Source organism: Prevotella sp. P6B1, assembly GCF_000702825.1.
Lineage (GTDB): Bacteria > Bacteroidota > Bacteroidia > Bacteroidales > Bacteroidaceae > Prevotella.
Genome location: NZ_JNKF01000011.1, coordinates 537,401 through 634,422, shown reverse-complemented (window position 1 = coordinate 634,422; position 97,022 = coordinate 537,401). Strand labels below are relative to the sequence as shown.

Annotated in this window: 96 protein-coding genes and 3 tRNA genes; 52 read left to right on the top strand and 47 right to left on the bottom strand. The window is 48.9% G+C overall.

Going from position 1 to position 97,022, the window contains the following annotated elements; genetic code table 11:
• Together T495_RS0106870 and T495_RS15150 are read left to right on the top strand one after the other, a co-directional pair.
• Positions 1-1,803, top strand: a 1,803-nt coding sequence (locus T495_RS0106870) for a hypothetical protein (RefSeq protein ID WP_081832045.1), incomplete at its 5' end; no start/stop codon positions are given.
• 41 nt (positions 1,804-1,844) lie between these two features.
• A complete protein-coding gene (locus T495_RS15150) occupies positions 1,845-2,321 on the top strand; it encodes a D-Ala-D-Ala carboxypeptidase family metallohydrolase (RefSeq protein WP_051651892.1) in 477 nt (158 codons plus the stop codon).
• A gap of 12 nt (positions 2,322-2,333) precedes the next feature.
• On the opposite strand, the gene T495_RS0106860 is transcribed toward T495_RS15150, so the two are convergent.
• Together T495_RS0106860 and T495_RS0106855 are read right to left on the bottom strand one after the other, a co-directional pair.
• Positions 2,334-3,623, bottom strand: coding sequence for a histidine-type phosphatase (locus T495_RS0106860; protein WP_033148039.1), 1,290 nt, complete (start codon positions 3,621-3,623; stop codon positions 2,334-2,336).
• Complete coding sequence (locus tag T495_RS0106855; RefSeq protein WP_033148038.1) at positions 3,620-4,939, bottom strand: hypothetical protein; 1,320 nt, start codon at positions 4,937-4,939, stop codon at positions 3,620-3,622. Before T495_RS0106855 ends, T495_RS0106860 begins: the two co-directional genes overlap by 4 nt.
• Before the next feature lie 84 nt (positions 4,940-5,023).
• On the opposite strand from T495_RS0106855, the gene T495_RS0106850 reads away from it, so the two are divergent.
• Positions 5,024-5,746 (top strand): YjjG family noncanonical pyrimidine nucleotidase, encoded by a 723-nt coding sequence (locus tag T495_RS0106850; protein ID WP_033148037.1) that lies wholly within the window; start codon positions 5,024-5,026, stop codon positions 5,744-5,746.
• A gap of 6 nt (positions 5,747-5,752) precedes the next feature.
• Here the strand turns inward: T495_RS0106850 and rny are convergent, their stop codons facing one another.
• The 4 genes from rny to T495_RS0106830 all read right to left on the bottom strand — a co-directional run bounded on the left by rny (position 5,753) and on the right by T495_RS0106830 (position 8,650).
• Entirely contained in the window at positions 5,753-7,294 is a 1,542-nt protein-coding gene (gene rny, locus T495_RS0106845) for a ribonuclease Y (RefSeq protein WP_033148036.1), read from the bottom strand.
• A gap of 30 nt (positions 7,295-7,324) precedes the next feature.
• Positions 7,325-7,624 carry a cell division protein ZapA gene (locus T495_RS0106840; RefSeq protein ID WP_028904611.1) on the bottom strand — a complete coding sequence of 100 codons (300 nt, stop codon included), beginning with the start codon at positions 7,622-7,624 and terminating at the stop codon, positions 7,325-7,327.
• A gap of 12 nt (positions 7,625-7,636) precedes the next feature.
• A complete protein-coding gene (locus T495_RS0106835; RefSeq protein WP_028904610.1) occupies positions 7,637-7,939 on the bottom strand; it encodes a hypothetical protein in 303 nt (100 codons plus the stop codon).
• Between the two features lie 93 nt (positions 7,940-8,032).
• The gene (locus T495_RS0106830) at positions 8,033-8,650 is read right to left on the bottom strand and encodes a hypothetical protein (protein ID WP_028904609.1); all 618 of its coding nucleotides are present in this window, start codon (positions 8,648-8,650) and stop codon (positions 8,033-8,035) included.
• Between the two features lie 117 nt (positions 8,651-8,767).
• On the opposite strand from T495_RS0106830, the gene rfbA reads away from it, so the two are divergent.
• A complete protein-coding gene (rfbA, locus tag T495_RS0106825; RefSeq protein WP_028904608.1) occupies positions 8,768-9,640 on the top strand; it encodes a glucose-1-phosphate thymidylyltransferase RfbA in 873 nt (290 codons plus the stop codon).
• Positions 9,641-9,678: 38 nt separating this feature from the next.
• On the opposite strand, the gene T495_RS0106820 is transcribed toward rfbA, so the two are convergent.
• Positions 9,679-11,613 carry a sugar phosphate nucleotidyltransferase gene (locus T495_RS0106820; RefSeq protein WP_033148035.1) on the bottom strand — a complete coding sequence of 645 codons (1,935 nt, stop codon included), beginning with the start codon at positions 11,611-11,613 and terminating at the stop codon, positions 9,679-9,681.
• A gap of 180 nt (positions 11,614-11,793) precedes the next feature.
• Here T495_RS0106820 and T495_RS0106815 point away from each other — a divergent pair, with 180 nt between their 5' ends.
• On the top strand, positions 11,794-12,390 hold the full coding sequence (locus T495_RS0106815; protein ID WP_028904141.1) for an RNA polymerase sigma factor: 597 nt from the start codon (positions 11,794-11,796) through the stop codon (positions 12,388-12,390).
• Here T495_RS0106815 and rpe read toward each other — a convergent pair.
• From rpe to T495_RS0106775, 9 genes are read right to left on the bottom strand one after another with little or no spacing between them, the layout of a single operon-like run.
• Complete coding sequence (gene rpe / locus T495_RS0106810) at positions 12,382-13,032, bottom strand: ribulose-phosphate 3-epimerase (protein WP_155993478.1); 651 nt, start codon at positions 13,030-13,032, stop codon at positions 12,382-12,384. The two genes, T495_RS0106815 and rpe, sit on opposite strands and share 9 nt — an antisense overlap.
• A gap of 6 nt (positions 13,033-13,038) precedes the next feature.
• On the bottom strand, positions 13,039-13,173 hold the full coding sequence (locus tag T495_RS16285) for a hypothetical protein (RefSeq protein WP_255327034.1): 135 nt from the start codon (positions 13,171-13,173) through the stop codon (positions 13,039-13,041).
• 49 nt (positions 13,174-13,222) lie between these two features.
• Complete coding sequence (gene fmt, locus T495_RS0106805; protein ID WP_033148033.1) at positions 13,223-14,197, bottom strand: methionyl-tRNA formyltransferase; 975 nt, start codon at positions 14,195-14,197, stop codon at positions 13,223-13,225.
• 43 nt (positions 14,198-14,240) lie between these two features.
• Positions 14,241-16,046 (bottom strand): chloride channel protein, encoded by a 1,806-nt coding sequence (locus T495_RS0106800; RefSeq protein WP_028904144.1) that lies wholly within the window; start codon positions 16,044-16,046, stop codon positions 14,241-14,243.
• Positions 16,047-16,631 carry an L-threonylcarbamoyladenylate synthase gene (locus T495_RS0106795; RefSeq protein WP_028904145.1) on the bottom strand — a complete coding sequence of 195 codons (585 nt, stop codon included), beginning with the start codon at positions 16,629-16,631 and terminating at the stop codon, positions 16,047-16,049.
• 2 nt (positions 16,632-16,633) lie between these two features.
• On the bottom strand, positions 16,634-18,223 hold the full coding sequence (locus T495_RS0106790) for a peptide chain release factor 3 (protein ID WP_033148032.1): 1,590 nt from the start codon (positions 18,221-18,223) through the stop codon (positions 16,634-16,636).
• 9 nt (positions 18,224-18,232) lie between these two features.
• Positions 18,233-19,126: a dTDP-4-dehydrorhamnose reductase gene (rfbD, locus tag T495_RS0106785; RefSeq protein ID WP_033148031.1), complete on the bottom strand. Its 894-nt coding sequence runs from the start codon at positions 19,124-19,126 to the stop codon at positions 18,233-18,235.
• Positions 19,127-19,672: a DUF4924 family protein gene (locus T495_RS0106780; protein WP_028904148.1), complete on the bottom strand. Its 546-nt coding sequence runs from the start codon at positions 19,670-19,672 to the stop codon at positions 19,127-19,129. It lies immediately after the preceding gene.
• A 29-nt stretch (positions 19,673-19,701) separates the two neighbouring features.
• Positions 19,702-20,367: a LysE family translocator gene (locus T495_RS0106775; protein ID WP_033148030.1), complete on the bottom strand. Its 666-nt coding sequence runs from the start codon at positions 20,365-20,367 to the stop codon at positions 19,702-19,704.
• A 167-nt stretch (positions 20,368-20,534) separates the two neighbouring features.
• On the opposite strand from T495_RS0106775, the gene T495_RS0106770 reads away from it, so the two are divergent.
• Positions 20,535-21,521 carry an ROK family protein gene (locus T495_RS0106770; RefSeq protein WP_033148125.1) on the top strand — a complete coding sequence of 329 codons (987 nt, stop codon included), beginning with the start codon at positions 20,535-20,537 and terminating at the stop codon, positions 21,519-21,521.
• Positions 21,522-21,563: 42 nt separating this feature from the next.
• Here T495_RS0106770 and T495_RS15145 read toward each other — a convergent pair whose 3' ends face one another.
• Entirely contained in the window at positions 21,564-22,202 is a 639-nt protein-coding gene (locus T495_RS15145) for a flavodoxin family protein (protein WP_051651891.1), read from the bottom strand.
• A 191-nt stretch (positions 22,203-22,393) separates the two neighbouring features.
• Between T495_RS15145 and pepT the strand changes: the two genes are divergently transcribed.
• Positions 22,394-23,617: a peptidase T gene (gene pepT, locus T495_RS0106760; RefSeq protein WP_033148029.1), complete on the top strand. Its 1,224-nt coding sequence runs from the start codon at positions 22,394-22,396 to the stop codon at positions 23,615-23,617.
• On the opposite strand, the gene T495_RS0106755 is transcribed toward pepT, so the two are convergent.
• The 10 genes from T495_RS0106755 to T495_RS0106710 form a co-directional block, all read right to left on the bottom strand.
• A complete protein-coding gene (locus tag T495_RS0106755; protein WP_033148028.1) occupies positions 23,607-25,865 on the bottom strand; it encodes a cation:proton antiporter in 2,259 nt (752 codons plus the stop codon). The two genes, pepT and T495_RS0106755, sit on opposite strands and share 11 nt — an antisense overlap.
• 12 nt (positions 25,866-25,877) lie before the next feature.
• Positions 25,878-28,742: a putative LPS assembly protein LptD gene (locus T495_RS0106750; protein ID WP_033148027.1), complete on the bottom strand. Its 2,865-nt coding sequence runs from the start codon at positions 28,740-28,742 to the stop codon at positions 25,878-25,880.
• A gap of 70 nt (positions 28,743-28,812) precedes the next feature.
• On the bottom strand, positions 28,813-29,352 hold the full coding sequence (locus T495_RS0106745; protein WP_033148026.1) for an HD domain-containing protein: 540 nt from the start codon (positions 29,350-29,352) through the stop codon (positions 28,813-28,815).
• Complete coding sequence (locus T495_RS0106740; protein WP_033148025.1) at positions 29,352-31,133, bottom strand: oxaloacetate decarboxylase; 1,782 nt, start codon at positions 31,131-31,133, stop codon at positions 29,352-29,354. Before T495_RS0106740 ends, T495_RS0106745 begins: the two co-directional genes overlap by 1 nt.
• Positions 31,134-31,238: 105 nt before the next feature.
• The gene (gene queF / locus T495_RS0106735; RefSeq protein WP_028904156.1) at positions 31,239-31,697 is read right to left on the bottom strand and encodes a preQ(1) synthase; all 459 of its coding nucleotides are present in this window, start codon (positions 31,695-31,697) and stop codon (positions 31,239-31,241) included.
• Entirely contained in the window at positions 31,694-32,389 is a 696-nt protein-coding gene (locus T495_RS0106730; RefSeq protein ID WP_028904157.1) for a queuosine precursor transporter, read from the bottom strand. The genes queF and T495_RS0106730 overlap by 4 nt, the downstream gene beginning before the upstream one ends.
• 46 nt (positions 32,390-32,435) lie before the next feature.
• Positions 32,436-33,428, bottom strand: coding sequence for a calcium/sodium antiporter (locus T495_RS0106725; protein ID WP_033148024.1), 993 nt, complete (start codon positions 33,426-33,428; stop codon positions 32,436-32,438).
• A gap of 15 nt (positions 33,429-33,443) precedes the next feature.
• Positions 33,444-33,824 (bottom strand): RNA-binding S4 domain-containing protein, encoded by a 381-nt coding sequence (locus T495_RS0106720; protein ID WP_028904159.1) that lies wholly within the window; start codon positions 33,822-33,824, stop codon positions 33,444-33,446.
• 3 nt (positions 33,825-33,827) lie between these two features.
• Positions 33,828-34,400, bottom strand: coding sequence for an aminoacyl-tRNA hydrolase (pth, locus tag T495_RS0106715; RefSeq protein WP_028904160.1), 573 nt, complete (start codon positions 34,398-34,400; stop codon positions 33,828-33,830).
• 20 nt (positions 34,401-34,420) lie between these two features.
• A complete protein-coding gene (locus T495_RS0106710; protein ID WP_028904161.1) occupies positions 34,421-35,017 on the bottom strand; it encodes a 50S ribosomal protein L25/general stress protein Ctc in 597 nt (198 codons plus the stop codon).
• A 253-nt stretch (positions 35,018-35,270) separates the two neighbouring features.
• Between T495_RS0106710 and nusB the strand changes: the two genes are divergently transcribed.
• Genes nusB through T495_RS0106685 form a run of 5 tightly spaced genes read left to right on the top strand, consistent with a single transcriptional unit; the run spans position 35,271 to position 38,508 of the window.
• Entirely contained in the window at positions 35,271-36,233 is a 963-nt protein-coding gene (gene nusB, locus T495_RS0106705) for a transcription antitermination factor NusB (protein ID WP_033148023.1), read from the top strand.
• A 9-nt stretch (positions 36,234-36,242) separates the two neighbouring features.
• Complete coding sequence (gene yajC, locus T495_RS0106700; protein ID WP_028904162.1) at positions 36,243-36,557, top strand: preprotein translocase subunit YajC; 315 nt, start codon at positions 36,243-36,245, stop codon at positions 36,555-36,557.
• A gap of 3 nt (positions 36,558-36,560) precedes the next feature.
• Complete coding sequence (locus T495_RS0106695) at positions 36,561-37,544, top strand: hypothetical protein (protein WP_033148022.1); 984 nt, start codon at positions 36,561-36,563, stop codon at positions 37,542-37,544.
• Positions 37,541-38,107 (top strand): dephospho-CoA kinase, encoded by a 567-nt coding sequence (coaE, locus tag T495_RS0106690; RefSeq protein ID WP_028904164.1) that lies wholly within the window; start codon positions 37,541-37,543, stop codon positions 38,105-38,107. The genes T495_RS0106695 and coaE overlap by 4 nt, the downstream gene beginning before the upstream one ends.
• Complete coding sequence (locus tag T495_RS0106685) at positions 38,089-38,508, top strand: DUF5606 domain-containing protein (protein ID WP_028904165.1); 420 nt, start codon at positions 38,089-38,091, stop codon at positions 38,506-38,508. The genes coaE and T495_RS0106685 overlap by 19 nt, the downstream gene beginning before the upstream one ends.
• Positions 38,509-38,540: 32 nt before the next feature.
• Here T495_RS0106685 and T495_RS0106680 read toward each other — a convergent pair whose 3' ends face one another.
• On the bottom strand, positions 38,541-40,079 hold the full coding sequence (locus T495_RS0106680; RefSeq protein WP_033148021.1) for an RNase adapter RapZ: 1,539 nt from the start codon (positions 40,077-40,079) through the stop codon (positions 38,541-38,543).
• A gap of 151 nt (positions 40,080-40,230) precedes the next feature.
• Between T495_RS0106680 and T495_RS0106675 the strand changes: the two genes are divergently transcribed.
• The 3 genes from T495_RS0106675 to fldA all read left to right on the top strand — a co-directional run bounded on the left by T495_RS0106675 (position 40,231) and on the right by fldA (position 43,276).
• Positions 40,231-42,183 carry a heavy metal translocating P-type ATPase gene (locus T495_RS0106675; RefSeq protein WP_081832039.1) on the top strand — a complete coding sequence of 651 codons (1,953 nt, stop codon included), beginning with the start codon at positions 40,231-40,233 and terminating at the stop codon, positions 42,181-42,183.
• A gap of 199 nt (positions 42,184-42,382) precedes the next feature.
• On the top strand, positions 42,383-42,760 hold the full coding sequence (locus T495_RS0106670; RefSeq protein ID WP_033148122.1) for a DUF2023 family protein: 378 nt from the start codon (positions 42,383-42,385) through the stop codon (positions 42,758-42,760).
• Positions 42,761-42,781: 21 nt separating this feature from the next.
• Positions 42,782-43,276, top strand: coding sequence for a flavodoxin FldA (gene fldA, locus T495_RS0106665; protein WP_028904169.1), 495 nt, complete (start codon positions 42,782-42,784; stop codon positions 43,274-43,276).
• 94 nt (positions 43,277-43,370) lie between these two features.
• On the opposite strand, the gene T495_RS0106660 is transcribed toward fldA, so the two are convergent.
• Positions 43,371-43,442 (bottom strand) — tRNA-Arg (locus T495_RS0106660).
• Positions 43,443-43,571: 129 nt separating this feature from the next.
• Between T495_RS0106660 and T495_RS0106655 the strand changes: the two genes are divergently transcribed.
• The 9 genes from T495_RS0106655 (at position 43,572) to rodA (ending at position 52,435) form a co-directional block, all read left to right on the top strand.
• Positions 43,572-44,135: a hypothetical protein gene (locus T495_RS0106655; protein ID WP_155993476.1), complete on the top strand. Its 564-nt coding sequence runs from the start codon at positions 43,572-43,574 to the stop codon at positions 44,133-44,135.
• A 119-nt stretch (positions 44,136-44,254) separates the two neighbouring features.
• The gene (gene asnA / locus T495_RS0106650; protein ID WP_028904171.1) at positions 44,255-45,292 is read left to right on the top strand and encodes an aspartate--ammonia ligase; all 1,038 of its coding nucleotides are present in this window, start codon (positions 44,255-44,257) and stop codon (positions 45,290-45,292) included.
• Between the two features lie 32 nt (positions 45,293-45,324).
• Positions 45,325-45,840: a hypothetical protein gene (locus T495_RS0106645; protein ID WP_155950130.1), complete on the top strand. Its 516-nt coding sequence runs from the start codon at positions 45,325-45,327 to the stop codon at positions 45,838-45,840.
• Between the two features lie 146 nt (positions 45,841-45,986).
• Complete coding sequence (locus tag T495_RS0106640; protein WP_028904173.1) at positions 45,987-46,583, top strand: IMP cyclohydrolase; 597 nt, start codon at positions 45,987-45,989, stop codon at positions 46,581-46,583.
• Positions 46,584-46,689: 106 nt separating this feature from the next.
• The gene (locus tag T495_RS0106635; RefSeq protein WP_028904174.1) at positions 46,690-47,712 is read left to right on the top strand and encodes a rod shape-determining protein; all 1,023 of its coding nucleotides are present in this window, start codon (positions 46,690-46,692) and stop codon (positions 47,710-47,712) included.
• 39 nt (positions 47,713-47,751) lie between these two features.
• Positions 47,752-48,618: a rod shape-determining protein MreC gene (gene mreC / locus T495_RS0106630; protein WP_028904175.1), complete on the top strand. Its 867-nt coding sequence runs from the start codon at positions 47,752-47,754 to the stop codon at positions 48,616-48,618.
• Positions 48,619-48,622: 4 nt separating this feature from the next.
• The gene (gene mreD / locus T495_RS0106625) at positions 48,623-49,123 is read left to right on the top strand and encodes a rod shape-determining protein MreD (protein ID WP_028904176.1); all 501 of its coding nucleotides are present in this window, start codon (positions 48,623-48,625) and stop codon (positions 49,121-49,123) included.
• A complete protein-coding gene (mrdA, locus tag T495_RS0106620; RefSeq protein ID WP_033148019.1) occupies positions 49,120-50,979 on the top strand; it encodes a penicillin-binding protein 2 in 1,860 nt (619 codons plus the stop codon). The genes mreD and mrdA overlap by 4 nt, the downstream gene beginning before the upstream one ends.
• Entirely contained in the window at positions 50,960-52,435 is a 1,476-nt protein-coding gene (rodA, locus tag T495_RS0106615; RefSeq protein WP_028904178.1) for a rod shape-determining protein RodA, read from the top strand. Before mrdA ends, rodA begins: the two co-directional genes overlap by 20 nt.
• Here the strand turns inward: rodA and T495_RS0106610 are convergent.
• Genes T495_RS0106610 through metF form a run of 4 tightly spaced genes read right to left on the bottom strand, consistent with a single transcriptional unit; the run spans position 52,421 to position 56,171 of the window.
• On the bottom strand, positions 52,421-52,870 hold the full coding sequence (locus tag T495_RS0106610) for a gliding motility lipoprotein GldH (protein WP_197018874.1): 450 nt from the start codon (positions 52,868-52,870) through the stop codon (positions 52,421-52,423). The two genes, rodA and T495_RS0106610, sit on opposite strands and share 15 nt — an antisense overlap.
• A 1-nt stretch (position 52,871) precedes the next feature.
• Positions 52,872-54,029, bottom strand: coding sequence for a regulatory iron-sulfur-containing complex subunit RicT (locus T495_RS0106605; RefSeq protein ID WP_033148017.1), 1,158 nt, complete (start codon positions 54,027-54,029; stop codon positions 52,872-52,874).
• Between the two features lie 49 nt (positions 54,030-54,078).
• Positions 54,079-55,191 carry an AAA family ATPase gene (locus T495_RS0106600; RefSeq protein ID WP_028904180.1) on the bottom strand — a complete coding sequence of 371 codons (1,113 nt, stop codon included), beginning with the start codon at positions 55,189-55,191 and terminating at the stop codon, positions 54,079-54,081.
• Between the two features lie 23 nt (positions 55,192-55,214).
• Positions 55,215-56,171 carry a methylenetetrahydrofolate reductase [NAD(P)H] gene (gene metF / locus T495_RS0106595; RefSeq protein WP_028904181.1) on the bottom strand — a complete coding sequence of 319 codons (957 nt, stop codon included), beginning with the start codon at positions 56,169-56,171 and terminating at the stop codon, positions 55,215-55,217.
• A gap of 59 nt (positions 56,172-56,230) precedes the next feature.
• Here metF and T495_RS0106590 point away from each other — a divergent pair, with 59 nt between their 5' ends.
• Together T495_RS0106590 and T495_RS0106585 are read left to right on the top strand one after the other, a co-directional pair.
• Positions 56,231-57,184: a hypothetical protein gene (locus T495_RS0106590; RefSeq protein ID WP_028904182.1), complete on the top strand. Its 954-nt coding sequence runs from the start codon at positions 56,231-56,233 to the stop codon at positions 57,182-57,184.
• Between the two features lie 379 nt (positions 57,185-57,563).
• Positions 57,564-57,848 carry a hypothetical protein gene (locus tag T495_RS0106585; protein ID WP_028904183.1) on the top strand — a complete coding sequence of 95 codons (285 nt, stop codon included), beginning with the start codon at positions 57,564-57,566 and terminating at the stop codon, positions 57,846-57,848.
• Positions 57,849-57,899: 51 nt separating this feature from the next.
• On the opposite strand, the gene T495_RS0106580 is transcribed toward T495_RS0106585, so the two are convergent.
• Positions 57,900-59,909 (bottom strand): alpha-L-arabinofuranosidase C-terminal domain-containing protein, encoded by a 2,010-nt coding sequence (locus T495_RS0106580; RefSeq protein WP_033148016.1) that lies wholly within the window; start codon positions 59,907-59,909, stop codon positions 57,900-57,902.
• Positions 59,910-60,069: 160 nt separating this feature from the next.
• Between T495_RS0106580 and T495_RS0106575 the strand changes: the two genes are divergently transcribed.
• Genes T495_RS0106575 through T495_RS0106565 form a run of 3 tightly spaced genes read left to right on the top strand, consistent with a single transcriptional unit; the run spans position 60,070 to position 63,760 of the window.
• On the top strand, positions 60,070-61,905 hold the full coding sequence (locus tag T495_RS0106575; RefSeq protein ID WP_028904185.1) for a HAMP domain-containing sensor histidine kinase: 1,836 nt from the start codon (positions 60,070-60,072) through the stop codon (positions 61,903-61,905).
• 2 nt (positions 61,906-61,907) lie between these two features.
• Entirely contained in the window at positions 61,908-63,392 is a 1,485-nt protein-coding gene (gene xylE, locus T495_RS0106570; protein WP_033148015.1) for a D-xylose transporter XylE, read from the top strand.
• Positions 63,393-63,403: 11 nt separating this feature from the next.
• Positions 63,404-63,760 (top strand): response regulator, encoded by a 357-nt coding sequence (locus T495_RS0106565; RefSeq protein ID WP_028904187.1) that lies wholly within the window; start codon positions 63,404-63,406, stop codon positions 63,758-63,760.
• Positions 63,761-63,794: 34 nt separating this feature from the next.
• Here the strand turns inward: T495_RS0106565 and T495_RS0106560 are convergent, their stop codons facing one another.
• Entirely contained in the window at positions 63,795-65,588 is a 1,794-nt protein-coding gene (locus T495_RS0106560; protein ID WP_028904188.1) for a DNA polymerase III subunit gamma/tau, read from the bottom strand.
• Between the two features lie 100 nt (positions 65,589-65,688).
• Here T495_RS0106560 and T495_RS0106555 point away from each other — a divergent pair, with 100 nt between their 5' ends.
• The 5 genes from T495_RS0106555 to T495_RS0106535 all read left to right on the top strand — a co-directional run bounded on the left by T495_RS0106555 (position 65,689) and on the right by T495_RS0106535 (position 69,394).
• Positions 65,689-66,048: a septum formation initiator family protein gene (locus T495_RS0106555; protein ID WP_051523150.1), complete on the top strand. Its 360-nt coding sequence runs from the start codon at positions 65,689-65,691 to the stop codon at positions 66,046-66,048.
• A complete protein-coding gene (locus T495_RS0106550) occupies positions 66,032-66,430 on the top strand; it encodes a hypothetical protein (RefSeq protein ID WP_028904190.1) in 399 nt (132 codons plus the stop codon). Before T495_RS0106555 ends, T495_RS0106550 begins: the two co-directional genes overlap by 17 nt.
• 90 nt (positions 66,431-66,520) lie before the next feature.
• On the top strand, positions 66,521-67,300 hold the full coding sequence (locus T495_RS0106545) for a DUF4369 domain-containing protein (RefSeq protein WP_033148014.1): 780 nt from the start codon (positions 66,521-66,523) through the stop codon (positions 67,298-67,300).
• Positions 67,266-68,582 carry a dihydroorotase gene (locus T495_RS0106540; protein ID WP_033148013.1) on the top strand — a complete coding sequence of 439 codons (1,317 nt, stop codon included), beginning with the start codon at positions 67,266-67,268 and terminating at the stop codon, positions 68,580-68,582. The genes T495_RS0106545 and T495_RS0106540 overlap by 35 nt, the downstream gene beginning before the upstream one ends.
• Complete coding sequence (locus T495_RS0106535; protein ID WP_033148012.1) at positions 68,579-69,394, top strand: vitamin B12 dependent-methionine synthase activation domain-containing protein; 816 nt, start codon at positions 68,579-68,581, stop codon at positions 69,392-69,394. The genes T495_RS0106540 and T495_RS0106535 overlap by 4 nt, the downstream gene beginning before the upstream one ends.
• Positions 69,395-69,405: 11 nt before the next feature.
• On the opposite strand, the gene T495_RS0106530 is transcribed toward T495_RS0106535, so the two are convergent.
• The 3 genes from T495_RS0106530 to T495_RS0106520 are packed head-to-tail and all read right to left on the bottom strand — an operon-like array spanning position 69,406 to position 72,130.
• Positions 69,406-70,596, bottom strand: a complete 1,191-nt coding sequence (locus T495_RS0106530) for a metallophosphoesterase (protein WP_033148011.1) — start codon at positions 70,594-70,596, stop codon at positions 69,406-69,408.
• Positions 70,593-71,351, bottom strand: a complete 759-nt coding sequence (locus T495_RS0106525; protein ID WP_155993496.1) for a 1-acyl-sn-glycerol-3-phosphate acyltransferase — start codon at positions 71,349-71,351, stop codon at positions 70,593-70,595. The genes T495_RS0106530 and T495_RS0106525 overlap by 4 nt, the downstream gene beginning before the upstream one ends.
• 29 nt (positions 71,352-71,380) lie before the next feature.
• Positions 71,381-72,130, bottom strand: a complete 750-nt coding sequence (locus T495_RS0106520) for a polyprenol monophosphomannose synthase (RefSeq protein WP_033148009.1) — start codon at positions 72,128-72,130, stop codon at positions 71,381-71,383.
• Positions 72,131-72,478: 348 nt separating this feature from the next.
• Here T495_RS0106520 and T495_RS16280 point away from each other — a divergent pair, with 348 nt between their 5' ends.
• Together T495_RS16280 and T495_RS0106515 are read left to right on the top strand one after the other, a co-directional pair.
• Positions 72,479-72,610: a hypothetical protein gene (locus T495_RS16280; RefSeq protein WP_255347592.1), complete on the top strand. Its 132-nt coding sequence runs from the start codon at positions 72,479-72,481 to the stop codon at positions 72,608-72,610.
• 41 nt (positions 72,611-72,651) lie between these two features.
• Positions 72,652-72,990 carry a BT4734/BF3469 family protein gene (locus T495_RS0106515; protein WP_197020352.1) on the top strand — a complete coding sequence of 113 codons (339 nt, stop codon included), beginning with the start codon at positions 72,652-72,654 and terminating at the stop codon, positions 72,988-72,990.
• Between the two features lie 82 nt (positions 72,991-73,072).
• On the opposite strand, the gene T495_RS0106510 is transcribed toward T495_RS0106515, so the two are convergent.
• The 5 genes from T495_RS0106510 to T495_RS0106490 form a co-directional block, all read right to left on the bottom strand.
• Positions 73,073-73,145: transfer RNA gene (locus T495_RS0106510), tRNA-Lys, on the bottom strand.
• Between the two features lie 43 nt (positions 73,146-73,188).
• Positions 73,189-73,261: transfer RNA gene (locus T495_RS0106505), tRNA-Lys, on the bottom strand.
• Between the two features lie 104 nt (positions 73,262-73,365).
• Positions 73,366-74,856 carry a DUF5687 family protein gene (locus tag T495_RS0106500; RefSeq protein WP_033148007.1) on the bottom strand — a complete coding sequence of 497 codons (1,491 nt, stop codon included), beginning with the start codon at positions 74,854-74,856 and terminating at the stop codon, positions 73,366-73,368.
• A 13-nt stretch (positions 74,857-74,869) separates the two neighbouring features.
• Complete coding sequence (locus T495_RS0106495) at positions 74,870-75,487, bottom strand: LolA-like putative outer membrane lipoprotein chaperone (protein WP_051651890.1); 618 nt, start codon at positions 75,485-75,487, stop codon at positions 74,870-74,872.
• Positions 75,487-77,928, bottom strand: coding sequence for a DNA translocase FtsK (locus tag T495_RS0106490; RefSeq protein WP_033148005.1), 2,442 nt, complete (start codon positions 77,926-77,928; stop codon positions 75,487-75,489). Before T495_RS0106490 ends, T495_RS0106495 begins: the two co-directional genes overlap by 1 nt.
• Before the next feature lie 90 nt (positions 77,929-78,018).
• On the opposite strand from T495_RS0106490, the gene T495_RS0106485 reads away from it, so the two are divergent.
• From T495_RS0106485 to T495_RS0106460, 6 genes are read left to right on the top strand one after another with little or no spacing between them, the layout of a single operon-like run.
• Positions 78,019-78,672, top strand: a complete 654-nt coding sequence (locus T495_RS0106485) for a 3'-5' exonuclease (RefSeq protein ID WP_033148004.1) — start codon at positions 78,019-78,021, stop codon at positions 78,670-78,672.
• The gene (locus T495_RS0106480) at positions 78,650-79,825 is read left to right on the top strand and encodes a class I SAM-dependent rRNA methyltransferase (RefSeq protein WP_028904271.1); all 1,176 of its coding nucleotides are present in this window, start codon (positions 78,650-78,652) and stop codon (positions 79,823-79,825) included. The genes T495_RS0106485 and T495_RS0106480 overlap by 23 nt, the downstream gene beginning before the upstream one ends.
• 9 nt (positions 79,826-79,834) lie before the next feature.
• Complete coding sequence (gene tilS / locus T495_RS0106475) at positions 79,835-81,151, top strand: tRNA lysidine(34) synthetase TilS (protein ID WP_033148003.1); 1,317 nt, start codon at positions 79,835-79,837, stop codon at positions 81,149-81,151.
• Positions 81,152-81,529 carry a hypothetical protein gene (locus T495_RS0106470; RefSeq protein ID WP_028904273.1) on the top strand — a complete coding sequence of 126 codons (378 nt, stop codon included), beginning with the start codon at positions 81,152-81,154 and terminating at the stop codon, positions 81,527-81,529.
• A 35-nt stretch (positions 81,530-81,564) separates the two neighbouring features.
• Entirely contained in the window at positions 81,565-82,128 is a 564-nt protein-coding gene (locus T495_RS0106465) for a hypothetical protein (RefSeq protein ID WP_155993474.1), read from the top strand.
• 21 nt (positions 82,129-82,149) lie between these two features.
• Entirely contained in the window at positions 82,150-84,186 is a 2,037-nt protein-coding gene (locus tag T495_RS0106460; protein WP_033148001.1) for a HAMP domain-containing sensor histidine kinase, read from the top strand.
• Positions 84,187-84,214: 28 nt separating this feature from the next.
• On the opposite strand, the gene T495_RS0106455 is transcribed toward T495_RS0106460, so the two are convergent.
• The gene (locus T495_RS0106455; RefSeq protein WP_155950139.1) at positions 84,215-84,982 is read right to left on the bottom strand and encodes a hypothetical protein; all 768 of its coding nucleotides are present in this window, start codon (positions 84,980-84,982) and stop codon (positions 84,215-84,217) included.
• Between the two features lie 673 nt (positions 84,983-85,655).
• Here T495_RS0106455 and T495_RS0106450 point away from each other — a divergent pair.
• From T495_RS0106450 to T495_RS0106440, 3 genes are all read left to right on the top strand, one after another.
• On the top strand, positions 85,656-86,003 hold the full coding sequence (locus T495_RS0106450; protein ID WP_033147999.1) for a hypothetical protein: 348 nt from the start codon (positions 85,656-85,658) through the stop codon (positions 86,001-86,003).
• A gap of 57 nt (positions 86,004-86,060) precedes the next feature.
• Positions 86,061-86,648, top strand: a complete 588-nt coding sequence (locus T495_RS0106445) for a hypothetical protein (protein WP_155993472.1) — start codon at positions 86,061-86,063, stop codon at positions 86,646-86,648.
• Positions 86,649-86,902: 254 nt separating this feature from the next.
• A complete protein-coding gene (locus T495_RS0106440; protein ID WP_028904283.1) occupies positions 86,903-87,247 on the top strand; it encodes a hypothetical protein in 345 nt (114 codons plus the stop codon).
• Positions 87,248-87,308: 61 nt separating this feature from the next.
• On the opposite strand, the gene T495_RS0106435 is transcribed toward T495_RS0106440, so the two are convergent.
• The 3 genes from T495_RS0106435 to T495_RS0106425 are packed head-to-tail and all read right to left on the bottom strand — an operon-like array spanning position 87,309 to position 90,967.
• Positions 87,309-88,838 carry a DUF4268 domain-containing protein gene (locus T495_RS0106435; RefSeq protein WP_033147997.1) on the bottom strand — a complete coding sequence of 510 codons (1,530 nt, stop codon included), beginning with the start codon at positions 88,836-88,838 and terminating at the stop codon, positions 87,309-87,311.
• A 14-nt stretch (positions 88,839-88,852) separates the two neighbouring features.
• Positions 88,853-89,962, bottom strand: a complete 1,110-nt coding sequence (locus tag T495_RS0106430) for a DUF262 domain-containing protein (RefSeq protein ID WP_033147996.1) — start codon at positions 89,960-89,962, stop codon at positions 88,853-88,855.
• Positions 89,963-89,968: 6 nt separating this feature from the next.
• Complete coding sequence (locus T495_RS0106425) at positions 89,969-90,967, bottom strand: adenine-specific methyltransferase EcoRI family protein (RefSeq protein WP_033148121.1); 999 nt, start codon at positions 90,965-90,967, stop codon at positions 89,969-89,971.
• A gap of 679 nt (positions 90,968-91,646) precedes the next feature.
• Between T495_RS0106425 and T495_RS0106420 the strand changes: the two genes are divergently transcribed.
• From T495_RS0106420 to T495_RS0106395, 7 genes are all read left to right on the top strand, one after another.
• Positions 91,647-92,087 carry a hypothetical protein gene (locus T495_RS0106420; protein WP_033147995.1) on the top strand — a complete coding sequence of 147 codons (441 nt, stop codon included), beginning with the start codon at positions 91,647-91,649 and terminating at the stop codon, positions 92,085-92,087.
• Positions 92,029-93,822: a VapE domain-containing protein gene (locus tag T495_RS0106415; RefSeq protein WP_081832038.1), complete on the top strand. Its 1,794-nt coding sequence runs from the start codon at positions 92,029-92,031 to the stop codon at positions 93,820-93,822. Before T495_RS0106420 ends, T495_RS0106415 begins: the two co-directional genes overlap by 59 nt.
• Positions 93,823-94,050: 228 nt before the next feature.
• Positions 94,051-94,221: a hypothetical protein gene (locus T495_RS15850; protein ID WP_155993470.1), complete on the top strand. Its 171-nt coding sequence runs from the start codon at positions 94,051-94,053 to the stop codon at positions 94,219-94,221.
• Positions 94,222-94,355: 134 nt separating this feature from the next.
• Positions 94,356-94,919, top strand: a complete 564-nt coding sequence (locus tag T495_RS0106410) for a DNA-binding protein (protein WP_033147994.1) — start codon at positions 94,356-94,358, stop codon at positions 94,917-94,919.
• 120 nt (positions 94,920-95,039) lie between these two features.
• Positions 95,040-95,465 (top strand): N-acetylmuramoyl-L-alanine amidase, encoded by a 426-nt coding sequence (locus tag T495_RS0106405; protein ID WP_033147993.1) that lies wholly within the window; start codon positions 95,040-95,042, stop codon positions 95,463-95,465.
• Between the two features lie 181 nt (positions 95,466-95,646).
• Positions 95,647-96,666, top strand: coding sequence for an RHS repeat-associated core domain-containing protein (locus T495_RS15140; protein WP_051651889.1), 1,020 nt, complete (start codon positions 95,647-95,649; stop codon positions 96,664-96,666).
• A 6-nt stretch (positions 96,667-96,672) separates the two neighbouring features.
• Entirely contained in the window at positions 96,673-97,017 is a 345-nt protein-coding gene (locus T495_RS0106395; protein ID WP_033147992.1) for a hypothetical protein, read from the top strand.
• The last annotated feature ends 5 nt before the right edge of the window (positions 97,018-97,022 follow it).

Genomic DNA, 97,022 nt, shown 5'->3' with positions numbered 1-97,022 from the left:
AGGAAAGTGGATGATAAAAACGTGGGCATAAAATGGCGAGGGTATGATATACAGCGTATTATTGATGAGCGCTATCGTGCAAAGCTGCCCTGTGCAGACGATAGTAACAGACACAACGAGAGTCTTAAACTGGCAAGCGACCTGCTGGTGCTGTTTGATGGCGACCGAAAGCTGGTGCAGCGGATACTTGAACGTCAACCCTGGGTGCAGGAGATTATCGAAGAGCGCGACGAGAACGTGGCACAGACGGTGGCGTCGGCTGCAGAACGCATGTCGGAGCGCGAAAAGAAGTACCTTACCCAGTGCCCTTCAAAGGCTATGCAGGAGTCAATTTGCCAAGCGTGCGGCCTGTCATGGAAACAGATCACGCGGGGCGAAGAGGCAGACGCCGCCACCATAGGCGAGGAGGAGATAGACCGCTGGCTGCAGGACTGGGGCGAGAAGATTGAGGCGCTGTTTCCTTATTATCCTGCGCTGCAGGATGCCTGCAAGGGATTGAAGCGCAGTCAGTATCCTGCTGCCCTGATAGTGTCGGGAGCCCTGATGATGACGCTGATGACACGCTGCACGTATCGCTTCTACCATCGCCCCTCGAAGTTGCGCCGCCTGAATGCCTCGGCTCTGATTATCGGCGATCCTGCCAGCGGTAAGAGTTTCGCCACCCGCCTGTATGAGTTCTTAGCAGCGCCCATTGTGGCAGCTGATAAGGTTGGTAAGGACACCATCAATCGCTATCGTGAGGAGATGAAGACCAAAGGTGCCAACAAGGAGAAGCCCAAGAAGCCTAAGGTAGTGGTGCGTGTGCACCCTTCACGAACTTGTAACGCGCAGTTTATTCAGGATATGGTGAACGCCGTGGAGAACGTGGATGGGCGCGACATGCAGCTACACATGCTCACCTTCGATACCGAGCTCGACAACACCCTCGCCGTGCAGAAGGGTGGAAGCTGGATAGACAAGCAGAACCTGGAACTGAAGGCCTTCCACAACGAGGAGGACGGACAGGCTTATTCGAACATGGACTCGATTATGCAGGACTTTAACGTGACGTGGAACTACGTGTATACCGGCACGCCCATCGCCCTGAAGAAGAAGGTGAACGAGCAGAACTTTGGAAGCGGTCTTGCTACACGATTGACCTGCATCCCCTTGCCCACCACGCATTTTGAGATGATGGATCTCGACGAGGAGGTGGATGAGGACAGCGACAACCGTCTGCTGGAGTGGGCCAAGAAACTGGACAAGACCAAAGGCGAACTATCCATCAAGCGCATTGTGCACACGATGTACGACTGGACAGCACGTCGTATGGCCGACGCCAAGGACAACGAGAGCAAGGCCGACGAGATGCTGCTGAAGCGCTGCGCCTACCACGGCATTAACTACTCGGCACCTTTTATCGTGATGCGCCACTGGGGCGAGCTCCATCAGGAGGGCGACTACTGGTGCGGTGAGTTTGAAACGGATGAGATCGACGACCAGTTGGCCGAGTTGATTGTGAACATCCAGTTTGCCTGTCAGCGCCACTACTTCGGCGCCCTGGCCGAGAAGTACTTCGACGACAAGTTGCGTGATGCCGCCACCAATCGTCGTCATCATCAGCGAACCATCGACGAGTATAATAAGCTACCTAAGGAGTTCTCTATTGATGATGTGGCCAGACTTTTTCAGATAAGCATCTACACAGCTCGCACGAGGGTTAGGCGCCTGATGGAAGACAATGCCATTGAGAAGTGTGGTGAATATGTTGAGAATGGAACGTGTAAGCATCGTTACAAGAAAATAGCTAATCTTGTATGCTGACAATGATTCATTAATTCATTAATTCAAATTGCATTATAATTATGGAACAGAAAGTACAATTGAATAGTAAAGCAAAACTCTCCCAACATTTCGTGTTGGGAGAGATGTGTAAGACGAGTGTGAAAACTCCTGATGGGAATATCCCTTCGCACGTACATATTGAGAACCTGAAGCGCCTCTGCGGCTGGTTGGAGATGCTGCGTAGCGAGTGGAACTGCCGCTATGGCGAGGGTAACGACCCGATTATCATCAACAGCGCCTTTCGCTCGCCCCAGGTGAACAAAGCGGTGGGTGGCGTCGCCACCAGCAATCACCTCACAGGGTGTGCGGCTGATATCAAGGTGAAGGATATCTGTCAGCTCATCCGCTACGCCACCATCCTGCTCGACATTGCAGACGAGAGCCAGGAGGACTTCGACGAGCTGCTGATAGAACGAAACGCCAGCGGCGCCATCTGGCTGCACTTCGCGGTGCGACCTAAGGATAATCGTAGAAAGGTGAGGCTTATACAAGCGTAGTAAAACAAGCCATCATGGCTTGTAGGCGGCCAGCTTGTCGAGGCAATACTGGCGGAAGTCGGTCCAATGGTAGTAGGGGGCACAGTCTGTCTTGATGGGCAGCGTGGCCTCTACTTCGTTGAGCAGCACCTTGAAGAGCACGTCCTTGTCCTTGGGACTGCTGCGGTAGAAGATGAACTGCAGGTTGCAGCCCATGGGGAAGATACTACTGCTCCACCAGCCGCGTGCCTCGAGGTCGTCGAGATTGTCGGTCGCGAGGTCGTAGCCGTTAACACCTATCAGGCATACCAGTGGCAGCAGCACCGTTTCGTGGCCGAAACGCAGCTGGGCACCGGGATCGGGCAGCTTGATGCAGCTGTCGGCATCAGCTATCATCTGGCGCAACAGGTGGCGCTGCGTGTAGGGCTGGCGGCCGCCGTTGAGCTTGCAGGCACCATGCTGGATATACCACAGCACATTGTCGATCTGCCACATGCGGTAGATATCGTCGGTATTAAACAGGCCGATCAGGTTGGTGTTGCGGTTATAGTTGGTGTTGAGCTGAAACAGGCTCATCTTCATCAGGTAATAGTTGAAGTACTCTTCATCGACAAACTCCTTGACGATGTCGGGGTTCTTGAAGATGAGCTCCATCAAGCGGGTGTTGCCCATGCGGGTGGCGATATAGGCATTGTAGGCCTTCTGCGCCTCGGGGGTCATATAGTTGTGGCGCAGCTTGCGGTCTTGGTAGTTCATGTACCACTGGGTGCGCTGCGATGCCTGCATGCTGACCTTTAGCTTGGGGCACACCTGCAGCATCTCCATGCATGCCGAGCCCATGGACTCGATACAACGGGGCACAACGGTGCTGATGGCTGTGACGTGGGCGCCTGGGTGGAACACCTCGGGAAAACGTTGTGCCATGCGGCGGCCGATCTCCTGCATCTGGCGCTTGCCATAGCCGGTAAGCTCGCCCCAGCGGTCCTCGGTGTCGCGCATGATCGAGTTCATCTCGTGGAGCACGCGGCGGCCTTCGACAGTGAGCTCGTCGAGGCTGTCGGCATGTAGCATCATGATGTAGGGCGTGTCGTAGCCGTTGCGGTTGCTGATATAGCGCGAGCCGTGGCGACCGTAATGGGATATGTAGAAGGGCTTCTTGCCAGCGGGGGCTGGTGTGAGCGTGGTCTGGATAGAGTCGGGGTAGGTGTCGTAGTTGCACGAGGCATACGATGGGCGCTGCCTGATGATTTCTTTCACCGACTGTGCAGGGGCTGCCAGCAGTGAACAATACAGGGCGAACAGGATGGTTATCAGGTGTCTCATCTTCCTCGGGTCTTAAAGTTAAACCTACGGTTCTCGTAGCGATACAGCTTGCGCAGATAGTAGCGCTTCACGTCCTGCCAGTGGTAGTAGGGGGCGCAGTCGGTTTCAATGGGCAGCGTGGCCTCCTGGCCGTTGAGCAGCACCTTGACCAGCACATCGGGGTCGTCGTGATCGGCGCGGTAGTGTATCATCTCGATGGTGCCGCCTAAGGGGGCGATGCGGTAGTTGACCCAGCCGTAGGCCTCGAGCGAGTCGAGATTCTCGGTGTGCAGGTTACAGCCGTTGAGGTCCATCAGGCAGGCCAGACTCATCACCACATTGGCATGGGTGTAGCGCAGGTGCATGAGTGGGGTGTAGCGTTTCAGCACGCTGTCGCCCATGTGTATCATATTGCGGAGCACGGAACGCTGCAGATAGGGCTGATAGCCGCCGTTGAGCGTGCAGCCGCCATAGTTGATATAGTGCCAGGCGTTCTGCTTGCGCCAGTGCTGGTGTATCTCTTCAGGCGTGAAGATGTCCCACAGGGTCATGGTGCCTGCCAGCTCGCTGTTCTGCACATTGCCTGCCAGGAGGAACAGCTGGCGGCTGAGTTTGGCGGCATCTATATGGTTCAGCACGTAGCTCTGATCGTTGAAGAGCGACGTCATGAGGCGGCCGTCGTTCGAATTCAGGGTGTAGAAGCGGTCGTAGTTTATGCGGGTGAGCGAATCGACGCGCTGTGCTATCAGCTCCTTGTCGGTGGGATTCATAAACCGCACCTCCTGCATCGAGGCTTTGCTGCGCGCTACGATGGGCTGCTTCATGGCCGAGAGCTGCAGCAAGCCCTCCTCCATGGTCATGATGCAACGGTTCTCAACGATGCTCCGCACGCTGAAGTAGCCTTGGGGAATGAAGATGTCGGGGAACCGCTGGACCATCTGTTTCACCAGGTCGCGACTCTGCTGGGCGCCGCGGGCCGTAAGCTCGCCGCTACGGTGGTAGGCATCGGCTTTCAGCAGAGCTATCCTGCGCAGCACATCCTGCCCCAGCTTGGTGAGCTTGCCTAAGCTGTCGGCCTTGGCCAGCGTGGCGTAGGTGTCGGTGTAATACTCGTTCTTGTCGAGATAGTACGAGCCCGGACAACCATAGTGGTTGATGTAGAAGGGCTTCTTACCGCCTGGGGCGGGGGTGTCCTTCGGCATCTTGCCTGCCTGACGGGCATAGAACATGCCTGCTGCACGGTTCACATCTTCCTGCAGTTCCTTGACTACCGACTGCGCCTGTGCGCTACCTGTAGCCATCGTTAACAATGCGATGATGATGAGTTTAGGCTTCATCCTGATGAATCGGTTTGATTTTTGCTTGCAAAAATACGTTTTTTTCGTGAAACAACCAAATTTTTTATTAACTTTGCGCCCGTTATGGAAAAGAAAAAAGTATATCATGACTTGTTTGTAGATTTCGACGATACGCTATACGATACCCATGGCAATGCCGTGATAGCTCTCGGCGAGACGTTTGAGGCTTTTGGATTGGGGCGCTTCTTCAGCGACCCGCAATTGTTTTACGATACCTACTGGGAGGCGAATATCGACCTGTGGAGCCGCTACTCGAAGGGGGAGATTACGCGCGACTATCTGATAGTGGAGCGATTCCGCCGACCGCTGAGTGTGGGGCTGGGACTGGAGGTGACAGAGCAGTTGTGCCTGGAGATGAGCGACCGTTTTCTCGACTTCTGCAGCTCGAAGCCAGGCACCGTTGAGGGCGCACACCGCCTGATGGACTATCTGCGACAGCAGGGCTACCGCATGCATATGACCAGCAACGGATTCCACGAGGTGCAGTATAAAAAACTGGCTGCCTGCGGACTGCGCGACTATTTTGATACCATTGTGCTGAGCGAGGATGCGGGTGCCAACAAGCCCTCGCAGGCGTTCTTCGATTACGCCTTCGCACAGACGGGCGCCAACCCCGAGACCACGCTGATGATAGGCGACAATATGGCTACCGACATACAGGGCGCTATGGCGGCTGGCATCGACACGCTGCTCTTCAACCGCTGGCAGTACGACATAAAAAGTGGAGACCCGCAGGCCCCCACTTATCTGGTTTCCAGTCTGCTTGACATCAAGCAGATACTCTAATCATGCTTATTTAGCGTAAGCTACCGAACGGGTCTCACGGATCACCGTGATCTTCACCTGACCAGGATAGGTCATCTCGTTCTGAATCTTGGTAGCGATATCGGTGCTGAGAGCCTCGCTCTCGGCATCGTTCATCTTATCGGCACCTACAATCACACGGAGCTCGCGACCTGCCTGGATGGCGTAGGTCTTGGTAACGCCGGGATAGCTCATGGCGATGGCCTCAAGGTCGTTCAGACGCTTGATGTAGGCCTCTACAATCTCGCGGCGGGCACCTGGACGGGCGCCTGAGATGGCGTCGCACACCTGTACGATAGGAGCCAGCAGGGTCTGCATCTCTATCTCGTCGTGGTGAGCACCGATGGCATTGCAGATATCGGGCTTCTCCTTGTACTTCTCGGCAATCTTGGCACCGTAGATAGCGTGTGGCAACTCGCTCTCCTCATCGGGCACCTTACCAATATCGTGCAGCAGTCCGGCACGCTTGGCCTTCTTGGGGTTCAAGCCCAGCTCGCTGGCCATAACGGCACAGAGGTTGGCTGTTTCGCGGGCATGCTGCAGCAGGTTCTGTCCGTATGAAGAGCGGTACTTCATCTTACCGATGATGCGGATGAGCTCGGGGTGCAGACCGTGTACACCCAGGTCGATAGCAGTGCGCTTACCTGTCTCGATGATCTCGTTGTCGAGCTGCTTCTTCACCTTGGCTACCACTTCCTCGATACGGGCTGGGTGGATACGACCATCGCTTACCAGCTGGTGGAGTGCCAGGCGGCAAACCTCACGGCGTACGGGATCGAAACCTGAGATAACGATAGCCTCGGGGGTATCATCAACTACGATTTCAACACCTGCAGCGGCCTCAAGAGCGCGGATGTTACGACCCTCGCGGCCGATGATGCGACCCTTTACCTCGTCGTTCTCAATGTGGAACACACTCACAGAGTTTTCGATAGCGGTCTCTGTAGCTACGCGCTGGATGGTCTGGATGACTATCTTCTTGGCCTGGGCATTGGCGTTGAGCTTAGCCTCGTCCATAATCTCGTTGATGTAGCTGGCAGCGGCAGTCTTAGCCTCGTCCTTCATCGACTCTACCAGGCGGTTCTTAGCTTCTTCGGCGCTCAGACCTGATACTTCCTCAAGCTTCTCGCGCTCCTTGAGCTGCATCTTCTCGAGCTCCTCGGCCTTGACAGAGAGCAGTTTCTTCTCATTGTCGATGCGCTGCTGCATGTTGTCGAGCTCGTTCTTACGGCGACCCAGTTCTTCCTGGCGCTGGTTGAGCGAAATCTCGCGCTGCTTCAGTTTGTTCTCACTCTGCTGGATGTGCTGGTTGCGCTGCTGCACTTCCTTCTCCAACTCGCTCTTCTTATTGATGAATTTCTCCTTCACCTCGAGCAGTTTCTTCTCTTTGATGACATCGGCCTGCTTGGTGGCTGTGTCAATCATTTCATTGTATTTTCCCTTCAGAACGTAGCGGAAAACAAGATATCCACAGACTCCTCCAAGTGCGAGGGCGCCTGCGGCGATCAGTAGTACAAAAATGATATCCATATAAAATCTATGTTATTAAAAATGATATTCTCACTTAAGTGCCTCCTCTATTTCAGAAGTCAACTTAGTGAGAATAGTATTGTAGGGATCAGTGTCGTTCTTGCCGCGCTCACGCTGGTACATCAAGGCAATGTCGATGAGCGTCATGAGCGCTATCGTATGCTCGCCTTTCTTGCCTTTATAAGCCTGAGAATAGGCGTTATAACGGTCGGTAATGAGCTTGGCTGCCTTACGATAATACTCCTCGTCGGAACGCTTGATGGTTACCTCGATTTCTTCATCGTAAACGTGCAACCTGATATGTAGTCTCTCGCTATTCACTTCTGTCATGGGGCACCTGTTTTATTTTTCTTGTTCGTCGCTTAGAATGGCTATGCACTTGTTGACGTTCTTGATCATCTTTTGAACGCGGGCTTTCGCGCTCTCGAGATCGCCGTCGGTAATCTGCATCATCTTGGCCATCTTCAGCGAATTATAATCATTGTCTGCCTGAGTCAGTTTGGCCTGCAGGGCTTCGATGTCCTGCTTTCCCTGCTCAATCTGCGCAAGCAATGCCTGATTCTCCGCCTTCAGTTCCTTGAAGTGGTAAATCATCTGTCGTACGCGCGTCTCGAACGCCACTATGGTCTCTTCGTTTGCAGTCATGATATAACTATTTGGTGTACAAAGTTATATAATTTATCTCTTAAAGAATAGACTTATCTCTGTCTTTTAAGAAACTTTAATCTTTTCACCCCTTTATTTCTCTTCTGCGGGCTTGGGCTCCTTCTTGGCCAGCATCACCACTTTGTAAACAAAGTCGGTAATCCACTTCTGAGAGAATCCTAAACGGCGGTTGTACTCACGAACGGCTACCACGCTCTTCAGTACTGAGGGGTCGCTGAAGTCGTTCTTGTTGAAAATGTCGTTCACGGTCTTCTCGGTCATGGTGTAGAGAGCCTTCTTCATGAAGCCGGGCAGGCGGAGCTTGAACTTCATCAGGTTGCCTGTAAGCATCATGATGTCCTGAGTAAAGCCCTGGAACTGAAGCAGATAGGTCTGCGCATCCTGTATTTTCTTGCAACGCTTGCGCAGGCTCGCGTCAATCTCCTTGAAGAAATCGTCGTCCATGCCATACATCTCCTTGAGCATCTTTTTACAACGTGTGCGCTCGCCGACACCTAACTTATTATTAACGGTAGCTACCTTGAGTGTGGTCTTAAACACACGCAGGTCGGGCAGGGCGGCCAGGTTGGTAATGCCAAGGTCGGCTGCCATGGCTGCCTGGAAGTAAACGCGGATCAGGGTCATGAAATCCTCCATGCCGCCTACCTTCTGTTCGTCCTTATTTCCAAATAATTTATTCCAAAATCCCATAAAATCTTGTTTTATAATCAAAAATCGTCTGCAAAGGTAATGATTTTTTTGATAATTATGGCAATTCGTGCATAAAAATCCTTATCTTTGCACCAAAATTATAAATAATTGCGAATTATGAAAGGAATTGTTTTGGCAGGCGGTTCAGGCACTCGCCTTTACCCCATCACTAAAGGAATCAGTAAACAATTGATACCTATTTTCGACAAACCGATGATCTATTATCCTATTTCGGCGCTGATGCTGGCTGGCATCCGTGAGATACTGATCATATCAACGCCCCACGATCTGTCAGGATTCAAAAGACTGCTGGGTGACGGATCGGATTATGGCGTGCGTTTTGAGTATGCTGAGCAGCCATCGCCCGACGGACTGGCCCAGGCCTTCATCATCGGCGAGAAGTTTATAGGCGACGATTGCGCTTGTCTGGTTCTGGGCGACAACATCTTCTACGGATCGGGATTCACCGGACTGCTGAAGGAGAGTGTGGAGAATGCCGAGAAGCGCGGACAGGCTACCGTGTTCGGCTATTATGTAAACGATCCTGAGCGCTATGGTGTGGCTGAGTTTGATGCCGAGGGTAACTGCCTGAGCATTGAGGAGAAACCCGCCAACCCCAAGTCGAACTATGCGGTGGTAGGCTTGTATTTCTACCCCAACAGCGTGGTGGATATTGCCAAGCATATCAAACCGTCGGCTCGTGGCGAACTGGAGATTACCACGGTTAATCAGGAATATCTGGCAGCCAAGAAGCTGAAGGTGCAGACCCTGCAGCGCGGCTTTGCATGGCTTGACACTGGTACGCACGACTCGCTGTCGGAGGCTTCGACCTTTATTGAGGTGATTGAGAAGCGTCAGGGACTGAAGGTGGCGTGCTTAGAGGAAATAGCCTTTAAGCGCGGTTGGATCAGTAAAGAAAAGCTGGAAGAAGTGGCTAAGCCGATGGCCAAGAACGAATATGGCAAATATCTGCTGAGTCTCGTGAAATAAGAAAAAAAGAATCCCGCAAGTAATTGCGGGATTTCTTATTACGGTGCAGCAAACTCGGTGATAGCCTTTGTGAAGGCGGCGGGATTGCCCATGTCGAACATGTTACCACGCAATCTTACACCTACCATGCCGCTACGCTTGCGAACAGCCTCGAGTGCTGAGGTAAGCTCAATCTCGGTCTGGTGGTCGCCTTCAATCTCCTTCTGCATGATGTCCTCGTGCAGCTGTGAGAAGACCTCGGGCGTGAGAATATATTGGCCGAATACACTGTAGTATTCCTTTACACCTTTCTTATTACGTACGGCAAGGTACTCCTCGGCATAGCTGGCCTTGGGCTTTTCCTGCATGTCGGACACGTTCAGCACGGTCTGGTCCTTATCCTCCCATACACCATGCAGGATGCCATAGCGGCTCACCTCGGCCAATGGTATCGGGTGAATACTGACCATCAGGCGGTTGTAGTGCTCGTAATCCTCAATCATCTGCAGGGCACAGGGCTTGTTGGATTGGCTGCGATAGAGGGTGTCGCCCAGCAACAGCAGGACGGGCTCGTTGCCGGCAAACTGAGCGGCCTGATAAACGGCATGGCCGAATCCGCGCTTCTCGTGCTGATAGACATAGTGCAGCTTCTTGCCGATATCCAATATGTGGTTCTCGTATTCCTGGGCTTCGGGATTCAGCTTGCGCAGATGCTCATCGGGCAGCGGGTGCTCGAAGAAGTCGGCATACTGCTGGCGCTCCTCTTCAGAGCCTAATACCAGACAAATCTCCTCGATACCGCTTTGTACCAGCTCTTCGAGCAGTATCAGAATGACTGGACGTACCATGCCGTCGGGACAGGGAATAGGGAAGAAATCCTTTTTGATGACACGAGTTGACGGATAAAGGCGGGTGCCGAAACCTGCCACAGGAATAATGGCGCGACGCACGGTGTGGACGGGTTTCAAGGTGAGCGTGTAGGCCTTCATGCCATGTGCGTTCAGATAGTCGGTCAGCGCCAGCTGTGACTGCTCATCGCGTGCCAGGAACTGCACAGAGCCGTCGCCATGCGAACCAACACCCTTGCCGCCCCATATCCATGCTTGGATGTTGGGGTCTTCTAAAACACTATGCAGTTTAGGCGCCCAAAGGGCTGACGACATGGGGGCTACCTTGGCATCGAACAACGCCTCGGCCTCGGTCATCAGCTTGCCTAAGCTCTCGGCATCGCCTGCGGCCATATATTTGATGGCACGTTCTACAATCTCTAAATTCTGTTCGCCCAGTGCCTCGTGCTCTGCCCGTTCAGCATCGCTGTTGGGGAAAGGGTAGGCCTTGTTCAGGTCTGACAGAATTTTAATGGTGTTCTTCTCGGCGCACAGGTCGGCAAACACCCAATAGAGCGGCTTCTTCACGTTCAGCGAGCGTACTTCGATCTCGTCGCCGTCAAAGGTCATCAGGTTGGGTTTTACGCCGAATGCACATGCTTGGTCCAGACGTCCGCAACGGCTACTGGTACGGAGCTCGCCCAGATAGGCGATGTTCATCTCGCCCAAGGTGTTGAGGTTGAGATTATACAACTGATTGAACGCACGCGCTACCAGTACGCAGATGGCGGCTGACGACGACAGACCGCTCTTCATGGGGAGGGTCATGTCGGTAATGCGGATGCGGACACCGCCTACCTTGTACCACTCCAGCATGTACGAGGCTACACCAGCACAGTAGCAGAAGAACGAACCGCTCTTGGCGATGCGTTTCAGCTCGATTTCGTCCATGCGGCAACTGAAATCCTGCCAAATATCCTTAATCTCGCCTGCAGAACTGTAGAGTTCAAAAGTACTAGATTTTTCAACTTCGGCATAGATGCCCTGTTCGATTCCTGTTACAATGGCTGCGCCGGGCTTGATGTCGGCATTCATTGTTCGGTAGTGTCCTGCCCAGTCGGTATGTTCGCCAAATAGACACAGGCGACCTGGTACAAATAGTTTCATATTCTTCCTTTTTAGCTGATAAATATCTGCAAAATTAGGAAAATTTTCGTAGAATGTTAAGATTTTGGTGATTTTTTTTGGTGATTTGGCGAAAAATATCTATTTTTGCCACAGATTATTAACATTTTAAAACTTTATTGCCTATCGAAACAGCTTCTACTCAATTTTAAATTTTGAGAAATGAGTACAATCAAAAGTATGACCGACGAAGAGTTGGCACTTGCTTACATTGATGGCAATAACAGAGCATTCGACGAGTTACTTTCGCGTAATCAGGACAAGATCTTCACGTACATTATGTATAACGTGAAGAACGAGGACGTGGCCAACGACTTGTTTCAGGAAACCTTCCTGAAGGTAATCCACAAATTACAGAATCGCCAGTACAATGATAGTGGCAAGTTTATCTGTTGGGTTAACCGCATCGCTCACAATGTGGTGATTGACTACTATCGATCGCAGAAAAACGATAAGGTGGTCGACGCTTCGAAGGACAACGACCTGAGCTTGATTAAAAGCGCCTCGTTGATGGGGGATAGTCGGGAAAACGAACTGACCAATAATCAGACACTGAAGGATATCGTGTCGCTGATGAACATGCTGCCTGCTGCCCAGCGTGAAGTCGTGTATATGCGCTATTTCCAGAATCTCTCGTTCAAGGAGATTGCTGAGGAGACTCAGGTAAGCATCAACACATCATTAGGACGCATGAGATACGCCCTATTGAATATGCGCAAATTATTGCGCGAGCACGAAATCAATTTGAGTTTAGAGTGATTTCAGATCGCGGATAACGCTTTCAGGATCCTTTGCTCCGAATACGTAACTGCCGCTTACCAGCACATCAACGCCTGCCGCTACTAGTCGGGGGGCTGTTTCGCCCTGTACGCCGCCATCCACTTCGATCAGTGTTTGGCATCCTTTCTCGTTAATCATCTGGCGCAGACGCTTCACCTTGTCGATGGTGTTCTCGATGAACTTCTGTCCGCCAAAGCCTGGGTTTACGCTCATCAGCAGTACCATATCCACATCGCCGATAATATCCTCTAACACGCTAACGGGTGTGGCTGGATTCAGTGTTACACCGGCTTTCATGCCAGCCTGATGAATCTCCTGAATGGTGCGATGCAGGTGCAGGCACGCTTCGTAGTGTACGTTCATCATCATAGCACCCAACTTGGCTGTCTGGGCGATATAACGCTCGGGGTGCTCTATCATATAATGTACATCGAGGGGTTTGGTGCAAGCTTTTGCAACGGCCTCGAGTACGGGGAAGCCGAATGAAATGTTGGGGACGAAAGAGCCGTCCATCACGTCGAGGTGGAGCCAATCGGCCTCACTGCGATTAATCATGTTGATGTCGCGATCGAGATGCAAGAAGTCGGCGGCGAGTAAGGATGGTGATACTAATGCCATAATAATTTGTTAGTTCAGATTCGATGTTTCGTTGCTGTTACTACGATAGGTGTAGGCAACAAGACGAATGAGGTCGAGCGTTTGCTTGCGTGGCTTGAATGTCTTCTCGCTGAACATGTTGTCTTCTGGAGTAAAAATCTTCATAGGCAATACATTATTTCTATTAGTCCTATTATAGTAACGCATTTACACCTTATTTTATTATATAGTTTTCGAAATTTTTAATGCCGTTCAGGAAATCGCGACCGCTCATGCGCTTTTTGCCTGCCAACTGAAGTTCCTCAATCATCAGCAACTCGTCGGTAGCCTTGATGCAGGGCTTGCGGTCGACCACTGCGGTGGAGCGGGGCTGACCAGTAGTCTTGTCTGTGCGACTGGTCTTGAAGATTTTCAGAACGGTTTCCTTGCCTTCGGGCGATACCAAAGTGCACCAGGCACCAGGATAGGGACTGAGGCCGCGGATAAAGTCATAGACCTTCTTGGCGGGCTGATTCCAGTTGATTTCGCAGGTCTCCTTGAAGATTTTCGGCGCAGCGTGCAATTCGCTACCTACGGCAATCATCTCTTCCTGCGGAATGCTTTCAGGATGTCCATCGGCAGCGATGATGCGGTTGAGGGTCTCTAAACAGATCTCGGCACCCAGGTGCATCAATCCGTCGTACACGTATTCCACATCGGCTGTCTCGGGGATGTCGAAAGGCTTCTGCATGATGATGCGCCCTGTGTCGATGTCGTGGTCGAGGAAGAAGGTTGTGACGCCTGTCTGTGTCTCTCCGTGAATCACTGCCCAGTTGATGGGGGCTGCTCCACGATACTGTGGCAGTAAGGCGGCGTGTACGTTGAAGGTGCCATATTCGGGCATGTCCCATACCACCTCGGGCAGCATGCGGAAAGCTACTACCACCTGCAGGTTGGCCTGATAGCTGCGCAGCTGTTCTACAAACTCTGGATCCTTCATCTTGACGGGTTGCAGTACGGGCAGGTTATGCTCCAGGGCGTATTTCTTAACCTCCGATGGCTGCATCTCAGTCTGATGGCGACCTACGGGTTTATCAGGCTGGGTAACCACGGCCACCACATTATAATCATTCTCTACCAGTGCTTTCAGTGTCTCCACTGCAAACTCTGGTGTTCCCATAAATACAATTCGTAAATCCTTCTTCTCCATTCTTCTTAACTGTCAATTATCAATTGTCAATTATCAACTAATATTAGTCCTCACTCATGTCGGCCACCATCTTACGGTACATGGTGTAGATACGCTGGCGCGAGATGTAACCCTTCAGGTGGTTGCCGGCATCGAGTACGGGCAGCCAGTTGGCGCCTGTACGGTCGAATGTGCGCATCACTTGTCGCATGGGCATGCCATCTGTCAGCAGCGCCTTGGGATCGGTCATCAGCTGAGAGGCTTTGAAGTGATGATAGAGTTCTATTCTGAATACTACATTTCTTATTTTCATGATGTCGATCTCGCCCAACAACTTGCCGCCTGCATCAAGTACGGGCAGTACGGTAGAGTGGCTGCGACTGATTTTCTGTACAATCTCGTTCAGCTCCATATCGGGCTCAACACCCAGGTAGTCGCGCTCAATGACAGAGTCGAGATTCATCAGCGTGAGTACGGCGTGGTCGGTGTGGTGAGTAAGTAATTTGCCTTGTTTAGCCAAACGTGAGCCATAGATGCTGTGAGGCTCGAAAATGCTGATGGTGATATAGGCACACACGCTTACAATCATCAGTGGCATAAACATCGAATAGCCGCCTGTCAACTCGGCAATCAGGAAGATACCGGTAAGGGGGGCATGCATGACTCCCGACATGACACCTGCCATACCGAGCAACGCAAAATTCTTTTCAGGTACATATACGCCTATCTGGTTGATATTCCATAGGCGCGAGAACAGGAAGCCTGTAAAGCATCCGATGAACAGTGAGGGTGCAAATGTACCACCGCAACCGCCACCACCGTTGGTGGCTGATGTGGCCACCACTTTGGTGAACAGTACCAAGGCGATATAGACAATCAAAAGTGAACCTTGACCAGAAAAGAGCGAGTTGTTCAGTATCTTGTTCCAGTCGTCGGGATTCTGCCCGTTCAACAGCAGATTGATGCTGCTATATCCCTCGCCATACAGGGAGGGGAAAAGGAAGATGAGCAAGCTCAGGGTAGTGCCGCCGATGGCTAATTTTATGTAGGGCTTATCCTTGAACTTGGAAAACACGTCTTCGCATACACCCATCATGCGGATAAAGTAGAGTGATACCAGTCCGCAGGCGATACCCAAACCTATGCAGGCTGGAATACGCTCAACACTCCATTCGCTGTCGAGATGGAAGGTGAAGAGCGATGAGTCGCCGCTGAAGATATAGGTAAATACAGTTGCGGTAACGCACGATACCAAAATTGGCAGGAGTGCCGACATGGTCATATCAATCATGAGCACCTCGAGCGTAAACACCAGTCCGGCTATCGGGGCCTTAAAGATACCTGCAATAGCACCTGCAGCACCGCAGCCTACGAGTGTCATCAGCATCTTACGATCCAGATGGAACAGCTGACCAAGGTTTGAGCCGATGGCTGAACCTGTAAGCACGATAGGAGCCTCGGCTCCCACCGAACCTCCGAAGCCGATGGTGATGGCAGAAGCTATCACAGACGACCAGCAGTTATGCGACTTGAGGCGCGACTTATTGGTCGAGATGGCATAGAGGATACGGGTGATTCCGTGTGAGATATTGTCCTTGACGATGTAGCGCACAAACAACGATGTGAGATAGATACCGACCACAGGATAGACCAGATAAAGCCAGTTGGCCCGACTCTGTTCGAACGAGCTGGTAAGTAGCATCACTATCTGGTTGATAATCCAGTGCAGCACAAAGGCAGCTACGGCAGCAAAGAAGCCCACAAGCAGGGCGAGGATAATCATAAACATCCTCTCGCTTACGTGCTCTACGCGCCAGTCGTGTAGGCGTTTCAGCCACTCAGGTCTTCTATCTATAACTGTTGCTTCCACTTATTTCCGAATAACTGTTACTTCGCCGTTTTCTTTCAGTTTGATGATGCTTGAGGGTGTGTGGGGCTTATGCTCCTGGCGACGGCTCCAGCACACGTAATCTACAGCCTCAAGGATGCGTGGGTCGATGTCGCAGTAGTTCTGTGCGGCAGGTTCGCCACTGATATTGGCCGATGTGGATACAATGGCCTTCTGGAATCGGAAGCAGAGTTCCTTCGAGAAAGGCTCATTGGTGATACGGATGCCTAAGCTACCATCCTCGGCAATCAGATTGGGTGCCAGGTTGATAGCGCCATCCAGAATCAGTGTGGTAGGCTTGGCATCGGTAGCCTCTTTCAAGCTGTCGATGAGCTGCCAGGCCACATCGGGCACATTGCGGAAGTAGCGCTGCATGCGGGCATCACTATCCACCAAGCAGATAAGTGCTTTCGAATCCTCGCGCTGCTTAATCTCGTAAACACGCTTCACGGCCTCGGCGTTGGTAGCATCGCAACCAATACCCCAAACGGTGTCGGTAGGGTAGAGTATCACGCCACCCTTACGCATCGTTTCAACGGCCTGTCTTATATCGTCTTCTTGTTTCATAATTAAAACTCACTGGTAAAGTGGAACTTAATGTTTTCGAAGTCCTGCTGGGCCATGCTCAGCACGTAGGCGCTATCGGCCAGGAACACGTCGCGACCGTCCTTGTCCTTGGCCATGTACTGGTACTTACGCTTCTTGAAGTTCTCCAGCTCCTGTGGATCGTCGCTCTCAATCCAGCAGGCCTTATACAGATGTACGGGCTCCCAGCGGCATTTGGCGTTGTACTCGTTCTCCAGACGATACTGGATAACCTCGAACTGCAGTTGACCTACGGTTCCGATAATCTTGCGGTTGTTAAACTGGTTAACAAACAACTGTGCCACACCCTCGTCCATCAGCTGGTCGATACCCTTTTGTAGCTGCTTGGCCTTCATGGGGTCGTCGTTCTCGATATACTTGAACAACTCAGGCGAGAACGACGGCAGTCCGCGGAAGTGCAGTTTCTCGCCCTCGGTCAGGGTGTCGCCAATCTTAAACATGCCGCCTGTATCGGGCAGACCTACGATATCGCCTGGCCAAGCCTCGTCGATGGTGCTCTTACGCTGCGCCATAAACTGTGTGGGGCTTGAGAAACGCATTGTTTTACCCTGGCGTACGTGCAGGTAAGGCTGGTTGCGCTGGAACTTACCAGAGCATACCTTACAGAATGCGATACACGAGCGGTGGTTGGGGTCGATATTAGCAGTAATCTTAAAGATAAAGCCTGTAAACTTCTGCTCCTCTGGCTGTACGTCGCGCTCCTCGGCCTTGGTGGGTCGGGGCGATGGTGCAATTTCAACAAAGCAGTTAAGCAGCTCCTGCACACCAAAGTTGTTCAGGGCCGATCCGAAGAATACGGGGGCCACTTCGGCCTCGCGATAAGTCTCTACGTCGAACTCGGGGTAAACACCATCCACCAGTTCCAGATCCTCGCGCAGCTTGGCGGCGTTCTCCTCGCCTACACGCTGATCCAGCTCCTCGCTGCCGATGTCAACCTCTACCTTATCTGTTACACGCTGCTTGTCGGGGGTAAACAGGTCGAGCTTCTGTTCGTAGATATTGTAAACGCCCTTGAACTTGGCACCCTGATTGATAGGCCAAGAGAGTGGGCGTACTTTGATTTCGAGTTCCTGCTCCAGTTCGTCGAGCAAGTCGAACGGATCGCGACCTTCGCGGTCCATCTTATTGATAAAGATGATAACGGGTGTTTTGCGCATGCGGCACACCGTCATCAGTTTACGGGTCTGCGTCTCAACACCTTTGGCACCATCCACTACGATAATCGCAGAATCTACAGCGGTGAGTGTGCGGAAGGTATCCTCGGCAAAGTCCTGGTGACCTGGGGTGTCCAGAATGTTCACCTTGTATTCGATATCCTTGCCATCGGGGGTGTAATCGAACTCCATCACAGAGGTCGATACAGAGATACCACGCTGCTTCTCGATATCCATCCAGTCGCTGGTGGCAGTTTTCTTAATCTTGTTGCTTTTTACAGCTCCTGCCACCTGTATCTGTCCACCGAACAGCAGAAACTTCTCTGTCAGCGTAGTCTTACCCGCATCTGGGTGCGAAATGATGGCAAATGTACGTCTTCTTTCTATTTCCTGATTCATATAATCTTCTTATCTTTCTCTTTCTAAATTCTCAATACACTCGGCCAGCGAGGTCTCCCAATATGGGATGTCGAGGTTGTAGGTCTGTTTGATCTTTGTTTTGTCGAGCACAGAGTAGTGTGGGCGTGCAGCAGGCGTGGGATACTCCGAAGTATGGAGTGGACGCACATGGCAGGTATTGATACCGGCGATACGATGGATGGCTTTGGTAAAGTCATACCAAGAGATGACACCTTCGTTGCTGAAGTGATATACGCCTGGCACAATGCCCTGATTGATGGCGGCAAAGATGGCTACTGCCAAATCGCGCGCATAAGTAGGTGTTCCAATTTGGTCAAAGATAACGCCAAGTTCTGACTTCTCGTTCCCGAGGCGTATCATCGTCTTCACGAAGTTGTTGCCAAAGGTAGAGTAGAGCCATGCCGTGCGGATAATCATGCTTTTGGCGCAGTTTGCCAAAACGGCTTGCTCGCCAGCTAACTTGGTTCGGCCGTATGTGCTGTTTGGACACACAGGATCAGTCTCTACGTAGGGACGGTGGTTTGTGCCGTCGAACACGTAGTCGGTCGATATCTGTATCATCCATCCTCCTCGTCGCTCAATAGCTTGGGCCAAATAGAATGGAGCTATTGCATTCAACTTGTTGCAAAGTTCTTGGTTATCTTCGGCCTTGTCGACAGCTGTATATGCAGCGCAGTTCACGATGCCGTCAATCTGTTTCTCATCAACAAAACGGTTGATGGCCGCTTCGTCGGTGATGTCAAGTTCTTGCTGAGGCAAGCGACCTTGAAGGTCGAGCGCGGCTACATCCGTATTATAATAGGTATGCTGGAGATTTTCTTCCTCCAGCAATTGCATTTCGTTTCCCAGCTGCCCGTTGCAGCCTGTAATTAAAATATTCATTTATTCAAATTTCAATCCTTCTTCTTTATCCTTCTTGTAATAATCAGAGAGCATACCTATGAAGGTGGTTATTTCTTTCACGGCATGTGCAGTATCGGGTGAAATCTGTTTCTTCTGTAATCTGAGCAACATCACGCCGTAGAGTGAGTTAAAACAGGTCTCAATTTCATTTTCTTCCTTGTTGGCACCACGGTTGCGTAATTCAACAATAAAGGGTAGTACCTTGTAATAAGCTGTGTTGTAGAAAGGAAACTTGCTGGACTGTAACAATTGGCTGTGTAGCTCAATCAGCATCTGCATAGTAACCTTGTTAATCTGTAAATGTCCTTGTGCGCGACAGCCTTCTTGGTTCATCATGCGAATCAGATTGCCAAACCAGTCAGTCTCTTCTTCCTTTTGCTCGTCAGTATAGTCGAAACGTGCGATGTATTCGTTCTTGATACGTGAGAGCGAGCAGTCGAATGCACGCACAGTGTCTTCCATCTGCCACATATAGAGCAGATACTCGGCAATGTTGGTCTTTCTCAGTTCGTTTGCTATAAACATATCTGTATCCTAAAATAATCTTACCTGTGCTAAAAAAATCTGAGTAGGTTGGTGGTGAGGCCAAGTAGCATGATGATGCTACCAACAATGACTGCAACACCTATAACCTTGTTGATAATCTTAATGCCATTAGTATCAAATTTCGTACGAATCTGATCTACCAGCCATGTCAGTCCCCACCACCAAAGTAAAGCGCCACCCACGATGCTGGCAAAACCAACTATCATTTCAAATGGATGGTTGGGTAGCACGAATGCAAACTGGGCATACATGGCCAGAAAGAGAAAAATGATGAGAGGATTGGAGAAGGTAACCAAAAAGGCTGTCCATGAATTGTACCAGAGGGTTCCCTGTTGCTTGCCGCTTTGGTGCATCTTTCTGGTTGGGTCGGTATGATAGGTGTACCAGCCAAAGCAGAGCAACATGATACTACCTGCTATTTGCAGGTAAAAACGGTTTTGATCGTTGGTTATAAAATCCATGACGAAAGCCATGCCGTAGCCAGCGAATGCTGCATAGATAATATCACTGGCGGCTGCGCCGAGTCCAGTGGCAAAACCGAACCATCTTCCCTTGTTCAGTGTGCGTTGAACACATAAGATACCAACAGGCCCCATAGGCGCGCTGGCTATTACTCCGATCAACATCCCTTTGAAGATGAAATCTAATATATTTATGGGTATATGAATTGGCATAACGGGCGCAAAGTTACGAATTTTTTTCCTCATTCTGTTGATTTTGGTCATTCTTTTATGAAATAATGGTTAATTTCCGTAAAAAGTCAAGCGTTCTGCTGGTTTTTTACTAATTTTGTGCCTTGAAATTGAAATTATTCAAAACGGCTAATAAACTTATTATAATTATGAACGAACAAAACGCAGAAATTAAGCCCTACGTAATTGGCTTGGACTTAGGTGGAACCAACTCTGTTTTCGGTATTGTAGATGCACGTGGTGATATTAAAGCTACTACAGCTATTAAGACCGGTAATTACCAGAAGGCAGAAGATTATGTTGATGCCTGTGTGGAGGCTCTTCAGGTAATTATCGATCAGGTGGGCGGTATCGAGAAGATTAAGGCAATGGGTGTAGGTGCTCCTAACGGCAATTACTATAATGGTACAATCGAATTTGCTCCCAATCTTCCTTGGGCCCATGATGGCGTAGTGCCTTTGGCTAAGATGTTTAGTGAGCGTTTGAATGGTATCCCTGTAGCCCTCACTAATGACGCTAATGCAGCTGCGATTGGCGAGATGGTCTATGGAGTGGCTCGTGGTATGAAGAACTTTATCGTCATTACGCTAGGTACCGGTGTTGGTTCGGGTATTGTAGTTAATGGTCAGTTGTTGTATGGTCACGATGGTTTTGCCGGCGAATTAGGTCACGTAACAATGGTTCGTGGTGTTGAAGGTCGTAGTTGTGGTTGTGGTCGTACAGGCTGTCTTGAGGCTTATTGCTCGGCTACAGGTGTAGCTCGTACCGCTCGTGAACTGTTGGCAACTACCGACCGTCCTTCGGTATTGCGTGAACTGAATCCAGAGGATATTACTTCGCTTGATGTTTCGATCGCAGCAGGTAAAGGAGACGAACTGGCAAAGGAAATCTACGAGTTTACTGGAAAAATGCTGGGAGAGGCTTGTGCCGATTTTGCCGCATTCTCATCTCCTGAGGCATTCATCTTCTTTGGTGGTATGGTCAAGGCTGGCGAGTTGATTATGAAACCTATTCGCGAGGCTTATGAAGCTCATGTCCTTAAGATATTCAAAGGAAAAGCAAAGTTCTTGGTTAGTGGTTTGGATGGTGCCAGTGCGGCTGTACTCGGTGCTTCTGCCATCGGCTGGGAAGTTTGATAACACAATATCAGGGTGCCAATTGGCACCCTGATTGCTTTATTATAGGTGGGAGGCCATGCGGAGACCGGCATCGTAGGCTGTTTGCATGTCCTGTTCCCAATGTTCATTTCGCCATAGAAGTTTATCTTCGGCCGTGTCGGGCATAAAATCGTAGGGAGCGTAGTTGGTAACCCACATGGTATTGTAGATAAATATGTGGTTGACATCGCAACCAGCCGACTCTAATACTCCCTCAAAAACCTGCATATTCTTACGTACATTACGTCCATCCTCAGGCATGCCGTTCATGGTATAGATGATGGTGATGGGGAATTTCTTTGGGGCATCGAAATACCCTTTAGTATAACTGAGCCATGGGAATGTTAGACGCTCGAAAAAAGCACGGAGTTGAGCACTTACTTCTCCGAAATAGATAGGGGATCCCAAAGCCACTCCGTCTGCCGAAGCACATTCGGCAAGAATATCTGTTATGCCATCTGGAAACTGGCATGATGCTGTGGGTTGGTTCTTTAGTTTACATGACATACATGAACGGCAGCCCTTGTAGTCGATGTCGTACAAGCGTACAATCTTTACATCGGCACCAGCAGCGCGGGCGCCCTCGGCAAACTTCTCACACATGGTAGCGGTATTCATGTTTTTACGTGGACCACCATCAATAACCATTATTTTCTTCATACTCAGTTTCAGTTTTAATTATGGATTTCAATATTCAGTACTTATACGATGTTGCAAATATAAGGAATTTTGTTGAAAGTTCCAAATTTTTCGAAGTGTTTTAGTGACAAAATGACGAAAAACGTGTTGATGTTTGGTTAACTCGATTTTTATTAGTAATTTCGCACCCGCAACAATCAAAACGTTACACAATGGATATAACAGAAAGATTTTTGAATTATACACAGTTTGATACCCAATCAGCCGAGGATAGTGAAACTGTTCCTAGTACTTCGAAGCAATTGGCGTTTGCAGAATATTTGAAGAAAGAACTCGAACATGAGGGCCTTTCAGATGTTGAGATGGATGAGAAAGGTTACATCTATGCTACATTAAAGGCTAACACCAAGGAAGATATTCCAACCATAGGATTCATATCGCACTATGATACTAGCCCTGATTGTTCAGGTGCAGACATCCATCCTCACATTGTAAAACAGTACGATGGAAGTGATATCCTGCTCTCTGATGGTATTATAAGCAGTCCCAAACGATTCCCAGAGTTGCTTCAGCACATTGGCGAGGACCTGATAGTAACTGATGGTACCACACTCTTAGGTGCTGATGACAAAGCTGGTATAGCTGAAATTGTGGAGGCAATGTGTTATTTGCGTGACCACAAGGAGATTCGCCATGGTGATATCCGGATTGCTTTTAATCCCGATGAGGAGATTGGTATGGGCGCCCATCATTTTGATGTGGAAAAATTCGGCTGTGAATGGGCTTATACGATGGATGGTGGTGATGTGGGTGAGTTGGAGTTTGAAAACTTCAATGCAGCCAGCGCACGCGTACATATAAAAGGTGTGAGTGTACACCCTGGTTACGCGAAGGATAAGATGGTGAATGCAAATCTTCTGGCTATGGAATTTGTCACGCTCCTGCCTGCTGATGAACGTCCTGAGACTACGGAAGGTTATCAGGGATTCTATCATCTGTTGGGTGTAGAGGGATCGGTGGAAAAGGCACAGATGCATTTTATTATCCGTGATCATGATCGCGAGCGATTCGAAGAGCGTAAGCGCACTATTATGAATGTGGCCGATACAATGAACCTGCATTACGGTGATGGTACCGTAGTGGTTGAGGTAAAGGATCAGTATTACAATATGAAGGAAATGATTGACCCGCAGATGCACGTTGTTGATTTGGTGCTTCACGCTATGCAGGACTGTGGAGTAGCTCCCAAGGTAAAGCCCATCCGTGGAGGTACTGATGGTGCACAATTATCGTTCCGTGGTCTGCCATGCCCCAATATCTTTGCAGGTGGCGTCAATTTCCACGGCCCATATGAATTCGTAAGTATCCAGTCAATGGAAAAGGCTAAGAATGTGATTGTCAAGATCTGTGAATTGACAGCTGATTTTAACTGTTAAACAGTGCGTCGAGCGATTCTTGTTCGCCGACTACCCAGATGATATCGCCTTTGCGGAAACGACGATTTGGATTGTAGGGGGAAAGGCTTTCCTTTCCCTCTTCAAGTCCCACTACCATGCAGCTATACAAGTCGCGAATGCGACTTTCTATCAGCGTTTGTCCAACAAACTTACTATCGGATCCGATAATAAGCTGACGCAACTTCATCTCTCTCTTCTCTAACTCGACATCAGGCCCAATCAGTTCATTTTCGATTGCTTCTCTAAATAAGGTAAACTGTTGGTCACTACCTATCACCTGTAGTACATCTCCAGGAAAAAGTATGTTATAGCCATCAGGAATATTAATGCGTCGACCACCACGCAAAATACTACTAATATGAACACCGTATTTTTTTCCAAGGTTCAGCTGTGCCAATGATTGCCCCATCCAATTGGAATTGTTGGGTAAGGTGAACTCGGCAATGTGTACGTCGCGATCTAATAGTCTGCCTTCGTATAGCGGGCGTTTTTTGCCGTGTACCTGTGCTTCAATATCACGTGACCGCAGGTTTTGGATGAAAAGGCGTTCGAGTGTGATGCTACGGTGCTTGGCAGTACGTGAAAAGATGATGAGTACGATGACGATGAATCCGATAGTAATCATCAGCGCGTTAGTGAATCGGCTCAGATAGTTGCAAATGTAAAAGATAAAACTTACAGCAATTACCATGCGTACCAGAATCGTGAATAGTAGCGGTAATCGATTACGGTTGCTTTCGGCCCATAATGCTTTCCACTCCTCGCTATGGTTTTTCTTCATGACCATGGCGCGTAGGAACGGTGCAATGAGTGTTACTGTTAATACACCTGTAATGGCATTGGCATACCAATGCAGTTCCCAACCTGGTAGTAGCTTGCGTGTAAACGGCAGTACAAATGTAAACATGAGCGCGATTGTGGCCGATGAGAGGATAGAGTAGATGATAGTGTTGAGCCCCATCTGTGTGAGTAGACTCTTCCACTTGCTTTCCTCTTGACTGTGTGTGTTGCCCATTGTCAACTGGTTGAGTGATCTAATCAACTTGTTAGGTATATGTTTCTCAAGTTTATCGTAAGCAGGGGTCGACAAGCGGATCATATAAGGTGTCAGAAAGGTGGTAATGACTGATACTGCCACAACTACAGGATATAGGAATTTACCGATAACGCCGAGTGACAAGCCCAACGAAGCTATGATGAACGAGAATTCACCAATCTGTGCCATAGAAAACCCACATCGCATAGCCGATTTAAGTGATTGCCCACCTAACATGAACGAAATGGTTCCGAACAGGCTTTGTCCCACGATGATTGTCAATACCAGACATACGATGGGAATAGCATATTCCACGATGATTTTAGGATCTACCAGCATACCAACTGACACAAAGAATACTGCTCCAAACAGGTTCTTTACTGGCTCCACCAGTTTTTCAATCCTTTCTGCTTCAATGGTCTCTGCTAAGATGCTACCCATAATGAACGCTCCAAAAGCAGAACTGAAACCTACCTTGGTAGAGAATACTGCCATGGCGCAGCAAAGTCCTAATGATACAATGAGCAGTACCTCGTTATTAATCGATTTGCGTACTCGACGCAGAAACAGGGGAATTGCAAAAATGCCCACCACTAACCATAAAATCAAGAAGAAACCAATGCGCATGACCGACTGGAGTAGCTGGCCGCCATCGGGGTTGGCACCACTTGCCAGCGCACTTAGCATCACCATCATCACAATGGCCAGAATGTCTTCCAGAATCAGTACACTCATCACCATGCCGGCAAATTGCTGCTGTCGCAGACCGAGGTCGTCGAATGCCTTATAGATAATTGTGGTACTCGACATTGCCAGCATACCACCAAGGAAGATACAGTCCATTTTTCCCCAGTTGAATACGTGGCCCACCACAATGCCTAACATCATCATACAGAAGATGATGGTCATTGCAGAAATGATTGGCGAAGCACCCATTTTAAGGATTTTCTTGAATGAGAAGTCAAGTCCTAAAGAGAACAACAAAAACATGACGCCGATATCCGCCCACAAGTGGACGTTGGCCATATCAACCACAGATGCTGTGTATGGCATGTTGGGACTCACCAGAAATCCAGCAACGATGTAGCCTAACACCAAGGGTTGTTTCAGGCTTTTGAATATCAGTGTAACCACACCTGCCACCATCAATATCAGTGCCAGATCAGCTATCATTGTAGGGAGTTCAGCCATATTATCAGGTTTTTAGTACCACTGCACAGCATTCGAGTAGCTCGAGCGTTTGTCGTATTTCAGTGCATCGGTCAGAGTCGATGCGTTACAACGGAACGAGAAGTTGTAACTGGTGTACGGAGCCAGCACCACCGAGCACGACATGTTGAAGCAATGCAGATCGCGTGAAAGCGATGCGGTAGTCATGGATATCTTTTTGTTGTCAAAATCGTAACCAGACGAGAATGAAATGTTCCAACCATCGCTGATGCGCAAGTTGCCACTCACATTCAGATTCTGTGTGAACTTGTAGGGATAGCGCATGGTGTTATAATTGAACTTGCTGAGTGTCTGGTCTTCGCGCATGGTGATACCATAGCCAAAACTCAGGCTCCAAGGCATCTGGAAGGCCATATAGCCGTCTTCGTCTGTCTCAGCTTTCGAACCACCTTTGCGTTTAGCGCCATGCTTGGCTTTCTCCATATCCTTGTCTACGTTTGTCTCTACATCGCTGTCCCACTCGTCATCATCGTTCTGACTGCTACGGTTTTTGTCTTTCTTATCGTCAACCTTTTCGCCTCGTAAGCGTTTGAAGAACTTGGCGATTTTTTCGTTATTTAGTGTGTATGACAGATTCTGTGATATACCTTGGAAGCGACCTAATTTTCCCATGCCCCAATAGGTCTTGGTCTCTGATACTCGTGGCGTTGCTCCCACGCTATCGGCCTCGTAGACATACGATGCAAACACGGCGTTGATATTCAGCGTATAACTCTTAGTGAGTTTCAGGCGTAAAGAGGTTGAAAGATCACTCCATGGGCGAACTTTGGTAGACATGTTATACGACATTGACATTCGCAGCTCATCAATTAGCGATATCTTCTTGAAACCTGTTGAGTCATCATCGCTCTTGACTTTCATTTCAAGGTTCTGCGAGAGGTCCATTGATATACTTCCCGTTTTGCCTTTACCTGGTACGCCATAAGCGCCAATCTGGTAGGGGGAGTACTCTACCATTGTCACGTTGCCATCGGCATCAGTCTTCTGATACTGCTCGTAATAGCCATATCGTGAGGCGCTGAAATCAGGAGCGTAGCTGTAACTGACACTTGGCGTGATGACGTGGCGGATAGCCTGGATCTTATCGCCGAAGATCTTGCGATTGGGAATCCACATACCATACAATTTTGTAGAGGCACTCACTGAGAGATTCCAGTTGTAGACGTTATAGAATCCGCTGAGTGTATCTACCACTTCGCGCTGGTGTTCAGTATCCCATGATTTATGTGCCTTGCTGAAGTATGTTCGATCGGTAAAGTTGAATGATGGATTCACATTCAGGTAGCTGAACAGCGTGAAGTTGCCACTAATGGGTATCACGTGTTGCATGCCGTTCTTCCAGTCTTTTGACAAAGAAGAGTGCATGAGCTTGCTTTCTTTAGTGTTAATCTCGTTCTTGAACTGTCCACGATACTGCACTGACAGCTTTTCATACCAACGCTCATCGCCAACTCGTTTCTTACGTTTGAAAGGGTAGAAACGGGCGATGGTGATGTTCAGATCAGGCAGTGTCATCGAGATGCTTGAGTCACGCATGTTCTGATTCAGGTTGGCAGTCGAACTCAATGTCATACCAATGCTCGAGAACGATGTGCTCCATGAAACAGAAGAGGTTCGTGTCGACTGTGTGAGCGATTGGGGATTATACATCGACGACAGGTTGTTGCGCTCATAGCTGCTGGTGGCAAAGTTTACGCTGGCAGAGAGCTGTGAGTAAGGATTGGCCTTGGCATCCTGACGATGACTCCATTGGATCTTGAAACTTGTCTGCTTCGTATAGTCGGGCATGTTCTTCTCGCCGTTGATGGTATTCTGATAGCTGGCATAGAACGAACCGTTGTATCGGTAGCGTTTGCGGTAGTTGGTTGCTGCCGATAAGCCCCATGAGCCTTTGGTGTAGATTTCGCCAATCAGTTTCAGGTCCATCTTATCGTTGATGGCAAAGTAGTAACCACCATCGCGTAGATAGAAGCCTCGTTCTGTCTCGTCGCCGTATGTTGGCATAATCAGTCCGCTTGAATAGCTCTTGGTGAAGGGGAAGAATCCGTATGGGATAGCTAATGGCAGGGGCACATCGGCTACAACCAGATAGGTAGGACCGAATACGACATCCTTGCCAGGGCGGACTTTGGCGCGCGACATAGCCAGATAGAAATCGGGGTGTGGATCATCGCAGGTGGTGTAGCGTCCATGTTGTAGGAACATCTCTCCGTTAGCACCACGTTTTGATAACTCACTGGTCAGATAACCATCTTCCTGCTGTGTGTATACGCTACTGATAAGGCCTTTCTTCGTCTTGAAGTTGAATGCCATCGTATCACTTTGATACTCATCGCTTCCCATTTTGAAAACAGGTGTTCCTGTCAATTCGTTGGTGGTGGTATCAATACTACCAGTGGCGTGAACAAGACTGCTGTCAAGGCTCATGTAGATCTGATCGCTCTCTAAGTCCATGTTCTGATACTTTACCTTCGAGTCTCCATATAGATGTGCCAGCCCCGAGGCGGCATCGTAAGTCAGAGAATCTTCGGCAGAGTACTCCACAGGCGAATCAATACCATTTTTGCGACTTTTGTTGATGCTATCCTGTGCCAATGAGTCGTCAACAGCTTTGTTATGACGGTATATGGCAAGTTGGATGGAATCCATTGTCGTGGTATCCATGTGATTCTTGGCAGTCTCTGTAGTCTTCTCAAGGATCGTAGATGCCGAATCAACAGGGATACTATCATTATCTCCGGAGCTCTTCTGAGTTTCGGTAATCATTTTCATGGGCACCTCCGCCATCATCATCAAGATAGCGAAAGCGAACACAACCAATACTGATTTTCTTTTCACGGCTGCAAAATTAATAATAATTTTGCGATTTCTTCTATAGATAGCAGAGATTATTACAGTTTATTTGTTTTTATTCAAACAAATCAACCCATTTTAGGAATTTCTGCACACCTTCTTGACCGAATTTCTCCAAACTTTGTGCTGTTTCGACTACAGTACGTTCATGTTCGATGTGTGATTTTGAATAGAATTTGTCGGCATAACAAACTACTTGTTCTTCCAATACATCTGGCTCGTAACTACGATCCAAGGGTAATGGTAGTTTTCTTGTTTCTATCTGTTCGCGCGACAGCCCTGTTCCTGTATGGCGTTCACATACTAACGCATGGCGTTCGAAACCTTCTTCACGTAGTATCTGTCCACCGATATAGCCATGGCAGATGTAGGGGGCTGTTCCGAAACATTGGATGCTGGGCGCATTACAGCGGAAGATACCGATGTCGTGCAGCATGGCAGCTTCTTCCAGAAATTCTTCATCAAGTCGTAATTCCGGATGTGCTTTGGCTATTTTCAGACATCTGTCGGCAACTTGACGACTATGTAATAAGAGTATCCGTCGGAGTTCATTCTCCGACGGATAATACTTGTCTATAATCGATTGATAATCCATTATGCTTCGCGTTCAATCCAAGCAATGGTGTCCCCCTGACGGATGTTCTGTCCAGGCTTAACGCTGATATCTACCAGCTTACCACCCATAGCAGCAGGGATCTCAACAATTTCGCCCCACTTGGTCTGCAGGTAACAGAAGGTGTCGCCCTCCTTGTACTTCTGACCGATGAATGGCTCAACGCATGGTGCCAGTACACCTTCGCCACCGAAGCCCCACAACAACTGACCAGCTAAAGGAGCCTTTACGGCATCGGCCTTGGCATGCTTGATAGCGTCGATCTCTTCCTGCGAAATTTTCTGTCCGCCACCCAGCTTGGCATCCTTTGCCTTCTGGATATCAGCCAGCAGCTGCTTCTTAGCCTGACCGCTCTTGAATGGACGGTACTGCTCTGGGTGCATAGCCAACTCGAAGAGCTCTTCATTGTCCTGTCCGTAATCCCAGCCGTTCTCGTCCATCTCCTTCTTGAAGTCATCGAGAGTATTCTTTAGCAGTGTGTGAGGATCAGCATCGGTGAACTGCAGGCCCTTCTTCTCGGCCAGTTCAACCAGTTCAGGAGCGATTGTTCCAGGCACTTTACCACTCTTACCAAGAATCATACCCCAGATGGCGTCGTCCATCATCACGTAACGACCCTTGCCTTGCTCCATGGTGAGGAGGTTCATCAGAGCGATATTCTTAGTGTACTGAGAGAATGGGGTTACCAATGGGGGATAACCAACCTTGGGCCATACATACTCTACCTCGTTGAACAGCTTTACAAGCATATCATCCATGGTGAGTGCGTTCTCACCCTTCTTCTCACGCTCCTTGTTGATCATCTTCTGAATAGGACCAAGATCGGCCATCATTGATCCCATCATACCACCAGGCAGACCGCAACCAAGCAACAGTGATGACATGTGCTTATTAGCTGGGTTGATGAAGCAACCCAACCAGTCGTCGATAAACTCCTGTGTGAGCGTACGTGCCTGCATGTAGGCATTCATATCCAGATCGGCCACCTCGAAACCCTCGTTCTTCAGCATAGAACGAACTGAGATGATATCTGGGTGAACCTTACCCCATGACAGAGGCTCGATAGCGGTATCGATTACATCGGCACCGTTGTTACAAACCTCAAGGATTGATGCCATCGACAAACCAGGACCTGAGTGTCCGTGATACTGGATGATGATATCGGGGTGTTTGGTCTTGATAGCCTTGGTCAACTTACCCAGCATAGCTGGCTGACCGATACCAGCCATATCCTTCAAACAGATTTCCTCGGCACCAGCAGCGATTACCTCGTCGGCGATAGCAGCATAGTACTCTACGGTGTGAACAGGCGATGTGGTTATACACAGTGTTGCCTGTGGTGTCATGCCGCCCTCCTTGGCCCATTTGATACTTGGGATGATATTGCGGGTATCGTTCAATCCACAGAAGATACGAGTGATATCTACACCCTGAGCATGCTTGACCTTATACATCAGCGCACGAACATCATCGGGCACGGGATACATGCGAAGTGCATTCAGGCCACGATCCAGCATGTGGGTCTTGATGCCAACTTCGTTAAAAGGCTTACAGAATGCACGAACTGCCAGATTGGGGTTCTCGCCAGCCATCAGGTTCACCTGCTCAAAGGCTCCACCATTGGTTTCTACTCGGGCGAAACAGCCCATGTCGATAATGGCGGGCGCAATGCGTTCCAGCTGGTCTTTACGAGGCTGGAATTTGCCTGAACTCTGCCACATGTCTCTGTAAACGAGACTGAATTGGATTTTCTTTTTTGCCATATTTCTTAAAGCTAATTTTCAAAATTTGAATGCAAATATAGCACTTTTTCCGCACATAGCGGCAAAAAGCCCTGCAAATTTTATATTTTTTTGCAGGGCTCAATATTAAAATGAATGTTTATACAATCGCTCTTCAGCCAGTTTCTCGTACTTGGTACCGGGGCGACCGTAGTTGGCGTAGGGGTAAATGCTGATACCGCCACGTGGTGTGAATAGGCCAATCACCTCGATATACTTGGGATCCATCAGTTTTACCAGATCCTTCATGATCACATTCACACAGTCCTCGTGGAAATCGCCATGGTTACGGAAACTGAACAGATACAACTTCAGACTCTTCGACTCTACCATCTTCTCGCCAGGAATATACATGATCTTAATCTCTGCGAAATCAGGCTGTCCGGTAATGGGGCAGAGTGATGTAAACTCAGGGCAGTTGAACTGTACCCAGTAGTCGTTCTCGGGGTGCTTGTTCATGAATGTTTCAAGCACTTCGGGTGCATAATCACTCTTGTACTCAGTCTTCTTGCCGAGTGCTTGCAATCCTTCTTGTTCTCTCATCATAATTCCTTAACTTTAAAAATGTTATATTTCACATCCTCGTCGTACACATCCTCGTGGTCGTGCTTCTTGGTAAAGTTAACCACACGGATGGTTACAGGAAGTGCGATGATTTCGTAAACCGTCTTCAGTGTTACCTGTGTGATAACCAACGAAGGCATCTCCTCCCAGGGAATTACGCCACCCAGTGCCAGGGGGAAGAAGATGATAGAGTCGGTAAGCTCGCCCCAGATTGTACTCATCACGGCACGTGCCGAGAAGTTCTTACCATTTGAGTTCAGCTTCATCTTACTCATCACGTAGGCATTCATAAACGATCCTGCCAGAAATGCCAGGAACGATGCACCTGCAATACGTGGTGCCAGGCCGAAAATCTGATGGAATCCCTCTTCGCCGTGCCAGTAAGGTGCACCAGGAATCCAGTCGGCGATGGCGCCAAACACCACAAACATGAAGTTCATGGCGAATCCCAGCCAGATAAGCAGGCGTGTGCGGCGGTAGCCCCACACCTCGCAAACCACGTCGTTGATGATGTAGCTTACAGGGAACACAATCAGACCTGCAGTCATGTTGGCGGGTCCGAACGAAATCTGTTTTGTCTCTAATACGTTTGCCGTAATCAGGCATACGCAAAACAGTATGCCGTACATCATGAACAGCACACTAATTCTCTGATTTTCTTTTAATTTTTCCATTATTCTTGTTTTGTTAAAGGGGGTGTTCAAGTACCCCTGTTATCCATTATAATAAGTATAAAAGCCAGCCCATGTATCCCAGGAATGCCAGAATCAACAGCCATCCTTCTCTACGTGATACGTAGTATTTGGTGATGGCAAAAATCCACATGAGGCCGATGCTGCACAGCATCATCATCAGGTCGACAATGGTGATACCTATGATGCGCATAGGGTGTATAACAGCTGTTACGCCCAGGATGAGCAGGATGTTATAGACGTTCGATCCGATGACGTTTCCGATGGCTAAGGCAGCGCGCCCTTTATAGGCTGCAACTACACTTGTTGCCAATTCGGGTAGTGATGTGCCGCCGGCTACAATCGTTAGACCTACAACGCTCTGTCGGATACCAAAGCGGTGAGCCAGATAGGTAGCGCCGTCAACAAACAGATTACTGCCTCCAATCAGGCAGGCAAGTCCGATTGTTATCCATGCCAGATTCTGCCAGAGGTGTGAATAATCGCGGGGCTCCTTCTCACGTTCTATGCCAAGTTCTTCCTCCCTGCTTGGCAGTAATCCTGCTTTTCCTGCCATTTGGAAGGTGTAGATCAGGAAAGCTATGAATCCTATCAACAGGATGATGCCGTCAGATCGGCTGATTTCGTTGCCCCAGAGGTGAGGTGAGTCCATATCGTCGAAACACAACATGAACAGCAGCAATGAGGCTCCGATGGCGAAAGGGATATCCTTCTTCACCGTGTTGGATGCTACGGCGATAGGCGCAACAGCAGCGGAGCAGCCCACAATGAGCAGGGTGTTAAAGATGTTTGACCCTAACACGTTACCAACGGCTAAGTCGCTTGTGCCTTTGAGGGCGGATACCAGACTCACAAACAATTCTGGTGCCGATGTACCTGCGGCTACGATGGTGAGACCGATTACAATTTCCGGCACACGCATGCCACGTGCCAGCGACGAAGCGCCTTCTGTCAGTCTGTCGGCTCCCCAAATGATGAGGATGATGCCAACAATAATCAATCCGATGTTGATAAGTGTCATAACACGATGAACATTTTATTCCATGTCGTTGATAAATGCATCAAGACTGCGGCGATCTTTCTTGGTAGGTCGCCCAGTACCTCGTGCACGATCCACAAACCCGCTGATACGGGTCATCTCCAGTAGTTCATACTGCTCGGGAGCAGTCACGTTCTCGTAGATCTCAGGCAGGAGTTTGGCACCCACTCGCTGCTCGATGGTCTTCAGAATACGGAAAGAGTAGGTGATGGGTGGTTTACGGACATTGACAGTCTCGCCGACTTTCACCATACGTGAAGGCTTGACGTTAACCCCCTCGATGGTAACGCGTCCATTCTTGCAAGCATCAGCAGCAATCGAACGTGTCTTGAAGATGCGTGATGCCCATAGCCATTTGTCAATCCTTGCTTCTTCCATATGTTATTTTTTTCCTAATTTGTTAAATTGATTCATTGTGATATCGATGCCGGCTAATACGAAGCTTTTGATGATCTCGCAGGCTGTATCGATACTTGGCTGGAGTGTCTTCATGTCTTCCTCGTCGTACTTGCCGAGTACCCAGTCCACCTGCATGCCTCGTGGAAAGTCGTTGCCTATACCCATACGCAGTCGGGCGTAGTTCTGGCCTATCAGCTGCTGAATGTGTCCCAGACCATTGTGCCCTCCGTTCGAACCATTGGCTTTCAGTCTGAATGCGCCTAATGGTAGCGCTACGTCGTCGCTGATGACCAATAGTCTGTTTTGTTCTATATTTTCCTTGTTTAGCCAATAGCGTACCGCATTGCCGCTCAGGTTCATATAGGTAGAGGGTTTCAGCAGGAATACTTTACGACCTTTCAATGATGTTTCGGCTACAAACCCATAGCGCTTATCATCAAAATGAATATTGGATGCCTTAGCAAAAGCATCCAATACCATAAAGCCTGTATTGTGGCGGGTGTTCTCGTACTCGTCGCCGATATTTCCCAGTCCAACAATCAAGTACTTATCCATTCGCAAACGAATTAGATAAATTACTCAGCAGCCTGGGCAGCTGCAGAACGAGAAGCACGTGTAGCCTTAACTGAGCATACTACAACCTGAGCAGGAGTAGCGATCTGCAGACCCTCGAAGTTCAGTTCTGCTACCTTGATAGCCTTACCGAGCTTGAGCTCTGTAACGTCTACATTCAGAACCTCAGGAATCTGCTTGTAAGGAGCTGTAACGTTCAGTGTACGAACAGCCTGACTCAGACGACCACCATCACGAACACCCTGTGCGTGACCTACCAACTTAACGGGGATACCGATAGTGATGGGCTTCTCCTCGTTTACCTCGTAGAAGTCAACGTGGAGCAGAGCGTCTGTTGTTGGGTGGAACTGGAGCTCCTTCATAACAGCCTTGTGAGCCTCACCGTCGATGGTGATGTTTACAACGTAAACGTCGGGTGAATAAACTACGCGACGGAGCTGAGATGCTGGGATTGCAAATGCAAGAGCCTCAGGTGCACCGTTCTCACCCTTCTTCTCACCATAAAGGTTACAAGGTACAAGACCTTCCTTACGCATTTCCTTGCTGGCCTTCTTGCCAGTTGTGGCACGCTTCTGGCCACTTACGCTAATTTCTTTCATAAATGTGTTACTCTAAATTAAGTTGTTAAAAATTACGTTTTGCTTAATTCGCCATCACACGAATCTCGGCATGTAGCCGAAAAAGCGGTGCAAAGGTACGACTTTTTTTGATACCAACCAAATATTTGGCTAAAAAACCTCAATTTTCGGCTTTTTTCTTGCAGATTTTAGTTTTTATTGCTAATTTTGCAGCCGATTATAACGTTTCAGTTTATATAAATAAGGTATAATAAATAAAAAAACATCAAGTGAGATGATTAACAGAGAAATTATTAGAATTAAGATTGTTCAGTTAACCTATGCTTACTATCAAAACGGTAACAAGAACATCGACACGGCTGAGAAAGAGCTATTTTTCAGTCTTTCGAAAGCTTATGACCTCTACAACTACATGCTGGCTCTGATTGTAGCCGTAAACAAGGAGGCAAGCCGTCGTATGGAAGTGTTGGTACAACGAGCAAAGCGCGAAGGAACACCAGAACCATCACAAAGATTTGTTTTCAATCGATTTGCAATTCAGTTGGCCGAGAATAAGCAGTTAAACGAGTTCATCAGCACGCAGAAGAGCGGTTGGGATGAGAATGCCGTTTTCGTGGCCTCGCTGCTCGAGAAGATAGAGCAGAGCGACATATATCAGGAATATATGAACAATCCAGAGGATAACTACGATGTGGATCGTGAGTTCTGGCGTAAGATATACCGCACACTCATTCAGGATAACGATGATATTGATGCCATCCTTGAGGACCAGAGCCTCTATTGGAATGATGATAAGCCTATCGTTGATACATTCGTGCTGAAGACCATCAAGCGTTTCGAGGAGCAGAATGGGGCGAAGCAGGAGTTGTTGCCTGAGTGGGATAGTGAGGATGAGAAGGATTTTGCACGCAAGATATTCCGTGCAGCCATCCTGAATGCCGACGAGTATCAGCGCTTTATGAGTGAGGCATCACGCAACTGGGATTTCTCGCGCCTGGCTTACATGGATATTATCCTGATGCAGATAGCCATCGCCGAGATGATGACCCTGGCGAATATTCCCATCAATGTAACCATCAACGAGTATGTTGAGATAGCTAAGTTCTACTCTACACCAAAGAGTGCTGGCTACATCAATGGTATGCTCGATGGAATAGCCCGCAATCTGGTAGAGAGCGGACGCCTGGCCAAGTTCATCGAACCCAAGAAAGAGAACCATAGAAATAAACTTAAATAAAGAAAGAAAATGACTAGTATCGTATTGGCTGCCCAGGCAGCACAGGGAGGCGGCATGAGTATGATCATCATGATGGTGGCCATCTTTGCCATTATGTGGTTTTTCATGATTCGTCCACAGCAGAAGAAGCAGAAGGAGATTCAGAAGTTCCAGAACGAGCTGAGCGAGGGTACCGAAGTGGTTACCGGCGGTGGCATTCATGGAACAGTGAAGAGCGTTGATCTGGCTAAGAACACCGTTGACGTGAAGATTGCACGCGACGTGGTTGTTACCGTTGAGAAGACTTCTGTTTTCAAGGATATGGCAAGCACGCCTCAGAAATAAGATATGAAGTTAGGAAGAATAGGACAGCAGATCCGTAAGCTCCTTTTTAGCAGTACTAATAAGGAGCTCCTGTTGTTTGCGTTCTTCCTGGCACTTTCGGGTGTATTCTGGTTGCAGACCACACTCAACGAGGTTTACGAACGCGAGTTCGCCATTCCCGTATCGGTAACCGACATTCCCAAGAATGCCGTGCTGACATCCGACGAGACCGACACGGTGCGAATGACCATCCGTGACAAAGGATTCACCTTGCTTACTTATATGTATGGCGACGTCCTGAAGAGGCTCAACGTCAGTTTCAGAACCTATAACAGGGGTAACGGTACGGGTATCGTAACATCGCAGGAGCTGCAGAAGCTGGTTTACCAGCAGTTGGCAAACGGTTCGCGTATTATCAACGTGAAACCCGAAAAGCTGGAGTTCTATTACAACTACGGTGCCAAGAAGGTGGTGCCAGTGCGGTGGAGCGGTCGTGTGATTCCCGAGGAACTGTTCTTTATCTCGCGTGTGACCTACAAGCCCGACAGTATCACCATCTATGCTTCGAAAGAGAAGCTCGACAGTATCAACGTTGTGTACACCGAGCATCTGAATCATGTGAACTTCCGTGATACGCTGCGTGCTAACTGCGAGCTGGCTAAGATCCGTGGTGTGAAGATGGTGCCCGACCATGTGCGGGTGACGTTCTGTACCGATGTGCTCACCGAGGAGAATATCGAGGGTGTGCCTATCAAGGCCATCAATATGCCAGCAGGCAAGGTGCTCCGTACCTTCCCGTCGCGTGTGGGCGTCAAGTTCGTTACGGGTGTGAGCGTGTTCCGCCATCTGAAGCCAACCGACTTTACGGTAGTGGCTGATTACAACGAGATTATGGAGCATCCTCAGGAGAAGTGCCATATCTATTTGAAGACTGTACCACGCGGCATATCCAGAGCCCGTCTGGAAACGAGCATGGTGGATTACCTGATTGAATCGGAATCAGAATGAAGATAGGTATCACAGGCGGAATAGGTAGCGGTAAGAGCTATGTCTGCCAGAAGTTGCGGGAGCAGGGATACGAGGTATTCGACTGCGACAGCGAGGCCAAGAAGCTGATGCGCACTTCGCCCGATATCCGTCAGCGCCTCACAGCGTTGATAGGTCCTCATACCTACGATGCCGACGGTAATCTCAACAAGGCTATCGTGGCTCATTACCTGCTGTCGTCGGAAAGTCATGCCGAGGCTGTTAATAAGATTGTGCATCCAGCCGTTTTCGACGCCTTCCGTCAGAGCGGTCTCAAACTGATGGAGAGTGCCATCCTGTTCGAGTCGGGTGCCTCCCGGCTGGTGGATATCGTCATTGCTGTGATAGCTCCCAAGGAGATACGTATGCAGCGTGTGATGGAGCGCGATCATATCAGCCACGAAAAGGTGGAGGAGTGGATGGCGCGCCAGATGCCGCAGCAGGACATCATCCGTAAGTCGGATTACGTCATCATCAACGATGGTGAAGCAGATATAGATAAACAAATACATATAATCATAAGACAATGCAACAAACAATTTTAGCAATTGCCGGTAAGCCAGGTTTGTATAAACTGGTTACCAGAGGTCATAACAACCTGATCGTTGAGGCTCTCGACGCTACTCATAAGCGTATGCCAGCCTTCGCTACCGATCGTATCACATCACTTGGCGATATCGCCATGTTTACAGAGACCGACGATGTTCCCCTGACTGATGTTCTCGAGAACCTGAAGAAGCTCGAGGATGGCAAGAAGGCCAGCATCAACGAGAAGAAGGCCAGCTCAGCCGAGCTGCACGAGTATTTCACAAAGGTTCTGCCTGAGTGGGATCAGGATCGTGTAAAGGATAGCCACATCAAGAAGTTGATTACCTGGTATAACATCCTTGTTGAGGCTGGTATCACCGACTTCAAGGACGAGGAGCCTGCCGAGGAGGAGAAATAAAAAAAGGAGCAGCGATTGCTGCTCTTTTTTGTTTATTGTTTAGCTTCAAACACCTGTTTGATTTTCTGTTCGCGATGTTCTACGCGAACCTCAATACCGAATTTTTCGTGGATATGCTCAGCCAGATGCTGGGCAGAATATACGCTTCGATGCTGTCCGCCTGTGCAGCCGAACGAGAACATCAGCGAGGTGAATCCGCGCTGGATGTAGCGGCGCACATGGGCATCGGCCAGCTTGTAAACCGAGTCGAGGAAGGTCAGTATCTCGCCATCGTCCTCTAAGAATCGGATCACGGGCTCATCCAGTCCTGTCAGTTTCTTGTAAGGCTCATAGCGGCCTGGGTTGTGCGTGCTGCGGCAGTCGAACACGTAGCCGCCGCCATTACCGCTCTCATCCTCAGGGATGCCGTTGCGATACGAGAAGCTGAACACCTTGACCACCAGCGGTCCCTGTGCATCGTATTTCGAGAAGGTGGCGGGTCCGTCCTGCGGGTGGGCTTTGTAGGGGTTCAGGTCGGTGGTCTTGTAACCATCGGCACGACTGGCCACGGCTTCTATCTGCTGGAACTGTGGCAGCTCTGTCAGCTGGCGCAGGATGTCCATCAGGTAGGGGTAGTGCCACTGTGTCGAGCTGTCAAGCAGCTCGCGCAGGTTCTGTATGGCAGGTGGTATGCTCTCGATGAAGTGCTTTTTCTGTTCGAAGTAGCCGCGGAATCCGTAGGCGCCTAACACCTGTAGGGTGCGGAACAGGACGAAGAGCGACAGACGGTTGACGAAGTGGCGCACGGGTGGCACCTCCATGTAGTTCTTCAGCGAGTTGTAGTACTCGTACACCAGTTCGCGGCGCAGCTTGTGCGGATACTTGGCCGAGGCCTGCCAGAGGAACGAGGCGATATCGTAATAGAAGGGACCCTTTCTGCCGCCCTGATAGTCGATGAACCAGGGGTTGCCGTCGTGGTCGAGCATCACGTTGCGGGCCTGAAAGTCACGATACAGGAAGGTGTCGCAGCTCTCGGCAGTCAGGTCCTTGGCCATCAGTCTGAAGTCGGCTTCCAGCTTCAGTTCGTGGAAATCAATCTCCGTCGCCTTCAGGAAACAGTACTTGAAGTAGTTCAGGTCGAAGAGCACGCTGTCGACGTTGAACTCGGCTTGCGGATAGCAGTTGTCGAAGTCGAGCTCGCGTGCGCCTCTTATCTGTATGTTGGGCAGTTCGCGTATGGTGCGCTTCAGCAGCTCCTGCTCAGCCAGTGTGTATCTGCCGCCAGCCTCTCGTCCGCCACGGATGGCATCGAAGAGCGACATACTGCCTAAGTCGGTCTGCAGGTAGCGCAGCATATCGTCGCTGGCTGCCAGAATCTGTGGCACTGGCAGCTTGCGGCGTGTGAAATGCTGGGTGAGGTAGATGAAGGCGTGGTCCTCGTCGCGACTGGTTCCGATGACGCCGATCACCGATTGCCCCTCGCTGCTGGTCAGTCGGTAGTATGTACGGTTACTGCCGCCGCCGGGTATCTGCTGTACGTTGGCGGGTTCGGCACCATTCCATTCCTTATATAATTCTATGAGTTTCTGCATATAGTATTTTTTTATTGACGGCAAAAGTACGCAAAAAAGCTGAAAACGCCAAACTTTGCGCATGTTATTTTTGTGTCGGCTGCTATTTGCAACCGGGTTGCATCGCTTTCTTCGTACCTTTGCACCCAGAAACAGATAAATATGTAAGATTATGGCACATCAAGACGCATATTGCGATTACTGTGATGCTCACGAGCATCATCACGAAGAACATCATCATGAGCATGATACTCACGAGCAGTTATGGCTCATCATCATTTCGGCAGTATTGTTGGTAGCTGCTGTGGCAGTGGAACACCTGACGGCGCTCCCCACCTGGCAGTTGCTGCTGGTATATCTCGTACCCTATCTCGTGATAGGTCACGACACGCTGAAGGAGGCGGTTGAAGGCCTGCTGCATGGCGAGCCGTTCAATGAGCACTTCCTCATGTCGGTGGCTACCATCGGCGCCCTCTGTATCGGCTTCCTGCCTGGTGCCGAGACCCAGTTCCCCGAGGCAGTGTTCGTCATGCTGTTCTTCCAGGTGGGTGAGCTCTTCGAGGGCTATGCCGAAGGCAAGAGCCGTGACAGCATTGCCCATCTGATGGAGATCAAGCCCGACTATGCCACCCTGGCCGATGGCGATCGCCGTGTGTCGCCCGAGGAGGTTCAGGTGGGCGATATCATCGTGATCCGTCCGGGCGAGAAGGTGCCCTTAGATGGTGTCATCGTCGAGGGTACCAGTGCGCTCAATACGGTGGCGCTGACTGGTGAGTCGCTGCCTCGCGATGTGGCTGAGGCCGACGAGGTGATATCAGGCTGTGTAAACCTGAGTGGCGTACTGCGCGTGAAGGTCACCAAACCTTTCGGCGAGAGTACCGTTTCCAAGATTATCCGATTGGTTGAGAATGCCGGCGAGCATAAGTCGCAGAGCGAGACCTTTATCACCCGTTTTGCCCGTATCTATACGCCTATCGTGGTGCTGGCTGCCGTGGCCTTAGCTGTTGTTCCTACGCTTTGGAATATTGTTCAATATTCAATGTTCAATGTTCAATGGATATATCGTGCCCTGATGTTCCTGGTGGTATCGTGCCCGTGTGCCCTTGTCATCAGCGTGCCACTCACGTTCTTTGGTGGCATCGGCGGTGCCTCGCGTCGCGGTATCCTCATCAAGGGTGCCAACTATCTCGATGTGCTTGCCAAAGTGCGTACGGTGGTGTTCGACAAGACGGGCACGCTCACCCATGGTGTGTTTGCTGTCACAGCGGTTCATCCCGATAGTTTCGATGAGCACCAGCTGCTGCATCTGGCTGCCCATGTAGAGCATTTCTCTACCCATCCCATCGGTGCCGCCCTGCGCGATGCCTTCCCCGATGAGGCTACCGACGGCTGTAAGATCAGCGATGTGCGCGAGCTGGCAGGGCAGGGTATCATCGCCCGTGTGGCTGAGAAAGAGGTGGCTGTGGGTAATACGAAACTGATGGACAGCGTGGGTGCTCACTGGCACGACTGCGAGCACCTGGGTACCATCATCCACGTGGCTATCGATGGTACGTATGCAGGCCATATCGTGATCAACGATCAGGTTAAAGCGGATAGTGCTGAGGCTATAGCCGCCCTTCACCAGTTAGGTGTGCAGCGTACGGTGATGCTGACGGGCGACCGACAGGAGGTGGCTGAAAACGTGGCACGGACGCTGGGACTGACCGAATACCATGCCGAGCTGATGCCTGCCGATAAGGTGGCACAGGTAGAACGACTCGCATCTGCCAACGCACAGCAGGCAGCGCCACTCGCCTTTGTGGGCGATGGTATCAACGATGCCCCTGTGCTGGCGCGTGCCGATGTAGGTATAGCGATGGGCGGTCTGGGCAGCGATGCCGCTATCGAGGCTGCCGACGTGGTGCTGATGGACGACCAGCCCTCAAAGATAGCTATTGCCATCCGTATTGCCCGTCGTACCCTCCGTATCGCCTCGCAGAATGTGTGGCTGGCCATCGGTATCAAACTGGCGGTATTGGTGCTGGCAGCCTTTGGCGCCGCTACCATGTGGTTAGCTGTGTTTGCCGATGTAGGTGTCACCGTGCTGGCTGTGCTCAATGCCATGCGCACCCTCCGCGCATGATGGCTCCTGGTCGTAAAATCGCTTCCCCCGTGGGCCCGTAATTTTTTTCTCGTGGGGGCGGTCATTTGCATACCTACTTATGATTAATAGGTTTTTGCAACCTGTGGGAAACTGTCTGTCTGTAAAACACTCTGTTTTAGGTATTGCGGGTGTTCGGAAAACCTCGTACCTTTGCACCGTCGAAATGAAAGTACAGAAAATGAGAACAACAAGTATTCCCACAGAGATCAAGGTGCTGATGAATCACATCTACGAACTGCAGAAAGGTGTGCGCCAGATGGTGCTGTTTACCTGTAATAAGAAATATGGTGAACAGACTGTTGAGCGATTGGAGAGCCAGGGCATCCCTTACGTGCTGCAGCCTGCAGGAAGCAAGAACCTGAATGTGTACTTCGGCAAGCGCGAGTGCCTTGAGGCCATCCGACTCATCGTCACCCGTCCGCTCAACCAGCTCACACCTGAGGAGGACTTCATCCTGGGAGCCATGCTGGGATATGATATCTGTGCACAATGCGAACGCTACTGCAGACGTAAATGCCAGGGTGACTGCAACGAGACATGCATCAACAGGAATTAATCATATAATAAAACATTAAAAATGAATTCAACTATTGTAATCTATGGTTCTTCGACTGGAACCTGCGAGGCTATCGCAGAGAAGATTGCCTCGAAACTGGGCTGCGAAGCCCTCAACGTACAGGATATCACACCCGATGTGGTGGCTGCCAACCAGAATCTGATTCTCGGCACCTCTACCTGGGGAGCCGGTGAGCTGCAGGACGACTGGTACGACGGACTGAAGACGCTGCAGGGTGCCGAGCTGAGCGGAAAGACCATTGCCATCTTCGGATGCGGCGACTGCTCTTCCTATAGCGATACCTTCGTAGGCGGTATGGGCGAGCTCTACAACGGCATCAAGGACAGCGGTGCCCGATTCATCGGTAGCGTTGAGACCGACGGCTATACCTTCGACGACTCGGAAGCCGTGATCGGTGGCAAGTTTATCGGACTGCCTCTCGACGATATCAACGAGGACGACCAGACCGACGCCCGCATCGAGGCATGGCTGGCAGCTATTTCCCCCGAGCTTTAATCACAGGTGTATAATTTATAAAGTAAGTATTTGTTTTAGTTATTAAAAAAGAAAGGTGGTTGATCGTGATGATCAGCCACCTTTTGCATGATAGTACACCCGCACGGAATCGAACCGTGACCAACGGAACCGGAATCCGTTATTCTATCCTTTAAACTACGGGTGCAGCAAATCGTGTGCAAAGGTACTACAAAAAAAATAAATCAGCAAATTTCTGCAAAAAAAGTTGGTGGTTTGCGAAAAAAATACTATTTTTGCCGCTGAAAGTATAACTAAGACACAAATTATAAATATCATGAAGCATATACTAACACCTATCCTCGTATTGGCGCTGATGGCTGCTGGCGTCTTCTCCTTGTCGTCATCCACGGCAAGTACTGCCACCGAGCTGTCGCCCACGCATCTGCTTGATTTATTGTATAACTACGAAGGCTCGGGCCGGAAGCCTGATACACCGTTGCAGTTCATCTGTCGCGACGATGTGGCGGCTGGCGATATGGAGCTGATACAGGTGGTGTATGGGCACGATGTGGAGAAGGGGTCCAAGAAGGCTGTGGGCTACGAGCTGAAAGCCACTTCGCCTCATGGGTGCTACTTCTGCGTGAGTGTCGACAATTCGACACAGGCCTCCCTGAACTTCAAGGATCTGGGCGATGCAGAGCGCTTCTTCGATCGTCTGTGTAAAACGGAGTCGATATCGTATAACGGAAAGACCTATCTGGTACAGACTAAAGCCGACGATAAGTACCTCTATCTGGCTACGCCTTGGGGATGTGATGAATACGAAAACCATTTCGCGGTATGTCCCCCAGTGAAGGATAAGGACTATTATAAGATAGAAATAGAACTCTGTGTATAGTCAGATTGATAGTCAAAATCAATGTTTTTGTGTCATTTTGCAAAAATTTACGCAATTTTGCTTGCAGAATTGCGGAAAAAGTGTATCTTTGCACCGCTTTTTAAACATTAACTGTAGAAATGGGACAAGTAATTAAACCCGTGATGTATGAGCCGCTGCTGGATATGAAGCAGACGGAACAGGGTATCAAACTGATAAAGGAGTTCTTTCAGCAGAATCTGTCGACAGAACTCAGACTGCGTCGAGTGACAGCACCGTTGTTCGTGCTGAAAGGATTAGGTATCAACGACGACCTGAATGGTGTGGAGCGCCCCGTGAGCTTCCCCATTAAGGACCTGGGTGATGCCAAAGCCGAGGTGGTACACTCGCTGGCTAAGTGGAAGCGCTTGAGCCTGGCTGAGTACAAAATCGAGCCTGGCTATGGTATCTACACCGATATGAATGCTATCCGTGCCGACGAGGAGCTGGACAACCTGCACTCGCTGTATGTCGACCAGTGGGACTGGGAGGCCGTTATCCGTAGGGAGGACCGCACCCTGGCATTCCTGAAGAACATTGTGGAGCGTATCTATGCTGCCATCCGCCGTACAGAATATCTCACCTGCGAGACTTATCCGCAAATCAAGCCTTTCCTGCCCGAGCAGATACACTTCGTACATGCCGAGGAACTGGTGGAGATGTATCCTGACAAGACACCAAAGGAGCGCGAGGATGCCATCTGCGAGAAATACGGCGCTGTATTTATAATAGGTATAGGCGGCAAGCTGAGTGATGGTAAGAAGCATGATGGACGCGCCCCTGACTATGACGACTGGAGCACCATCGCCGAGGACGGACGTGCCGGACTGAATGGCGATATCCTGATATGGTATCCCGTTCTGGGCCGAAGCTTCGAACTCTCGAGCATGGGTATCCGCGTGGATAAGGAGAGCCTGCTGCGCCAGTTGAAACTGGAAGGCAAGGAGGAGCGCGAACAGCTCTACTTCCATCAGCAGCTGCTGAATGACAGACTGCCACTGAGTATTGGTGGTGGTATCGGTCAGAGCCGACTCTGTATGGTATTGCTGCACAAAGGTCACATCGGCGAGATTCAGGCCTCTATCTGGCCCGAGGAGATGCGCAAACAGTGCAAGCAGCTGGGAATGAACCTGATTTAAGTGATTTGTTGCCAATTGATAATTGACAGTTAATGAGGGTTAGGTGTTGGTTGTTAGCTGGCTTGCTGGCGGGGATGCTGTGCGCTTGTGGCGGACAGAAACAGCCTAAGGCTTATGGCGGTATTGAACTGACCAGTGCCGACAGCATGACCATCAGTATGGGCCAATGGGACCTGCTGAAATATCATAGCGACAAGCTGGGGCTCGACATCAACTATCCGTCGTTCCTCTGCAAGCAGGACCTGCCTGAGGAACCTTGTCAGGAGGTGTTTATGAGCGACCAGATGTCGATATCGGTGATGGTCGACTCGCTGACGGGAAACATTCGGTCGGCCAGCCAGCAGATGTTAGCCATGGGAGCCGACCTGCTAGAGGTGGGCGACGACTATAGCATCCAGGAGGGGTCGGACGAGAATTTCGACTACTACGGCAAGGTGCTTGAGGACGATACCATCCGCCTGGTGACAGTAATGCTGCGCTACAAGCCGGAGCATAGTGAGGCTGTAGAACCGATGCGTGAGTGGGTGAAGAATTTCAAGCTTAAATAATTGACCTATCATATTTTTAACACGGATTAATCTAAAATTTCGCCGAGAAATTGAGGTTAATCCGTTTTCTTTTTGTACCTTTGCATGCGATTGCGTGCGATGCGCTTGTTTTTTGGATATTAATAACGTTATTAAAATATTTATAAATGGCTGAAATTAAGAAGATTAAGACCGCATTGGTGTCTGTTTTCCACAAGGATGGACTGGATGAACTGTTGAAGAAACTGAACGAGGAAGGTGTGAAGTTCCTGTCGACTGGTGGAACACAGCAGTTTATCGAATCACTTGGTTATGAGTGTCAGAAGGTTGAGGATGTAACCACTTATCCATCAATCCTGGGTGGTCGCGTAAAGACCCTCCATCCGAAGGTGTTCGGAGGTATTCTGGCCCGTCGTGAGAATGCCGGTGACATAGAGCAGATGAAGCAGTACGAGATTCCTGAGATTGATCTCGTTATCGTAGATCTCTATCCATTTGAGCAGACTGTAGCCAGTGGTGCCAGCGAGGCTGATATCATCGAGAAGATTGATATCGGTGGTATTTCTCTGATTCGTGCTGGAGCCAAGAACTTCAAGGATGTAGTCATTGTGCCCAGCAAGGCTGAGTACAGCGTGCTGCTCGATATCCTGAACAAGAAGGGTGCTCAGACCGATATCGAGGATCGTCGTATGTTTGCTACCCGTGCCTTCGGTGTGAGCAGCCACTACGATACAGCTATCAACGCCTGGTTTGAGAAAAAATAATCATTTACAACGGACAACAGGACTGACAGGACTGGTTTATCCAAAAACAAAAATTTCCTTAAGTCCTGTAGTCCGTTGCTAAGAATAAACATTAAAGAAATAGTAAATGGGATTTTTTAGTTTCGTACAGGAAATAGCAATGGACCTGGGAACGGCCAACACCATCATTATCAGTGATGATAAGATTGTGGTTGATGAGCCCTCAGTAGTTGCTCTTGATCGCCGTACTGACAAGATGATTGCCGTTGGTAACGAGGCGAAGATGATGTATGAGAAAACTCATGACAACATTCGTACCATCCGTCCGCTGCGTGATGGCGTGATTGCCGACTTCTCTGCCTGCGAGCAGATGATGCGTGGACTGATCAAGATGGTACACACAGGTAGCCGCCTGTTCTCGCCATCACTCCGTATGGTGATTGGTGTACCTTCAGGTTCTACCGAAGTAGAGCTGCGTGCCGTACGCGACTCTGCAGAGCATGCTGATGGACGTGATGTCTATCTGATTTTCGAGCCTATGGCTGCCGCTATCGGTATCGGTATCGATGTAGAGGCACCAGAGGGTAACATGATTGTTGATATCGGTGGTGGTTCTACCGAGATTGCTGTCATCTCGCTGGGTGGTATCGTTTCGAACAACTCGATCCGTACCGCTGGTGACGATCTGACGGCTGATATCCAGGAATATATGTACCGCCAGCACAACGTGAAGGTTTCGGAGCGTATGGCTGAGCGTATCAAGATTAATGTAGGTTCGGCGCTGACCGATCTGGGCGACGAGGCTCCCGAGGACTTCATCGTTCACGGTCCTAACCGTATCACAGCACTCCCCATGGAGGTGCCTGTATGCTATCAGGAGATTGCACACTGTCTCGATAAGACCGTGGCAAAGATTGAGAACGCTGTACTCTCAGCACTTGAGAATACTCCCCCAGAGCTGTATGCCGATATCGTGAAGAATGGTATCTATCTCTCAGGTGGTGGCGCTCTGCTGCGTGGTCTGGACCGTCGTCTTACCGACAAGATGCACATCCCATTTCACGTGCCCGAGGATCCCTTGCACAGTGTAGCTAAGGGTGCTGGCATCGCTCTGAAGAATATCGATAGATTTAATTTCTTGATGAGATAATCAATAATTGACAATTGAATATTGACAATTGACAGGTAGATGAGAAACCTGCTGGATTTTCTATACAAGTATCATCACTGGCTAGTCTTCGTATTGCTCGAAGTAGTCAGTGTTGTTCTGTTGTTTCAGTATAACAGTTATCAGAATAGTGTGTGGTTCACGAGTGCCAATGCTGTGGCTGGTAAGGTGTACGAGATAGAGAGCAGTCTGACCAGCTATCTGTCGATGGCTGAGATGAACCGCGAGCTCACCCTCCGTAATATCTACCAGGAGCGACAGCTCGACCAGTTGCGCCGACTCTATGCCGACGTGACAAAGGATACCACAGAAGCCCAGCGCAGGGAACTGGATTTCCTGAACCGCTATCAGCTGATATCTGCCAAGGTGGTCGAGAACTCCATCCATAAGCAGGAGAACCTTATTACCATTGATAAGGGCCGTCTGGATGGTGTTGAGCCCGATATGGGTGTGGCATGCGGTAATGGTATCGTTGGCGTGGTCTACCTCGTGAGCGATCATTATGCGGTGGTTATCTCAGCCCTCAATGCAGCTTCATCGCGTATCAGCTGCTCTATCCGTAACCGTGGATACTTCGGCTATCTGCACTGGTATGGTGGCGACCCATCGGTGGCTTATGTCGAGGATGTGCCTCGCCATGCCAAATTCAAACTCGGCGAGTGGATGGTTACCAGTGGATTCTCCTCAATCTTCCCATCGGGCGTATTGGTAGGCAAGATTGAGCAGGCTTATAACTCAAGCGACGGTTTGTCGTATAAACTCAAGGTACGTCTGAGTACCGATTTCGGAAATATCCGCGACGTGGTGGTTATCAGCGATAAGAGTATTGCCGAGCGTGCTACGCTGATGCAGGCTGCTCGCGACTCTATCAGTTTCAAACAGCGATAATAGTATGAAGATAGAACTCGTTAACCGGTTGGTCATGTTTCTGACATTGTTCGTGGTTCAGGTGCTGATTCTGAATCATGTTCACATGTTTGGTGTAGGCACGCCGTTGCTCTATGTCTATTTTGCTGTCACTTTCCGTCGCCATTTCCCGAAATGGCTGATCCTGGTATCGTGTTTCCTGCTCGGACTGGTCATCGATATCTTCTCGTGTACGCCAGGTCTGGCGTCGAGTGTCATGACGCTTGTGGGGCTGGCTCAGGCTTATCTGATAGAACTGCTGATTCCACGCGACTCTGCTGATGATCTGGAAGTGTCTATCAAGTCGTTGGGACTCAGTAAGTTTGTGGTGCTCAGCGGACTGCTGACATTTCTCTATTGTCTGGTGTTCTTCGCCCTCGAAGCGTTTAACTTCTTCGATGTACTGTTGTGGTTGTCGCGTTCGGTAGTCAGTGCCCTCCTCACAATGTTGCTGATGTTAGCTGTTGAAAGTGTTAGAAGCAGGTGAAGCAGAAGAATTACGATCTGGAATACCGTAAATACGTGATTGGTGGGGTGGCCGCATTGATTGTGTTCATCTACATCGTCAGGCTGTTTACACTTCAGATTACGAGCGACGACTACAAGAAGAGCGCCGACTCGAATGCTTTCCTCAAGAAAATAGAATATCCCTCTCGTGGCGCCATCCTGGACCGTAAAGGCAAATTGCTGGTTTACAATATGCCTTCGTATGATATCATGGTGGTGATGAACGAGATGAAGGACCGACTCGATACCCTCGACTTCTGTCAGGCCATAGGTATCACCAAAGAGGAGTTCGAACATCGTATGACCACCATGAAGGACCGTAGTAAGAATCCTGGTTACTCGCGATTCACCGAACAGTTGTTCATGAGTCAGCTGAGCGACAAGGATTTTAGTGTTTTCCAGGAAAAGATGTATCGGTTCCCAGGTTTCTACATCCAGAAGCGTAGTGTGCGCCAGTACACCTATAGTATGGGTGCCCACGTGCTTGGTGATGTGGGTGAGGTGTCGCCAGCTGATATCGAGGAGGACGATTACTACCAACCCGGCGACTATATCGGCAAGCTGGGTATTGAGCGTTCGTACGAGAAAGAGCTGCGTGGACGGAAAGGTATCCAGATTCTGCTTCGTGATGCGCACGGACGTATCCAGGGGCGCTATCAGAATGGTGCATTAGACCGTCGTGCCATTCCTGGCAAGAACCTGACGCTGGGTATCGATGCCGAGCTGCAGGCCTTAGGTGAGCGCCTGATGGAAGGAAAGATAGGTGCCATCGTAGCCATCGAGCCTGCTACGGGTGAGGTGCTCTGTATGGTGTCGTCGCCTACGTACGATCCCCGTCAGATGGTGGGACGCCTGCGTAGTAAAAAGCACCGTGCCCTCTCACAGGATGTGTGGAAACCTCTGCTGAACCGTGCCATCATGGGACAATATCCTCCAGGCTCTACTTTCAAGACTACCCAGGGACTTACGTTTATGACTGAGGGTATCATCAACTCGCACACCCTGTATCCCTGTTCGCATGGATTCAACTTCAAGGGGTTGCATGTGGGTTGTCACGGGCATGCGGCACCACTGCCGCTGGTACCTGCACTCAGTACCTCGTGTAACGGTTACTTCTGTTGGGGATTGTATCACATGATCAATACCAACGTGTCGAAATACGGGTCGGTACAGAATGCCATGAATACCTGGCGCGACTATATGGTATCCATGGGATTCGGCTATCGCTTAGGTATCGACCTGCCTGGCGAGAAGCGTGGGCTGATTCCTAACGCCATGTTCTACGATAAGGCCTACAAGGGCTCGTGGAACGGACTCACCATTATCTCTATCGCTATCGGCCAGGGTGAGGTGAATGCCACACCGCTACAGATAGCCAACCTGGGTGCCACCATCGCCAACCGAGGCTATTATATCGTGCCTCATGTGGTGAAGCAGGTGCAGGGTGTGCCTCTCGACACTGCCTATACCCGTAAGCATTATACCAAAGCCAGTCGTGAGGCTTACGACTATGTTGTGCAGGGGATGCGCTCCTCGGTGCTGGGAGGTACTTGTAAGGAGTTAGGTAAATACGATTTTAATGCCTGCGGTAAAACGGGTACGGCTCAGAACCGCGGACATGACCACTCTGTTTTCATGGGCTTTGCGCCTATGGATAATCCCAAGATTGCCGTTGCCGTCTATGTAGAGAATGGTGGATGGGGTGCCACCTATGGTGTGCCCATCGGCGGTCTGATTATGGAGAAATACTTAAAAGGAAAACTCTCTGAAGCCAGCGAGGCTAAGGCTCGCAGCATTCAGGAACGCAGAATAGCTTATGGTGCAGGCGATAGGTAATAGAAAGGAAAAAGGAGTGATTCGTTCACTCGACTACTGGACGATCATCATCTACATTGCCCTACTCACCTTCGGATGGGTGAGTGTGTGTGGTGCCAGCTACAGTTATGGCGATACCGACCTCTTCAGTCTCGACACCCGTTCGGGCATGCAGATTGTGTGGATCGGCACCTCTATCGTGCTGGGTTTCGTCATTCTCATGCTCGATGATCGTTATCTGGATATGTTTGCCTATATCATCTTTGGTGTGATGCTGATATTACTGTTTGGTACTATCTTTAATCCGCATTCCATCAAGGGGTCCCGATCCTGGCTGGTATTAGGTCCTATCCGTCTGCAGCCTGCTGAGTTTGCCAAGTTTGCTACGGCTTTGGCATTGGCTAAGATGATGAACACCTACGGGTTTACCATCCAGAAGTGGAAGGATTTCGCCCTGGTGCTGGCTGTTATCTTCGTGCCCATGCTGTTTATAGTGCTGCAGCGTGAAACGGGGTCGGCATTGGTATATCTGTCACTCTTCCTCATGCTGTATCGCGAGGGAATGCCGGGCAGCATCCTGTTCACAGGTGTGGCTATGGTGGTGTATTTCGTGGTAGGCATTCGTTTTGCCGATACGATGCTGAGTATCACCCCGACATCAGTCGGTAAGTTTGCTGTGCTCCTCATGATTCAGGTATTCTCCACCGGTCTGGTATATGTGTATTGCAACGATAAGCGTAACGCTATCCGTATGGCACTTGTGGGGCTTGGAGCAACTTTGGTGGCAGTACTGTTCGGCTTATGGATTATTCCCTTCGATATCAACATTGTCGAGATGCTGCTCTGTACGGCTTTGGTTGTCTATCTATTGTATCGGTTTCTGGCCACGCGCTTGCGTAATTACCTGTGGATAACAGCTTTTGCTCTGGGGTCATTGATCTTCTTCAGTATGGCTGATTATACCCTGAATCATGTACTGGAACCTCACCAGCGTGTACGTATCAACGTGTTGCTGGGACTTGAGGAGGACCTGAAGGGTGCGGGTTATAATGTGCACCAGAGCGAGATTGCTATTGGTTCTGGAGGACTGCAGGGAAAGGGATTCCTGAATGGTACTCAGACCAAACTGAAATACGTGCCTGAGCAGGATACCGACTTCATCTTCTGCACCGTGGGCGAAGAAGAGGGATTCGTAGGTTCTGCAAGTGTATTGTTGCTTTTCCTGGCACTTATCTTGCGTCTCATCCATCTGGCCGAACGACAAGTGCATCGGTTTGGCAGGGTGTATGGCTATTGTGTGGTGAGTATCTTCTTATTCCATGTGTTTATCAATGTAGGAATGGTATTGGGCTTGACCCCCGTTATCGGTATTCCTTTACCTTTCTTCAGCTATGGTGGTTCGTCGCTTTGGGGATTCACCCTGCTGCTGTTTATCTTCCTCCGAATAGACGCAGGCCGAAATCTATTGAGAAATTAGAATACCTACATCGCTGATACCTGGCATCGTTTCCAGTTTCATGTGGTGCATCACATAGACGTGTAACGAGTCGCCCTCGTTAAGTTCAATGTTGCCTACATCGAATGTGTACTGATAGCAGCTGATACCATTGCCTAATACGTGCCCGTTCTTTTCTACCAACGGACAGTCTATGCGCTCGCGCAGCTTGCGCCCCATAGGGTAGATGTCCTGTTCCACAATGATGCTGATGCCTAAGAAGGGGAGTGAGTTGTTTGTACGCAACATCACCTGTTGCTGGTAGTTGCCAGCCTGTTTCACTGGGGGGATGTAGAAGTGCATCGTGTCGTTACGTTCCCAACCATCGTTGTCAACGTGCTCGTAGTGGTTATATATCACCGAACGATTACAGGCAGCTGTGAGCATGCCTGTAATCGCCAGTGTCAGTATCATCATCTTATTTCGCATCTTTCGCCTCTTTCGCTTCTTTCTTATCGTTGTTGCGATTTCCAGCTGCCGACTTCTTTTTCTTCTTTTTCTTCTTGGCCTTATCAAATCGGCTGATGTCGCCTCCTGCCAGATCCACGTGTGGCTTGGCTTCTGTCTTCTTGCCTTCATCGTGCTCCAGCGATAGGGGCTTCTCACCACGGCGGTTCATCTCAATGATGTCCTTGGCACGCTGGGCTGTAATCGTTTCGCAGTTGACGGCAATGTTCTTATCGGTGCTGTAAGTGCAGAGTCCTGCCAGGATATCGCTCTTGAACAGATAGTAGTCGCTATCCTGTGTCTGTAGCACCACATCCTTGCCAGGCAACTGTTTGCTAGCCTCTACATAGTCGTCTACCTCGTAGTTCAGACAGCATTTCAGCTTGGCACACATACCTGCCAGTTTCTGCGGGTTCAGCGAGATATCCTGGAATCGGGCGGCATTGGTGCTTACGCTCGAGAAGTTTTTCATCCACGTAGCGCAACAGAGCTCACGTCCGCAAGGGCCTGTTCCACCGATACGTCCAGCCTCCTGGCGTGCTCCGATCTGTTTCATCTCGATACGTACGTGGAAGGCTACTGCCAAGTCCTTAATGAGTTGTCGGAAGTCCACACGCTCATCGGCAATGTAGTAGAAGATAGCCTTGTTGCCATCGCCCTGATATTCCACGTCGCCTATCTTCATGTCAAGTCCCAGACCTTTAGCTATCTTACGGCTCTCAATCATGGTTGAGTGCTCGCGAGCCTGGGCCTCATGCCATTTCTGGATGTCGTTCTCGCGGGCTATGCGATAGATACGTTTGATATCATCGGGCGACTTGATGTTCACCTTCTTGAGCTGTAGTTTTACCAGACGGCCTGTGAGGGTTACCACGCCAATGTCGTGACCAGGACTGGCCTCTACTGCCACAATGTCGCCCTTCTTCAGGTCTAAATGGTTCACGTTGTGGTAATAGCCCTTACGGGTGTGCTTGAACTGCACCTCTACCAGGTCGGTAGTATCTGCATTTCCAGGCACATCGGCCAACCAGTCGTAGGTGTTCAGCTGCTTGTCCTGGCGCCCCACGGCCTGATGGCACAAACCACGGTCACAGCCTACCTGTACGATATGTTCTTTAGATTTTTCCATATATAATCACTGTTCACTTCTTTACTATTCACAATTCACTAATCACTCTTCACTTCTGCAGTAGCAGAACAATCATTTGTAGTGCCAAGTCGAAGAATACAATCTTACCGTTGGCGTTCTGTCCAATGTCGCGGATGGCCAGATTAGCCAGGTCGCTGATGGGCAGAATATTCTTTTCATTGATAAAGCGGGCAAAGTTCTTGGCAAAGTCCTCCTCGCGCTGGGTCATATATACCAGTTCCTCGTTTTGGAAGTTGTACATAAAGTTCTCGCGGGTCATGCGCAGAAAGAAGGTCAGCCAGCGTTTCTGCTTCTCACGTCCCATGCCAGCCATCTGCTCGCTCCACTTGCGCAGGTCCTTGATCTTACGCTGGTAGGCCAGTCGCATCAGCATGATGTACATGTCGAGGAATAGTTCGTTTTCAGAACCAACCTGCAACTCGTCGAGCGCCTTGATCCAGTTGCCGTTGGCCAGTCGGGCTATGCGGTGGGCGTCTTCCTGACCTATACCTCGCTTTTCTATCAATGCCTGCTCTATATCCTCATTGGCAATCTTCTTGATATCGATCCTTTGCACACGGCTACGGATGGTTTCCAGAAGCTTGTCAGGTTCTTCGCTGACCATGATGAACACCGTTTGGTGTGGTGGCTCCTCTATCAGCTTCAACAGTTTGTTGGCACATTCTATATTCATGCGCTCAGGCAGCCATACAATGCTTACCTTATAACCGCCCTGGCTCGATTTCAGACTCAGTTTCCTTACCAGTTCGTCGCTTTCACCAGCGGTGATGATGGCTTGCTGGTTCTCGGTATTCATAGCCGTCATCCACTCTTCCATGGTGAAATAGAGTCCTTTGGCTATCAGCTCGTGCCACTCTTTGGCAAAGTCGTCGCTCACAGGCTTATGATCGGCTCCCATCGATGGCAGCTTGATGGTAGGGTAGGTGAAGTGCAGATCAGGATGCTCCAGTTTGGCCAGCATGGCTTTGGCCGATGGCGTACCGTTGTCCAGCAGATAGCAGGCAAAAGCCACTGCTAATGGCAGCTTGCCACACCCCTGCGGACCACATAGCATCAACGCGTGAGGGAGTCTTTCCTCTTTCACCAGTTGTAGCAATCGCTCCTCGGCTTCTTTCTGTCCTATTACCTCGTCGAAACCCATAATGCTTAATCCTCAATGTTCAATCAAAGAAGTCGCTTGACGACTTCTGCAACACTATCTACAGCCGACACTGTGTAGAAGTGGATGTTGTGTACCCCATGCGCATACAGATCCTTACACTGCTGGGTGGTCCACTCTATACCTAATTGTTTGGCATCTTCGTCGGTCTTGCATTTCACTACCTCCTTGGCCAGTGGCTCAGGGATATCGCAGTGGAATGTTTTGGGTACTACTGTCAGCTGACTTAGCTTGGCCATGGGCTTGATGCCTGGGATGATGGGGATGGTAATGCCCATCTGGCGTGCCTTCTCCACAAAAGCGTAGTACTTCTCGTTGTCGAAGAACAACTGTGTTACGGCATACTGGGCACCCAAGTCCTGTTTCTGTTTCAGGTATTGCATGTCCATCTCGAGGTTGGGTGCCTCCTCGTGTTTCTCGGGGTAGCAAGCTACGCCATAGTCGAACGGACGACCTGGATTCTTGATGGGGGTGCCATCAGCAAAAAAGCCCTCGTTGAATCGTTTTACCTGAGCCATCAAGTCGGTGGTATGCGCATGCCCGCCATGGGTGGGCTGGAACCGGCTGTCCTCCTTGGCCTTATCGCCACGCAACAGCAACAAATCGTTAATGCCTAAGAATTGCAAGTCGAGCAGTTCGTATTCGATATCCTCGATGGTAGCACCACTACAGATAACGTGGGGCTGAACGGGAATCTGGTAACGCTGCTGTATGGCTGCGGCAATAGCGATGGTTCCTGGGCGGCGACGAATGCGACGACGCTCAAACTGCCCATTCTCAAGTTCGCGATAAACAAACTCCGAGTGATGGGTGGTAATATTGATGTAGGCTGGGTCGAATTCTCTTAGTTTGTCGATATCGGCAAACAGTTTGGCTGTGCCATTACCCTTAAGCGGTGGCAGTACTTCGAACGAGAATCGCTTAGCCTCCTTATCTTGATGGATAAACTCAGTAACACTCATATTGGCTGCAAAGATACTAAAAATTTCTTTATTACAAAAATTTTTTGTAATTTTGCAGCATGAAACTGAAGCAATTTGTTAAAGATTGGACACTTCCGGTGGCTATAGCTGTTGGTACTGTTGTGTATCTGCTGTTTTATCTGTTGCCTTTTCTCGATGGCGCAGGCGATACGTTGGGCGAGGTGGTGGATGCCATTTTCCCGTTTATGGTGTTCTCTACGTTGTTCTCTACCTATTGTCGTATCGACTTTCATCAGATGCGTCCTCACCGCTGGCACATAGGTGTGCTGGTGGCGCAGGTGGCTTTGGTGGCGCTTAACGTGTGGATTATCTTCCAGGTTGATGCTGATCCCGAACAGAAGTTGCTATGGGAGAGTGTGCTTACGTGTATCATCGGTCCTGCAGCTACGGCGGCTCCTGTGGTTACTGCAAAGATTGGCGGTAACATCAATACGATGACGGCCTACGTCGTGATGTCGGCTTTTGCTTCGGCACTTATGATTCCTGCGGTGTTCCCGTTGTTGGAGCGTGGCGTAAGCACTGGTTTCTGGGCGGTGTTCTTTATAATCCTGCAAAAACTGGCTATGGTGCTGGTAGCTCCGCTGGTGCTGGGATGGTTGGTGCAGCACTATGCCAAGCGCCTTTGCGCATGGATTGTGTCGATACCCGACCTCTCGTTCTACCTTTGGGCAGCGCAGTTGGCAGTTACGTCGGGTGTAACCGTGCGTAACATTGTTCATAGCGATGCTGCACTACGTACGCTGTTGATGATAGCCATGATGTCGCTGATTCTTTGCTTTGTGCTTTTCCTGATGGGCCGTTGGATTGGTCGCCAGTTGGGCGATGAGATCGATGGTGGACAGGCTTCGTTCCAGAAGAATACGGCCCTGAGCATCTGGGTGGCCTATACTTACCTGAACCCTGTGGCATCGGTAGGTGCTGGCTGTTACGTGCTGTGGCAGAATATTGTCAATAGTCTTGAATTATACGAATATCGTAAGAAAAAAAGATAAAAAAGCTATTTTTGCTGTTTAATTATAGATATTTTGTGTTTAATATGCGATAAAATTCTGCTTTTAAACATTTTTTAAGCAAAAATATTCGTTTATTTCGGAAACATTGTTTATCTTTGCAGCAGAAAAAGATTTTAATGGTTAAGGTTTATGGTTGATTAATTTAGTTTTTTAAGTAATTTTTTTGAAAGAGGTTCGTTGTGAAACGAGCCTCTTTTAAATTTGTACTGATCAATTAGGGCATTTTGGGTGAGGTTGGCATGGCTGTTTGCATGTTTTTTAGTTTTAGAGCATATTTTTATGGAAAAATGTGATGAGTTTAGAAAAATATGTCTATATTTGTAGCCGTAATTATCAGACCAACCATTTTACTTAAAAAATGAAGAAGGTATTATTATCTGTCACAGCACTCCTCTTAGTAGGACTGGCATACTTAAGTGAGTCGCCGTTGTTGAAACAAGAATCAATGACTGAGATGACTGAGTTCTATAATGAGTCGACACGTTTACAACACTTGTCTACTGATAGTGTGAATCGCTTTATTGTTAAGGTGAGAGGGTTTACTATGGCTAATCCCAAAGCCGAGTATGATCCCTTGTACCCGAAAATCACAAAGAATATCCGACGAACCAAACAAGGTGTTTTATTATATGAATCCTATTAAAAAAAGAAATCTCCCCGTGATGGGGGAGATTCTTTTGTTTATATAACCTGATTACTTCTTGATCTTGTAGATTCTGAAGCTCTTGGCAGGCAGATCGTCGGTGATGAGCGACGCACCCTTGCCAGCATCTACAGCGCAGGTTCCAGAACGTGGAATAATCTTTTCGGGTTCATCGAGCGTGTTTTCATCATCCATACTGTTGTGGCAGAGGGTAATGGTCTCTGCGGTACGGGCACCCTTCATGCCTGTCAACTGGATGCTGACAGGCTGGATGGCATCGCTGGTGTTTACCACTTTGATGATGACCTCGCCTGTGGTTGCATCGAATACCGATGAGGCAAAGAGTCCGTCCTGACCTTCCTGACCGGCTACGGGCTTCTTGTTCATTGTGAGCTGGAGCACGTGGGTGCCCTTGTTGGTGGCATAGAGCTGCTGAACATAGTAGCTCACCGACTTGAAGGAGCGCAGATTATCGTACCAGATGGCATCTGGACGCCACTGCCAGCCCTCAACATGGGCGAAGAGTGGGGCGTAGGTTGCCATGTGTACAATGTCGGCATTACGCTCGATACCCGTCATGTGGGCAGCCTCTAATAAAGAGGTATAATAGTGGTTCCACTTGTGGTTCTTGCTACCGTGGCAGGCATACTCGCCTGCAAACACCTTTGGACCCTTGCGGTCGTATGAGTCATAGCGCAGACCGTGGGTTAGGAACCACTTCTCGTTGCGATAGTAGTGCTCGTCGTAGAGGTCAACCTTGAGCTCCTTCATGCGGGGCTGCAGCAAGTCGAAGTCCCAGCCTTCAGAGTTAGGACCGGTGGTGCCGATAAGCTTGATGTTAGGATACTTTTTGCGGATGGCATCGCTGAACTTCTTGAGACGTGAGGTGAACACAGGACCGAAACCACCGTGCTGCTCATCGTAGTCCCATTGCTCGTTGCCTACACCCAGGTACTTGAGGTTGAAAGGAGCGGGGTGCCCCATCTCGGCACGAATCTTACCCCATTTAGAGTCGGCAGGACCATTGGCAAACTCGATGAGGTCGAGGGCGTCCTGGATGTAGGGTTCCAGATCCTCGAGTGCTACATGTACACCTGGCTTGGTTGGATCGGGATTCTGGAACTGGCACGACAGACCGCATGAGATAACAGGGAGCGCCTCGGAGCCGAAGTCTTCGCAAAGCTGGAAGAACTCGAAGAATCCGAGTCCGTAGCTCTGGAAATAGTCGGGGAAGTAGCGGTTAGTAAAAGTGTAGTGCCAGCGGTTCTCATTGAGCGGACGGTTTTCTACTGGGCCAACGGTGTTCTTCCACTGGTAGCGTGTGGCAAGGTCGGTACCTTCCACGATACATCCGCCAGGGAAACGGAATACACCGGGACGCATATCGTTCAAGGCCTGGGCCAGATCCTTACGCATACCGTTTTCACGGCCTTTCCAGGTGTCAACGGGGAAGAGTGATACGTGTTCCAGATCGGTTGTTACTTTTCCATCGCCCCAAACACGCAGGTGAGCCTTGGCGCACGTACGTTTGGGTTTGAGGATGGCTGTGTACTTCTTCCATTCCTTACCGGCAACTTCTATACCGGCGTTGCCCAGTTTCTGGTCATCGTCCATGGTGGCATTCTCAACCAGGTCGATCCACAGTTTGGCTTTGCCGCCATCGGGCACGCGCGCCCATACAGAGAATCGGTATTCCTGACCACCCTTTACACCCATGCCGAAGAATCCATGGTTCTCAATCATGGTGTGTTTGTCGCCATGTCCCGTAGGTGCCAGACGTACATAGTGGGGATTACGCTCGAAAGGACCATCGTCCTTGAGGGTTACGTTACCAGAAATGTCCCATCCTGTGAAGGCGTTAGGGAATTCAAACGAACGGTTCTTCACCAGTTCAGCATAAAGACCGCCATCGGCAGCATAGTTGATATCTTCAAAAAAGATGCCGTACATAGTGGGCTGTACTGGTGCGCCCAGTTTCTTAGTGTTCACGTCAAGGACGTGGGTCTGTGCTCCAGTTGTCAGAGTGGATGCAAGCAGAAGGATTGTTGATAAATGTTTCATATTTCGTTTTGTAATTAGTTGCCAGCGGTTACAAAATTACATAAAAAAACTTAGAATGGTGTCATTTATACAAAAAATAACGTATTAGTGAGTGAAAAGTTTGGAGATTTCGAGGAAAAACGTTACTTTTGCAGAGGATTTTTCTTATAAACCTAAAGGAATGACTTTCACTCGTTGGACGAAATATATTGCATGTTTGGGCACCTTACTGATTTCTACTCAGTTAGGGGCGCAGCCATTAAACTGTAAAGACTCTGTTAAGCACCAGAAACTACACGATCAGATGTGGGCATTATGTACCCAGGAGGATGTCCATAAGGTTTATGCTGCATGTTGGGAATATCAGGCTCATTGTAAGGAAGAGAAGGATAACCAGGGGTATTACGATTCTTGGGTATGCGGCATCATGTATAATCTGGACCGTATGAATATCCGCGATGCTTATCATATTGCCAATAAGTTGAAGGACGATCTCGTGGCACGCGGAAGTGAGGTGTCGGAAGAGTTGTATTTGGCTCCCAAGATGCTGGGGCATATCTTTAATGCCTGTGGCGATATACCAGGGGCGCTGAAAGAACTGGAAAAGGCTATCGAACTGATTAAAGGTACGCGCTATGAAGAAGGCGGACTGAGCTTCCTGTATTTGGGTATGGCTCATATCCAACTGAATAACGATAGTGAGGAAACCTTGAAGTGGTTGGACAAGGACCTGGAGGAGCTGGCCAAGCACAAGGATCATCGTGAATACTGGCGTGGAATGGCTAATGCTTATGCCATGAAGGCTATTGTGAAGTTCAAACAGCACCATTATGCCGCATTCCGTGAGCTCTATGCGTTGGCAGAAAAGGCAGATAGCATGAATGCCACACCTTCCGCTGATTTGTTCCTGCCTTATGCCCGTATCTATAAGACCCTGTACGATGGTAACACCAGTAAGGCGCTGGCCGATGCTGAGAAGATGGCGAATATGAAGGAGAGCTACCTGATGCGTTGCGACATCTACAGATATATAGGTGATAACGAAAAGGCATTCCTCACCCAGCGCGAGCTGATGCATAAGCGTGACTCCATCACAGGTGTCATCATTGCAGAGAACATCCAGAAGCAGGAGGAGGAGATGGTGCTGCTGAAGCAGGGCCAGAAGGCTGCCCGTGTGATGAATATCGTGCTGGTCATTGCAATGGTCATGGCGATGATGCTGATTGTGGGACTTGCTCTGACCATTTATGGCAAACGCCGTTACCAGGATATCCTGCTTAAGAAGAATAAGGAACTGAAGAAAGCCTATAAACAGGCGGCTGCTGCCGACGAGATGAAAACGGAGTTTATCCGCAACGTCAGTCACGAGATCCGTACACCGCTCAACATTATCAACGGATTTACCCAGTTGCTGACAGAGGATAATGCCCAGTTTGCGCCAGAGGAGCGCAAGAGTCTGGGCGACACCATCAGCAAAAACACCCGACAGATTACATCGTTGGTCAACAAGATGCTGGCTCTGGCCAACGAGCATACCAAGGATCTGCTGAAGGATGTAGAGGCGACTGATGCACTTGACATCTGCCATAAGGCACTCAGTGCGATGCCTGAGGTAGATGCTGCGCGTGTACGAATAGAACTGGCTGATCTGACGAATAGTGATAACAAGATACTGGAAACCCATAGCGATAGCTTGTTGCAGATGCTGGGTAATATCCTTGAGAATTCGGCGAAGTTTACCGATGAGGGCTATATCCGACTGATTCTGAAGAAAGATAAGACCCACTTCCACTTTACGATCGAGGATACCGGATGCGGCATCCCTGTTGATAAGGTGGACACCATCTTTGAGCGCTTCACCAAAGTCAATGCGTTCAAGGAAGGACTGGGACTGGGACTGGCCTATTGCCACGAAACTGTGGAGAAGCTGGGAGGCACCTTGAAGCTCGACCAAACGTCGGAAAGAGGCACTTCCTTTACACTGAGCTTGCCTATTAAACTTAAAACAACATTATAATTATGGTAAATCAACAAACAGAGCAAGGTAGTAAGGCCTACCTCATTTCAATTGTCATGGTCGCAGTGCTTGGCGGCCTGCTGTTCGGATACGATACAGCTGTTATTTCCGGAGCAGAAAAGGGATTGCAGGCATTCTTTATGGAGTCAAAGGATTTTGCCTATACTGATGGCTGGCATGGATTTACATCGGCCAGTGCCTTGATAGGCTGTATCATCGGTTCGGCCATCTCAGGCTTCCTCGCTACTAACTTAGGACGTAAGAAGTCATTGATCATCGCTGGTTTGCTGTTCTTTGTGTCAGCGCTGGGTTCTATGGATCCAGAGTTCTTGTTCTTTGAGTATGGTCAGCCAAGCTACTCTTTGGCTTTGATGTTCAATGTCTATCGTGTGATTGGTGGTATTGGTGTTGGCTTGGCATCGGCCATCTGCCCGATGTATATCGGCGAGGTGGCTCCTTCTAATATAAGAGGTATGTTGGTATCGTGGAACCAGTTTGCCATTATCTTCGGTCAGCTGGTGGTTTACTTTGTCAACTTCTTCATCCTGGGCGATCATCTGCAGCCGCTGGTCGAGGAGATGGGTAAGGGTATTGCTGCCATCAATCCAGCTGCTCAGTGGACCGTTACTACAGGTTGGCGTTATATGTTCGGTAGCGAGGCTGTTCCTGCAGGACTCTTTGCCTTGCTCATCTGCTTTGTGCCCGAAACCCCACGTTATCTGGTAAGCATCGGTGAGGACAAGAAGGCTGAGGGTATTCTGGCCAAGATCAATGGCGCACAGAAGGCCCAGCAGATTCTGCAGGATATCAAGGATACCATGGTGGTTAAGACCGAGAAGCTGCTCACCTATGGTGCACTCTGCATCTTCGTGGGTATCATGTTGTCGGTATTCCAGCAGGCAGTGGGTATCAATGCCGTGCTCTACTATGCACCACGTATCTTTGGCGATATGGGTATGGACAACCCGATGATCCTGACCGTATTCATGGGTATCATCAATATCTCATTCACCCTGGTGGCTGTGTTCACCGTTGAGAAGTGGGGACGTAAGCCGCTGTTGATTAGTGGTTCGCTGGGTATGGCCTTGGGTGCCTTCGGTGTGGCTGTCACCTTCGGACATGCCGGACTTGAGATGCTGACCGCCGTATCGTTGCTGGTTTATTCGGCTTCGTTCATGTTCTCTTGGGGCCCCATCACCTGGGTGCTCATTGCCGAGATATTCCCCAATACCATCCGTGGTGGTGCTGTGGCTATCGCTGTAGCGTTCCAGTGGATCTCAAACTTCATCGTCAGCTCATCGTTTGTGCCTATGTTCAACATGCACCTTTCTGAGGGTGACGACTTCGGCCACTGGTTTACTTACGGACTCTATGGTATTATCTGCGTAGTGGCAGCCCTGTTTGTATGGCGCCTTGTGCCCGAGACCAAGGGTAAGACACTCGAGGATATGAGTAAGATGTGGAAAGATAAACTCACAAATAATTAACTTTTTGACATATGAAGAAGATTTTAGTAGCAGAAGACAACGACAGTAATTACGTTCTGATGACGTATCTGTTGAAGAAGGATTTCGAGTTTGATCGTGCAAAGAATGGTCAGATCGCAGTTGAGATGGCAGATAGTGGTCTTTACGACCTGGTGTTGATGGACATTAAGATGCCAGTCATGGATGGCTTGGAGGCTACCCGCCGTATCAAGGCCCAGCATCCTGAACTGCCAGTTGTAGCCTTGACGGCCAATGCTTTCGACAGCGATCGCCAGATGGCTCAAGAGGCAGGTTGTGTGGGCTTCCTGTCGAAACCCGTTAATCGCGACGAGTGCATGAAGCTGATCAAATCTCTGTTAGGAGAGTAATCATAAAGAAAAAGGCTTGAGTCGGATAAGTGACTCAAGCCAATTCTAAATCGAAAGCCTGCTGTAGATGAGCTACGGCAGGATTTTTTTCTGCCATCACCTCATATTGTTCGCGGCGTGATAGTATCTTTGGCTTCTCTTTCTGTTCGGCCACTCTGACGGTGAGTTCTATCTGGTTGTTCCGCAGATAGATCTGCAGCGTCTTGGCCACACTTTTCTGGATGTTCTCTATTTCCTGTTTGATCAGCTCGTTGTCTACAACCAGTTCTATGGTTGGGAATTCGCTGATCATCGGGTTCATGTTCTTCATACGTGTGGCAATGCCGCTCAGATTCTTTGGCATGCGGTTACACATCGACATCCATTGGAACTCCAGATCGGTTTGTGTAAATACGGCATCGGTAACAGTCTCCTGGGCGGTAGGCATGTTGATAGAGCCAGGTATAATCTGAATACCGCCCTTCTTGGTGCCGTTGTCCTGATGGCGTAGCTTGTTCCATGAGAATCCTATGCCGCCAAGGGGGATGTTGGGCTTTGCCGATGGGGCAGTGGTGGTGCTGGTTGTGCGTGATGTACTGCTGCTACCAGCAGCGCTGGCAGTACTGGTTGATACAGCAGGTTCAGCCGCGGCTACCTGCGGGGCCGTGGTCTTCTTGGGCTGCGACTGCTGAATCAGGTTCTTAAACAGGGATTTCAGTCTTCGGGGCTTACGCCCCGCACTCACGCCATCCTCCGCAGGCTGGGTGATCTGTGCTATTTCTATCAGTGTGAGTTCTACCAGCAGTCGTTTATTGCTCGACTGGCGGTAGTTGATGTCGCACTGGTTCATCAGTTTCAAGGCCTCATAGAGGAATGGTATCTGGCATCGTTTAGCCTGTTCCTCATAGCGTTGGCGCATCTGGTCGCTTACTTCGAGTAGGGGCAGTGTCTGCGGGTCGCGGGCCATCAGCACGTTGCGTACATGCTTGGCCAGTCCCTGAATCATCAGTCCGCCATCAAAACCTTTGTTGATTACCGAGTTGAGCAGTACCATGATATCGCTCACCTTGTTATCAATTGCCAAGTCGATAATCTTGAAGTAGTTCTCGCTGTCCAGCACGTTCAGGTCCTCAATCACCTTCTCGTAGGTGATGTTACCCTGACAGAACGAGGCTGCCTGGTCGAAGATTGAGAGGGCATCGCGCATACCGCCATCCGCCTTCTCGGCAATCACGGCTAATGCCTGCTCCTCATAGCTGATACCTTCCTGCTCGGCCACATGCTTCAGGTGGTCGATGGTGTTGCGGATGGTCATACGTTCAAAGTCGTATATCTGGCAACGGCTCAGGATGGTAGGCAGTATCTTATGCTTCTCGGTGGTAGCCAGGATGAAGATGACGTGTGCGGGTGGCTCCTCGAGCGTCTTCAGGAATGCGTTGAAGGCTGCGGTCGAGAGCATGTGCACCTCGTCGATGATAAACACCTTGTACTTGCCCAACTGCGGTGGGATGCGGGTCTGCTCCATGAGGGTCTTGATGTGCTCTACCGAGTTGTTCGAGGCAGCGTCGAGTTCAAAGATGTTCAGCGAGCGCTGCTCGTTGAACGACTGGCACGACTCACACTCGTTACATGCCTCTCCTTCGGCAGTAGGGTGCTGGCAGTTGATGGCCTTGGCGAAAATACGTGCACAGGTGGTCTTGCCCACACCTCTTGGACCACAGAACAAGTAGGCGTGCGCCAGTTTGCCGCTCTTGACGGCATTCTTGAGCGTGGTGGTGAGAGCAGCCTGTCCAACCACCGTGTCAAAACTCAGCGGACGGTATTTTCTGGCTGAAACGATATATTCCATATTGCTTATGATAAATTTTTGTGCAAAGATACAAAATAATTTAGAATTAAGAATTAAGAATTAAGAGTTTTTTGTAACTTTGCAGCCAAATAAGAATAATATGAAAGTTTTGACGAGTATAAAGGCTTATGCGCTGAGGATATGGCAATCGGACTATTTTAAATATGCCGTGGTTTGTATCCTGGGAGTGCTGTTGGTTGGCTTCCTCGACGATAATAGTCTGTGGAGTCATTTCCAGAACCGCCAGCGTATCGCAGATCTTGAGGAGGAAAAGCTGAAGTATGAGTCTGATTACCAGCGTGATCAGGCTCAGATCAAGGAACTCGACCGAAACCCGAAGGCTATTGAGAAGATAGCACGCGAGCGTTATTTTATGAAGGCCGATGATGAGGATATCTTCGTGCTGAGTGATGACGATCGTGAAGCCAAACCACTGGAGAGCAATGAAAGAGTTGAATAAGATACAAACCGCTATTTTCCTGTTTGGTGGTATCCTGATGGCCATTGGTGCCGGAACCACGTTGTTAGGATGGGGTAGTGCCCCCTATATCTATGCCTTAGGCGCATTGGGTTTTGCCTCGATGCAGATGCTGCAGCGCTATGAGGGCAGTAATTTCACCATCCGTAGGTTGCGCCGTATGCAGGTGCTGAGCGATGTGCTGTTCCTGGCAGCTGCGGTGCTGATGTTTGCCAACATGGGCAACGTGTTTGGATTAAGCTATATTACCTATATAGAATATGTGTTCAACAAGTGGGTGATTGTACTCCTCATCGCCGCCTTGCTTCAACTCTATTCTATGCACAGAATCGGCAACGAACTCGATAAAGAGGCAAAAAAATAATTAAAAGTTTGCGCATTTGTTTTAAAATGCGCAAAATTATTTTTCTACATCAATATATCGTTGTACTTTTGCGCCCGAAAACAATATGTTATGAACAAAATATTCTACGCATTACTAACAGCCGTTACATTCGTATCATGTGCTGAGTCATACACAATCCAAGGTTCGACATCTGTGTCGGCCCTCGACGGCAGCAAATTATACCTTAAGACCATGGTTAACGATGAGATGAAGAATCTCGACTCGTGCGATGTGGTACATGGAAAGTTTAAGTTTACAGGTCTGCTTGATACCATCAAGCTGGCCAACCTCTATATGGATGATGAACCCCTGATGATGCCTATCGTGATAGAGCAGGGCGATATCGAGATTCATATCGACAATGCCAGCCGTACCGTTACTGGTTCGCCACTCAACGAGAAGCTCTACGAGTTTATGAAGCGTCACGACCAGCTGGGCAACGAGCTCGCCGAGCTCTCGCACAAGCAGAGCCAGATGCTGCTCGAGGGTATCGACGAGGATATCATCAATCGTAAGCTCTCTATTGAGGCCGCTCGTATTGCGCAGCAGGAAGACTCGCTGGTCACCAACTTCATCGTCGAGAACTTCGACAATGTGCTGGGACCTGGTGTGTTCATGATGGTTACAGGCAGCTACCAGTATCCTATCCTCACCCCTCAGATTGAGGATATCATGAGTAAGGCCACCAAGAAGTTCAAGGCCGATCCCTACGTGAAGCAGTACTATCAGATTGCCAACGAGATTCAGGCCCGTCAGAACGGTCTGGTTGAAGATGTAACGCCAGCCAAAGCACCAGCTAATGCAACTCCCGCCAATGAAAATCCTGATTCAACACGGAACGCTCGTTAATGAGAACAACATATTCGACGGTTCTGTCATCGTCGAAGATTCTAAGATAACTAAGATTGTAGAAGGAAACACCGTCCCGAATGCGTCGTTCGATGAAGTGATCGATGCTTCGGGATGTTTTGTACTCCCAGGTCTGATTGATGATCATGTACACTTTCGTGAGCCTGGACTGACGGCTAAGGCCGATATCGACAGCGAGAGTAGGGCTGCGGCAGCAGGTGGTGTCACCACTTATTTCGATATGCCCAACTGTGTACCGCAGACCACTACCATCGAAGCCCTCGAGGAAAAGTTCAAGCTGGCAGCTCAGAAAAGTCACGTCAACTACAGTTTCTTTTTTGGCGCCACCAACGATAATGTCGAGTTGTTTTCTCAGCTCGACTCGCACCGTATTCCTGGCATCAAGCTCTTCATGGGCAGTTCTACGGGTAATATGCTGGTGGATCGTCGCGAGGCACTCGAGAAGATTTTCTCTACCGCCCAGATGCCCATCATGGTGCATTGCGAGGATACCGATATCATCAATCGCAATATGGCTGAGGCTAAACTTAAGTATGGCGATGATCCCAAGGTGATTCATCACCCGGAGATCCGTAGTGCCGAGGCCTGCTATCAGAGTACCCGGCTCGCCGTTGAGCTGGCTGTCAAGCATCACGCGCGCCTGCATATTGCTCATCTTACAACGGCTAAGGAGCTGGAGCTTCTTGCCGATGGCATCACTGCCGAGGTGACTCCCTCGCATCTCTATTTCTGCGATCGCGACTACGCCTCATTAGGCACGCGCATCAAGTGCAATCCAGCCATTAAGAGCGAGGCCGATCGCGATGCCTTGCGCCAGGCTGTGGCCGATGGACGTATCGCTGTGATTGGTACCGACCATGCGCCCCATCTGTTAGAGCAGAAGGAGGGTGGTTGCTGCAAGGCTGCCAGTGGCATGCCCATGCTGCAGTTCTCACTTGTCACCATGCTCGAACTGGTTGATCAGGGTGTGCTCAGCCTCGAACGCTTAGTCGAGCTGATGTGCCATCGTCCAGCCGATCTCTTCGAGGTGCGTAACCGAGGCTATCTGCGCGAGGGCTATCAGGCCGACATCGTGCTGGTTCGTCCTAACACTGGCTGGACTGTCACCAAGGCTGTCATCCAGAGCAAGTGCGGCTGGAGCCCCATGGAGAACCACATGTTCCTGTGGCGTGTGGAGCGTACTCTTTGCAATGGTCATACCGTCTATCAGCATGGCGAGGTAGATACCAACTATATCGGTCAACCTGTTTCTTTCCGATGAAGATCACCTATCGCATCTCTGAGCTGGTGCCCTATATCAACTGGGTGTACTACTACTTTGCCTGGCAGGTGAAGGAGGAGGGCGAGAAGCAGCGTATGCAGCAGGAGGCACTTGCCAAGCTGCGGGAGCTGGAGGATAAGTACCAGGTACATGCTGTTTTCGAACTCTTCGATGCACGTAGCGAGGACGACGATATCGTCATCTTCCGCAGTATGCTGTGTCCCGATTGTGGTGTCAAGCATCCTGTGCGTGTGGCAGCCATCCCGTGTCTGCGCCAGCAGCAGGGGCAGCCGCCATATCTGTGTCTGGCTGATTTTATTTCGCCCAAAGCCTCCAAGATAGGTCTTTTTGCCACCACTGTTGATATTGGTTTGGAGACCGATTTCGATAGCGACGTGTATCAGAAGATGCTCACCCAGCTGTTGGCCGATCGATTGGCCGAGGCAGCTGCCGAGCGCCTGCACGAGCAGGTGCGCAAGGAGTTCTGGGGCTATGCCAAGGACGAGAACCTGAGCATCGACGATATGCTGATAGAGCGTTTCCAGGGCATTCGTCCGGCAGTAGGCTATCCCTCACTGCCCGATACCAGTATGAATTTCCTGCTCGATGAGATTCTGGATATGAAGCAGATAGGCATCCGTCTCACGGAGAGTGGTGCCATGAAGCCCCATGCCAGTGTTTCTGGCATGATGATATCCAACCCTAAAGCCCGTTATTTCTCGATAGGAAAGATTGGTGAGGACCAGTTGCAGGATTATGCCCGTCGTCGTGGAATCCCCGCCGAGGTTTTACGTAAGTGGCTTAATGTCTGATTTTTACCTTTTTACCTTTTTACCTTTTCCAATTTTAGTACCACGATTTCTCCTGTGGCGCCAAAGCGGAACGGAATCAGTCCTCCAAGACCAGCTGTGACAAACAGCGACTGCTTGCCTTCCGTGTACCAGCCGTTCCACTCAATGTTCAGCATGTCCATCGGGCTCCATCCCAGCAGTCTGAACTGCATGTCGTGCGTATGACCGCTCAGGGTGAGCTGTGCGCGCCCGTCGGGCACTGTGGTTCGTCGCCATGATGCGGGTTCGTGTTCCAGCATGATGATGAAGCCATTGGTGTTGGCCAGTGTCTTTCTGATATTGCCCAGTTGTGGGAATTTATTGCCGTCGCCATCGTTCTCCATGCCGGCAATGGTTATGTGCTGTCCACCACGGCTGATGGTGCGGTGTTCGTTCTGTAGCAGCTGCCAGCCCATCTGCTTTTCCAGTCTGATCAGCTCTGGTAGTCTCTGCACCCGATGATGTTCTTCGCCGCTGTGCAGATATTTGTCGTAGTCGTGATTGCCCAGCACGCTGTACACACCGTCTTTCGCTTTCAGGCTGCTCAGCAGTTGTTTGTGCTCCAGCAGTTCCTCAGGCTGTATGTTCTGCAGGTCGCCGGTAAACACAATCATGTCGGCGTGTTGTGCGTTCATCGTGTCCACGGCGCGCTGCAGCAACCATTGTCTGTTGCCGCTCATGGTACCCACGTGAGCATCGGAAAAGAGCACAATCTTGTAGCCGTCGAAGGCCTTGGGAATGTCGGGCGATGTGTAGGTCTGGTGGTTTACCTCCAGTTTCTCGAAGCCCACAAATGCGCCGTACAGTACCACATACCATATCAGCATGGTGGCTGCAACCCCCACCAGGTTGCCGTAGTTCTTTCTCTTCTTCTCTGTCTTCTTGCTGTGCAGATGTCGAGCCTTGTACAGAGCCAGGCCAGCGGCCGAGCATAGCATATACGCCCACTTGGGTGCTGTTATCAGCCCCATCATCAGCAGGTATATATATAATAAGGTGATGTTGTCGGGGATAAAGTGCGTTTCGTAGGTCAGTATCACGGTCAGTACCAGCTGTATCACTGTTGGCAGCCAGTACAGCAGTCGGCGTTGTTGGGCGAAACGGTGCCGCCAATAGTGCAGGTCGAGGTACAGATCGGGTACCAGGATCAGCAGCAGAAACAGGTATGGCGCGCGTGCTATCATTGATCGGGGTTTTCTACAAAGCCCTGGTATTTTGGATCGAGTGCCGACATCACCGAGTCGTAAGCCTGTCGCAGGGTAGCCTCTACGTTTTCAGGACCCTTTCCTACGGGGTAGATAGGCTCGTGGATGGTCAGCGTCATCGGGTGCCAGTTCACAAAGTTGAACCCCTTCATGCGTGGCAGGATGTCGAACGAGCCGTTGATGGTCAGTGGTACCACGGGCAGCTGCAGTTCGTCGGCCAGTGCAAAGGCACCTTTTCTGAATGTGCCCATGTGGCCCGTAAACGAGCGTGCGCCTTCGGGGAACACCGTTACGCTGTAGCCCTCCTTCAGTATCTCGCGTGCGTTGTCGTATGTCTGTCTGATCTTGCTGGGTCCGCGCTTATCCACGAATATCTGATGGCTCTTCTCGCAGGCATAGCCCAGAAAAGGTATTTTTCTCAGTGCCTGTTTCATCATCCACTTGAAGTTACGGTTCAGATGTCCGTAAATCAGGAAGATGTCGAATGAGCCCTGATGGTTGGCCACAAACACGTAGCTCTGGTTTTCCTCCAGATGCTGTCGCCCCTCCACTTTGACGGGTATCAGAAACATTTTCAGGATTATTTTTCCCCATATGTGTCCGGGGAAATAGCTCCAGAAGTGGCCGTTGCCAAGTGTGGTACCCACGCCCACCTCAAGTGCTGTAATCATCGTCATCAGCACAATCCCCGGCAGGCAGATGAAAAATTGGTAGATTCTATATAGTAAGGTAATCATAAAGTTCAAAGTTCAATGCTCAATGTTCAATGTTCAATCTTCGGATATCGTCTCGTCCAGCCGTCCCAGCGCAGTTTCATCACGCCGAAGAAGGCTTCGCCGAATATGCCGCCACTCATCTTGCTCACGCCCTCCTGGCGGTTCACGAATATCACGCTCACCTCCTTGATCTTAAAGCCGATCTTATAAGCGGTATACTTCATCTCTATCTGGAAGGCATAGCCCTTGAAGCGGATCTTGTCGAGCTCGATAGTCTGTAGCACGCGTCGCTTGTAGCACTTGAAGCCGGCAGTGGTGTCGTGTACGTTGAATCCTGTTATCAGACGCACGTATTTCGAGGCGAAGTAGCTCATCAGCACGCGTCCGATGGGCCAGTTCACCACGTTCACACCGCTCACATAGCGGCTGCCGATAGCCACGTCGTAGCCCTCGTCGTGACAGGCGGCATAGAGGCGGGGCAAGTCGTTGGGGTCGTGACTGAAGTCGGCGTCCATCTCAAATATGTATTCGTAGTCGCGCTCCAGCGCCCACTTAAAACCTGCGATGTAGGCTGTTCCTAGTCCTAATTTGCCGCTACGCTCCACTAAGTGCAGTTGTCCGCCAAACTCGGTAGCCATCAGGTTGCGCACGATGGCGGCGGTGCCGTCGGGCGATCCATCGTCGATCACCAGTATATGGAAACACTTCTCCAGACCGAATATGGCGCGGATGATTTTCTCGATGTTTTCCTTCTCGTTATAAGTAGGAATGATAACTATACTATCACTCTGATGCATTCTTTTTTATGTTTAAGCGCTGCAAAGATACGAATAAGTGAGCACAATACAAAGCAAAAAACGTTTTTTTTGCTTTTATTGTCGAACGGTAGTATCTTGGAGCGTAGCTCAGAGTACGAATAAGTGAGCACAATACAAAGCAAAAAACGTTTTTTTTGCTTTTATTGTCGAACGGTAGTATCTTGGAGCGTAGCTCAGAGTGCGAATAAGTGAGCACAAAAGAGTGGTGGATACTTTTTTTATGTCGTTTTTAGGGATGTTTCTGCAAAAACACTCCCGACAATTTGCAGATGTGATGACTTGTTTGTAAATTTGTAGAAACAAAATAAACAAGGCCTACACCTATATATGAGAGCTAACAGTATTAATCCAGGTTCATCTTCATGGTATGCTTTCCTCGAGATGGGCGCCAGACTTGTACACTCGCCTGATAGACTTGTTCTTACTGAGCGAGATAATGATTATGGTATGCGCTACTGATGATGGGTGTACCAATTGTGCAACTTTATAGATTTAACTGTATGACGATAATAAGAAAGGAGTTCAGAACTCTTTTAGGGTTAGTATGGCCCCATGATAGACGGCTTCTGAAGGAGGAATTGAAGAAGATTGCTCACGGTATGAACGTGGTATATAGCGATTCTGATCCGGAAGAACTGGAGACTGTCTTTAACCGACTGAAGCAGGATCCGCACGTGCTGCTGATGTATCACACCATCAGTGGCAAGGGATTGCGGATTATTTATTGTTATATACGTGAGAACAATCAAAAGGCCGATGACACATCGTGGCGAGCCCAACCCCGACGGCAGCACAGAAGATTAATCGTTTCACTTAAAAAAACAAACTACTTATGGTAAAGATTTCATGGAAGAAGGTTGTCAAGGTCATTAAGTTTTTGTCTTTTGGTGGTCTTTAATGACCTTTCTTTCTTGCTAAATGTACACCCGCAGAGGCTCGAACTCTGGACACCCTGATTAAGAGTCAGGTGCTCTACCAACTGAGCTACGGGTGCATCATTTTGGTGGTCTTTAATGACCTTTCTTTCTTGCTAAATGTACACCCGCAGAGGCTCGAACTCTGGACACCCTGATTAAGAGTCAGGTGCTCTACCAACTGAGCTACGGGTGCATCATTTTTAGCTTTGAATCAGCTCTCTTGCTGAATTGCGGGTGCAAAGGTACTGACTTTTTTTGAAACCACCAAACTTTTTTGCGATTTTCTTTCAAAAAAGACTAAAAATCTCTTGTATTCATGAATCCTTCGAGGTTTTCATACCTTCTTTTCATCATTCTGGTGTAGATATTACGAATCCAAATGGTGTGGGTAACGACGAATGTCAGACCCAGTACGCACATAAATACATAGGTCCAGGTGAGTCCTACCAGCAGGTAACCCAGACCGGTGATGAGCACAGGACCGAAGAACGCAAACATTTCGATGACAAGCTGGCGTCCATTCTCAAAATTACCTTTAGCGGTCATCTTGAGCTGCAAGGGGATGGTTTGCTTGTTATATACAGCCAGCTGGAAGATGATGAAGTGCAGGAATCCTGCTGTCATCAGCATGTAGGCGAAGAGCATCAAGAGCGTGTACTTGCCTTCGAATACGGCTGGCAGCATGATGACAAACGGAATGATGAGTATCGCACTGTAGAAAAGGAACTTGGCACGCAGTAGTGCGATGATACTCTCGCGGTGCATCATCAGCAGTTCGATGTAGTTACCTTCCTGTCCCATTACCTTGATGAGTGCAGTGGCACTGTAGATGGCAAAGCAGTACATGCACCAGAAGTTCTGCAACAGCTCGCCGTCGTAGATATCGGTATAAGTCACCAGTAGCGAGAATACCACCACCAGTACCAGACTCATGATGCAACGGCTGCGCATGGTCTTATTGCGAAGATTCGACTTGAGCTCAATCTTCAGGTATTCGCCAATCAGACCGAAGCGGTTGAAGAATGCAAACTGCGACACGTGCTTGAGTGCGCGTTCGCTTTTCTTCGATATCTCCTCATATACATATTTAAACTGGAAATAGCGGTTCACAAAGAACAAACCGGCTATAAGGAGCAGTACCACCGGCAGGAAGTACCACGACATGGCCGCATCAGAATATGCGTTGAAGGCTTTCTCGATGGCTGTTGCCACGTGGTTGAGGTTGAACAGCATGGGCGAGTAGGGCAGTGCATAGAGAGCCAAGGCAGGGATGAGCCAGAGCACTTTACGGTTAATCAGTGTGCGGAAGAAGAGGTAGATCTGGCTGTTGAGAATCATCAGCATCTCGGCTGCTATCACCTCATAGAACACGAGTGCAAAACTCTCGCCAGCAACGAGCAGGATAATGGCATAGGGCACAAACATGCAGAGCCAAAGGAAATTATAGCCGCTGAGGTGCTCGCCTACGAGGAAACACTCGATGGCGGTATAGCGCGAGATGGGTTGCAGGATGTAAGGTTTCACCATCATGCCTGGTGTGGTCTGAACGATGAAACGTAACAGGAAGTCGATGACCAGATAGATGGCTGCCACACCGAGCATGGTGCCTGCCTCGCCTTCTGCAGCTGCACCGATGATGCATCCATACATAATCAGATAGAGGCCGAACATGGCCGCACCAAAATAGATTAATCCCTTTGCCCATTTGTTTTGTTCGAACGCCGGGCTGCGTTTGTAGCTAAGGTTCGTATTCTTACGAAGCAAGCGATACAGTTGAAATTTGTTCATTTTAAGTTCTGTTTTATCTTAAGTCAATAATCTCTGCTTTTGGAAAGTCTTTCGAGTTGAATTTAAACTGGCTGTCGGCCAGCTTCTCCTTCTTGATATTGCTGATGTCGAAGGTGGTCCACTTCTTGCCTTGCAGCAGTTTCACCTGCGTGGGCTGATAGCTCTTCTTGTCGACACTGATGAACAGCTCCTTGATTTTGCGCTCGTTCGAGTTGGCTGTCAGGTGTACCACGTAGTTGTTGCCTGTGGTATTCATCGTGTAGGCATAGCCGCGCTTGTAGAGGTGGATGAAGTTGTAGGGATTGATGGCCTGCAACTGTGCCTCGGTGGGATTGCTCACGTTCACCTCGTCGTTATGCTTCATGTAGGTCCACTGGGTCTTGCCGTCGAACCACACGGTAGCCTGAGGCGTGGTGGCATAGAATTTCTTGCCTTTGATGGCGATGGTGCCACTGGTATTGCCGCTGGTGGCTGTCATCTTGAAGTTGGCTTTTACGCCCGTCTGGGCAGTGATACTGGCAGCAGCTTTGTCGAGAACCGTCTTAGCCGACTGCGCATAACATGTTAATAATGAACAGTGCATAGTGAATAGCGCTACCACTGCCACTCTTATCAAACCTATTCTTTTCATTATCGTAAATTGCTTAAAAGATTATTTAAACTGTTTTCGTCCTGAATGAGCACCTCACGGGGTTTCGATCCCATGGCAGCGCCTACCACTCCGGCTCGCTCCAGCTGGTCCATCAGTCGTCCGGCACGGTTGTAGCCGATGGCGAACTTACGCTGGATGAGTGAGGTCGAACCGCTCTGGTTCATCACGATCAGTCGGGCTGCATCGTCGAAGAGTGGGTCGAGGTGTGCCATATCCACATCCTTGTCGCTACCGTCGCCCAGATCGCTCTCAGGCATATCGGGCTCTGGCAATTCGAATGGCTCGCCATAGCTCTGCTGGTCGCTGATGTACTCGTTGATGCGCTCCACCTCGGGTGTGTCAACAAAGGCGCACTGTACACGCTCGGGCTCTGATCCGCCTACCAGCGCCAGCATGTCACCACGACCAATCAGCTGCTGTGCACCTGTGCGGTCGAGGATGGTCTTCGAGTCGATACCGGCCGACACCTTGAAGGCGATACGACTTGGGAAGTTGGCCTTGATGGTACCGGTAATGATGTTGGTGGTGGGTCGCTGGGTAGCGATGATCATGTGGATACCCACGGCGCGTGCCAGCTGTGCGATACGTGCAATAGGCAGCTCAACCTCCTTGCCGGCGGTCATGATCAGGTCGCCGAACTCATCGATCACAACCACGATATATGGCAGGAAACGATGTCCGTTGTTCGGATTCAGCTGGCGGGCAATGAACTTCTGGTTGTACTCCTTGATATTGTGTGCACGTGCCGACTTCAGCAGGTCGTAGCGTGTATCCATCTCCTTACAGAGCGAGTTCAGCGTGCGTACCACCTTGGTCACGTCGGTGATGATAGGATCGGCCTCCTCATCGGGCACCTTGGCCAGGAAGTGGTTGCAGATAGGCTCATAGAAACTGAACTCCACCTTCTTCGGGTCAACCAGCACAATCTTCAGCTCGGCTGGATGCTTCTTATATAATAAAGAGGTAATAATGGCGTTCAGACCTACCGACTTACCCTGTCCGGTAGCACCAGCCACCAGCAGGTGGGGCGCCTTGGCCAGGTCGAACATGAACACCTCGTTGGTAATGGTCTTACCGATGGCGCAAGGCAGCTCCATCTTCGACTCCTGGAACTTCTTCGAGTTCAGGATTGATTCCATCGAAACGGTCGAAGGCTTGGCGTTAGGTACCTCGATACCTACGGTACCCTTACCGGGCATGGGGGCGATGATACGGATGCCGAGCGCTGCCAATGAGAGGGCGATATCGTCCTCCAGGTTCTTCACCTTCTGGATGCGCACACCCTGTGCCAGCGTGATTTCATAAAGCGTGATGGTAGGACCAACAGTGGCCTTGATGCTCGATATCTCAACGCCGAAGGTGCGGAGCACATCTACGATGCGGTTCTTGTTGGCTGTCTGCTCAGCCATGTCGATATAGGGCTTGCCATCGTTATCATATTTCTTCAGCAGGTCGAGTGTGGGGTAGTGGTAGTGCTCCAAATCGCGCTTGGGGTCGTAGGGCTCCATGCTCTTCATGTCGTCTACCAGTGTCTTGGCGTTAGCGGTCTCAGTATCGCCTTTGGCTTCTTCAACCACCATCTCGATATCGTTTTCGCCCTTAGGTGCCTTGGGCGCGGCAGGCTTCTCGGCCTTCACCACAGGAGCAGGCTCTGGAGTAACGGTCTCATCGCGATAGCCTTCGTCGATGACCACTGCACCGCCATCCTCATCGAAGATAACCTCCGACTTGCCTGGATCGTCGAATACCAACTGCTCGGTCTCCTCTTCAGGGGCATTATAGGTGTCGCCTTCGCCGGCTCTGCTCACCGTGAACTTCACCTTGTCGATATAGCGCACAGGGTTCAGCATCTTACGGATGAAGATGACAGTGGCTGCGCTGAAGTAGGTGAGGAAGGCGATGGCTATCAGTGCCAGGAGTGCCGTCAGTCCGGGCGCTCCTACCAGATTGCCGATATAGTTACTGATGTACATGCCATGATCGCCGCCGGGGCTGAAGCTCTGGTCGGCAAACAAGGGCTGCAGAAAGGTGGCCAATGCCACCGAAGCCCATATCAGCAGCAGTGCTACCGACAGCGACCACTTGAGCAGGTTCACACGGTAGGCCTTCATCAGGTGGATACCATACACAAAGAGCAGCACGGGCAGCAGGAATGCTGGCAGTCCGAAGCAGCGCTTGATGAGGAACCATGCGGCATACGCACCAAACGAGCCGCAGGTATTGGCAAATTCATGGTTCTCGTTGAGCAACTCGCCGTCGCGAGGCTCTTCTATCAGTGTCTGGTCGGCAGCACCTGTGGTGAAATAGGATACGAATGCGAAACACAGGTATATCGAGATGCCGAACAGGATAGCGCCTGAGATAAAGCTCAAACGCTCCATATTTTCGTTGCTTGTAGTCTTTTTCTTGCTCTTCTTCATATAGTTTTACGACATTTTCGTGCAAAAGTAGCTGAAAAAAATTAGATTTCATCATAAATCGGGATTTTTTTTATAATTTTGCACGCAGAAATGAAAAAGTTAATACAAAACAAGGTAGATAAGAAGGAAATGTCGACCCTTCCGCGCGTAATTTATTCCGGAAGGATTGTGGTGGTCGTATCGGCTTCCGAAGCCGAACGGGCTGTCGATTACCTGTTGGCTCAACCTGTGCTCGGATTCGATACGGAGACACGTCCCAGCTTCAAGAAGGGTGTGCACCATAAGTGCTCACTGCTGCAGGTGTCGTCGGCCGACTGTTGTTTCCTGTTCCGCCTGAATCACCTGGGGCTTTGTCCTGCCATCAAGCGTCTGCTTGAGGACCATACGACGACCAAGGTGGGACTGGCTTGGAAGAACGATGCGTTAGGACTGCATGAGTTGGGCGATTTCGAGATGGGCGAGTTTGTTGATTTGCAGGATATGGCCCGCCAGATCGGTATCCAAGATCAGAGCCTGGCCAAGCTTTATGCTAATGTGTTTGGCGAGCGAATCAGCAAGCGTGAGCAGCTGACTAACTGGGAGCGCGACGTGCTCGAGGAGTCGCAGAAGCGTTATGCTGCCACCGATGCATGGGCTTGTGTTCAATTGTATAAGGAGTTTAAACAAATGTTGGAAACGGATGACTATGAATTAGTTATCGTTCCTGAAATAACAACTAAGAATAATGAAGAAACTATATCTTAAGCGTGGTAAGGAGGAGAGCCTGCTCCGTTTCCACCCCTGGGTTTTCTCAGGCGCTATTCAGCAGGCCGACGAGGATTTGGAGGATGGCGACCTGGTACGTGTGTTGACTAATCATGGCGATTTTATCGCAGTGGGCCACTTCCAGAAGGGTTCTATTGCCGTGCGTGTGCTTTCGTTCCGCGATGTGGCTATCGATGCCGATTTCTGGGCTTCACGCTTAGCCTCGGCGCTCGAAGTGCGCCAATCCATCGGCATTGCCGATAATCCTCAGAACAACACCTACCGTCTGGTTCATGGCGAGGGCGACAACCTGCCCGGACTGATTATCGACGTGTACGACCGTACAGCCGTGATGCAGGCTCACAGCATTGGCATGCATCTGTGCCGTAAGGAGATAGCCGAGCAGCTGGTCAAGGTGATGGGCAGCCGTATCGACAATGTCTATTATAAGAGTGAGACCACACTGCCGTTTATGGACGACATGGAGAACGGTTTCGTGTATGGTGGTAGCGATGACAACGTGGCGCTCGAGAACGGCTTGAAGTTCTATGTCGACTGGCTGCGCGGCCAGAAGACCGGTTTCTTCGTCGATCAGCGTGACAACCGTTCGCTGCTCGAGAAGTACTCAGCTGGCAAGAGCGTGCTCAATATGTTCTGCTATACCGGTGGATTCTCGGTTTACGCCATGCGTGGCGGTGCAAAACTGGTTCACTCGGTCGACAGTAGCGCTAAGGCCATCGAGCTCACTAACCGCAATGTGGCCCTGAATTTCGAGGGCGACCAGCGTCACGAGGCTTTCTGCGAGGATGCGTTCAAGTATCTGGAGCAGGCAGGCAATAACTACGATCTGATTATCCTCGACCCACCAGCCTTTGCCAAACACCGTGGTGCGCTGCACAATGCGCTGAAGGGTTACACCCGCTTGAACAATAAGGCTTTCCAGAAGATTAAGCCCGGCGGCATCCTCTTTACGTTCAGCTGCTCGCAGGTGGTTACCAAGGATCACTTCCGCAATGCCGTCTTTACAGCAGCTGCCCAGGCAGGTCGTAAGGTGCGTATTCTGCACCAGCTGCATCAGCCAGCCGACCATCCTATTAATATCTATCACCCCGAGGGCGAATACCTGAAGGGCCTTGTACTGTTTGTAGAATAGCATCCGATTATGCTGCACAGAGTTCAGGATTTCATCGACAGGCATCAGCTGCTTGAGCGCACCGCTCTGCATCTTGTAGGCTTGAGCGGTGGGGCTGATTCTGTGGCTCTGTTGCTGATTCTGAAGGCACTTGGCTACCGGATTGAGGCGGCGCATTGTAATTTCCGTTTACGTGGCGATGAGTCGGATAGGGATGAGCAGTTTGTTCGTGATCTGTGTTGGTTATTGGAAATACCGCTACATTTAATTCATTTCGACACAAAGAGTTATGCCGAATTACATCAAGTAAGTATTGAAATGGCTGCGCGCGATTTGCGTTATAGCTATTTCCGCCAGTTGTGTCAGGATATCGGAGCAACCGATGTGTGTATTGCCCATCACCGCGACGATGCGGTAGAGACGTTGCTCATGAACCTGCTGCGTGGTGCCGGCATCCACGGACTGACGGGTATCCGCCCAAAGAATGATATCGTTCGCCGTCCATTGTTATGCCTGAACCGGCAGGAGATTCTTCAATATCTCGATTCCATCGGTCAGCCGTATGTTACTGATTCTACGAATCTGGTGCCCGATGTGATGCGCAATAAGATCCGTCTGCAGGTACTGCCTTTGCTCGAAGAAATCGCACCGGGCGCCACGGCTAATATCGATAGAACCGCTAATTATCTCCGCGAGGCCGAACAGGTGTTCCAGGCAGAGCTTAGCCGTGAGATGGCGGAGCTGGGGGGAAGCAGTTGTGATGCTGTTGCCATCGATAGACTGCTGCAATTACCTTCGCCCGAGACATTCCTGCATGAGTGGCTGATGCCTTATGGCTTTAATGCTGCGCAGACAGCACAGCTGATGAACTGTCTGGACAAGACCGGCAGTGAGTTCCGCTCAGCATCACATCTGCTGGTGGTTGACCGGAATCAGTTGGTTGTTGAGCCCGTCTGTCAACCGATGAAATCGCTTAAGATTCCCGAGACTGGCACCTATTGTGCCGCAGAGGATATGAAGCTCTGTATAGAGGAGGTTGAAGACTTAGCCATCTCTAAATCCCTGGATTGCGCTACGCTCGATGCAGCCAAGGTGCAGTTCCCGCTCATGTTGCGTCCGGTACAGCCCGGCGATCGATTCGTGCCTTTCGGCATGAAGGGCAGTAAGTTGGTGAGCGATTATCTGACCGACTTGAAGCTGAGTGTGCTGCAGAAGCGTCGTCAGTTGGTACTCACCGATGCTCAGGGCGCTATCATCTGGCTTGTAGGTCGTCGTACCGATAACCGTTTCCGTGTTTCTGATGAAACCGCGAGAATTTTACGTATCACAATTAAACATGAAGACTAAATGAAGAAGTTACTTGTATTTCTGTGTATTTTGGGCGTTGCGGCGCTGGTACTGATGGTTACCAAGCCCGATCGTCAACAGCATCTGGACACCATTCAGACCGTTGTGTCGAAAGCTGTCAGTGCCGAGTTGCGCGATTATCATATTGATGGCGACTTAGGTTCTGTTGTCTCAATGACTGCCACAGCGGGTATCAATCAGTTTCTGAACAGCAGTCTGATGGTCCGCGAACACACGTTCTATAATATCGGTGTTATTTCCTACGACAACAATTTCCAGATGGTCTCGGTGGGTGTGCTGAATCATGTCTATACCCTGAACGAAGAGCAGGCCCGGTACATCATCCGTACCAAACTAAAAGAAGCCATTACATTTTGAACAATCTAAAACAATAACAATCTAAAACAATGAATATGAAAAAGCAGTTTTTATTTGTGTTAGCAGCCTTTATCCTTTTGGGCGCTACATCAGTTTCGGCTCAGAAGAAGCAGCCGAAAGGCATGAGAGTGGAAGTGGCGGAGGCCGAGACCGACAAAGGTGAGTACACCATTTTTACCTATCTCGACAACGACGACACCTTTGCCTATTACCTGAGTCTGGTGCGAGAAAGCGATTTTCTGGAAGCCGATGAGATTCTTGGCATCGAGGTGAAAAACATCAGCGAGACCACTATCTGGCTGGGTGCTACTGCCGACGAGGCATTTGCCACCATCGACAATATCCTGTCCTTGTACGATAAGGATCTGGAGACTACTGCCGAGTTCCAGGGCCGAGCCACAACGAACGGCATGCAGTTAGGAGCCGAGAACATCGTGAAGTGCATGGTGGTTAAAAAGCTGTTGGGTGGCAAGCGTTTGGAGTTCTTCTTCCCCCAAGGCAACCGTACCGCCCATGCTTACCTCACCAAGCAAGTGCTGAAAGAACTGCGTATCGGACTAAAGATGAGCAAAAAGCTCCAGCCCAAACTCCATCGTTAAGCTATTCATGCATCAACAACAATGAAAACAACATCTCACATTTCCGTCCTATTCATTGCCACCTGTCTGCTGGCGATAGCAGCATGTAACAAGAAGCAGGATTATACTCCAAAGACAACACTTGCCGACAGTCTGATTTCAGCAGCTACCAGCGTACAGGACCTTGATCGCGCCTTATTCCTTTCCGACAGTTTACTGGAAACTGGCGACATTTCGATGTTCAGAAGTTGCTACACGAAAGGTAGTATCTATATGCGAACGGGAAAGCCGCAAGATGCCGGAGCTATCCTGAAACGCGCCTTAGCCGAAAAGCCCCAGAACGCATACGACAGCTTGTATTATTTCCAGTGCCTCAAAGCAATGGTGGAACATACTGACCAGAAAAATGATGACGAGGGAGTGCTGCGCATCGCTTTGCCAGCCTACGAAGGTCTTTATGCCTTAGTATCCCAACCAGAATACGCTTCCGAAGCCTATGATATCTTAGCAGAGATTTTGCAGTGTGTGGGGAGGAGCCAACTTAACCAGGGCTTGACTACCGAAGCTGAGAAATATTTCGAGAAATGCTATGAGTGCATCCAGAAAGTAAGGGCGTTAGACTCCTCATGGAAACACGATTACTATGCCACGGTATTTCTGTATACCATAGCCAATTCATATTCGTCCCGGCATGATTACTCTACGGCCGAAAAATGGCTGAACTACGCAGAGACCATCACTAAGGATATGGCTAACAAAGATAATGTCCCCGCCTTTATTACCGACATGTCATGGAGCACCTATTACCTCGATCGCGCCACAATCAGCAATGGTTTGGGGAAACAAAAAGAGGCCGACCAAGCCTATGCAGCGTACAAACGCACACAATATGCCAAGACAGATATTGCGCAAATCTATGAGGGCGAGTATCTGATGCAAGCTAAACGTTACGCCCAAGCTGCCGATGTATATGCCATCGTATATCAGTATCTGGCCGAATTCGGTTCAGAGCCTACACTCGACAACATAGCATACCTTACAAAGAAATTCACAGCCAACTACAAAGCCGGCCGTAACGACTCTGCATTAAGCGTTGCAGCCTACACCTTCGAGTACCTCGACTCTGCCATTATTCTCCAGAAGAAGAATCAGGCCATCGAACTGTCAACTATCTATCATACACAGCAGAAAGATGCCGAGATTGCCGAGCAAAAGGCCCAGTTGTTACAAACACGCGTGCTGGCTTTGGTAGTTGCTCTTATGCTGGCTATTACTTTCTTTGTTATTTATGCTGTTATCCGTCGCCGCCAGCGCATCCGTTTGGAGGAGAAGAACCAGCAGCTTATGATTGCCAACGCCCGTGCCGAGGAGTCGTCGCGCATGAAGACCAAGTTTATCCAGCAGATATCGCACGAAATCCGTACACCGCTGAATATCCTCTCGGGCTATGCGCAGGTAATGACTGCTACGGATATGGAGATTGATAATGAAACTCGCAATGATGCCAACCAGCAGATTCTTGAGAATACCGATCGCATCACAGGTTTGGTAAATAAGATGCTCGAACTCTCTGATGTAAGCAGCCGTACTGTTATCAGTCTTACCGATCATGTGTCGGCCCTGCAGATAGCCACCCAGGCTGTGCTATCGTCGGGCATAGAGGATGTTGCGCATCTTGAGTTCCAGTTGCAGGATATCGAAGGGGCAGGGCAGGCGCTGCTTTCCACCAATGAGCAGGCTGCTGTACGCGTATTGGCTTTGCTATTGGATAATGCCATAAAGTTTACCGCTCCAGCCGAAGCCTTTGGTCACCAGCCTGATATTGATAAAAAGCGTGCCACGCTCTTGATTACTAAGCTCGATAACCAAATACAGTTTATTGTCGAAGATACTGGTATTGGTGTGCCTGCCGCCGAGGCTGAGCATATCTTCGACGAGTTTGTACAACTTGATGAGTACTATAACGGCACAGGCATCGGACTTACTGTTGCCCGTAGCCTGTCCCGTCGTTTAGGCGGCGATGTGGTTCTCGACACCACTTACACCGCAGGTGCCCGCTTTGTGTTTACACTCCCTTAATATCACTTCCGCTTTTGCGCATCCTTGATTATTTACCAGCTACGGCTTTCAGACGATCTATTAATTTCTGAGCCAGTTCGCGGTTATTTGCTTGGTAAGCCTTCTCTATGCTTCTGGTCGAATCACTCAGCTGCTTATATTCATCAGAACGTACATTGGCTATACGAAACTTAGCTGCCTTCGACAATAGCTGATAGTTCCATGCATCAAAACGTATTACACCTAGAACCTTACCTTTAGCTCCCTTATCATACTTCTTCTTGGCATCCTCCTCGGTAGATTTGAAATAGCTCTCTCTAAGCGACATAAGTGGATTTCCATCGCCATCAACCAATAGCAGACCAGTAGCATTAGTATTATAATCCTTATGTACGCCAGTCTCTTCGGTTAGCTCAATCGGTACCTCTATACTCATCTTTGTTTTTTCGCATTTGTCGTGCACAATCTTCATGTCAGACAATAATTTGAATGGAATACCTTCGGTAACTTCTACAGGGAATTCTTTTTCGCCAAGAGCAGTGATGGCTGCAGCAATCTCTGCATCGGCAATACTGTCCATCTGCTTTGATTTGTTTTTCAACAAATCCATAATTTCATCCTGAGTACCACTCTCAGCCAGGCGTGTAAGCAGATCTACACCTTCTTGGGTATGTTTCTCAGCAATGGTTGGAACATCACCAAACATCCCCCCCGAGCTGCTCGAACCGCTTGAACCGCCTGAGCAACTTACGAATGAATAACTACACAAGCTAATTACCAGGGCCATCATGACCATTTTTGCATTAATCTTTTTCATCGTCCTTAAATAATTTTAGGTTTATAATGTTTGCCGATACAAACGGGACTCTCATCCTAAATAGGTTCCTTTCATGCTGCAAAAATACGAACTTTTTCTTAAAGTTCCAAATTTTTTGTCAGTTATTTATTCTTAATTCTTGGTTGTTTCAGAATAAAGTCGTATCTTTGTACGCATTTACTTAAGAAAAGATATGGATAAAGTTGGTGAACTTTATAACAGCAACTCGTGTAAAAGATCCGATGGAGTTTACACTGCCCAAGTATATAAAGGTATAAGAAAAAAAAACGACCACCACTCAAACGAGTGATGGTCGATAGAAGTTATGAAACCAAGCGGCAAGGTCGAATTGCTCATCATCTCTGCATTTCTGCAGCCATGCCACCGTTCCGCACATCGTGGCTCTACTTGGTTCCACCTTTCACGCTGCAAAGATACGAACTCTTTCTGAAAGTTCCAAATTTTTTCAAAGAAAAATGCTTTTATTCATTATTCCCTAAGAATGAGATGCGCTTAAAAGCGAACTCTTAATAAGTAATGTAGCTAAAATTTAAAAGCATGTCCTATTTTAGGATATGTTTTTTCATAATTAATGCTGGGTTTAAAAATCTTTTAGTACCTTTGCAAGCAAAAATTACAATAAAATAATTACAAGTAAATATCAAACCAAATTATGGATCAAATTAACAATCATTACTCAGGACCAATTACGGTTCAGGGAGCAAATTATCAGAGTCATTATGTACCTGCAGAGAAACCCTATGCGGTCTATGCTTTCGTTTATGAAGGCCCGTTTACAACTATTGCGCAGCTAATAGGCACTATGCTAATAGGAAAAGTGAACGAGGAGGGTAAAATGTGTTTCGAAAGCAAAGCTGTTTACCGTATGCCTGATGAATATATGCTTGACTTTGAGCATTGCTATATACCCGATGATATGGGTCCTATGAAAAGTGACCCTAAATTCTTAGGCTTTGTTGGCGACACCATTGGGAAGGACAAATTAGTCGAGATTGGATAGATGGATTTGGTATGCTCTGATGGAGTTCTGCCAATGAAGAGCTTTATTAAAAGAATAATGATGGCAGGATTAAAAATTAATCTGGGCGATAACTGCAGGATGAAGGAAGTTGAGGGCAGCATCGAATTTCATTATAATAATGAACACATCAAATTTTTTTATTTGGAGGTTCGTGACGATATCGCTTTGAGAGTAGAAATTTGGATTAGTGATGAAAAATTGCTTTCTCCACGAGAAATTTTAAGTGCACTATGGCGTCAGATTAATAATTGGGATGAAGTTGGTGTTACCTTTGAGAATATCAAGTTGGAAGACAGGTATGCCGACTATCAGACGCAGGTTAACGAACTAATAGAGTTGGCGAAGCTTTATGGCAATTATGTGGAGAACGGGGAAAATGGCACACTTGTTTATTACCTATTAAGCTGTTTGGAAAAGATAGGAAAAGGTCGCTGTTTTTACGACGACTTTGTGATGGCTATGAATAAAGTTAGATTTGAAAACAATTGTGATTACGATAAAGATTTGCAATTGGCTATTGAATTAGGCTATGTTTCTCGCGATGGCAATATCATCCAGTTCTCACCTGATTTTGAACGTATGGCAACATGGAAGTGGCAGTGGTTGCATGGCGAAGATAAATAATAATAAGAAAGCAGGGCAGTTAAATGTCCTGCTTCTTTTTTATTCATTATTCCCTAAGAACGAGATGCGTTTGAGGGGGAGCATGTTTTTATCTTCGTCGCTCATTTTGTCGTAGTACATTTTTGTTGGTATTAGCTATTTCAGAATGCGAAATTACCACAAGTGGAAAGATGGGAAACCTCTCGACGAGGAGCCACACAAGTTGACTCCAGCTATGAAGAAATTATTGAAGAACGTATCAGATTTAAAATAATATGGCGAAATCAGATTATGTAATGACCGACTTGTTGGGATACCCATATAATGGGAAATATCCCCCAAAAGGAGATAAACATGGAATCTACCATGGCTATTCTTCTGACGTAGAAGAAACGCTCTTTTACGACTTTGCTGTTCAAGGCTACGATCTCACCTTTGTTTATAAAGGCGTGCGTTATTACTTCCTCTCGACAAAAGATTATGTTGCCTTATGCGATGAACACTACACTGAGGAGTATCAGGTTTTCCCTGATGGCAACACGGCTTTGGAACAATTTAAGATAGAAGGAAAATCTCTTATTGAATTGATTAATCAGCTCGAGGAGGTCGAGCCTGTTTAATCAGAGTTGTATTGATTTCTAACTAACGATGCAGGATATTCTTCGGTCCTGCATCGTTTTGTTATTCTATCGCTTTTACTTCCTTTGAGAACACTTGATAGAAGACAAGGGATTGTCGTACCATCCAATCGATAGCTTCGTCCATCTTCTGCGGGTCTGATAGATCCGTTTGGTGGAACAGGGCGATTGTCTTGTCGCTTGCTGAAGGATTAGCATCCCATTCAGGCTCACATCCAAGAGCATTGTTTATTTCATTCTTCCTGGCTACTAAGGCTGGATAGTACCTAGCTACTACGGGTTTTCTGATATAGAGCTTTACTCCTACAAAATCTTTTAGTGTATTGCACACGTTCGATAACAGTATGTTCTGTCTTCCTATCCTTATGTCATACCAGTAATGTGGCTTAGGTGTTTGCAATGAAGGTATCGAACCTTCCTCGCTCAGTCTATCCTTGAATTTTGTCCAAAACTTCAGTTGAATCTTACGCGAATCAACAATCTTCTTTGTCCTAATCATCTTTGTATCTGGAGCTGGCACTTTGGCTACTTCGTTACTCCTGTATGAATCCAGTTCCTTCCCGTTTTCATCTTTCCATTGCGACCATCCATTAGATGAACCTCCAACACAGAACTGCGCAGCACCACTGGGCGAATCAAAGCAGATGTCTTCCTTCACTATTCTTTCACCGTTTCTGAGTTCAGTGTATTTTGCAAAGAGAATATCACGTTTCTTTCTTCCCGCCGGACTTATCTTGTTGAGATGAACAGGATTAATCTTACTGCCTGATAAAACAGTGAGCGACTGATCTGCAGGATTAAAAAGCCCCTGTGCTGAAGCATTCCTGGTTAGGAGGCACTTAATAAGATGGCTTGGAGATTTTGGTTGAAGCTTGGGCACAACTACTTCCGGTTCTGTTCTGTTGCCATCAGCCGAAGCCGTAAAATGCATGGTTGCCAGCATCCCCTTGATTTCTTCCTCCGAGAAGCTACTACCATATTTATCCAGCAGGTACGGCTTCAGACTCTCTGCTATTTGTGTCTGAGCATCTGCTATCAGACTTTCCTTGATTTTGTTTAAGCTGTTCTGGCGTTGTATCTCTTGGATGCGTTCTTCGCAGAATTCTACAATATCTTCTTTCTTAAAGCCTTCTTTTGAGAACAATTCCACAAAGCGTGCTCCCCGTTTTTCATCCAAGTCAATGGCCAGCTTAAATACCGAAACCACATGGTTGGTATTGGGCCTATCGTAAAATACCTCTATGTGTTCACCTATATATATACCTACATCAAGTCGCAGTTGTCGCATATACGATTCCAACTGGGTTATTTCCTCTTTTGATTGCGTATTTCCTGGACGCTTCACCTCTATTACAAACTGATACTCATTGTCACGCGCTACGAGGATATCCGGTTCCATTCGGTTACGGTTTCCAATTCTAAGCGATTGCTTATGAATGATTTCGCCTTTCCAAGGTTCCCATCCAAGCAGCATCAGTTGGTTTTCTATATGACGATGATAGGTATCTTCCTCAACGTCATGTTTCTTGTCCTCAATCAGAGGATAAACGAATCGTTTCCAAGTTTCTTGCATATCGTTATTGGTTTTTATTTAGCGCCTTTCTTGCGGTTGCAGTCTTTGCAGAGCATCTGACAGTTATCAGCGGTGGTAGTGCCACCTTCTGCCCATGGGGTGATGTGGTCGCCTTCCATCTCTTCCAGTTCAAAGTGATTGCCACACCAGGGACAGATGCCGCCTTGGCGTTCGTAGGCTTCGCGTTTCTGTTTCTTGTCGAATGTCCGGAACGACAGATCGCGAAGGTCACCGCTTAATACATAACTATAGATGCCCGATTTCTTCATGATCTCATCGTCCTCCATCAGGTCGTGTATGCGATGTTCCAGCTCTACCGTATCATATATATTATTATGATAGGTATCGTAGAGTAATCCCCAGTCCAGGCCTTTCATTTCTTTGCGATACGTAGTGAATGTAGAACGCACCCAAGTGATGATGGCCGAGAAATAAGCCCATAGCTGATTGGCGTTGGCATCATCCTTATGTTTCGACATATATTCGCTTACTTCCTTGATGTCTTCCTTACGTGCAGCCCATCTAAGTATGGTGGCCAGGTATGCCTGCTCGATGGCATTGCCATTCAGATAGTCGCTACCTATCTTATATGCAGGGCATCCGTTCTTTGAAAAGTAGCGGCGGGCATCAGTAACAAATGGTCCCACATATACGGCATTAAGCAACTCCTGGTCGAGCAGACGTTCGCCTGCGATATTAATCACACGGAACCAGTCGAGTTTCTCTTTGTCGGTGCCTGTGCAGAAGTAAACTGTTAGTTCGTAGTTTAAGAATGCTTCACGTTCATCAGGGGTTAACGACGAGAAGAACAGTACGCCACGTTCTGGATCGGTGATGTTGAAATCGTGATAGCGGAACTCGCAGATGGATAGAGTACGTTGCTGACCATCTATCATTTCAAATTCACCATCACCAACCACACTCCAGTACATGATGTTGAGAGGGAACCCTTTTAGGATGGTGTTTACTACCGCCTGCTTTTGTTTCAGGTCGTAGCGGAATTCTCGTTGATAGGGTGGGCGAATGTCGAGTTTGCCACCATATCCACGAACACCATTGTCTGGGTCGTTTACGTAACCGTCTATCAGGTCACGAACCTTGATTGATTGTAGTTTTATATCCATAGTTGTTTATTGTTTTTTGCGAATAAGGATTCTTTCATATAAGCGAACTAGTTCACCATCTTTCTCAATGTACAGGCGAGGTCCACCATTTAGTTTGCCCATACGTTGGCGGATGATGCTCATATCTGCAAGTTCCAAACCTATACCAAGAATCTCGAATTGGTCAGGATTATATTTGTCGAGGAAAGTGATGGGCACTCCCATCGCTCCATCATAATCACATGGAATATCAGCAGTTTTACTAACCTCGATAGCATCGTAATTGACGTAATGAGGATATTCTTCTGGTGTATAATGCTTGTATAGTATAATATCCTCATGGCGTTTTTTGATTTCAAGGTTTGTAAACCAATGAACGCCAGAAACACGAATCATTCCTTCTCTATGGTCTCCCGCTGTTGCGGTGTCCTCATATTTTGAGATAAAGTGTCCAGCGCCTCCTTTGAATCCATATCCTAACCATATTTTGTTAGACATAATTAGAGGAAATATTTCTTTGTAACATACTGCATTTTGATGGCCAATAATCAGGAACTTCTTCTCGTACTTCATCAGCTGTGCTACGTATTCACGGAATAGCGAGAAGGGTGGGTTAGTAACTACTATATCGGCTTGCTTTAGCAGCTCTATGCATTCACGACTGCGAAAATCGCCATCACCTTTCAGTGGATGTATGCCGATTTCTTCTGGATCAGGGATATTGTTGCCATTCTTGTCACCATCGTATATCAGATAGATGGCTTGCTCGCTTTTATTCTGACTAAACAAGTCCATATCCTGATTTTTGTAGCAGGTAGTGATGAGGCGCTTCAGTCCTAAGAACTCAAAGTTGTAGGCAAAGTAAGTGAAGAAGTTCGACACTCGTGGGTCGTCGCAATTACACAACACCGTTTTGCCTCGGAAGTGTTCCCGATAGTGTCGCAGCTCGTTATTAATATCCTCAAGTTGCGTATAAAATTCGTCTTTCTTTGCCTCCTTGGCGGCGTTTAAGTTTTTATTTGCCATAATGCGATTGATAGTCTTATGAATAGCACCCAACTATCAATCACGCTAAGACGCAAAAAAAGCGTGATGCACCTTTTGCGTCCAGCTATGAGGCAGCCTCGGATGGAAACCCCAGTCGTCTTTACAAGTATGCACCACGCCGTAGCGTGAATGCATTGCTATACAAAAGACGACTAAGATGCTCCATACCGAACACCCTATCACTTATTATCTCAGTGCGTTGTTATTTCCAAGAAGTTTCCGAGGCTTTTGGCTGAACGCGAAATAATAGCGAATGCTTTATGATTTACCCACAAAAGTCACACCGGCCACCTCTGTGTTGTATACCAGTGATCGGGTACAAAGGTACGAATAAGTGCTGAAATGAGCAAGGATTTGGCTTGAAAAATAAAAAGTGTTACATGAAAATGCTGGTTTTAGGCCATACGCGATAAAAAAATCAGTGATTTTTTTGCAGCTCTAAAAGGTAACTTGTAACTTTGTAGAAATTAAACAGAGATGAGACATAGACAATTAACAAACATTCAACAACCAGGCTCCATTAGCTGGGCTGCATTCTTAAAACTTGCAGCCTTGTTAGCCAAACCACCCACTATGATGTAATTACTTTGTGGCAACAATTTAGGCATACGCTGATCTTTAGTGACAGGTATGTAAACAATAATTAAAAACAAAATATATGAAAGAAATATTAGAAAAGGAACAATCCTTTTTAGGGCAGTTCTATACCCAAAATTGCTGGGGTGATTTGAGGCAAATTCTTGAAGTGTGGCGCCAATACTTAAATGAACCAAACCATTCAGCTAAGTTTAAGGATTGGGATAATCTTGAATTTGCTTTTAGTAGCGTATTCAAGAGGAAAAATGTTTACTATGATTTGGCTCGTATGATTGCTTATGGCTGGTTTAAAGAAAGAAAAATAGCTCGAATATGCGAGTATCTGGCTAAACATACTAACTTGGATGATAATCAGAATATGTTTAGACGAAAAGAAAACATACGTCATGGCATTTATGGGCAGATAAATCATTTCAAAAAAGAAAGAGAACAAACTAAGAAAGATGAAAGTCTCATTATTACAACACAGCAAGGATTCACAACCACAAAGCGTATCGCTTGAACAGGTTGTAGAATTAATTCGTACTGGTAGTCTGGTAATGCCGTTTTGCTCGGTATCGGCGATCTTAGAGGGTGGCTACCGACCGAAGAATATCACGAGTTTCACGGGCTTATCGGTGGTGAGCTATGCCCATCTGGAGAGTAGCAGTGTGGCGGAGCTCCGTGAGGAGGCACGTGCCGACCCGCACACATTGCTGCTCTTCGGAACAGCCGACACACTCCACATCGTGTTCGGTTATGAGCTTGAGCGCGACTACGAACTTCACCTGCAGAAGCTGTACTATTCGAAGGCTTACGACTTCGGGTGCGACTATTATGACCAGTTGATGGGGGCGAAAACCGACCGTAGCGGTAAGGGGCGGATGGTGCAGCTGGTGCATGATGCCGAGCTGTGCTATCATGCCTATGCCGAGCCTTTCTATGCGTGGGAGATCAAGGAGGCCAATGCCGCTAAACGCGAAGGACGGAAATCGCAAGTCGGGGTTAAGGAACGCAAACAGAACTGGAAGGAACAGTATGCCAGTGTGAAGGATATACGCGAGTTCCTGGCTAATCATGTGTACTTGCGGCGCAATGTCATCACCTCGCGTGTAGAGTACCGCTTGCCTGATAACGATATGTCATGGGTGCCTATCGACGACCATCTGGTGAACTCGCTGTGGACAAAGATGTCGGAACAGAAAACTGTGAGGGCGCCGGATATCTTTCGTGTGATTGAGTCGGACTTTGTGCCCGATTTTAACCCCTTTACCAGCTATCTTGAACACCTGCCGCCGTGGGATGAAAAGAATCATATTCTGTCCTTGTCGCTGTCGGTTATGGTGAAGGGCGGCGTGGAGAAGCAGGAGTTGTTCTACCGCTTTCTGCGCAAGTGGCTGGTGGGCGTGGTGGCGGGATGGATTGATCCTGTAGAGGTGAACCACGAGATACTGGTGCTGATAGGCGAACAGGGGTCGTATAAGACCACCTGGTTCCAATATCTGCTGCCGCCGGAACTACGTAAATACTTTTACACTAAGACCAACGCAAACAGGATGTCGAAAGACGATCTGCTGACATTGGCCCAGTATGGTCTGGTGTGCTGCGAGGAGCTCGATACCATGCGACAGTCAGAACTGAACCAGCTGAAGGCTGCCGTGACAATGCAGAGCATCGACGAGCGTGCTGCCTATGCCCACTTCCACGAGCACCGCAAGCATATCGCCTCGTTCTGCGGCACAGGCAACAATGTGCAGTTTCTCAACGATCCTACGGGCAACCGTCGTTGGTTGCCGTTCGAGGTGGAGAGTATTCTGAATCCCCGTGAGTTTGAGGTAGATTACGAGGGTGTATTCGCCGAGGCCTATGCGCTGTATCAGCAGGGCTTCTGCCACTGGTTTACGCGCAGTGAGCTGGAGCTGTTAGGACAGCACAACGAGGATTTCGAGGCCCCTATGCCCGAGGTCGAGAAGATCAGCGAGCGTTTCCGTACGCCTCAGCCTGGCGACCAGGTGGAGTTCGTCACCCGTACGATGATTTTCGATGCCATCAGTTATAACCCCACGTTGAGGCTCAATATCAACAACATCGGTCCGGCCATGCGCAAGTTGGGCTTCGAACCCGCTCGCACCAAGCATGGACGTGGCTACTGGGTGTATCGCTATAACGACTTGGAAATCAAGGAGAACAAGCGTAAACGGATGGGTATGGCCGTATCTGATGGTGACAAGGGTGACAACGATGACACCGTTTTTTGAAAAATCCTCGCGCGTACGTACAGGAACTTTGAAAACTCGAAAAAAAAAGTTCACGTACGTACGCGAGAATGTTTAGAAATATGCTGTTACCGTTGTCACCCTGTCACCCGGAAACGATCAAAAAGGGTGCAATTTTTCTCTAAGTACTTTTCACGTGCAAAGTAGTTAGCGCGCAAAATATCTTTAGTTACTTTTCAAAAATTCAATCACTAAGCGTTTATGAAATCAATGTCGAAACAGGAATTGGCTGCCAAGGCCGGGGTAAGTCTGAACACCCTGAACCGCTGGTGTAAACCCTTCAGTAGTGAGCTGAAGGCACTTGGGCTGCATCCTAAAGCAAGAATGCTTCCGCCGGTGGTAGTGAAGTTTATCGCCGAGAAACTGAGTATCGATTTATAACCTTATCTCACTTTATCTCACCTTATCTCACCATAAGTCGACGTAACTCACCAGCGAGGTTTGTAAATGTTGTATCTTTGTTCTGTCGAATGACAAATGGTCTTAATGTTTCATTTTTAAAGTTTTATTAGTTTATGGCAATTAAAGTAAAAGCAGTAGAGCGCCAGCTCAAGGTAGGCCAGCATGCTGGCAAGTACCGTTTTATGATGCAGGCCGAGATTTACAACACGCTGTCGGCACAGAAGGTGATTAGCGAGGCCTCTGTACGCAGTGGTATCGCTGAGGGCGCACTGAGCGCTGCCTGGGATGCTATCGGCGAGGTTGTCAAGGTGTGGGCCACCGAGGGACACTCCATCGCCATCCCTGGTCTGGGACGTATGCGCTTCGGCGTCAGAGCAACTTCGGTCGATGATGTAAACAAGGTGAGCACCGGCTTGATCACCACCCGCCGCGTCATCTTCTCGCCATCGGTTGAGATCAAGGACGAGCTGAAGGAAACCTCGATCAACATTACCTGCTACGATCGTGAGGGCAAGGTGGTGAAGCGTGTCACCAGTAGCGATCCTGGTAACATCGAGGATCCCGAACAGGATAACGACAATACCGGCAGCAATACCGGTGACAATACCGGCGGAAATACCGGTGGCGGTAACAATGGCGGCGGCGAGCCCAACCCCGACGGCAGCACAGAGGATTAATGGTTTCACTTAAAAAAACAAACTACTTATGGTAAAGATTTCATGGAAGAAGGTTGTCAAGGTCATTAAGTTCCTGGCAACGGTCATCACAACGATTGCAGGCACATTAGCCGTTCAGTCATGCGGAGCATTACTCTGATAGTCGTTCATTGTTCGGCAGTGCGACCTGATCAGACTTCGTCGGTTGTCCAGATCGATACCTGGCATCATGATAGAGGCTTTAAGTTTGGCGTAGGCTATCATTACGTGATCCGTCGTAACGGAGAAATTGAGGCTGGCCGACCGGAATGGATGGTGGGTGCGCACTGTGTGAACCACAACAAGTATTCGATAGGCGTGTGCTACGAAGGTGGTTACGACGCCCGTGGTCAACCCGCCGACACCCGCACCCCGGCTCAGAAGTCAGCCCTCCGTCAGCTACTCGCCGACCTGCACCGTCGCTACCCCCGCGCCGTCATCGTAGGCCATCACGACCTGAACCCCCGGAAGGCCTGTCCCTGCATAGCCAACGTAGCCCGCGAGTACGCCGATCTCCAGCCGGAGTAAACACACACCAATCCCCGCCACTGAGCGGGGATTTTTGTTTTTTACAACTGTAATCCATTGGGCATGTGAGTGTTAATCTTCTATAAATACAACGTAAATATTTGGCAGATTGAGAACTTGTGCGTACATTTGAACCCAAATTAATAACAATTTACTTAAAAGGCCCAACCGCCACAAACTCATGAATAGCAACCTCATTTTGAAGAATGGCAAGCCAGACCGTTATCTGTTCAACGGAGGTTATTGTAGCTATCCTGCCAACCCTGTGGCGTCCTCACAGCCAACGTTCCACTACTACACCAAAGATCATCTGGGTAATAATCGTACAGTGGTCAATGAGAACGGCACCCTGGAGCAGGTAACCCATTATTATCCCTTTGGCGGTATCTTTGGCGATGCAACACTGAATGCAGGAATTCAGCCCTACAAGTATAACGGCAAGGAGTTCGATCATGTGCATGGTTTGAACACCTACGACTATGGTGCCAGACAATATGCCCCCATCCTGCTAAGATGGGATAGGGAGGATCCATTGTGTGAAAAGTTCTATCCGTTTAGTCCGTATAACTATTGTGGGAATAACCCTATTAAGAATATTGACCCGGACGGACGAATTTGGACTAATATTGCAGGTGGTATTATAGGTGCAGTAACTGATTATGTGTGTCAGGTTACAGCAAATGTTGCAGCCAGTGGAGGATTCTCAACAGATTGTCTTACGGATATCGATGAGAAAGCAATAGCATTGTCAGCTGTAGCTGGCTTTATTTCAAGTGGAGCATCTGCAGTAGAAACTGCGGCAGGAAGAGCTATTGTCACAAGAACAGGAAGCAAAATCGCGGGAAAAATAGCGGGAAAGGTTGTAGCAGAAGGAACAAGATATGCGGCAGATGTAGTCGCTAATGGCGGTGACCTTGCTAATGCTACGATAGATTATACTGTTGGAAAGACAGTGAAAGCGTTTGATAGAAAGACCGTTCATCCTACATCGAACAAAAAAGCAGTAAAAGCTGCAACGGAGAGAGCTGAGAATAGTGGAAGGTCATTAAGTATTGAACAGAAGAACGTTATAAGAAGAAAGAATGCGATGGACAAGAAAAATGCTGCAAAAAAGAATAAATCTATAGAACGTGGAAATGCAGTAAAAAATAAAACCGCAGAAATTATGTATAATTCATATCAGTATTATGATAAAAAATAAAGAATTATGATTAAGTTAGATTTTCTAAAATTTGCGTGGAGATATATTTTGGCAATAATAGTTGTCATCGTTTTGATTCGTATTCTGGTTTACCCAGAACGTACTAAAATTAACGAATATAGAGAGAGGTTAAGTATCAGTCATAGTGTAACTAAGGCATCTATTAATTCCATAACGTATCGTAAGACTAAAATTTTTTATGAGTTTACGGTGAATGGTGTGAAATACTCAGGAATATCCAGATACACTCTATTAAATCCACCATATCCCCAAAAGGGAGATTCTATTGATGTGTACTATAGTGAAGATGATCCTAATGTGAATCTGTGGAGTGGCGAATTTACTGAATAATTGAA

Coding starts and splice junctions, on each gene's coding strand:
- T495_RS15150 (WP_051651892.1), top strand. CDS start 1,845: ATGGAACAGAAAGTACAATTGAATAGTAAAGCAAAACTCTCCCAACAT.
- T495_RS0106860 (WP_033148039.1), bottom strand. CDS start 3,623: ATGAGACACCTGATAACCATCCTGTTCGCCCTGTATTGTTCACTGCTG.
- T495_RS0106855 (WP_033148038.1), bottom strand. CDS start 4,939: ATGAAGCCTAAACTCATCATCATCGCATTGTTAACGATGGCTACAGGT.
- T495_RS0106850 (WP_033148037.1), top strand. CDS start 5,024: ATGGAAAAGAAAAAAGTATATCATGACTTGTTTGTAGATTTCGACGAT.
- rny (WP_033148036.1), bottom strand. CDS start 7,294: ATGGATATCATTTTTGTACTACTGATCGCCGCAGGCGCCCTCGCACTT.
- T495_RS0106840 (WP_028904611.1), bottom strand. CDS start 7,624: ATGACAGAAGTGAATAGCGAGAGACTACATATCAGGTTGCACGTTTAC.
- T495_RS0106835 (WP_028904610.1), bottom strand. CDS start 7,939: ATGACTGCAAACGAAGAGACCATAGTGGCGTTCGAGACGCGCGTACGA.
- T495_RS0106830 (WP_028904609.1), bottom strand. CDS start 8,650: ATGGGATTTTGGAATAAATTATTTGGAAATAAGGACGAACAGAAGGTA.
- rfbA (WP_028904608.1), top strand. CDS start 8,768: ATGAAAGGAATTGTTTTGGCAGGCGGTTCAGGCACTCGCCTTTACCCC.
- T495_RS0106820 (WP_033148035.1), bottom strand. CDS start 11,613: ATGAAACTATTTGTACCAGGTCGCCTGTGTCTATTTGGCGAACATACC.
- T495_RS0106815 (WP_028904141.1), top strand. CDS start 11,794: ATGAGTACAATCAAAAGTATGACCGACGAAGAGTTGGCACTTGCTTAC.
- T495_RS16285 (WP_255327034.1), bottom strand. CDS start 13,173: ATGAAGATTTTTACTCCAGAAGACAACATGTTCAGCGAGAAGACATTC.
- fmt (WP_033148033.1), bottom strand. CDS start 14,197: ATGGAGAAGAAGGATTTACGAATTGTATTTATGGGAACACCAGAGTTT.
- T495_RS0106795 (WP_028904145.1), bottom strand. CDS start 16,631: ATGAAACAAGAAGACGATATAAGACAGGCCGTTGAAACGATGCGTAAG.
- T495_RS0106790 (WP_033148032.1), bottom strand. CDS start 18,223: ATGAATCAGGAAATAGAAAGAAGACGTACATTTGCCATCATTTCGCAC.
- rfbD (WP_033148031.1), bottom strand. CDS start 19,126: ATGAATATTTTAATTACAGGCTGCAACGGGCAGCTGGGAAACGAAATG.
- T495_RS0106780 (WP_028904148.1), bottom strand. CDS start 19,672: ATGTTTATAGCAAACGAACTGAGAAAGACCAACATTGCCGAGTATCTG.
- T495_RS0106775 (WP_033148030.1), bottom strand. CDS start 20,367: ATGCCAATTCATATACCCATAAATATATTAGATTTCATCTTCAAAGGG.
- T495_RS0106770 (WP_033148125.1), top strand. CDS start 20,535: ATGAACGAACAAAACGCAGAAATTAAGCCCTACGTAATTGGCTTGGAC.
- T495_RS15145 (WP_051651891.1), bottom strand. CDS start 22,202: ATGAAGAAAATAATGGTTATTGATGGTGGTCCACGTAAAAACATGAAT.
- pepT (WP_033148029.1), top strand. CDS start 22,394: ATGGATATAACAGAAAGATTTTTGAATTATACACAGTTTGATACCCAA.
- T495_RS0106755 (WP_033148028.1), bottom strand. CDS start 25,865: ATGGCTGAACTCCCTACAATGATAGCTGATCTGGCACTGATATTGATG.
- T495_RS0106745 (WP_033148026.1), bottom strand. CDS start 29,352: ATGGATTATCAATCGATTATAGACAAGTATTATCCGTCGGAGAATGAA.
- T495_RS0106740 (WP_033148025.1), bottom strand. CDS start 31,133: ATGGCAAAAAAGAAAATCCAATTCAGTCTCGTTTACAGAGACATGTGG.
- queF (WP_028904156.1), bottom strand. CDS start 31,697: ATGATGAGAGAACAAGAAGGATTGCAAGCACTCGGCAAGAAGACTGAG.
- T495_RS0106730 (WP_028904157.1), bottom strand. CDS start 32,389: ATGGAAAAATTAAAAGAAAATCAGAGAATTAGTGTGCTGTTCATGATG.
- T495_RS0106725 (WP_033148024.1), bottom strand. CDS start 33,428: ATGACACTTATCAACATCGGATTGATTATTGTTGGCATCATCCTCATC.
- T495_RS0106720 (WP_028904159.1), bottom strand. CDS start 33,824: ATGGAAGAAGCAAGGATTGACAAATGGCTATGGGCATCACGCATCTTC.
- pth (WP_028904160.1), bottom strand. CDS start 34,400: ATGGATAAGTACTTGATTGTTGGACTGGGAAATATCGGCGACGAGTAC.
- T495_RS0106710 (WP_028904161.1), bottom strand. CDS start 35,017: ATGAAAGAAATTAGCGTAAGTGGCCAGAAGCGTGCCACAACTGGCAAG.
- nusB (WP_033148023.1), top strand. CDS start 35,271: ATGATTAACAGAGAAATTATTAGAATTAAGATTGTTCAGTTAACCTAT.
- yajC (WP_028904162.1), top strand. CDS start 36,243: ATGACTAGTATCGTATTGGCTGCCCAGGCAGCACAGGGAGGCGGCATG.
- T495_RS0106695 (WP_033148022.1), top strand. CDS start 36,561: ATGAAGTTAGGAAGAATAGGACAGCAGATCCGTAAGCTCCTTTTTAGC.
- coaE (WP_028904164.1), top strand. CDS start 37,541: ATGAAGATAGGTATCACAGGCGGAATAGGTAGCGGTAAGAGCTATGTC.
- T495_RS0106685 (WP_028904165.1), top strand. CDS start 38,089: ATGCAACAAACAATTTTAGCAATTGCCGGTAAGCCAGGTTTGTATAAA.
- T495_RS0106680 (WP_033148021.1), bottom strand. CDS start 40,079: ATGCAGAAACTCATAGAATTATATAAGGAATGGAATGGTGCCGAACCC.
- T495_RS0106675 (WP_081832039.1), top strand. CDS start 40,231: ATGGCACATCAAGACGCATATTGCGATTACTGTGATGCTCACGAGCAT.
- T495_RS0106670 (WP_033148122.1), top strand. CDS start 42,383: ATGAGAACAACAAGTATTCCCACAGAGATCAAGGTGCTGATGAATCAC.
- fldA (WP_028904169.1), top strand. CDS start 42,782: ATGAATTCAACTATTGTAATCTATGGTTCTTCGACTGGAACCTGCGAG.
- T495_RS0106655 (WP_155993476.1), top strand. CDS start 43,572: ATGAAGCATATACTAACACCTATCCTCGTATTGGCGCTGATGGCTGCT.
- asnA (WP_028904171.1), top strand. CDS start 44,255: ATGGGACAAGTAATTAAACCCGTGATGTATGAGCCGCTGCTGGATATG.
- T495_RS0106645 (WP_155950130.1), top strand. CDS start 45,325: ATGAGGGTTAGGTGTTGGTTGTTAGCTGGCTTGCTGGCGGGGATGCTG.
- T495_RS0106640 (WP_028904173.1), top strand. CDS start 45,987: ATGGCTGAAATTAAGAAGATTAAGACCGCATTGGTGTCTGTTTTCCAC.
- T495_RS0106635 (WP_028904174.1), top strand. CDS start 46,690: ATGGGATTTTTTAGTTTCGTACAGGAAATAGCAATGGACCTGGGAACG.
- mreC (WP_028904175.1), top strand. CDS start 47,752: ATGAGAAACCTGCTGGATTTTCTATACAAGTATCATCACTGGCTAGTC.
- mreD (WP_028904176.1), top strand. CDS start 48,623: ATGAAGATAGAACTCGTTAACCGGTTGGTCATGTTTCTGACATTGTTC.
- rodA (WP_028904178.1), top strand. CDS start 50,960: ATGGTGCAGGCGATAGGTAATAGAAAGGAAAAAGGAGTGATTCGTTCA.
- T495_RS0106610 (WP_197018874.1), bottom strand. CDS start 52,870: ATGATGATACTGACACTGGCGATTACAGGCATGCTCACAGCTGCCTGT.
- T495_RS0106605 (WP_033148017.1), bottom strand. CDS start 54,029: ATGGAAAAATCTAAAGAACATATCGTACAGGTAGGCTGTGACCGTGGT.
- T495_RS0106600 (WP_028904180.1), bottom strand. CDS start 55,191: ATGGGTTTCGACGAGGTAATAGGACAGAAAGAAGCCGAGGAGCGATTG.
- metF (WP_028904181.1), bottom strand. CDS start 56,171: ATGAGTGTTACTGAGTTTATCCATCAAGATAAGGAGGCTAAGCGATTC.
- T495_RS0106590 (WP_028904182.1), top strand. CDS start 56,231: ATGAAACTGAAGCAATTTGTTAAAGATTGGACACTTCCGGTGGCTATA.
- T495_RS0106585 (WP_028904183.1), top strand. CDS start 57,564: ATGAAGAAGGTATTATTATCTGTCACAGCACTCCTCTTAGTAGGACTG.
- T495_RS0106580 (WP_033148016.1), bottom strand. CDS start 59,909: ATGAAACATTTATCAACAATCCTTCTGCTTGCATCCACTCTGACAACT.
- T495_RS0106575 (WP_028904185.1), top strand. CDS start 60,070: ATGACTTTCACTCGTTGGACGAAATATATTGCATGTTTGGGCACCTTA.
- xylE (WP_033148015.1), top strand. CDS start 61,908: ATGGTAAATCAACAAACAGAGCAAGGTAGTAAGGCCTACCTCATTTCA.
- T495_RS0106565 (WP_028904187.1), top strand. CDS start 63,404: ATGAAGAAGATTTTAGTAGCAGAAGACAACGACAGTAATTACGTTCTG.
- T495_RS0106560 (WP_028904188.1), bottom strand. CDS start 65,588: ATGGAATATATCGTTTCAGCCAGAAAATACCGTCCGCTGAGTTTTGAC.
- T495_RS0106555 (WP_051523150.1), top strand. CDS start 65,689: ATGAAAGTTTTGACGAGTATAAAGGCTTATGCGCTGAGGATATGGCAA.
- T495_RS0106550 (WP_028904190.1), top strand. CDS start 66,032: ATGAAAGAGTTGAATAAGATACAAACCGCTATTTTCCTGTTTGGTGGT.
- T495_RS0106545 (WP_033148014.1), top strand. CDS start 66,521: ATGAACAAAATATTCTACGCATTACTAACAGCCGTTACATTCGTATCA.
- T495_RS0106540 (WP_033148013.1), top strand. CDS start 67,266: ATGAAAATCCTGATTCAACACGGAACGCTCGTTAATGAGAACAACATA.
- T495_RS0106535 (WP_033148012.1), top strand. CDS start 68,579: ATGAAGATCACCTATCGCATCTCTGAGCTGGTGCCCTATATCAACTGG.
- T495_RS0106530 (WP_033148011.1), bottom strand. CDS start 70,596: ATGATAGCACGCGCGCCATACCTGTTTCTGCTGCTGATCCTGGTACCC.
- T495_RS0106520 (WP_033148009.1), bottom strand. CDS start 72,130: ATGCATCAGAGTGATAGTATAGTTATCATTCCTACTTATAACGAGAAG.
- T495_RS16280 (WP_255347592.1), top strand. CDS start 72,479: ATGAGAGCTAACAGTATTAATCCAGGTTCATCTTCATGGTATGCTTTC.
- T495_RS0106515 (WP_197020352.1), top strand. CDS start 72,652: ATGACGATAATAAGAAAGGAGTTCAGAACTCTTTTAGGGTTAGTATGG.
- T495_RS0106500 (WP_033148007.1), bottom strand. CDS start 74,856: ATGAACAAATTTCAACTGTATCGCTTGCTTCGTAAGAATACGAACCTT.
- T495_RS0106495 (WP_051651890.1), bottom strand. CDS start 75,487: ATGAAAAGAATAGGTTTGATAAGAGTGGCAGTGGTAGCGCTATTCACT.
- T495_RS0106490 (WP_033148005.1), bottom strand. CDS start 77,928: ATGAAGAAGAGCAAGAAAAAGACTACAAGCAACGAAAATATGGAGCGT.
- T495_RS0106485 (WP_033148004.1), top strand. CDS start 78,019: ATGAAAAAGTTAATACAAAACAAGGTAGATAAGAAGGAAATGTCGACC.
- tilS (WP_033148003.1), top strand. CDS start 79,835: ATGCTGCACAGAGTTCAGGATTTCATCGACAGGCATCAGCTGCTTGAG.
- T495_RS0106470 (WP_028904273.1), top strand. CDS start 81,152: ATGAAGAAGTTACTTGTATTTCTGTGTATTTTGGGCGTTGCGGCGCTG.
- T495_RS0106465 (WP_155993474.1), top strand. CDS start 81,565: ATGAAAAAGCAGTTTTTATTTGTGTTAGCAGCCTTTATCCTTTTGGGC.
- T495_RS0106460 (WP_033148001.1), top strand. CDS start 82,150: ATGAAAACAACATCTCACATTTCCGTCCTATTCATTGCCACCTGTCTG.
- T495_RS0106455 (WP_155950139.1), bottom strand. CDS start 84,982: ATGAAAAAGATTAATGCAAAAATGGTCATGATGGCCCTGGTAATTAGC.
- T495_RS0106450 (WP_033147999.1), top strand. CDS start 85,656: ATGGATCAAATTAACAATCATTACTCAGGACCAATTACGGTTCAGGGA.
- T495_RS0106445 (WP_155993472.1), top strand. CDS start 86,061: ATGATGGCAGGATTAAAAATTAATCTGGGCGATAACTGCAGGATGAAG.
- T495_RS0106440 (WP_028904283.1), top strand. CDS start 86,903: ATGGCGAAATCAGATTATGTAATGACCGACTTGTTGGGATACCCATAT.
- T495_RS0106435 (WP_033147997.1), bottom strand. CDS start 88,838: ATGCAAGAAACTTGGAAACGATTCGTTTATCCTCTGATTGAGGACAAG.
- T495_RS0106430 (WP_033147996.1), bottom strand. CDS start 89,962: ATGGATATAAAACTACAATCAATCAAGGTTCGTGACCTGATAGACGGT.
- T495_RS0106425 (WP_033148121.1), bottom strand. CDS start 90,967: ATGGCAAATAAAAACTTAAACGCCGCCAAGGAGGCAAAGAAAGACGAA.
- T495_RS0106420 (WP_033147995.1), top strand. CDS start 91,647: ATGAAAGAAATATTAGAAAAGGAACAATCCTTTTTAGGGCAGTTCTAT.
- T495_RS0106415 (WP_081832038.1), top strand. CDS start 92,029: ATGAAAGTCTCATTATTACAACACAGCAAGGATTCACAACCACAAAGC.
- T495_RS15850 (WP_155993470.1), top strand. CDS start 94,051: ATGTCGAAACAGGAATTGGCTGCCAAGGCCGGGGTAAGTCTGAACACC.
- T495_RS0106410 (WP_033147994.1), top strand. CDS start 94,356: ATGGCAATTAAAGTAAAAGCAGTAGAGCGCCAGCTCAAGGTAGGCCAG.
- T495_RS0106405 (WP_033147993.1), top strand. CDS start 95,040: ATGCGGAGCATTACTCTGATAGTCGTTCATTGTTCGGCAGTGCGACCT.
- T495_RS15140 (WP_051651889.1), top strand. CDS start 95,647: ATGAATAGCAACCTCATTTTGAAGAATGGCAAGCCAGACCGTTATCTG.
- T495_RS0106395 (WP_033147992.1), top strand. CDS start 96,673: ATGATTAAGTTAGATTTTCTAAAATTTGCGTGGAGATATATTTTGGCA.